Annotated in this window: 93 protein-coding genes, 14 tRNA genes, 1 pseudogene and 1 riboswitch (2 of these 109 running past the window's edge); of the genes and pseudogenes, 68 read left to right on the top strand and 40 right to left on the bottom strand. The window is 61.8% G+C overall.

All coding sequences use genetic code 11. The features are described from left to right. The 4 genes from BN1124_RS18650 to putP all read left to right on the top strand — a co-directional run. Nucleotides 1-683, top strand: partial view of an acetate kinase gene (locus BN1124_RS18650; RefSeq protein WP_042644358.1) — the 3' portion only. Its footprint begins 517 nt before the window's first position; 683 of the gene's 1200 nt are visible here — the last part of the coding sequence; the start codon falls outside the window, past its left edge; the stop codon is at nucleotides 681-683. 131 nt (nucleotides 684-814) lie between these two features. Continuing rightward, nucleotides 815-2071, top strand: a complete 1257-nt coding sequence (locus tag BN1124_RS18645; protein WP_042644357.1) for a mechanosensitive ion channel family protein — start codon at nucleotides 815-817, stop codon at nucleotides 2069-2071. 172 nt (nucleotides 2072-2243) lie between these two features. Beyond that, complete coding sequence (locus BN1124_RS18640; RefSeq protein ID WP_042644356.1) at nucleotides 2244-3167, top strand: L,D-transpeptidase family protein; 924 nt, start codon at nucleotides 2244-2246, stop codon at nucleotides 3165-3167. A gap of 274 nt (nucleotides 3168-3441) precedes the next feature. Further along, nucleotides 3442-4959, top strand: a complete 1518-nt coding sequence (gene putP, locus BN1124_RS18635; protein WP_042644355.1) for a sodium/proline symporter PutP — start codon at nucleotides 3442-3444, stop codon at nucleotides 4957-4959. A 114-nt stretch (nucleotides 4960-5073) separates the two neighbouring features. Here putP and BN1124_RS18630 read toward each other — a convergent pair whose 3' ends face one another. The 7 genes from BN1124_RS18630 to BN1124_RS18600 all read right to left on the bottom strand — a co-directional run bounded on the left by BN1124_RS18630 (nucleotide 5074) and on the right by BN1124_RS18600 (nucleotide 13376). Then, nucleotides 5074-5895: an alpha/beta fold hydrolase gene (locus tag BN1124_RS18630; RefSeq protein ID WP_042644354.1), complete on the bottom strand. Its 822-nt coding sequence runs from the start codon at nucleotides 5893-5895 to the stop codon at nucleotides 5074-5076. A gap of 178 nt (nucleotides 5896-6073) precedes the next feature. Then, a complete protein-coding gene (locus BN1124_RS18625) occupies nucleotides 6074-8332 on the bottom strand; it encodes a DUF2971 domain-containing protein (protein WP_042644352.1) in 2259 nt (752 codons plus the stop codon). A 569-nt stretch (nucleotides 8333-8901) separates the two neighbouring features. Further along, complete coding sequence (locus BN1124_RS18620; RefSeq protein WP_042644350.1) at nucleotides 8902-9498, bottom strand: MliC family protein; 597 nt, start codon at nucleotides 9496-9498, stop codon at nucleotides 8902-8904. A gap of 103 nt (nucleotides 9499-9601) precedes the next feature. After that, nucleotides 9602-9964, bottom strand: a complete 363-nt coding sequence (locus tag BN1124_RS18615; protein WP_042644348.1) for a DUF2061 domain-containing protein — start codon at nucleotides 9962-9964, stop codon at nucleotides 9602-9604. Between the two features lie 199 nt (nucleotides 9965-10163). Beyond that, nucleotides 10164-11018 (bottom strand): 23S rRNA (adenine(2030)-N(6))-methyltransferase RlmJ, encoded by an 855-nt coding sequence (locus tag BN1124_RS18610; protein WP_042644346.1) that lies wholly within the window; start codon nucleotides 11016-11018, stop codon nucleotides 10164-10166. Beyond that, nucleotides 11012-11473: a DUF2390 domain-containing protein gene (locus tag BN1124_RS18605; protein WP_042644344.1), complete on the bottom strand. Its 462-nt coding sequence runs from the start codon at nucleotides 11471-11473 to the stop codon at nucleotides 11012-11014. The genes BN1124_RS18610 and BN1124_RS18605 overlap by 7 nt, the downstream gene beginning before the upstream one ends. After that, the gene (locus tag BN1124_RS18600) at nucleotides 11466-13376 is read right to left on the bottom strand and encodes an ABC transporter ATP-binding protein (protein WP_042644342.1); all 1911 of its coding nucleotides are present in this window, start codon (nucleotides 13374-13376) and stop codon (nucleotides 11466-11468) included. The genes BN1124_RS18605 and BN1124_RS18600 overlap by 8 nt, the downstream gene beginning before the upstream one ends. Nucleotides 13377-13528: 152 nt before the next feature. Between BN1124_RS18600 and BN1124_RS18595 the strand changes: the two genes are divergently transcribed. The 3 genes from BN1124_RS18595 to BN1124_RS18585 all read left to right on the top strand — a co-directional run bounded on the left by BN1124_RS18595 (nucleotide 13529) and on the right by BN1124_RS18585 (nucleotide 16695). Further along, nucleotides 13529-13939, top strand: coding sequence for a CBS domain-containing protein (locus tag BN1124_RS18595; RefSeq protein WP_042644340.1), 411 nt, complete (start codon nucleotides 13529-13531; stop codon nucleotides 13937-13939). A 371-nt stretch (nucleotides 13940-14310) separates the two neighbouring features. Then, on the top strand, nucleotides 14311-15414 hold the full coding sequence (locus BN1124_RS18590) for a porin (RefSeq protein ID WP_042644337.1): 1104 nt from the start codon (nucleotides 14311-14313) through the stop codon (nucleotides 15412-15414). Nucleotides 15415-15750: 336 nt separating this feature from the next. After that, complete coding sequence (locus BN1124_RS18585) at nucleotides 15751-16695, top strand: chemotaxis protein CheV (protein ID WP_042644335.1); 945 nt, start codon at nucleotides 15751-15753, stop codon at nucleotides 16693-16695. A 181-nt stretch (nucleotides 16696-16876) separates the two neighbouring features. On the opposite strand, the gene BN1124_RS18580 is transcribed toward BN1124_RS18585, so the two are convergent. Then, nucleotides 16877-17485 carry an arylesterase gene (locus BN1124_RS18580; protein WP_042644332.1) on the bottom strand — a complete coding sequence of 203 codons (609 nt, stop codon included), beginning with the start codon at nucleotides 17483-17485 and terminating at the stop codon, nucleotides 16877-16879. Between the two features lie 194 nt (nucleotides 17486-17679). On the opposite strand from BN1124_RS18580, the gene BN1124_RS18575 reads away from it, so the two are divergent. Then, nucleotides 17680-18405, top strand: a complete 726-nt coding sequence (locus BN1124_RS18575) for an ABC transporter ATP-binding protein (protein ID WP_042644330.1) — start codon at nucleotides 17680-17682, stop codon at nucleotides 18403-18405. After that, complete coding sequence (locus BN1124_RS18570) at nucleotides 18402-20843, top strand: ABC transporter permease (protein ID WP_042644328.1); 2442 nt, start codon at nucleotides 18402-18404, stop codon at nucleotides 20841-20843. The genes BN1124_RS18575 and BN1124_RS18570 overlap by 4 nt, the downstream gene beginning before the upstream one ends. A 154-nt stretch (nucleotides 20844-20997) precedes the next feature. On the opposite strand, the gene BN1124_RS18565 is transcribed toward BN1124_RS18570, so the two are convergent. Continuing rightward, a complete protein-coding gene (locus BN1124_RS18565) occupies nucleotides 20998-21903 on the bottom strand; it encodes a TIGR01777 family oxidoreductase (protein ID WP_042644326.1) in 906 nt (301 codons plus the stop codon). 289 nt (nucleotides 21904-22192) lie between these two features. Here BN1124_RS18565 and BN1124_RS18560 point away from each other — a divergent pair, with 289 nt between their 5' ends. After that, nucleotides 22193-23725, top strand: a complete 1533-nt coding sequence (locus tag BN1124_RS18560; RefSeq protein ID WP_042644324.1) for an EAL domain-containing protein — start codon at nucleotides 22193-22195, stop codon at nucleotides 23723-23725. 70 nt (nucleotides 23726-23795) lie between these two features. Here BN1124_RS18560 and BN1124_RS18555 read toward each other — a convergent pair whose 3' ends face one another. Further along, nucleotides 23796-24977, bottom strand: a complete 1182-nt coding sequence (locus BN1124_RS18555; protein WP_042644322.1) for an aminotransferase-like domain-containing protein — start codon at nucleotides 24975-24977, stop codon at nucleotides 23796-23798. A 343-nt stretch (nucleotides 24978-25320) separates the two neighbouring features. Further along, nucleotides 25321-26388, bottom strand: a complete 1068-nt coding sequence (locus BN1124_RS18550; RefSeq protein ID WP_042644321.1) for a M28 family metallopeptidase — start codon at nucleotides 26386-26388, stop codon at nucleotides 25321-25323. Between the two features lie 302 nt (nucleotides 26389-26690). Here BN1124_RS18550 and trmB point away from each other — a divergent pair, with 302 nt between their 5' ends. The 5 genes from trmB (at nucleotide 26691) to BN1124_RS18525 (ending at nucleotide 30522) form a co-directional block, all read left to right on the top strand. Further along, entirely contained in the window at nucleotides 26691-27404 is a 714-nt protein-coding gene (gene trmB / locus BN1124_RS18545; protein WP_042644319.1) for a tRNA (guanosine(46)-N7)-methyltransferase TrmB, read from the top strand. A 29-nt stretch (nucleotides 27405-27433) separates the two neighbouring features. Then, nucleotides 27434-27766, top strand: coding sequence for a YggL family protein (locus BN1124_RS18540; protein WP_033129562.1), 333 nt, complete (start codon nucleotides 27434-27436; stop codon nucleotides 27764-27766). Nucleotides 27767-27865: 99 nt separating this feature from the next. Then, nucleotides 27866-28786 carry a glutaminase B gene (gene glsB / locus BN1124_RS18535; protein ID WP_042644317.1) on the top strand — a complete coding sequence of 307 codons (921 nt, stop codon included), beginning with the start codon at nucleotides 27866-27868 and terminating at the stop codon, nucleotides 28784-28786. 29 nt (nucleotides 28787-28815) lie between these two features. Further along, nucleotides 28816-30111: a sulfurtransferase gene (locus BN1124_RS18530; protein WP_042644315.1), complete on the top strand. Its 1296-nt coding sequence runs from the start codon at nucleotides 28816-28818 to the stop codon at nucleotides 30109-30111. 201 nt (nucleotides 30112-30312) lie between these two features. Then, nucleotides 30313-30522, top strand: coding sequence for a YgdI/YgdR family lipoprotein (locus BN1124_RS18525; protein WP_042644313.1), 210 nt, complete (start codon nucleotides 30313-30315; stop codon nucleotides 30520-30522). Nucleotides 30523-30594: 72 nt separating this feature from the next. Here the strand turns inward: BN1124_RS18525 and BN1124_RS18520 are convergent, their stop codons facing one another. Then, on the bottom strand, nucleotides 30595-34158 hold the full coding sequence (locus BN1124_RS18520) for an ATP-binding cassette domain-containing protein (RefSeq protein ID WP_042644311.1): 3564 nt from the start codon (nucleotides 34156-34158) through the stop codon (nucleotides 30595-30597). A 95-nt stretch (nucleotides 34159-34253) separates the two neighbouring features. Continuing rightward, nucleotides 34254-35531, bottom strand: a complete 1278-nt coding sequence (locus tag BN1124_RS18515; RefSeq protein ID WP_042644308.1) for an alpha/beta hydrolase — start codon at nucleotides 35529-35531, stop codon at nucleotides 34254-34256. 554 nt (nucleotides 35532-36085) lie between these two features. Between BN1124_RS18515 and BN1124_RS18510 the strand changes: the two genes are divergently transcribed. Beyond that, nucleotides 36086-36307, top strand: coding sequence for a hypothetical protein (locus BN1124_RS18510; RefSeq protein ID WP_042644306.1), 222 nt, complete (start codon nucleotides 36086-36088; stop codon nucleotides 36305-36307). Nucleotides 36308-36370: 63 nt separating this feature from the next. On the opposite strand, the gene BN1124_RS18505 is transcribed toward BN1124_RS18510, so the two are convergent. Next, a tRNA-Asn gene (locus tag BN1124_RS18505) sits at nucleotides 36371-36446 on the bottom strand. A gap of 5 nt (nucleotides 36447-36451) precedes the next feature. Then, nucleotides 36452-36527, bottom strand: a tRNA-Phe gene (locus tag BN1124_RS18500). 322 nt (nucleotides 36528-36849) lie between these two features. Here BN1124_RS18500 and rraB point away from each other — a divergent pair. Further along, nucleotides 36850-37185: a ribonuclease E inhibitor RraB gene (gene rraB, locus BN1124_RS18495; RefSeq protein WP_042644304.1), complete on the top strand. Its 336-nt coding sequence runs from the start codon at nucleotides 36850-36852 to the stop codon at nucleotides 37183-37185. Between the two features lie 256 nt (nucleotides 37186-37441). On the opposite strand, the gene BN1124_RS18490 is transcribed toward rraB, so the two are convergent. After that, entirely contained in the window at nucleotides 37442-39418 is a 1977-nt protein-coding gene (locus BN1124_RS18490) for a putative bifunctional diguanylate cyclase/phosphodiesterase (RefSeq protein ID WP_042644302.1), read from the bottom strand. A 169-nt stretch (nucleotides 39419-39587) separates the two neighbouring features. On the opposite strand from BN1124_RS18490, the gene BN1124_RS18485 reads away from it, so the two are divergent. Then, nucleotides 39588-40082 (top strand): hypothetical protein, encoded by a 495-nt coding sequence (locus BN1124_RS18485; protein WP_042644413.1) that lies wholly within the window; start codon nucleotides 39588-39590, stop codon nucleotides 40080-40082. A gap of 188 nt (nucleotides 40083-40270) precedes the next feature. On the opposite strand, the gene BN1124_RS18480 is transcribed toward BN1124_RS18485, so the two are convergent. The 6 genes and pseudogenes from BN1124_RS18480 to rsgA form a co-directional block, all read right to left on the bottom strand. After that, nucleotides 40271-40669, bottom strand: a complete 399-nt coding sequence (locus BN1124_RS18480; protein WP_042644300.1) for a hypothetical protein — start codon at nucleotides 40667-40669, stop codon at nucleotides 40271-40273. Between the two features lies 1 nt (nucleotide 40670). Then, nucleotides 40671-40922, bottom strand: coding sequence for a DUF2960 domain-containing protein (locus BN1124_RS18475; protein WP_033129570.1), 252 nt, complete (start codon nucleotides 40920-40922; stop codon nucleotides 40671-40673). Continuing rightward, nucleotides 40912-41043: pseudogene (locus BN1124_RS21430) on the bottom strand (VF530 family DNA-binding protein); the annotation flags it as partial. The gene BN1124_RS18475 and the pseudogene BN1124_RS21430, both read right to left, overlap by 11 nt. Continuing rightward, nucleotides 41027-41290 (bottom strand): VF530 family protein, encoded by a 264-nt coding sequence (locus BN1124_RS18470; protein ID WP_042644298.1) that lies wholly within the window; start codon nucleotides 41288-41290, stop codon nucleotides 41027-41029. The pseudogene BN1124_RS21430 and the gene BN1124_RS18470, both read right to left, overlap by 17 nt. Next, nucleotides 41287-42159: an archaetidylserine decarboxylase gene (gene asd / locus BN1124_RS18465; RefSeq protein WP_042644295.1), complete on the bottom strand. Its 873-nt coding sequence runs from the start codon at nucleotides 42157-42159 to the stop codon at nucleotides 41287-41289. The genes BN1124_RS18470 and asd overlap by 4 nt, the downstream gene beginning before the upstream one ends. A gap of 36 nt (nucleotides 42160-42195) precedes the next feature. Next, the gene (gene rsgA / locus BN1124_RS18460) at nucleotides 42196-43230 is read right to left on the bottom strand and encodes a small ribosomal subunit biogenesis GTPase RsgA (RefSeq protein WP_042644293.1); all 1035 of its coding nucleotides are present in this window, start codon (nucleotides 43228-43230) and stop codon (nucleotides 42196-42198) included. Between the two features lie 91 nt (nucleotides 43231-43321). On the opposite strand from rsgA, the gene orn reads away from it, so the two are divergent. The 8 genes from orn (at nucleotide 43322) to BN1124_RS18420 (ending at nucleotide 44754) form a co-directional block, all read left to right on the top strand. Continuing rightward, nucleotides 43322-43867, top strand: a complete 546-nt coding sequence (orn, locus tag BN1124_RS18455) for an oligoribonuclease (RefSeq protein WP_042644291.1) — start codon at nucleotides 43322-43324, stop codon at nucleotides 43865-43867. 177 nt (nucleotides 43868-44044) lie between these two features. Further along, nucleotides 44045-44120 (top strand) — tRNA-Gly (locus tag BN1124_RS18450). A gap of 25 nt (nucleotides 44121-44145) precedes the next feature. Next, nucleotides 44146-44221: transfer RNA gene (locus BN1124_RS18445), tRNA-Gly, on the top strand. A 33-nt stretch (nucleotides 44222-44254) separates the two neighbouring features. After that, nucleotides 44255-44330 (top strand) — tRNA-Gly (locus tag BN1124_RS18440). Between the two features lie 36 nt (nucleotides 44331-44366). Next, nucleotides 44367-44442, top strand: a tRNA-Gly gene (locus BN1124_RS18435). A gap of 24 nt (nucleotides 44443-44466) precedes the next feature. Further along, nucleotides 44467-44542, top strand: a tRNA-Gly gene (locus BN1124_RS18430). A gap of 36 nt (nucleotides 44543-44578) precedes the next feature. After that, nucleotides 44579-44654, top strand: a tRNA-Gly gene (locus BN1124_RS18425). Nucleotides 44655-44678: 24 nt separating this feature from the next. Next, nucleotides 44679-44754: transfer RNA gene (locus BN1124_RS18420), tRNA-Gly, on the top strand. A 272-nt stretch (nucleotides 44755-45026) separates the two neighbouring features. Here the strand turns inward: BN1124_RS18420 and BN1124_RS18415 are convergent. From BN1124_RS18415 to BN1124_RS18405, 3 genes are all read right to left on the bottom strand, one after another. Continuing rightward, nucleotides 45027-45236 carry a cold-shock protein gene (locus BN1124_RS18415; protein ID WP_005327092.1) on the bottom strand — a complete coding sequence of 70 codons (210 nt, stop codon included), beginning with the start codon at nucleotides 45234-45236 and terminating at the stop codon, nucleotides 45027-45029. Nucleotides 45237-45528: 292 nt separating this feature from the next. Beyond that, a complete protein-coding gene (locus BN1124_RS18410) occupies nucleotides 45529-46191 on the bottom strand; it encodes a LysM-like peptidoglycan-binding domain-containing protein (protein WP_042644286.1) in 663 nt (220 codons plus the stop codon). Between the two features lie 99 nt (nucleotides 46192-46290). Beyond that, nucleotides 46291-48393: a methyl-accepting chemotaxis protein gene (locus BN1124_RS18405; RefSeq protein ID WP_042644284.1), complete on the bottom strand. Its 2103-nt coding sequence runs from the start codon at nucleotides 48391-48393 to the stop codon at nucleotides 46291-46293. A gap of 251 nt (nucleotides 48394-48644) precedes the next feature. On the opposite strand from BN1124_RS18405, the gene gltX reads away from it, so the two are divergent. The 6 genes from gltX (at nucleotide 48645) to BN1124_RS18375 (ending at nucleotide 50919) form a co-directional block, all read left to right on the top strand. Continuing rightward, a complete protein-coding gene (gene gltX, locus BN1124_RS18400) occupies nucleotides 48645-50060 on the top strand; it encodes a glutamate--tRNA ligase (RefSeq protein WP_042644282.1) in 1416 nt (471 codons plus the stop codon). A gap of 273 nt (nucleotides 50061-50333) precedes the next feature. After that, nucleotides 50334-50409: transfer RNA gene (locus BN1124_RS18395), tRNA-Ala, on the top strand. 28 nt (nucleotides 50410-50437) lie between these two features. Next, nucleotides 50438-50513, top strand: a tRNA-Ala gene (locus BN1124_RS18390). A 64-nt stretch (nucleotides 50514-50577) separates the two neighbouring features. Beyond that, nucleotides 50578-50653, top strand: a tRNA-Ala gene (locus BN1124_RS18385). 58 nt (nucleotides 50654-50711) lie between these two features. Continuing rightward, a tRNA-Ala gene (locus BN1124_RS18380) sits at nucleotides 50712-50787 on the top strand. Nucleotides 50788-50843: 56 nt separating this feature from the next. Next, nucleotides 50844-50919 (top strand) — tRNA-Ala (locus BN1124_RS18375). 148 nt (nucleotides 50920-51067) lie between these two features. On the opposite strand, the gene BN1124_RS18370 is transcribed toward BN1124_RS18375, so the two are convergent. Next, a complete protein-coding gene (locus BN1124_RS18370; protein ID WP_042644280.1) occupies nucleotides 51068-53218 on the bottom strand; it encodes an ExeM/NucH family extracellular endonuclease in 2151 nt (716 codons plus the stop codon). A 294-nt stretch (nucleotides 53219-53512) separates the two neighbouring features. Further along, nucleotides 53513-53595, top strand: a riboswitch (cyclic di-GMP riboswitch). Between the two features lie 114 nt (nucleotides 53596-53709). Between BN1124_RS18370 and BN1124_RS18365 the strand changes: the two genes are divergently transcribed. The 6 genes from BN1124_RS18365 to BN1124_RS18340 all read left to right on the top strand — a co-directional run bounded on the left by BN1124_RS18365 (nucleotide 53710) and on the right by BN1124_RS18340 (nucleotide 63350). Continuing rightward, entirely contained in the window at nucleotides 53710-56745 is a 3036-nt protein-coding gene (locus BN1124_RS18365; RefSeq protein ID WP_052445591.1) for a glycosyl hydrolase family 18 protein, read from the top strand. A gap of 343 nt (nucleotides 56746-57088) precedes the next feature. Next, entirely contained in the window at nucleotides 57089-58114 is a 1026-nt protein-coding gene (locus BN1124_RS18360) for an ABC transporter permease subunit (protein WP_042644278.1), read from the top strand. Between the two features lie 100 nt (nucleotides 58115-58214). After that, nucleotides 58215-59264, top strand: a complete 1050-nt coding sequence (locus BN1124_RS18355) for an ABC transporter permease (protein ID WP_042644276.1) — start codon at nucleotides 58215-58217, stop codon at nucleotides 59262-59264. Between the two features lie 106 nt (nucleotides 59265-59370). Then, the gene (locus tag BN1124_RS18350) at nucleotides 59371-61212 is read left to right on the top strand and encodes an extracellular solute-binding protein (protein ID WP_042644275.1); all 1842 of its coding nucleotides are present in this window, start codon (nucleotides 59371-59373) and stop codon (nucleotides 61210-61212) included. Beyond that, the gene (locus tag BN1124_RS18345; protein WP_042644274.1) at nucleotides 61202-62260 is read left to right on the top strand and encodes an ABC transporter ATP-binding protein; all 1059 of its coding nucleotides are present in this window, start codon (nucleotides 61202-61204) and stop codon (nucleotides 62258-62260) included. The genes BN1124_RS18350 and BN1124_RS18345 overlap by 11 nt, the downstream gene beginning before the upstream one ends. 100 nt (nucleotides 62261-62360) lie before the next feature. Beyond that, entirely contained in the window at nucleotides 62361-63350 is a 990-nt protein-coding gene (locus BN1124_RS18340; protein ID WP_042644272.1) for an ABC transporter ATP-binding protein, read from the top strand. Between the two features lie 675 nt (nucleotides 63351-64025). Here BN1124_RS18340 and BN1124_RS18335 read toward each other — a convergent pair. Next, on the bottom strand, nucleotides 64026-65477 hold the full coding sequence (locus BN1124_RS18335) for an aminoacyl-histidine dipeptidase (RefSeq protein ID WP_042644270.1): 1452 nt from the start codon (nucleotides 65475-65477) through the stop codon (nucleotides 64026-64028). Nucleotides 65478-66399: 922 nt separating this feature from the next. On the opposite strand from BN1124_RS18335, the gene gpt reads away from it, so the two are divergent. The 6 genes from gpt to BN1124_RS18305 all read left to right on the top strand — a co-directional run bounded on the left by gpt (nucleotide 66400) and on the right by BN1124_RS18305 (nucleotide 72181). Beyond that, a complete protein-coding gene (gene gpt / locus BN1124_RS18330) occupies nucleotides 66400-66867 on the top strand; it encodes a xanthine phosphoribosyltransferase (protein ID WP_042644409.1) in 468 nt (155 codons plus the stop codon). 181 nt (nucleotides 66868-67048) lie between these two features. Further along, complete coding sequence (frsA, locus tag BN1124_RS18325) at nucleotides 67049-68317, top strand: esterase FrsA (RefSeq protein ID WP_042644268.1); 1269 nt, start codon at nucleotides 67049-67051, stop codon at nucleotides 68315-68317. Nucleotides 68318-68379: 62 nt separating this feature from the next. Further along, entirely contained in the window at nucleotides 68380-68772 is a 393-nt protein-coding gene (gene crl / locus BN1124_RS18320) for a sigma factor-binding protein Crl (RefSeq protein WP_042644266.1), read from the top strand. Between the two features lie 137 nt (nucleotides 68773-68909). Continuing rightward, nucleotides 68910-70013, top strand: a complete 1104-nt coding sequence (gene proB, locus BN1124_RS18315; protein ID WP_042644264.1) for a glutamate 5-kinase — start codon at nucleotides 68910-68912, stop codon at nucleotides 70011-70013. Between the two features lie 122 nt (nucleotides 70014-70135). Further along, entirely contained in the window at nucleotides 70136-71389 is a 1254-nt protein-coding gene (locus BN1124_RS18310; protein WP_042644262.1) for a glutamate-5-semialdehyde dehydrogenase, read from the top strand. A gap of 156 nt (nucleotides 71390-71545) precedes the next feature. Further along, nucleotides 71546-72181 (top strand): murein L,D-transpeptidase catalytic domain family protein, encoded by a 636-nt coding sequence (locus BN1124_RS18305; protein WP_042644260.1) that lies wholly within the window; start codon nucleotides 71546-71548, stop codon nucleotides 72179-72181. Between the two features lie 233 nt (nucleotides 72182-72414). Here BN1124_RS18305 and BN1124_RS18300 read toward each other — a convergent pair whose 3' ends face one another. After that, complete coding sequence (locus tag BN1124_RS18300) at nucleotides 72415-72846, bottom strand: universal stress protein (RefSeq protein WP_042644258.1); 432 nt, start codon at nucleotides 72844-72846, stop codon at nucleotides 72415-72417. A 202-nt stretch (nucleotides 72847-73048) separates the two neighbouring features. On the opposite strand from BN1124_RS18300, the gene BN1124_RS18295 reads away from it, so the two are divergent. Next, complete coding sequence (locus BN1124_RS18295; protein ID WP_042644256.1) at nucleotides 73049-73786, top strand: hypothetical protein; 738 nt, start codon at nucleotides 73049-73051, stop codon at nucleotides 73784-73786. A 33-nt stretch (nucleotides 73787-73819) separates the two neighbouring features. On the opposite strand, the gene BN1124_RS18290 is transcribed toward BN1124_RS18295, so the two are convergent. Continuing rightward, nucleotides 73820-73927 (bottom strand): hypothetical protein, encoded by a 108-nt coding sequence (locus BN1124_RS18290; protein WP_042644254.1) that lies wholly within the window; start codon nucleotides 73925-73927, stop codon nucleotides 73820-73822. 4 nt (nucleotides 73928-73931) lie between these two features. Then, nucleotides 73932-74438, bottom strand: coding sequence for an RNA methyltransferase (locus BN1124_RS18285; protein WP_042644252.1), 507 nt, complete (start codon nucleotides 74436-74438; stop codon nucleotides 73932-73934). A 320-nt stretch (nucleotides 74439-74758) separates the two neighbouring features. On the opposite strand from BN1124_RS18285, the gene BN1124_RS18280 reads away from it, so the two are divergent. The 12 genes from BN1124_RS18280 to BN1124_RS18225 all read left to right on the top strand — a co-directional run bounded on the left by BN1124_RS18280 (nucleotide 74759) and on the right by BN1124_RS18225 (nucleotide 90340). Then, nucleotides 74759-77413, top strand: a complete 2655-nt coding sequence (locus BN1124_RS18280) for a nitrate reductase (RefSeq protein ID WP_042644250.1) — start codon at nucleotides 74759-74761, stop codon at nucleotides 77411-77413. A gap of 173 nt (nucleotides 77414-77586) precedes the next feature. Continuing rightward, nucleotides 77587-78345: a uroporphyrinogen-III C-methyltransferase gene (gene cobA / locus BN1124_RS18275; protein WP_042644248.1), complete on the top strand. Its 759-nt coding sequence runs from the start codon at nucleotides 77587-77589 to the stop codon at nucleotides 78343-78345. A gap of 128 nt (nucleotides 78346-78473) precedes the next feature. Further along, complete coding sequence (locus BN1124_RS18270; RefSeq protein ID WP_042644246.1) at nucleotides 78474-79058, top strand: ANTAR domain-containing response regulator; 585 nt, start codon at nucleotides 78474-78476, stop codon at nucleotides 79056-79058. A gap of 433 nt (nucleotides 79059-79491) precedes the next feature. Further along, the gene (locus BN1124_RS18265; protein WP_042644244.1) at nucleotides 79492-80850 is read left to right on the top strand and encodes a CmpA/NrtA family ABC transporter substrate-binding protein; all 1359 of its coding nucleotides are present in this window, start codon (nucleotides 79492-79494) and stop codon (nucleotides 80848-80850) included. 14 nt (nucleotides 80851-80864) lie between these two features. Continuing rightward, nucleotides 80865-81806 carry an ABC transporter permease gene (locus BN1124_RS18260; RefSeq protein ID WP_042644407.1) on the top strand — a complete coding sequence of 314 codons (942 nt, stop codon included), beginning with the start codon at nucleotides 80865-80867 and terminating at the stop codon, nucleotides 81804-81806. 34 nt (nucleotides 81807-81840) lie between these two features. Further along, nucleotides 81841-82662, top strand: coding sequence for an ABC transporter ATP-binding protein (locus BN1124_RS18255; protein ID WP_042644242.1), 822 nt, complete (start codon nucleotides 81841-81843; stop codon nucleotides 82660-82662). A 144-nt stretch (nucleotides 82663-82806) separates the two neighbouring features. Beyond that, the gene (nirB, locus tag BN1124_RS18250; RefSeq protein ID WP_197066235.1) at nucleotides 82807-85353 is read left to right on the top strand and encodes a nitrite reductase large subunit NirB; all 2547 of its coding nucleotides are present in this window, start codon (nucleotides 82807-82809) and stop codon (nucleotides 85351-85353) included. A 47-nt stretch (nucleotides 85354-85400) separates the two neighbouring features. After that, nucleotides 85401-85811: a nitrite reductase small subunit NirD gene (gene nirD, locus BN1124_RS18245; protein ID WP_231553675.1), complete on the top strand. Its 411-nt coding sequence runs from the start codon at nucleotides 85401-85403 to the stop codon at nucleotides 85809-85811. A 144-nt stretch (nucleotides 85812-85955) separates the two neighbouring features. Next, entirely contained in the window at nucleotides 85956-87047 is a 1092-nt protein-coding gene (locus BN1124_RS18240; protein ID WP_042644240.1) for a PfkB family carbohydrate kinase, read from the top strand. Further along, nucleotides 87041-87949: a pseudouridine-5'-phosphate glycosidase gene (locus BN1124_RS18235; RefSeq protein ID WP_042644237.1), complete on the top strand. Its 909-nt coding sequence runs from the start codon at nucleotides 87041-87043 to the stop codon at nucleotides 87947-87949. Before BN1124_RS18240 ends, BN1124_RS18235 begins: the two co-directional genes overlap by 7 nt. 417 nt (nucleotides 87950-88366) lie before the next feature. Beyond that, entirely contained in the window at nucleotides 88367-89344 is a 978-nt protein-coding gene (locus BN1124_RS18230) for a cytochrome-c peroxidase (RefSeq protein WP_042644235.1), read from the top strand. Nucleotides 89345-89584: 240 nt separating this feature from the next. Further along, a complete protein-coding gene (locus tag BN1124_RS18225; protein WP_042644231.1) occupies nucleotides 89585-90340 on the top strand; it encodes a DNA/RNA non-specific endonuclease in 756 nt (251 codons plus the stop codon). 221 nt (nucleotides 90341-90561) lie between these two features. Here BN1124_RS18225 and mog read toward each other — a convergent pair whose 3' ends face one another. Next, the gene (gene mog, locus BN1124_RS18220) at nucleotides 90562-91092 is read right to left on the bottom strand and encodes a molybdopterin adenylyltransferase (RefSeq protein WP_042644229.1); all 531 of its coding nucleotides are present in this window, start codon (nucleotides 91090-91092) and stop codon (nucleotides 90562-90564) included. A gap of 402 nt (nucleotides 91093-91494) precedes the next feature. Here mog and BN1124_RS18215 point away from each other — a divergent pair, with 402 nt between their 5' ends. The 7 genes from BN1124_RS18215 to proX all read left to right on the top strand — a co-directional run bounded on the left by BN1124_RS18215 (nucleotide 91495) and on the right by proX (nucleotide 97732). Continuing rightward, nucleotides 91495-91833: a DUF3135 domain-containing protein gene (locus BN1124_RS18215; RefSeq protein WP_042644227.1), complete on the top strand. Its 339-nt coding sequence runs from the start codon at nucleotides 91495-91497 to the stop codon at nucleotides 91831-91833. Between the two features lie 219 nt (nucleotides 91834-92052). Beyond that, a complete protein-coding gene (locus BN1124_RS18210) occupies nucleotides 92053-92865 on the top strand; it encodes a threonine/serine exporter family protein (protein WP_042644225.1) in 813 nt (270 codons plus the stop codon). Nucleotides 92866-92959: 94 nt separating this feature from the next. Next, a complete protein-coding gene (locus BN1124_RS18205) occupies nucleotides 92960-93427 on the top strand; it encodes a threonine/serine exporter family protein (protein WP_042644223.1) in 468 nt (155 codons plus the stop codon). A 24-nt stretch (nucleotides 93428-93451) separates the two neighbouring features. Beyond that, nucleotides 93452-93946: a type 3 dihydrofolate reductase gene (gene folA, locus BN1124_RS18200; protein ID WP_042644222.1), complete on the top strand. Its 495-nt coding sequence runs from the start codon at nucleotides 93452-93454 to the stop codon at nucleotides 93944-93946. 464 nt (nucleotides 93947-94410) lie between these two features. Continuing rightward, the gene (proV, locus tag BN1124_RS18195; protein ID WP_042644221.1) at nucleotides 94411-95607 is read left to right on the top strand and encodes a glycine betaine/L-proline ABC transporter ATP-binding protein ProV; all 1197 of its coding nucleotides are present in this window, start codon (nucleotides 94411-94413) and stop codon (nucleotides 95605-95607) included. Continuing rightward, nucleotides 95604-96749: a glycine betaine/L-proline ABC transporter permease ProW gene (proW, locus tag BN1124_RS18190; protein ID WP_042644219.1), complete on the top strand. Its 1146-nt coding sequence runs from the start codon at nucleotides 95604-95606 to the stop codon at nucleotides 96747-96749. Before proV ends, proW begins: the two co-directional genes overlap by 4 nt. After that, nucleotides 96746-97732 carry a glycine betaine/L-proline ABC transporter substrate-binding protein ProX gene (proX, locus tag BN1124_RS18185; RefSeq protein WP_042644217.1) on the top strand — a complete coding sequence of 329 codons (987 nt, stop codon included), beginning with the start codon at nucleotides 96746-96748 and terminating at the stop codon, nucleotides 97730-97732. Before proW ends, proX begins: the two co-directional genes overlap by 4 nt. 143 nt (nucleotides 97733-97875) lie before the next feature. On the opposite strand, the gene BN1124_RS18180 is transcribed toward proX, so the two are convergent. The 3 genes from BN1124_RS18180 to BN1124_RS18170 are packed head-to-tail and all read right to left on the bottom strand — an operon-like array spanning nucleotide 97876 to nucleotide 102141. Continuing rightward, entirely contained in the window at nucleotides 97876-98631 is a 756-nt protein-coding gene (locus BN1124_RS18180; protein ID WP_042644215.1) for a phosphoadenylyl-sulfate reductase, read from the bottom strand. Then, nucleotides 98621-100333: an assimilatory sulfite reductase (NADPH) hemoprotein subunit gene (gene cysI / locus BN1124_RS18175; protein ID WP_042644213.1), complete on the bottom strand. Its 1713-nt coding sequence runs from the start codon at nucleotides 100331-100333 to the stop codon at nucleotides 98621-98623. Before cysI ends, BN1124_RS18180 begins: the two co-directional genes overlap by 11 nt. After that, nucleotides 100333-102141, bottom strand: a complete 1809-nt coding sequence (locus tag BN1124_RS18170) for an assimilatory sulfite reductase (NADPH) flavoprotein subunit (RefSeq protein ID WP_042644211.1) — start codon at nucleotides 102139-102141, stop codon at nucleotides 100333-100335. Before BN1124_RS18170 ends, cysI begins: the two co-directional genes overlap by 1 nt. A gap of 185 nt (nucleotides 102142-102326) precedes the next feature. On the opposite strand from BN1124_RS18170, the gene BN1124_RS18165 reads away from it, so the two are divergent. Next, nucleotides 102327-103133, top strand: coding sequence for a PhzF family phenazine biosynthesis protein (locus BN1124_RS18165; RefSeq protein ID WP_042644209.1), 807 nt, complete (start codon nucleotides 102327-102329; stop codon nucleotides 103131-103133). Between the two features lie 114 nt (nucleotides 103134-103247). Here the strand turns inward: BN1124_RS18165 and lysS are convergent, their stop codons facing one another. Beyond that, entirely contained in the window at nucleotides 103248-104786 is a 1539-nt protein-coding gene (gene lysS / locus BN1124_RS18160) for a lysine--tRNA ligase (RefSeq protein ID WP_042644207.1), read from the bottom strand. A gap of 20 nt (nucleotides 104787-104806) precedes the next feature. Then, nucleotides 104807-105905, bottom strand: a protein-coding gene (prfB, locus tag BN1124_RS18155; RefSeq protein ID WP_156128434.1) for a peptide chain release factor 2 whose coding sequence is annotated in 2 segments (ribosomal slippage) — nucleotides 104807-105829 and nucleotides 105831-105905 — 1098 coding nt in all. Because the reading frame shifts where the segments join, the coding sequence is not laid out codon by codon here. Nucleotides 105906-106155: 250 nt separating this feature from the next. Here prfB and BN1124_RS18150 point away from each other — a divergent pair. Next, on the top strand, nucleotides 106156-108027 hold the full coding sequence (locus BN1124_RS18150; protein ID WP_042644204.1) for a methyl-accepting chemotaxis protein: 1872 nt from the start codon (nucleotides 106156-106158) through the stop codon (nucleotides 108025-108027). A gap of 153 nt (nucleotides 108028-108180) precedes the next feature. On the opposite strand, the gene gltS is transcribed toward BN1124_RS18150, so the two are convergent. After that, nucleotides 108181-109380, bottom strand: coding sequence for a sodium/glutamate symporter (gltS, locus tag BN1124_RS18145; protein ID WP_042644202.1), 1200 nt, complete (start codon nucleotides 109378-109380; stop codon nucleotides 108181-108183). Nucleotides 109381-109953: 573 nt separating this feature from the next. Between gltS and ansA the strand changes: the two genes are divergently transcribed. Then, the gene (gene ansA / locus BN1124_RS18140) at nucleotides 109954-110961 is read left to right on the top strand and encodes an asparaginase (RefSeq protein WP_042644200.1); all 1008 of its coding nucleotides are present in this window, start codon (nucleotides 109954-109956) and stop codon (nucleotides 110959-110961) included. A gap of 257 nt (nucleotides 110962-111218) precedes the next feature. Here the strand turns inward: ansA and BN1124_RS18135 are convergent, their stop codons facing one another. Further along, on the bottom strand, nucleotides 111219-111497 hold the full coding sequence (locus BN1124_RS18135) for a YeaC family protein (protein WP_033132416.1): 279 nt from the start codon (nucleotides 111495-111497) through the stop codon (nucleotides 111219-111221). 82 nt (nucleotides 111498-111579) lie between these two features. Next, nucleotides 111580-113013, bottom strand: coding sequence for a glyceraldehyde-3-phosphate dehydrogenase (locus tag BN1124_RS18130; RefSeq protein ID WP_042644198.1), 1434 nt, complete (start codon nucleotides 113011-113013; stop codon nucleotides 111580-111582). Nucleotides 113014-113284: 271 nt separating this feature from the next. Here BN1124_RS18130 and BN1124_RS18125 point away from each other — a divergent pair, with 271 nt between their 5' ends. After that, nucleotides 113285-113839 (top strand): NUDIX domain-containing protein, encoded by a 555-nt coding sequence (locus BN1124_RS18125; RefSeq protein WP_042644196.1) that lies wholly within the window; start codon nucleotides 113285-113287, stop codon nucleotides 113837-113839. A 62-nt stretch (nucleotides 113840-113901) separates the two neighbouring features. Here BN1124_RS18125 and sppA read toward each other — a convergent pair whose 3' ends face one another. Next, on the bottom strand, nucleotides 113902-115343 hold the 3' portion of the coding sequence (gene sppA, locus BN1124_RS18120) for a signal peptide peptidase SppA (RefSeq protein WP_042644195.1). It continues 403 nt past the right edge of the window; only the last 1442 of its 1845 coding nucleotides appear in the window; its start codon lies beyond the right edge, outside the window; it ends in the stop codon at nucleotides 113902-113904.

Below are 115343 nucleotides of genomic sequence, written 5' to 3'. Positions count from 1 at the left end.
ACGGCATCCGTCGCTACGGCGCCCACGGCACCTCTCACCGTTTCATCGCCGAAGAGGCCGCCAAGGCGCTCGGCAAGCCGCTCGAAGAGCTCAACATCATCAACTGCCACCTGGGCAACGGTGCCTCCATCTGCGCCATCAAGAACGGTGAATCCGTCGATACCTCCATGGGGCTGACCCCGCTGGAAGGGCTGGCGATGGGCACCCGCAGCGGCGACATCGATCCCGCCATCGTGTTCTTCATGCACGACAACCTGGGTTACAGCGTGGATCAGATCAACCACTGCCTCACCCGTGAGTCCGGCCTGCTGGGCATGACGGAGGCGAGCAGCGACTGCCGCTATGTCACCACCAACTATGGAACCGATGCCGGTGCCAAGCGCGCGCTCGACGTCTTCACCTACCGGGTGGCCAAGTACGTCGGTGCCTATGCCGCCGCCCTGGACGGTCGTCTCGACGCTTTGGTGTTCACCGGCGGTATCGGTGAAAACGCCGCCATGGTGCGCGAGATGGTGCTGGAGCGACTGGCCCTGTTTGGCTTCAAGGTCGACAAAGAGGCGAACAACGCCGCCGTACTGGGTGGCGAAGGCCCCATCACCACGGCCGACAGTCGCCTGGCGCTGGTGATGCCGACCAACGAAGAACTGGTCATCGCCCGCGATGCCCTGAGCCTGGTGGGTTAACACTCAGAGCTCTGATACAACGCCCGGCCCTGCCGGGCGTTGTCGTTTCTGATGCAGATTGCGGGGTCTGTCATTTGACATGACGGACCAGATACGTACCCTGACGGCAGTTTCACGTAGCGGAGGTAGGGATGAAAGAGAGCTTTTTTCACTGGCTGAACGGCATGGGGGTCGAGGTCAGCAGCCTGATGGCGCTGGTGATCGCCTTGGGCTTCATCGTCCTCACCTCGCTGGTGTTGCACCTGGTGCTGCACCGGGTGCTGCTGGTGCGCCTGGTGGGCTTGCTCGGCAAGACCGAGCAGATGTGGCTGCCGCCCCAGTTGCAACAGCGGCTGTTCTACCGGCTCGCCTTCGTGCTGCAGGGGGCCGTGTTGCTCGGTCAGGCCGAACTCTGGCTGCCGCGCAAGTCCGACAGCCTGCTGTTGATAGAGATGCTGGCCCAGCTCTGGATCCTGCTGTTCCTGTTGCTCGCCCTGTTTGCCCTGCTCGACTGCCTGCTCGCCCTGAGTCGTCACACCCGCTTGTGGCGGGACATGCCCCTGCGCGGCATCTTCCAGGGGGTGAAACTGGTGGGCAGCATCCTGGTCGGCATCCTGATGATCGCTCTGCTGCTCGGCAAGTCACCGCTGTTCCTGTTCAGCGGCCTGGGGGCCATGACGGCGGTGTTGATGTTGGTGTTCAAGGATCCCATCCTCGGCCTGGTGGCGGGGATCCAGCTCTCCGCCAACCGCATGCTGAGCGTCGGTGACTGGCTGCAGATGGACAAGTACGGCGCCGACGGCGAGGTGATCGACATCGGCCTCACCACGGTCAAGGTGTCGAACTGGGACAAGACCATCACCACCATCCCCACCTATGCGCTGATCTCCGACTCCTTCAAGAACTGGCAGGGCATGACCGAATCCGGTGGCCGCCGCATCAAGCGCAGCGTCAACATCGACATGACCAGCGTGCGCTTCCTGACCGCAGACGAACAGCTGACCCTCAAGCAGGCCCAACTGCTGGCTCCCTATCTGAGCCGCAAGCAGCAGGAGCTGAGCGCCTACAACCAGCAGCTCAGCGACGCGATCAGCTGCCCCATCAACGGCCGCCACCTCACCAACCTCGGCACCCTGCGCGCCTATCTGGACGCCTACTTGCGGGCCAATCCCAGCATTCGCAAGGACATGACGCTGATGGTGCGCCAGCTGGCGCCGACCAGCGAGGGGATACCGCTGGAGATCTACTGCTTCACCGCGACCACCGCCTGGGCCGACTACGAGGGCATCCAGGCCGATATTTTCGACCATATATTTGCCATTATCGGGCAATTTCATCTGCGGTTACATCAATCTCCAACCGGTTATGACATGCGCGCCTGGCAGAGGGAGACGGTCAGCAACGGCTAGGGTCGGCGGCTATAGGTCAGGGCTTAATATCCGTGCCCCTGTCGCCCCATTTGCCAGTTGAATTTTTACCCGCAGAGGAGAAAAATGGCCGCCTTCTCTTCGCCCGGGGATGGGATCCCCGTTCCCGGTCGGGTTCAGAGCCTTGAATCACCCCATTCATCACAGGAAAGTTATGAAGCTCCTCCACAACACTGCGGCTGCACTGTGCTGCAGTCTCATCCTGGCTGCCCCTGCGTTTGCCATCGAATATGCCCTGCCTGCGGCCAACAGCCGTCTGGTGGGTGAAAACCTGGAATACGTGGTACCGGCAGAAGAAGCCGGCCAGCCGTTGGAGGCCGCCGCCGCCAAGTTCCAGCTGGGATTGACCAACATGCTGGAGGCGAACCCCAAGGCGGATCCTCTGCTGCTGCAGGCCGGCGAGAAACTCATCGTGCCGCACCAGCTGATCCTGCCGGATGCCCCGCGCGAGGGCATTGTGCTGAACGTGGCCGAGATGCGCCTCTACTACTACCCGAAAGGCAAGAAGGTGGTGGAAGTGCTGCCCATCGGCATCGGCCAGCTCGGCACCGACACCCCGGAGAACTGGGTGACCAGCGTACAGCGCAAGAAGGCGGGCCCGACCTGGACCCCGACCGCCAAGATGCACGCCGAGTATGCCGCCCGTGGCGAGACCCTGCCCGCGGTCTGGCCGGCCGGCCCGGACAACCCCATGGGGCTGTTCGCGCTCTACATCGGCAAGATGTACGCCATCCACGGCACCAATGCCCAGTTCGGCATCGGCCTGCGGGTGAGTCATGGCTGTGTGCGACTGCGTAACGACGACATCGAGTATCTGTTCAAGCAGGTGCCGGTCGGTACCCGCATCCAGTTCGTGAACCAGCCGATCAAGGCCTCGGTCGAGCCGGATGGCAACCGCTACCTGGAAGTGCACCAGCCCCTGTCCCGCAGCCAGGAGGAGTTCAACTCCAGCCTGCCGGCCCCGCTGCCCATGTCGACTGCGGTGACCCGCTTCCTGGCCCATGCAGACAGCGACTCCCAGCTGGTCAAGCAGGCGCTGGAACAACGCAGCGGCATGCCGATCGCCATCAATCGCTGATCCCGGCCTTTTCTTATGTGACAGCCCCGGCCCCAGGCCGGGGCTTTTTTATGTCATCGGACCAGAGACGGTGGGATAAGTCGTTGCTGCAATGGCATAATATCCGGCTAATTCATCCCTGAGCAGTTACTTAATTAGTTAGCAAACGGTTTCAGTGTGTTTTTTATTTGTTAAAAACAGTTGAGCTTATGGGATCTGCTGATTACTCTAGGGCGGTTTTTTAAGGATGAACCCGTCGTCAGAACGGGTACACAGTCACATAACGGAGTTTTGAATGACAGCTAGCACCCCAATGCTCATCACCTTCCTGGTGTATATCCTGGGTATGGTCCTGATCGGCTTCGTCGCCTATCGCGCCACCCGCAACTTTGACGATTACATTCTCGGCGGCCGCCGCATGGGGAGCTGGGTTACCGCCCTCTCCGCCGGCGCCTCCGACATGAGTGGCTGGCTGCTGATGGGCCTGCCGGGCGCCGTCTTCATCGGCGGTATCTCCGAGAGCTGGATCGCCATCGGCCTCACCCTGGGGGCCTACTTCAACTGGCGCTGGGTCGCCGGTCGGCTGCGGGTTCACACCGAGAAGAACCGCAACGCCCTGACCCTGCCTGACTACTTCACCTATCGCTTCGAGGACAAGAGCCGGGTGCTGCGCATCCTCTCTGCCCTGGTGATCCTGCTGTTCTTCACCATCTACTGCGCCTCCGGCGTGGTGGCCGGTGCCCGTCTGTTCGAGAGCACCTTCGGCATGGACTACAACACCGCCCTCTGGGTCGGTGCCGCCGCGACCATCAGCTACACCTTCTTCGGCGGCTTCCTCGCGGTGAGCTGGACCGATACGGTGCAGGCCACCCTGATGATCTTCGCCCTGATCCTGACCCCGGTCTTCGTCATCATCGCCGTCGGCGGTATCGACACCGCCATGGTGCAGGTGGCGGCGCAGAACGCCAGCAACCTCGACATGTTCAAGAACCTGGACTTCATCGCCATCATCTCGCTGATGGCCTGGGGCCTGGGTTACTTCGGTCAGCCCCACATCCTGGCGCGCTTCATGGCGGCGGACTCCCACCACTCCATGGCCAGCGCCCGTCGCATCAGCATGACCTGGATGGTGCTCTGCCTCGGCGGCGCCGTGGCCATCGGCTTCTTCGGCCTGGCTTACTTCAGCACCTTCACCGAACAGGCGGCCGGCGTGACCGGCAACCCGGAGCGGGTCTTCATCGAGCTGTCCAAGATCCTGTTCAACCCCTGGATCGCCGGTGTGCTGCTCTCCGCCATCCTGGCGGCGGTGATGAGTACTCTGAGCTGTCAGCTGCTGGTCTGCTCCAGCGCCATCACCGAGGATCTCTACAAGCCCTTCCTGCGCAAGAACGCCTCCCAGAAAGAGCTAGTGTGGGTCGGTCGCGCCATGGTGTTGGTCATCTCCCTGATCGCCATCGCCGTGGCGGTGAACCCGGAGAACCGGGTGCTGGGGCTGGTGAGCTACGCCTGGGCCGGCTTCGGTGCCGCCTTCGGTCCCGTGGTGCTGCTCTCCGTGCTCTGGTCGCGCATGACCCGCAACGGCGCCCTGGCGGGCATGCTGGTCGGCGCCCTGACCGTCATCGTCTGGAAGCAGTTCGGCTGGCTGGGGCTCTATGAGATCATCCCGGGCTTCCTGTTCTCCGGACTGGCGATTGTGGTGTTCAGCCTGCTGGACAAGGCCCCCTCCAAGGCCATGCTGGAGCGCTTCGACGAAGCCGAGCGCGAGTTCCAGACCCCGCCCGATGCACTGGGCGAGCCGGTTGCCGTCAACTGAGTCGGCCACTGCCGATAATAAAAAAGCCCCGCGATGCGGGGCTTTTTTATGGCGCTCAGGCAGGCATAGTCTGCGGCGCGGCTGCGTGCAGAGCAGGCCTACAAGGGTCTCTGCCTACCCTTGCGCGGCGAGCCAACGCTGCAGATGCTGCACAAACAGCGCGGGCTGCTCGATGGGGTAGAGGTGACCGACATCCGCCACCTGCAGGCGCTGGCAGGCGGGGATGGCGTTGCTAAGTGCCTCGCACACTTGCACAAACAGCGCTCTGCTCTGTGCGCCCCGCACGATGCAGACAGGCAGCCCGAGCCCGGCCAGCCGCGCCGGTGACCAATCCGGCCGCTCGCTCTGGCTCAGCTGCTTGGGTAGGCTGGCGGCCTCCGCCAGCTGCGCCTGCTGCCACTTGAGGGATTGCGCGGCAAAGTAGCCTGGGCGGCCCCCCGAGCCATCGATCAGGGTCGCCACGGCTTCTTGCAACTGCCCGGCTTCCACCTGACCAAAGACGGGGCCGAACATGGCGCCAGCATCGGCCATAAAGGCGGCGAGACCCTGTTCATCCAGCGCCCCCGGGCAGCCCGGCTCCGCCAGATAGAGGCTCTGGACTCGTTCCGGTGCCTGCAAGGCGGCCGTCAGCGCCACATCCGCCCCATAAGACCAGCCGATCAGATGGACAGGCCCGCACGCCAGCTGTGCCAGCAGCGCCAGCAGATCGCCGGCATGGGTCTCAAGACTGAAGGGCCCCTCTTTACCCGCTTCGCCAAAGTGGCGCAGGGTGGGGGCATAGACGGTGTAGTGCTTTGAGAGCTGCTCGATATGTTTGAGCCAGAGGGTATGGTTGGCCAGCGCGCCGTGGATCAGTAGCAGCGGCTCGCCGGAACCGGCCTGCAGGCAGGGCATTGGGCTGCGATTGATGATAAAAGTGTGAGTCTGTGACTGCATATCAACGCTCCTCGGCGTGTCGTAGAAGTGGGAGAATATATAGCAAGGGTCCGGCGAGCCGTAAGCCGCCAAGGGGCGGCCGATATGGGCCCCGAAAGGGGATCCTCTGATCCTTGCTTATGTGGTGATTGGGTTATACGCGATTGTCCGCATACGCTGCGTTATTCTAACCTACGGGCTATAAATCAATGTCGAAATATTCCAATTTAAATGGATTATCTTTAGATATTCTGGCCTTTCGTATTTTTATTTTTGATTCATGCTTGCCTTTTTTTTCATTAATGGCGGATATTATGCTCATGACAAGATTTATTTTTGCCTCTGGAAATTTACATCCTAAAGTAATGCTTAGGATTTCTGCATTTATTTTGCTTCTGTCTCTCTGGGGGGGGGTAAATATCTCATAGTAAAACTTGTCTTTTTTATAAGATATAAGTCTAATCTCTTTTTCATATGACCAATCTCTATTTTTAGTTAATAAGTATTGGTTAAATAAATATTCATTCTGTTCTTTGTTTCTTTTGTATTCATTTGTGTACTCAACTTTACTAACACCGACACCATCAGGTAATTCATGTCCGAATTTATATTCAACCATAATACCTTCATGATTTTGGGTGTAATGGGACCACATTAGCATAGAGTCGTTGTTATTAGTGAATGAGCATATTCTGTAATCACTATCTATTAACTGGTCTTGCCCTATTCCCTCTAGCGCTGGAAGTTCAACAGGATCATTTAGGTGCTCTTTTGACGGGAAATAAAAATATTTATTAACTAGAGCATCGATGGTGTTCATATTGAGGGGGTAGTATTTATAAATGATGCGTTCTCTACCACTTATCGACCAATTCCACTTAAATTCATTTACCAAACTAATATTTAGCTTTTCTCTTAGTGTATTATATTCTTTTTCTGGTATAGGGTGATTTATCTTGCGCACACAATTCAGATAGTTGCTAAAAACAACATAACTATATTCAGAGTATTTATCCATTAATTCCAATGCATATTTATAGTAATAATAAGCATCGAAATGTTTTTCTTGCCTTTCTAGGCAGATGCCTAGCAGATTGTAAGTAGTTATTGTTGGCGCATTTTTATCGTGGAATGCATTTATTTTTTTAAATGTGTGATCATAATTTTTATTTTGTATCTCTAAGCGAAAAATATTTATGTGATCATTTTGTGTTAGATTATTACTGTTTTCTTTTTCTAATAGTTTCTTTAACCTATCAATGTCTTGACTGGAACTCCACTCTTGTTCTAGCTTATTATATCTTTGGTATAACTCATCATATAAATAGTGAGTTGTTAACTCAGGGTCATCTAATAAGTCCTGAACGTCTTTGTATTCAGGGTTGACGTGGATAGGTGTACCTGAAAAGTGGTGATCGTTGATGTATCCTTCTAGCGTATTTAAATGCATGGCGAGTAAAAACACTTTGTATAATCCAGTGCTTTCAAAATCAACAAGGTCTGGGCGAATTTTTATCTCTTGCAATATTGTATTGTCAACATTCTCACCCAATAAAAATTTCGAGATAGCGAAGAGGGTTTTCGATTTAAGTTTATATGTGAAGGTCTTGTCATTATTTTGGTTCGCACTGTAGATTCGTATAACTTCTAAATAGAGTCTTGCTTTAAATGCTATTTCTATTAATGAGGATTTTAAGATTGATTTTTCATTTTCGTTTGACTCAAAAATGTACTCCTCATATAATTTTTCTGGTTCTTCGATTAAGAATATTGCTTTTTCATATATTGATATTTTAGATATTACAGTTTTTCTATCTATCTTGTTCGCAACATAATACTTATTGATAATGTTTAATTTTATCTTGTTTAGAGAGTTTATTATATCTACGCCATTCTCAAAATCATCTAAGTAAAAATATGCTAAGGCCAAGATTTGCTTGCCACTCTCATTTAAGGATACCCTATCATCTTGGATGATCTGAAGAAATAATGCCCAATCATCTATGTGCTGATGATCGGAAGAAATATAAGCAAGGTGTCTGTCATTCAACTTTATTGATATTGAATCAAAGTTTTTGGCTTCATAATCTAGTTTCAGTGATTTGAAAAACGCACGGCTGTCATTAGTTAAATGATATAGCTTCCACCAAGCGCTTGCATTCTTTCCATCATGTTCAACTGCTAGTTTAAAATATGATTCAGGAAAATATTCATCCCCAATGTTAGGATAAATTTCTCTAGCAATCGTCCCTAGGTACTCATATGCTTTACTTAGACTTCCATGTTTTTTCAGTATGTCATCCAGTGCTATGGATGTATCAATATATTTTGCATCGAGTAAAAAGTAACGAAAACCATAATAATCTTCATTTTGTTCTAACAGTATAGGGTCATCTAATATAGTAAGCTCTGAGAATTTTTTGTTTCTAATTGAATCAGCTATTTCTTTATTGTTCATAGTATAGTTCTTGGAGTATACGATTGGATAGTTATAAGTCAATTAAGTAACTCGGGAAAAGTATTTTAAATTTCTCTGGGTTAATTATTAGTCTGAATATGGGAAATTTGGCGGTTGCCAGTTATTTAAGGCCAGCAACGCCGTAAGGTTTGTGTTTCCATACACCATCTTTATTTGCATGTTGTTGGGGGACTTACCGGCTTGCTCCTTTGCTTGGACAAAAAAGGAATTGACATGGCTACCGCCCCTGAATGTCAGCCTCCAGTCTGCTGCTTTTTACCTGAGAGATGGTTGGCATGGCTCATGGGGTGACTCCGACGAGGCATGTGTTGCCAATCGGACATATTAGCGGCGAGCAGGCTGAGGGAAAGAGACAGATAGCCAATTCCTGAGCAAGATCAACAAATTAATCAATTAGATTGTTTGATCGCCAGTTGGCGGGATGACGCGAACCTTGAGTGGGAAGGTAAAGTGTTGGCGGGGAGTGGTTTGCTGTCGCTTACCGCTTACCGCTGGTCGCTTTCCGCTTTTTCAAAGAAGCGGAGCGGCAGTACCGCCCCGCAGAAGGGTTAGCCCTTGGTCGGAATCTCGGTGCAGGCAAGTGTTGGCTGGTCGTAACGCTCGAGGCTCGCCTCCTTGCCCTTGGTAAACAGGCTGAGATTTTGGCCCTCGTAGCGGGCGCCGCTGGCACTGGGGGCTTCATAGGCGAGCACCTGTTGCTGGCTCTCCCCTTCGCTCAGATTGATCACGGCGGCGGGCAGCTTAGCGTTGTTGTAGAAATAGGTCGAGAGGGTGACGGCCTTGCCGCATTGGTAGTCGACCGGCGTCGGCACCATCAGCTGGCCACCCTTTATCTGTAGCTCGGTGATGCGCTTCTGGTAGCTGGCGTCGATGCACTGTTGCGGATCCGTGTCTTTCCAGCATTCGTTGCGGCCCTTGATCCAGCCACGCTGCAGCGCCTTCTCCGTCTTCGCCTGTTCGGCAGAAAAGTTGGCGATAGCCTTGGGATAGAGTGCCGCGAGTTCGTTATCCAGCGCGGCCAGCCCGGCATCCTCGCAGATCAGCTGTTCGGCGGCGCCGTGGGCCTTGGTACAGTCGAAGGAAGGGGTGGCGGCACTGGCCAGCAGCGGCATCAGGGAGAGGGTGCCAAACAACAGTCTGTTCATCGGAAGGACTCCAGCAAGAGGGAACACCTGCCTACTAAAGCACAATGAAGCGGGGCCACCGAGCGCTTTTTTGCACCAGAGGGCCCCGTTGGGTGGAAGAGGTTTATGCCAGCGCCAGGCACTGACGGGCACGCCACAGTCGTTCGTGGAAGAAAAAGACGACGGTGTTGACGGCGGGTTCCAGCATGGCCATGACGCCGCCGGTGAGCAGCTCGCCGCTCAGCAGGAAGGCGACACCGAAGGCCACCGAGAAGTGCACCAGGGCGAAGCTGCTGGTCTTGGCCTGCAGGCTGTGGTTGGGCTTGAATTTGTGCCAGGCAAGGTCGTGGAAGTAGAAGGCGACCGTGTTGACGGCGGGCTCGATGAGGGCGATCAGACTGGCGGTCAGCAGTTCACCGGTCAGCAGGTAGGCCAGGGTGAAGGCAACAATAAAGTGAAGGCAGGCGAAGCTGATGGTCTTTTTCATGGTGATGACTCCCTCTGATGACGAGAAGAGTATGCCTTGGAAAAACACCAAATGAAAACAATTCTCATTTATGGTTGTAATAGGGGGAGCCTATCAGGCTTGTTCCCTGAGTGCCGGGTCGCATCGCTGTGAAGGGATGATGGCGTGGAGGTAACAAAAAAGCCCCTCGCGGGGCTTTTTGAATCGGAAGAGGGGAGGGTTACCCCTCGGCCTTGTTGAGCCACTCGACCCTGTACTGGGCGCCAGCACCCTGAGCCAGCTTGGCACACAGGGGTTTCAAGAAGGCCTCGATCTGCTCGGCCAGCATCCAGGGGGGGCTCACTATCAGCATACCCGAGCCATTCATGCCCCAATCTGCGGTCTGGCCGGCCACTTCCAGCTCGGCGACCAGCACGTCGCCGAAGTTTTCCCGCTTGATGGCCTTGAGCATGTCGCGGGACTTGTCCGCCTCCTGACCCAGAATGGGATACCAGAGCGCGTAGATGCCGGTGGCCCAGCGCTTCTGCGCCTTTTTCAGGGTATCGACCACGGCGAAGTAGTCTTCCTTGAGCTCATAGGGGGGGTCGATCAGCACCAGGCCGCGGCGCGGGGTCGGCGGCAGCAGGGCGACCAGCCCTTCGAAACCGTCGCGGTGATGGACGGCGGCGCGGGGGTCATAGCCCATGTTGGCGCGTAGGTCTTCCACCTCGTTGTTGTGCAGCTCCATCAGCGCCAGCTTGTCCTGCTCGCGCAGCAGGCGGCGCGACAGCTCGGGGGAGCCGGGATAATAGTGCAGCTCGCCGTTCTGGTTCATCTCCTCGATCACGCCAAGATAGGGTGCCATGGCGGACCACTGGGCCCGCTCATCCCACAGCCGGCCTATGCCGTCGGCATACTCCGCCTTCTTCTGGGACCAGTCACCGCGCAGGTCGTAGAGACCGCCGCCGGCATGGGTGTCCAGCACGATGAAGGGTTTCTCCTTCTTCTTGAGGGACTCGATGATCAGGGCCTGAACGGCGTGTTTGAGTACGTCGGCATGGTTGCCGGCGTGAAAGGCGTGGCGATAACTCAGCATATTAGGTCTCTGAGGGAGCCCTGAAGGGCGCCCAATAACGATAGATAGTTCAACAAGTTGTGGCTGTTGCCCCGCACCAGGCTGAGGCCGCGCAGGGTCTGCAGCAGGACGCCCTGTTGCAACCGCTCCAGCTCCAGCTCGTGGGCCAGCATGGACTGGTACTCGGCCTCATCCAGCCGTGCCTTGGCGTTCTGGCGCAAGGTGCGCCAAGGGATCAGCACGGCTTCGGTCCGTGCCAGCGCCGGTTGCAGGGCCGTGAGCTCGACCAGGATGCCATCCTGATCCAGCCGGTGCAGCAGCAGGGCCAGATTGACGTTGCCGCCGAGCGTCTGCACCTCGAGCCAGTCCTGGCTGCGCTCGGCATAGCGTTTGCTGCTCCAGTGCCAGAAGTCGACCGGGTTGGGCAGCTCATGGCTGGCCACCCGCTCGGCGGTCATCGAGAGTTCGTCACGCAAAGAAGGCCTGCTCCCGGGTTTCCAGCTCCTCGCTGAGGCTCATCCATTCGAGCTCCACCCCTTCCAGTTCTTCCTTTATAGGGCCCTGGGATTTGAGCAGTTCGGAGAGCTTGGTTTTGGCGCTCTCTTCGTAGATGGCGGGGTCGGCCAGTTGTTCTTCCACCGCGGCCAACTTGTTCTGCAGTTTTTCCATGCTGGCCTCGAGCTTCTCGAGCTTCTGGCGCAGCGGCCGAGTCGCTTGGCGGAACTCCGCCTCGCGCCGCTTCTGATCCTTGCGGGCCACCGCCGAGTTGGCGGCCACCGGGCCATCGCTTGGCTTGGCGTTCGCTTCTTTTTCCTGCTCGCCGAGCCACTTGTGGTAGTCGTCGAGATCCCCGTCGAACGGCTCGACCCGGCCACCGTGCACCAGATAGAAGTCATCTGTGGTGGTGCGCAGCAGGTGACGATCGTGGGAGACCACCACCATGGCGCCTTCGAAGCCTTGCAGCGCCATGGTCAGGGCGTGGCGCATCTCCAGGTCCAGGTGGTTGGTCGGTTCATCCAGCAGCAGCAGGTTCGGCTTTTGCCAGGTGACCAAGGCCAGCACCAGCCGCGCCTTCTCGCCACCGGAGAAGGGGGCGACCTTGTCCAGCGCCTTGTCGCCGTGGAAGCCAAAGCTGCCGAGGTAGTTACGCAGCTCCTGCTCGGTTTTGTCCGGCGCGAGGCGGGCTAGGTGGTCGAGGGGAGTGTCATCGAGGCGCAGGGTTTCGAGCTGGTGCTGGGCGAAGTAGCCGATGCTGACCCCGGCGCTCACCTCCAGCTTGCCCGACAGCGGCGGGTTGGAGCCCGACAGCATTTTGATGAAGGTGGACTTGCCGGCGCCGTTGCGCCCCAGCAGGCCGATGCGCGAACCCGGCACCAGGTTGAGTTTGATCTTCTCCAGGATCACCTTGTCGCCGTAACCGGCGCTGAGGTTTTCCATGGCGATGAGCGGGGTCGGCAGGGCCGAGGGCTCGCGGAATTCAAAGCTGAACTCGGAGTCGGCGTGGGCCGGCAGTATCTTCTCCATCCGCTCCATGGCTTTCAGACGGCTCTGGGCCTGGCGGGCCTTGGAGGCCTTGTAGCGGAAACGGTCCACATAGGCCTGCATGTGGGACATCTCCCGCTGCTGCTTCTCGTACATGGACTGCTGCTGGGCGAGCTGCTCGGCCCGCTGCAGTTCGAAGTCCGAGTAGCCACCGGTGTACTCGTTGAGCTTGCCGTTCTCGATGTGGATGATGCGGTTGATGACTGAATCGAGGAAGTCGCGGTCGTGAGAAATGAGGACGAGCGTGCCCTGGTAGCCCTTGAGCCACTTCTCCAGCCAGATGACGGCGTCCAAATCCAGGTGGTTGGTCGGTTCATCGAGCAGCAGCAGATCGGAGCGGCACAGCAGCGCCTGGGCGAGGTTCAGGCGCATGCGCCAGCCACCGGAGAAGCTGCGCACCGGCGAGCCAAGCTGATCGTCGCTAAAGCCCAGACCGTGCAGCAGCTCGGCGGCGCGGGCGCGGATGCTGTAGGCGCCTATGGTGTCGAGCTTGCCGTGCAGTTCGGCCACCAGCAGGCCATTGTCATCCTGCTCCGCCTTGGCGAGCTGGGCTTCCAGGATGCGGAACTCCTTGTCGCCGTCGATCACATAGTCGAGGGCGGAACAATCCAGCGCCGGGGTCTCCTGGGCGACGCCGGCAATTTGCCAGCCGGCGGGCAGGCTAAAGCTGCCGTTGTCGATGGCCAACTCGCCCCGCACCAGCGCAAAGAAGGTGGACTTGCCACAGCCGTTCTTGCCCACCAGACCCACCTTGTGGCCGGGATGTATGGTGCAGGAGGCGTTGTCCAGCAGCGTGCGGCCGCCGCGGATCAGTTCGATTTGACTGGCAACTATCATGGATGGATCTGCTTGGCTCAATGGAAGGAGAGAAACTGGCGCGGATCTTACGTGAAATGACGCGGATTTGCACTTGAGGCGGGGGAACATGGCTGGCTGCGGCAAGAAAAACGTGCCATAACAGAGACATCTGTCAGGGGAAGGAGGCTGCCATGCTGATTAAAGAGATCATGACGACCCGGGTTGCGACCGTTTCCATGGATGACAGGCTCAGCGTCATCAAGGAGATCTTCGAGCAGGCCCACTTTCGTCACCTGCTGGTGCTGGAGGAGGACGCCCTGGTGGGGGTCATCTCGGATCGGGATCTGCTGCGTGCCCTCAGCCCCTACCTCGGCACCGAGGCGCAGATGAACCGCGATACCGAGACCCTCAACCGGCGCGCCCACCAGATCATGAGCCGCCAGCCCGTCACCATAGCTCCGGACAGGTCGCTGCAAGAGGCGGCCAGCATCATGCTGGCGCAGCATGTCTCTTGCCTGCCGGTGCTGGAAAACGGTGCTCTGGTCGGCATCCTCAGCTGGAAGGACTTGCTGCGCGTCATGCAGGAATGGACACCGGCCTGAATACTCGCCCGGCTATCATACCGGGCCTATACCCTATCGGGGCTGGCGTCGTCCTGCGGTGCCGGGATGCTCATATTGGGGCTTTAATGATACATACATCAATATCATCATCTGCGTTTTCTATTTTGACTAGTTTATTAATCCGCAATAAATCCATTCACCTCGTGTAAACAGGCGGCAATTGTCAATATTGGCGACACTTTGTGTCGTTAGTGTCTGATTGGAACCCGCTTTTTCGAACTAATCATCAACTGCTTCAGTTCCTGTCAAGGTTCGCAGATCTACCCTAGGTCATCGGAACATAGACCCGATCATAACGACCGAGCACAGGTCTGCAGGTCTGATTAGTGTTTACACCAGAGGAAAGAACAATGAAAAAGACAGCATTGACTATGGCCATCTCCAGCCTGCTGCTGGCAGGTGCTGCCCAGGCTTCTACCGTATACAACCAAGACGGTACCAAGCTGGACATCGGTGGTCGTGTTCAAGGTATGTACTACGGTAGCGACAACGACGCCGAAAACGGTGACCAGAGCTACCTGCGTCTGCGTATCGGTGGCGAAACCCGCATCAACAACGAAACCGTTGCCAATGGCTTCGTTGAATACAACGTACCGACCAATGGCTCCGATACTGAGCTGCGTTACGCCTATGTTGGCGTCAAGAACGACCGTTTCGGCGCCTTCAGCTACGGTCGTCAGGATGGTCTGATTGCCAAGGCCGTTAACGATTACACAGACGTTCTGCCAGAGTGGGGCGGCGATGGCCTGGGCAAGGGTACCGAAGTCTTCGGTACCGGTCGTACCAACGGTCTGGCTCAGTACATCTACACCTTTGATGGTCTGGTACTGGGTGCCCAGTTCACCGGCGAAAACGAAGCTCAAAATGGTGATGATGTAAGAATCAACGGTATCGACACTGGCTATCAATCTAGCTGGATGAAGGGTTCCGCCGAAGGTTACGCCCTGTCTGCCAACTACAACTTCGACATGGGCATCAGCCTGGGTCTGGCCTATAACCAGGCTGGCAAGACTGCCGACCAGGAAGCCAACTCCGTCTTCGGTGGCAGCGACGATGCCAAGCTGACTGCCGTCGGTATCAAGTACGCAGCCAACAACCTGTACGCTGCTGCTTCCTACGCCTACGGTGAAGACCACGTCTACGTTAACAAGTCCGGCATCAACGGCTACGCCGCTGAGAGCAATGGTTACGAAGCCGTAGTTCAGTACACTTGGGGTCAATGGAAGCCGTCCCTGGCGTATAACCGCCTGGACGTGAAAGATTCCGACCACAACATTGACGACACCCTGACCGAATACGTCTCCATCGGTGCCTGGTACAACATCAACGAAAACTTCGACGTTTACGTTGATTACAAGGCCAACCTGCTGAGCGGTGGCAATAGCGACGGTTACAACGAATTCGGCCAGAACACCGACGACGTTGTTGGCGTGGCCATGCAGTACCACTTCTAAGTCATTCCCTGACTGCCTACTGTATTTTTGGACCGGCCGCATGCGGCCGGTTTTTTTATGGGCGCCGTTTAATCCTGATCATTGATAGGTGAAAACCGCTGTTCAGCATTGCGTCTCCTGGCCGATAACCTCTTGTCGGGCCGATGGCGATCGATTTTCCATATCAATGATGTGGCTGTGGGGTGAGGATCACGCCCCTTGGTCAAGATCCTATCTTTCCTCGACCCTTTTCATTATTTCTATATGGACCCCGTCGCTCCGACAGAAGAGCGCAGGGCTGACATCTTGGCGTCCCATACCGGGGCGACTGCGGGGAAACGGACGTAAGGGCGTTATATGGCGAGCATATTGGATTCGGTGGATCAACGTACCCAGCTGGTGGGGGAGAATCGTCTGGAGTTGCTGATGTTCCGTTTGGGATCCCGGCAACTGTTTGCGATCAACGTGTTCAAGGTGCGGGAGGTGGTGAAGCTGCCCCATCTCAACAAGATGCCGGGGGCTCACCATAACATCAGCGGCGTGGCGAACATTCGCGGTGTTTCCATTCCGGTGATCAACCTGCGCGGCGCCATCGGCATGAGGCCCATGCCCATCGACAGCGAATCCAACCTCATCATCACCGAATACAACCGCACCATTCAGGGCTTCCTGGTGGGTCAGGTGGCCCATATCGTCAACATGACCTGGAAGGACATACTGCCGCCACCGCGCTCGGCCGGCCGCTCCAACTACCTGACCGCCATCACCCGCATCCCCGAGGGGGGCGTCGATCAGATCGTCGAGATCATCGACGTGGAGAAGGTGCTCGCCGAGATCATCACCTATGACATCCGCATCTCGGCCGAGGTGCTGGACAAGGAGATCCTGCCCCAGATGCAGGGGCGCCGGGTGCTGATCGTCGACGATTCCAGCACGGCCCGCAATCAGGTGCGGGAGACGCTCGCCCAGCTCGGGCTCGAGGTGATCGAGTGCCAGGACGGCCTGCAGGCGCTCAAGCTGCTCAAGGGGTGGTGCGATGCAGGCAAGAAGGTGACCGACGAGATCATGCTGATGATCACCGACGCCGAGATGCCGGAGATGGATGGCTACCGGCTCACCCACGAGGTGCGCAGCGATCCGCGCATGTCCGATCTCTTCATCACCCTCAACACCTCGCTCAGCGGCAACTTCAACGAGGCCATGGTCAAGAAGGTCGGCTGCGACCGCTTCATCTCCAAGTTCCAGCCCGATCTGCTGGTAGGTGTGACCCAGGAGCGGATGCGCCAAATTCTGGAGGCCTGAGTCTGGCGCACTATGTGATGGCTAAGAGAGACGGCGCCATCGCTGCATTGCCAAGTCCCGGCCCGACCTGCTGGTTATGACTCGGGAGCTAAAACGTGAATGTTTGTGGCCTGAACCCGCTGATAATGAAACACCCGCCTCGGCGGGTGTTTTGCTTTTGCGGGCTCGGCCAGTACCGGGATCACTGGGTCAGCAGCGGCTCGATAAAGCTGGCGACCCGGTCGCGGATCTGTGGCTGGGCCGCAGCCGTCGGGTGAAGCCCATCGTTCATCATGAGTTCAGGGCGCAGCGCAATATCATCCAGAAAGAAAGGCATCAGCGGCAGTTCGTTGGCCTTGGCGAGATCCGGGAAGATCTGCTCGAACTGTTGCAGATAACGGGCCCCGTAGTTGCGGGGCAACTGGATCTGGGTCAGCACCGTCTTCGCCTTGCTGGCCTTGGTCAGTGCCACCATCTTGGCCAGATTGGCCCGGGTGATGGCGGGGGCGAAGCCACGCAGGCCATCGTTGGCCCCCAGTTCGATCAACACCCAGTCCGGTTTGTGCTCCTCGAGCAGGGTGGGCAGGCGAGCCAGCCCGCCCTGAGTCGTCTCGCCGCTGATGCTGGCGTTGATGAGCCTGTGGGTGCCCCCCTGCTGCTGCCATTTCTGATCGAGCAGGGCAGGCCAGCTCTGCTCGGCCTGCATCTGATAGCCGGCACTCAGGCTGTCTCCCAGCACCAGCAGGGTCTGGGCCTGCACGGACGACACCCAGCAACACAGGCAACTTAAGGCGAACAGAAAACGCGCCATGGATTCAACTCCCATCATTAATTGTCGGTAAAGGTCTGGGTAACCAGGAAACATTATGTATTGCCATTTAGGGCCCAGGGAAACAGGAAACGCATCATGAGTTCAACTCCCATCATTAATTGTCGGTAAAGCCCTGGGTAACCAGGAAACATTATGTATTGTCATTTAGGGCCAAGGGAAACAGGAAACGCATCATGAGTTCGACCCCCATAATCACCGTCAGAGGGCTTGGCAAAACCGTTCGCCTCGGCCAGGAAAGCCTCACCATCCTTGAAGGGATAAACCTGCAAGTCAATACCGGCGAGACGCTGGCGCTGGTCGGTGCCTCCGGCTCCGGCAAGTCGACCCTGCTCGGTCTGCTGGCCGGGCTGGACCTGCCGAGCAGTGGCGACATCGAGATCCTCGGTCAGTCCCTGACTCAACTGGACGAAGAGGGGCGGGCCAGGCTGCGGGCCGAGCAGGTGGGCTTCGTGTTCCAGTCCTTCCTGTTGCTGCCGACCCTGAGCGCCCTGGAGAACGTCATGCTGCCGGCGGAGCTGCGCGGTGAAACCGACTGTGAACCCAGGGCCCGCGAGCTGCTGGCTGAGGTGGGGCTGAGTGAGCGGTTGCACCATCTGCCGCCGCGCCTCTCCGGCGGCGAGCAGCAGCGGGTCGCCATCGCCCGGGCCTTTATGACTCGCCCCAGCCTGCTGCTGGCGGACGAGCCGACCGGCAACCTCGACAGCAAGACGGGGGAGACGGTGATCGAGCTGCTGTTCCGCTTGAACAGAGAACATAACACTACCCTGGTGGTGGTGACCCATGATCATGAACTGGCCCAGCGCTGCCAACGGCAGGTGGTGATGGCGGCGGGACGACTGGAGGCGGATGCACCGGCATCTGAAGCCACCTTGGCTCCCCGTGTCAGGGAGCTGTCATGAATCAGTGGCGACTGGGATTCAAGCTGCTGAAGCGGGAAGGTTTCAACGGCGAGCTGCGCTGGTTTGTGCTGGCGCTGGCCTTGAGCGTGGCTTGCGTGCTGAGCGTGGCGCTGGTGGCAGACCGGCTGGATGCGGGGCTCAAGGCGTCCGGCCGTGACTTTATCGGCGCCGACCGGGTACTGCGATCCGCGACCCCGGCACCGGAGGCCTGGCTCAAACAGGCGGCAGAGGCGGGTCTCGCGGTCCAGACCACGGTCAGCTTCAACAGCATGCTGTTTCACGGCGATGGGCTGCAACTGGCCTCCATCCGGGCCGTGCCGAGCGACTTCCCCTTCTACGGCAAGCTGGAGCTTAACCCCCAGCGGGCACCGGCCCCCGGCGAGATCTGGCTCTCCGATCGGGTGATGAAGCTGCTCGGCGCCAAGCTGGGAGATGAGCTGGAAGTCGGCAATACCAAGTTGACTGTGGCGGGTGAGCTGGGCCAGGAGCCGGATCAGGGCTTCAGCCCCTTCCAGATGGCGCCCCGGGCGCTGATCCACAGCGCCGATGTCGAGGCGACCGGCGCCCTGTTGCCGGGCAGCCGTCAAGAGTGGCGCTACCTGCTCAGGGGCTCCCGCGAACAGGTAGCCGAGTATGAGCGCTGGCTCAAGCCCAAGCTGAAGGCCGGGCAGAAGCTGCTCAAGCCGGACGATCAGGGCTCCCAGGTGGGCAAATCCCTGGCCAATGCCGAACGCTTCTTCCGGCTAGCGTCGCTCGCTGGCGTGTTGCTCGGAGCCCTGGCCATGGGCATAGCGGTGCGTCACTTCGCCGAGCGCCAGACCAACATGGTGGCCCTGCTCAAGACCCTGGGCGCGTCGCGTCGCACCCTCTGGCAGTTGATGGGCACGCTGCTCGCCTCCCTGACTCTGATAGGAGCCCTGATCGGACTGGTGGCGGGAAGCGCCATGCAGTGGCTGACGCTGCAACTGCTGGGGGATTTATTGCCAGCGGATCTGCCTCCCCCCTCCTGGCAGCCCTTCGCCTTGGGCTTGGCGATGGCCTTCTTCATCACCCTGTTGCTGGCCTTCGTGCCCTTCCTGCGCCTGCTCAGGGTGCCGCCGCTGCGGGTGCTGCGCCGTGAGCTGGAGGCGGGGATACCGCCCTGGTTGGCGCTGCCCGTCGGGCTGCTCGGCCTGTTTGCCCTGGTGTGGGGCTTCACCGCCGATGCTAGGCTGGCGCTCGGCCTCATCGGTGGCATGGGGCTGTTGATGGCGCTGCTGGCGCTGCTCGCCTCCGGGTTGCTGCGCCTCGGCAGTCGGCTCAAGGGCCCCCACGCCCTGCGCCTGGCCATCAGCCACCTCTCTCGCGAGCGCGGCAGCGGCCTGTTCCAGCTGGCGGGTTTCGCACTGGCGCTGATGCTGTTCGGCCTGCTGTGGGCGGCGCGGGTCGACCTGCTCGACGACTTCTCCGCCCGCTTGCCGGCGGACGCCCCCAATCGCTTCCTGGTCAATGTGACTGACGAGGAGCGGGCCGGGATCCTGGCCGATCTGCACAGCGCTGGTGCCGTCACCTCGGACTTCTACCCCATGGTGCGGGGACGCCTGACCCAGATAGCCGGTCAGGCGGTGGGTGAGGATGCGGCACGGGAGGGGGTGAACCGGGAGCTCAACTTCACCACCACGGCGGCGCTGCCCCCCGACAACAAGCTGACGTCGGGTCAATGGTTCAGCGGCAAGGGGGAGGTCTCCGTCGACGAGGTGCTGGCGGGTCAGCTGGGCATCGCCCTGGGCGACGCCCTGCGCTTCACCATAGAGGGACGCAGTTTCGAGGCCAAAGTGACCAGCCTGAGATCCATCAAGTGGGACAACATGAGGCCGAACTTCTACATGATCTTCTCCGCCGACGTGCTGGCCCCCTTCTCCCAGACCTGGCTCGGCAGCTATCGTCTGCCCGCCGAGGGGCGCAGCGCCGAAGTTGAGCTCATTCGTCGCCACCCCACGGTCAGCCTCATCGACGTGGAGGATCTGATCGCCAGGCTCACTGTGGTCTCCGATCAGGTGAGCCGGGCGCTGGGGCTGATGCTGGGGCTGGTGACGGTGGCCGCCCTGCTGGTGCTGCTGACCCAGACCCAGGCCAGCATGGCCGCCCGGCGCCGGGAGTTGCTGCTGATGCGCACCCTGGGGGCCGGCAGCAAACTGCTCGAGAAGATGCTGCGCTGGGAGCTGGTGGCGAGCGGCCTGCTGGCGGGGCTCTGCGCCGCCATGGTGGTGGAGCTCTGCTCCTTCGGCCTGCAATGGTGGTGGTTCGATGGGCAGTGGCAGTTCCACTGGGCCATCTGGGCCGGCTTGCCGCTGCTGGGGGCCCTGCTGGTGACCCTGGCAGGCCAGGGCATGCGCCGCCAGTTGCTGGCGGGCACCCTGAGCGACCGACTCAGAGGGCTGGGGCAGGGGTTGCTGTAGAGTCGATTCGCTACGCAGTGGCGTCATCGGGCTAACGGCGTTGGTGGCCGGCTAGGCGAGCGTCAGATTGCGCCTACCGGCTAATCGGACCGGTCGTTTGCCCGTCTGTGAAGATGAAAAAATCCCGGCCTTGGCCGGGATTTTTGATGGGCGCTCAGCGCTGTGCGTGCAGCAAGTTGTCGAGGGCTTGGGGCAACTCGGGATAGGTGAAGTGGAAACCCGCCTGCTGCAGACGAGCGGGCAGCACATGCTGGCCGGTGAGCAGCAGATCCGCCGACTCGCCCATCAGCAGGCGCAGCGCCCCGGCCGGTACGCAGAGCAGGTGAGGCCGGCGCAGGCTGCGGGCCAGGCTCTGGCTGAAGGTGCGGTTGTCGACCGGCTGGGGCGCCGTGCCGTTGAAGATGCCGTCGCACTCGTCGTGCTCCAGCAGGAACAAGAGGGCACGCACCAGATCCTGAATGTGGATCCAGCTCATTATCTGACGGCCTGAGCCCATGGGGCCACCGAGCCCAAATCGATAGGGGGGCAGCAGCTTGGGCAGGGCCCCGCCATCTTGGCCGAGCACCAGCCCGATGCGCAGGATGCAGACCCGGGTCTGGGGGCTCCTGGCCTGCAGCGCCAACTGCTCCCACTGTTGGCAGAGCCGGTGGGTAAATTCGTCATGGGGGTGATTGCACCGCTCGTCCAGCGGTTCATCTCCATGGCGGCCGTACCAACCGATGGCGGAGGCATTGAGCAACAGTTTCGGCGGCGTGCTGGAGAGCTTGATAAGATCGACCAGCTGCTCGGTCAGCAGCCAGCGGCTGTTGCACAGCAACTGCTTGCGGGATTCGCTCCAGCGTCCGGCTGCGATGGGCTCGCCAGCCAGGTTGATGACGATGTCCACATCGTTGAGGTCGTCCAGCCGGTCCAGGTTGTCGAGCAGCTTGATGTCGTGGCCGAGCAGATCGTAGGCACGGTTCCCCTGGCGGGTCAGTACCATCACCTCGTGCTGTACCTTGAGATGGGCCACCAGACGGCGACCGATGAATCCGGTCCCCCCCGTGATCAGTATCTTCATGCTCTGCCTCCCCGATGACGTTGACTCTACTCTAGAGGGCCGAACGCAGATGAACAAGCGGTTGTTTTTGCGAGTATTATTGTTTTGTCATTCGGACTGGTTCCAACATGGGAGCCCGATCCCGTGACGCGGATCCCCCTCGGCAGCCTGGCGATAAAGATATGCATTGGAGGCCTGTTTGAAGGGGAGCGATGAATTCCTGGCGAGCTTTTGAGTCCCTCATCACTTGCCAAGCCGGCGACAAGCTGTAAAATTGCCTGCTTTTTCACCGCTGGAGTCGTGGAGAATTATGCCGTTTCATCGTCTGAAGGCGCGCCAATACCAACGCCGCCTGGTCTTCTCCCTGCTGGCAGGCCTGTTACCCATGGTGCTTGGGATCGTGGTTACCGTCTGGCAGGCAGTGGCCGGGGTGAGGCAGGAGGCGGAGCAGCATTTGCTGCATACGAAACGCATGTTCGAGCGTACCCTGGACAATGCCTCGCTGGCCGCTTCGGCGGTGATGGGGAGCGTCGGCAAGCCCTGCCTCGAGGTGGTGCAGGGGCTGCGGGATCAGGTGGCGACGGTGCCGGATGTGCGCAGCGTCAATCTGACCGAGGGGGAAACCATCTACTGCACCTCCCTCTATGGTCCCGTCAGGGGGGAGATCGACCTCGACGACTACGTCGGGGGCAAGCTCGACCTGATGAGAGGCAACCCGGTGACACCGAACAGGCCGCTCATCGTCTATCGCCAGGAGGTGGGCAAGTACGCCGTGCTGGTGGGGGTGGATGGCTACTATCTGCTCAACATCCTGGACATGATGAGCCGCGACTCGCCGCTTGGGCTGGTGGTGGGCCCGCAGATGTTGTTGCGGGGCAGTCGACTCACGGATCGGCTGTTTGCCCCCGATACCCCTGGCTATCTGGAACAGGCGTCAGAGAAGTATCCCTTCAAGGTGGTGACCACCATCTCGAACCACGATTATGGTGCCCATCTGTGGGACTACTCCAAGGTCAGCCTCATCTTCTATCCCCTGCTGAGCCTGCTGTTCGGGGGCGGCGCCTTCTGGCTGACGGGGCGCTCCACTTCCCCGGTGCAGGAGCTGCGGCGGGCGCTGGATCATCAGGAGTTCATCCCCTATCTGCAACCCGTGGTGGCGGGGGACGACGCCCACTGGAGCGGTTGCGAGGTGCTGATGCGCTGGCAGCATCCCCGTCAGGGCATGATCTCGCCGGATCGCTTCATCCCCATGGCGGAGGACAGTGGGCTCATCGTGCCCATGACCCGTTCGCTGATGAAGCAGGTGCGCGCCCAGTTTGTTGGCCGGGTCCATGAACTGCCGGCCGGATTTCATTTCGCGTTCAACATCTGTGCCCGCCATTGCCACGACCTCAGCCTGGTGGAGGATTGCCGCGACTTCATCGAGGCGTTTGAGGCGAACCCCATCAAGCTGGTGCTTGAGCTGACCGAGCGGGAGCTGATCGTCGCGGACGAGGTGACGGATCAACTGTTTGCCGAGTTGCATGCGTTGGGGGTCTTCATCGCCATCGACGATTTCGGCACAGGTCACTCCAGTCTCGCCTACCTGCAAGCCTTCCAGGTCGATTTTCTCAAGATAGACAAGAGCTTCGTCGGCATGATCGGCTCGGATGCGCTCTCCAGCCACATCGTTGAGAACGTCATCGATCTCGCGACCCGGCTCGGTCTGCAACTGGTGGCGGAAGGGGTGGAAACTGAGGTGCAGGCCGCCTACCTGAGGGCCCGCCATGTGACCTTCCTGCAGGGCTACTTCTATGGCAGGCCGGTGTCGATGGCGGAGTTCAGCAAGCAGCTGACGGGCTGAGTGCCTTCTCCATGGCACCATAAAAAAAACCAGCGACCGAGGTCGCTGGTTTTTTTTATTCAGGGGGCACTCAGAGCATGCGGGCCAGGGCACGGCAGAGGCGCTTGATGCCCTCTTCCGTAGTGGCTTCATCTACGCAGGAGAAGCTCAGGCGCAGGGTGTTCTGTATTTCCGGGCGAACGTAGAAGGGGGCACCAGGGACGAAGGCCACCTTCTCCTTGATCGCCTCGTCGAACAGCGCCATGGCGCTGACGCTCGAAGGCAGGGTCAGCCAGAGGAACATGCCCCCTTGTGGCCGGGTGTAGCTGACACCGGGCGGGCAGTGACGGGTCAGGGCGGCCTCCATGGCGGCGCGCTGGCGGCCATAGACCTCCTTGATCTTCTCGAGGTGAGCATCCAGCGAGTTGTCGGTCAGGAAGCGGTGCAGCACCTGCTGGCTGAAGGCGTTGCTGTGCAGGTCCGTCGCCTGCTTGGCGATGGTGACCTTCTTGCGCAGCCAGTCCGGCACCAGCATCCAGCCGAGGCGGAAGGCGGGCACCACCGTCTTGGAGAAGGAACCGAGCAGTACGGTGTTGTTCGGCGCCAGCTTGGCGATGGGGGGCAGGTGTTCCCCCTCGAAGCGCAGCTCGCCATAGGGATCGTCCTCGATCATCAGCAGCTCGTTGCGCACCAGTCGCTCGGCCAGTGCCTCGCGGTTGGCGCGGCTGTAGGAGACGCCGCTCGGGTTCTGGAAGTTCGGCACCCCGTACAGCAGCTTGGCGTTCGAGCCCTGCTCCAGCAGCGCATCCAGCGCGGCCAGATCCAGCCCCTCTTCCCCGAGCGTGATGGGTCTGAAAGTTGGTTGATAGACGGAGAACGCCTGGATGGCGCCGAGATAGCCCGGCTCTTCGATGATGAGATCCTGCCCCTCATCAACCAGCACCTTGCCCAGCAGATCCAGCGCCTGCTGGGAGCCGCTGGTGATCAGGATGTTGTCCGGGTTGACCTGCATGCCGTGGCGGCTCAGGTAGCGATCGGCGATGTATTGGCGCAGCGGGGCGAAGCCCTCGGTGGTGGCGTATTGCAAGGCCGCGGCACCCTGCTCGCGCAGCACGTCCTGGCAGGCCTGGTCGATGGCCTTGACCGGGAACAGATGGGGATTGGGCAGGCCGCCGGCGAAGGAGATGATCTCCGGATTGGTGGCGACTTTCAGGATTTCACGGATAAAGGAAGGCTCGACCTTCTCGAAGCGCTGGGCAAAAAACGGCTGCATAGGGTTCTCTCTGACTAAGGTGGCGGTCGCTCCATTCAACCGCCAAGTTATCCGTTTGTATCAGATTTAAAAAATGAGGCAATGGCTGTAACAAAAATCCATAAAAAAGGGCAGGTTTGGCACCTGCCCGCATTTTATGGCTTCCCGTGGCGAAAAGGGCGTCAATCCCTCTGCAGGGCCCGCCTGCCGCCGTTATCGCCGGAGCAGAGTCCCGGCTCCTTGAGGAAGCAGATCATCAGCTCAGTACTTAGAGCCCCGGCTCTTTCAGGGAAGATGCAGATCATCAGTTCGGTACTTAGAGTCCCGGCTCTTTCAGGGAAGATGCAGATCATCAGTTCGGTACTTAGAGTCCCGGCTCTTTCAGGAAGCGGATCATCAGATCCGTGTTGGCGCCGAGTTGCTGCTGTACCCGGCCCGGGAACAGCTCGGCCATCTTGTCGAGGCGGTCGTACTGGGTGTGCCAGATCTTGCCCCACTGGGTCTCGCTGTCCCGATCGCAGGCGCTCTTGCTGGCCTCGTCGTAACAGTCCCACAGCGCCGGGTTGGTGCTCTGGGAATAGCCGTCATAACCATCCTCGCCATCGATGGTGAAGTTGGTCGCTTCCACGTAGGCGACCGGCACCCCCAGGCAGGCGAAGGGGGCGTGATCGGACCAACTGCCGGTCTCACCCTCCGGATAGCCGGGGTAGCTCGGATGGATGGCGAAGGGGGTGGCGCCCTGCTTGGAGATGGCCAGCAGACGGTCCCGCACCTTGGGATCGAAGCTGTAGCGGGCAGGCTCGGCGCAGTTGTACTCGGCCACATCCGAGTGGGCCGAGTGGACATAAACGATGTCGCCGCCGGCGATGGTGTCGTAGTTCACCATGGCCAGCAGTTGGGCGATGGCGGCGGCGTCCAGAGCGGCGGCATAGGCCTTGGAGCCGTTGAGGCCGTTCTCCTCCGCGCCGAAGAAGGCGAAGCGCACCGTGTAGGGCAGGGTTTGATCCTTGAGCGCCTCGGCGACTGCCAGGAGGGCTGCGACCCCGGCCCCGTTGTCGGTGGCCCCTTCCGATCCCTTCTTGTCGCCCGTGCTGTCGTAGTGGGCGCCGATGAGGATCACCTTGTCGCTCTTGCCCTTGAGCTCGGCGATGAGGTTCTGGGACTGCTTGCTGGCGCCGCTCCTGGTGTAGGTGAACGGCTGGTTCTGCACCTCGTAGCCCCAGCCGGTCAGGTGATCCTGGATCCAGGTGGCGGCGCGGGTCTCGGCCTCGGTGCCCGTGGGTCTGGCGCCTATGCCTTCGGCGCCGGAGCTCAGTTGCACCAGATACTCATAGGCCTGGGTGGCGGGGGCGGGCGGCTGGGAATCATTGTCCGAGGGGTTGCACCCGGCCAGCAGGGTTGCGATGGCCAGGGTCAATAGGGTTTTCTTCATACTGCAATCCTTTGTTGTGTATGGCTTTATTATTCAGAGTCAGGATGCACCTGACGCCTGGCAGATTCTGTGAAGGGGGTGGCATTTGTCAACCATGCTGGCGGAATTGGTCAGAGACGGGGATTTGTTGCGCGAAACACTTGCGCCCTGAGCCTATCTTGGGATAATTCGCTCCCCGGTTTTCACCGGTCGCTGAAATGACGCGGGATTTACCCGTCGTTTGTGGCCGGGCCGATGAGATGACGAACAATCCATTTATGTCGTCTGTGACCCAGACGGATGCAATAACGAGCAATTTGATTATGCCAGTGACCCAAGATGTATTTAACGAAGACGGCAAGTTCATGCGCAAGATCCGCAGCTTCGTCCGTCGCGAAGGCCGCCTGACCAAAGGACAGGAGAAGGCCCTGGAAGATCTCTGGCCGGTCATGGGCATCGATTTCGCACCGGCCCCGCTCGACATGGTGGCGCTGTTTGGCCGTGAGGCCCCGGTGGTGCTGGAAATCGGCTTCGGCATGGGCGCCTCCCTGGTGGAGATGGCCAAGAATGCCCCCGAGAAGAACTTCATCGGCATCGAGGTGCACTCCCCTGGCGTGGGGGCCTGCCTCGGCACCGCCCAGGAAGCCGGCGTCACCAACCTGCGGGTCATCTGCCACGACGCGGTAGAGGTGCTGGAGCACATGATCCCGGATGGTTCCCTTGCCTGCCTGCAGCTGTTCTTCCCGGACCCCTGGCACAAGAGCCGTCACCACAAGCGCCGCATAGTGCAGCCCGCCTTCGCCCAGGACATTCGCCGGAAGCTGGCCATAGGTGGCGTCTTCCACATGGCCACCGACTGGGAAAACTACGCCGAGCACATGCTGGAAGTGATGAGTGCCGCAGAAGGCTATGAGAATACCGCCGAGAGCGGCAACTGGGTGCCCCGTCCCGAGTGGCGCCCGCTGACCAAATTCGAACAACGTGGCCACCGTCTGGGGCACGGGGTTTGGGACCTGATTTTCAAACGCGTTAGCTAATAACCCGTCAACTAACCTAAGGAGCTATCATGGCCAATCGTAGTCGCCGTCTGCGTAAGAAACTGCGCGTCGACGAATTCCAGGAAATGGGATTCGACATCAGTTTCAACTTCCCGGTCGGCACCGCCGAAGAGACCATAGATGCGCTGGTCGATGCGTTGATCGATGAAGTGATCGAACCTCGCAAGCTGGCCTTCGCCGGCTCGGGTCACCTGGCCTGGGAAGGCATGATCTGCACCCAGCAGCTCGGCAAGTGTACCGAAGAAGACCGCGCCGCCATCAAATCCTGGCTGGAAGGCAAGGGGATGGAAGCCGTGGTGGTCACCGAGCTGTTCGACCTCTGGTACGGCGAACCCGCCTGATACCAAGTGCCCGCTCGGGCAGATAGAAAATCCCGCCGCCGGCGGGATTTTTGTCGGTGGGGGTGCTCCCTCACCCCGTTTCACCTCATGGAATAGCCAATGGTGTTGTCATCCGAATTACTGGCCAGCATTCTTGAGCAGGTTCGCCCGCTGCTGGGACAAGGCAAGGTGGCCGATTACATTCCCGCGCTGGCTCAGGTGCCCGCCGACCGGCTCGGCATCGCGGTCTGCACCGTGGAGGGGGAGCTGTTCACCGCCGGTGACGCCTTCGAGCCCTTCTCCATCCAGAGCATCTCCAAGGCCTTGAGCCTCAGCCTGGCGCTGACCCTCTATGGGGAGGACGAGATCTGGGCCCGAGTCGGCAAGGAGCCATCCGGTCAGCCGTTCAACTCCCTGATTCAGCTGGAGTTCGAGCAGGGGATCCCGCGCAATCCCTTCATCAACGCCGGTGCCCTGGTGGTGAGCGATCTGCTGGAGACCCGCCTCACGGCCCCGCGCCAACGCACCCTGGAGCTGGTACGCCGGCTCTCCGGCAATCCGGCCATAGTCGCGGATCAGGTGGTGGCGCGCTCCGAATATCAGCATGCGGCCCGCAACGCAGCCATCGCCTATCTGATGAAGGCTTATGGCAACTTCGAAAACGAGGTGGACAAGGTGCTGCAAAGCTACTTCAATGCCTGTGCCATCCGCATGAGCTGCGTCGATCTGGCCCGCACCTTCCTCTATCTGGCCAACCGCGGGGTGCCGCTTGGCGAGAGTGCGCCCCTGCTGCCGGCTCGCACCACCAAGCAGGTCAATGCCCTGCTGGCCACCTGTGGCCTCTACGACGAAGCCGGTGACTTTGCCTACCGGGTCGGCATGCCGGGCAAGTCCGGGGTCGGCGGCGGCATCATGGCGCTGATCCCCGGTGAATTGTGTGTCTGTGTCTGGTCGCCCGAGCTCAACAAGGCCGGCAACTCCCTGGCCGGCACGGCCGCGCTGGAGCTGCTGGCGGAGCGCCTGGGCCGCTCTATTTTTTAACCTTGTTCACTCTGAATCGAGATTGCATCATGAAACGAATAATGAGCCTGTTACGGGCAACCTTGGCAACCTTGCTGCTCTGGTGTGCCTTGCCCGCCTTTGCCGCCGAACTGCCCCCCCTGACCCTGGCCGATGCCAAGGCGAAAGAGGCGGTCATCCTGGACACTCGTCCCAGCTACTTCTACCAGGGCTGGCCCATGGCGGACGAGAAGCAGGGCGGCCACGTGATCGGCGCAGAGAGCCTCTCCGCCGAGTGGAAATACAGTGATGAAGAGTGGCCAAAGGCGCTCAAGGACAAGGGACTGAGCCCGGACAAGCCGGTGGCGCTCTATGGCGAACCGCGCGCCGTGGCCGAGGTGGCCCGCCTGCTGCGCCAGCAGGGCATCAAGCAGCTGTTTGAGCTGCAGGGCTGGAAGGATGCACCGCGCGAGTACCTGGCACGCTGGCAGCAGCTGGTCTATCCGCTCTGGCTGTCGGATCTGCAGGCCGGCAAGCCGGTCGCGGCCGCGCCCAAAGGGGACTGGAAGCTGTTTGAAGTCTCGTGGGGCGCCCCCAAGGCCTACCTGCTGAGCCACATTCCGGGGGCCGGGTACATCGACACCAACAGCCTGGAAGAGGAGCCGCTGTGGAACAAGGTGTCCGACGAGGCGCTCAAGAAGCTGCTGCTGGACAACGGCATCCGCCACGACACCACCGTCATCCTCTACGGTCGCAACACCATGGCGGCGGCCCGTGCCGCGCACCTGATGATGTACGCCGGGGTGGAAGACGTGCGGTTGCTGGACGGCGGCCTGGATGCCTGGTTCGTGCAGCACCTGCGCACCGAGACCGGCCTGGCCAATACCTTCCCGCCGGTCAAGGAGTTCGGTGTCAGCATACCGGCGCACCCCGAGTACTACACCACCCTGAGTCAGGCGAAAGAGCTACTCAAGCAGCCCGACAGCGCCCTGGTCAGCGTGCGTACCTGGGAGGAGTTCATCGGCAACACCTCCGGCTACAGCTACATCAAGCCCAAGGGCGACATCCCAGGGGCCAAGTGGGGTCGTGGCGGCGTGGATGCCAACAGCATGAGCGACTTCCATAATCCGGACGGCACCATGAAGCCGGCCCGCGAGATCCTCAGCATGTGGGACGAGTGGAACATAGAGCCGACCCAGCAGGCCGCCTTCTACTGCGGCACCGGCTGGCGCGCCTCCGAGGCCTTCTTCTACGCCTGGCTGATGGACTGGAAGCGGATCAGCGTCTACGACGGCGGCTGGTACGAGTGGAGTGCTGACCCCAAGAACCCCATCGTCACCGGTGAGCGTCAGCCCGCCAAGTCATAAAGCGGACTGCGCTAAAAAGGCCGGACCTATGTCCGGCCTTTTTCATATGGACATCTTTCATCTGTGGCATTTTGGCCACTAAGCAGCGAGTTGTATGGGTTGATCTTATTTTTATGATCCGCTTATTCGGCGGGATCTGGCTGCACTAGGCTTCAAGACACATCCTCGTCGTGGGGATGACTGAGGGAGAAGGGGCCGGCGATGAAACGACTGATGATGATCCTGGTGTGTGCCCTGGGGCTGGTGGCGTGCAGCTCCCAATACATCATGAGTACCAAGGACGGGCGCATGATTGCCACCGACAGCAAGCCCAAGCTGGATGACAGCACCGGCATGTACCGTTACTACGATGAAGAGGGGAGGGAGATGCTCATCAAGAAGGATGACGTGACCCAGATCATGGAGCGCTGAGACCGGCGGTGATGACAGAGGGCTGCCATTGGCAGCCCTCTGTCGTTGTGCCTCAGGCCCGGGGTACAGGCATCAGCCCTCGATCTCCGCCAGCTGCCGGTTGACCTGGCCGACGAACAGCTGGTGGAAGCGGGAGCCGGGGTTCGCCAGCAGGCTGACCGGTGAACCCTGCTCCACCACTGTGCCCGCCTCCATCACCACCACCTTGTCCACCGACAGCAGCGGCTCCAGGTGGTGGGCTATCACCAGATAGCTGGCCTCGGGTCGGTAGCGATAGAGCAGCTCCGCCATCTTGCGCATGCCGCCGTGATCGAGATCCGAGGTGGCCTCGTCCAGCACGATGAGGGGTCGGCGCGACAGCAGGATGCGGGCGATGACCAGCAGTTGGGTCTCGCCGGCGGAGAGCTGCAGCTTGTCGAGATCCTCGTCCAGCCGTCCGGCGCAGCGCTCGGCCAGACCGACCCGGGCCAGGGCCAGCTCCAGCGCGGCGTCATCCTGCTGGGTCAGGGGTGCCAGGTTCGCCCGAAGGGTGCCGAAGAAGGTGAGGGGGATCTGGGAGACGGTGTCATACAGGTTGCGCACCGCCTCCGGTGCCAGCGCCGACAAGGGCTGGTCGTCGTAGTAGATCTCCCCCTGGGAGCTGGGATACATGGCCTGCAGCACTCCGAGCAATGAGCTCTTGCCCGCGCCGGTGCGGCCACAGACACCGACCTTCTCGCCGGGGGCCAGCTCGAAGCTCACCCTGTGCAGCGCCCACTGGCTCGCCTCGGGGTAGCGCAGCCCCAGGTTGTCGAAGCGCACCCTGGGATGGGGGGAGGCCAGCGGATCGCCGGTCTGGCGCTCGCTCTCTATCTCGCTGTATTCCCGCACACGCTCCACCGCGTTCATCACCTGCTCCACTTCCGCGAAGGTGCGAATGAGGGAGTTGAGCATGGCCGAGGCGGTAAAGGCGTAGGTGATGGCCACGGCCCCCAGCAGCGAGCTGTTGCTGAAGGCCACCATCAGCGCCACGGCGCCCACCAGGGCGGCGGAGAGCAGGGTCTGGTACATGCCGAGCCAGCGGTTGATGGAGGTGGTGGTGTACCAGCTACGCAGGTTGTTGTCATAGTGATGCAGCACCTGATCCAGCGCGAAGCGTTCGGCCCCGGCCAGACGCAGGGCGGGGGCGCCGCGAATGGTCTCGCTGATGCTGATGTAGAGCGGCGAGCGCAGCACCGAGGACTGGCGCCTCAGCTTGAGCTGCACCGCCCGGTAGCGGCGTTGCAGCACATAGAGCGCCCAGCCCACCAGGGGGGCGATGAGCAGCAGCAGCGGCATGTTGAAGCCGATAACCACTACCTGCAGCAGCACGGAGATGAGCATGGCGAACAGCCCCATCAACATGGGCAGCAGGACCTCCTGGGCTTCCCCCAGATCCCGGTCGAAGCGGTTGAGAATGCGCCCCTGTGGCACCTTGTCGAAGAAGGCCATGGGGGCGCGACTGATGCGGCCCAGCATGCCGTCGAACAGGGTCCAGGCCAGCTTGAGGCCGAGTTTGTAGTTGATGACCCGCACCACCATGATGCAGACGAGGGAGCCGGCCCCCAGCAACACATAGATGCCGAGCAATGAGCTGACCTCGCTCACCTCGGCCTTGCCGCCGAGCCAGAGATCCGAGGCGATGCGCAGCCCCTCCTGACCTAGCGTGAGCAACAGGGCGATCAGGATGGCGCCGGGGGCGGCGAGGCGCTGCCACATGAAGCCAAACAGACCCCAGTCCACCTTGCCCTCCACCACCTTCTCCTCGCTGAACTGATCCGCCTCTTGCGGCGCCACCAGGGGGGCCGGCTGTGGGTGCTGGATGAGATCCGCAAGCTGATGGGCGTCGAGCTCGGTCAACTGACCCTGCTCGATGCGGATCACCCGATCGCAGTGGGCCAGTACGTCCGGGTCGTGGCTCACCAGCAGCCGGGTCGGACCCGGTTTGAAGGCCAGACCCTGCTCCAGCACCTGGGCCGAGACGATGGGATCCAGCGCCGACAGCGGGTTGTCCAGCAGCAGGATATCGGCCTTGGCGTAGAGGGCGCGGGCCAGGGCGACCCGCTGCTGTTGACCGCCGGAGAGGCGGGTGCCAAGCTCCCCTACCAGGGTCTGATCGCCATGGCTGAGCAGGCCGAGATCGGCGCTGAGGGCGCAGGCACCGAGTACCCAGTGGTAGCGCTCCTCATCCCAGGGCTGACCGAACAAGATGTTGTTGCGGATGCTGTCGTTCATCAGCCAGGGCTTGTGGCCGAGGTGGGCGACCCGGCCGTGGCGGCGGATGCTGCCCTCAAAGTCGTTGTCAAAGCCGGCGACCAGGTGCAGCAGGCAGCTCTTGCCCGCCCCGGTGGCGCCGGTGATCCCCACCAGTTCCCCCGGCTGGATCTGGAGGCTGATGCCTTGCAGCACCGGCTTTTGCTGATGCAGGGCGGTGACGTTTTCCATGCGTAGGGCGCCCAGCGGCAGGCTGGGATCGCTCAGATCCCGGTGCTGCTCCGGGCTGTTGAGGAATTCGCACAGCCGGTTGAAGCCGGTATTGAAGTTGATAAGCGTCCGGATGAGGTAGGGCAGCCGCATCATGGGGATCCGCAGCACCGCGAACAGGGCTATGGTGGTGAACACCTGGGGCAGGGTCAGGCTCTGACCCGAGGCGAGATAGGTGGTGAAGGTGGCGAGCGTGACCAGCAGCGGGGTGCTGATCATCAGGAAGCTGTTGATGGCATCGAGCTTGAGCACCCGCCCGAGCACGCCGAGCTCCTGCTGGCGCTTGGCATTGGCCGCCCCGGTGAAGAAGGCGCCCAGCCCGTTCTGGCGTACCAGCCGCAGCTTCTTGATGTACTCCGCCAGTATGCCGTTGCGCTCGTCCTGCTGGCGCTTGAGCTGCTGCTCCTGCTGGTTCATGCGGCGCACTACCCGGGTGGAGACCAGCAGCAGCAGGGTGAGCACGGCGAAGCCCACCAGGCCAGCGGTGCCCACCTGCCACACCAGCAGGGCTATGGTACCGATGAGTTGCAGCGCCATGGTGAGCGGCATAGCGGGGTCTGCAAGGATCCAAGTGATGTCCCACACGTCCCGGTTGATGAGGTTCTGCACCCGGCCACCGGCCCTGTCATCGAAGCTCTTGCCGCCGAGCTTCATCACCTTGGCGAGCAGGGATTCCGCCAGTAGCCGGCGAATGGGGACGTGCATCTTGAGCGCCAGCTGCAGCGAGTGCTCCGCCAGCATGCCAGCGGCCAGCACGGAAGCGAACAGGGCCAGGGCCAGCAGCAGCTTGTGGCCGGTGGCGGCGCCCGCACCGAGCTGGGTCATGCTGTGGTTGAGCAACCAGGGGCTGGCCAGGGTCGCCAGCATGCCGAGCAGTTGCAGCAGGGTGAGCAGGCCGATGCGACTGCGATAATGGCGCCAGATAAAGCCCATGATGGGCCAGGGGCGCACTGGGGGCGTGGCGGTGAGTCGCAGGAAGGCATCGGCGCGTTCGTCGCGTCTGTCTCCCGGCAACAGGGGATAGAGATCGTCGAGTGTGACCTGGGGTTCGTTCAGTCCCTTGCGCAGCAGCGGGCCCGTCCAGTGATAGAAGAGACGGCTCAGCCAGCCGGCCGAGATTTCCGGGTGATCCAATGGGTGATCCTTATTATTTTGTGCTGCTTCCAGAGGATGGGGCGGCTTGTTATCCGCCCTCTATCTTATTATCGGGTATTCGTGCCTGGCCGGGATCAGCGATCCCGGTTCAGGCGGATGAGCCGGTCCAGGATCTGCTCACCGTCGGCCCGCAGGCCGTTGTGCTCGTATTCGTTGGTGATCCAGGCGCGGCTGTTGGCCAGCCCCTTGAGGGTCTCGCGGCTGTAGTCGAACTCCACATACATGTCCTCGGCGTAGACGGCGCAGGCCACCGGCACCTTGTTGCGAGCCAGCTGCACCGGGTCGTAGAGCGGGCCCCAGTCTGCCTTGCTGGCCAGCAGGTGGGCGGCTTCCTTCAAGGGCATGAGCTCGCGGAACTGTTCGAACATCCAGGGGAAGATCATCTCGCCGGTGAAGGCGAAGTCCTTGCCCGGCGCCCAGGCCAGGGCCGGATACTCGCCCCTGACCCGCTCGGCCGCCCAGTTGCTGGCCGCCCCTTCGCAATAGATGAGCTCGTGCAAGATGGCGAACACCGGGTTGGTGTTGAACGGCTGCATGGCCTGCACCTGATAGAGGAAGGCGGGGTTGAGCCGCTCGCCGATGAAGGCGTCCTCCAGCAGGTAGTAGAGCTCCTCGAAGGCGCCGCTGGCACCCAGATCCAGCCCCTGCTGCTGCAACTGCTCCACCGTCAGGCGCTGGCCGTTCGGCAGGCGCACGTCGTGGCGGTGCAGGTGGGTCGCCAGGCGGTTGGCGATGGCCTGGGCGTGGGGGAAACGGGTGAAGAAGGCGCGGTTCTTGTCCGCCACTCGCTGGTAGGTGGCGCGATAGACCTCGTCCGCGCTGCGGCCTATGGGGGCCACCCCGCCGGTGAGGTAGACCTCGTGCAGGCTGTCCGGGAACAGGGAGAGGTAGGTCAGGCTGCAGAATCCGCCGAAGCTCTGGCCGAGCAGGCTCCAGGGGCGATCCGGGCTCAGCTGCTCGCGGATGAGCTCGGCGTCCCGCACTATGCTGTCGGCACGGAAATGGCTGAGGTAGTCCGCCTGCTGGTGCGGGTCGAGATGGGTCAGCGCCTCGGCGTGGATGGGGCTGGAGTGGCCGGTGCCGCGCTGATCGAGCAGCAGTATCCGAAACTCCTGCAGCGCCCGCTTGATCCAGCCGCTGTTGGCACTGGGGCGCGGGGCGCCAAAGCCCGGACCGCCTTGCAGATAGAGCAGCCAGGGCAGGTCGTCGTCCAACCGGTCAAGGCGACAGAGGGTGCGGCCAAACAGGGTGAGGGTCTCCTCATCGTCAGGCTGCTGGTGGTCGAGGGGCACGCTGAAGAAATGTGGCTCGCAATGGATGCCATCCAGCACGTAATGCAAGGGGCTGCTCATCTGGGGTCTCCCTGGGGTCGGAAATCGTCGGCCTCATGATAGCCCTGGCACGCAAACGGGTCACGCCGGTTTTCCAGATTGTTAACACTCTGATAGCGAAGTATCTCTTCGGAACCAGGGGCCGGGGCGCGAGGATATTTATTGTGTCGGGGTGATTGACGAGGGGTTGCGTGCGGACAAAGATGAGCGGCCTGCCGAAGAGGGCAGGGGAGCTGACTCATAACAGGACGAGGTGGGCTCGATGAAGCCTAAATGGATAAGGTTCAGGAAAAAAAGGAAGCAGACAGATCCGGAGGGCGTGTTGCAGGCGGGGTTGCTGGTATTCAGCGCCACCTGCGGGGCGACCCTGCTGCTGGCGGCCTGTAACGGCGGCTAGCAAGAGTACAGAAGGCCCGCTCATCGTAGCGGGCCTTTTGCATGGGCATTTCTCGGGGAACCGTCGCTTGGTCGGCGCAGTAGGACTAGGCTGGGGCCCTTTGCTGGCGCGGGTTTGCGGTAGTCGGACACCTGCTGCTATCGTCAATTTACGACTCGATTCAAGGAGGGAGGTGATCATGAATAGTCGTGAGAAAGTGTTGGCCCATTTGGCCACCGATCACAGGATGGCAGGGCTGACCGCCGGAGAGGCACTGGCCGGGATCAGCCACTCGATGAATGCGCTCCTGCTCCAGCAGGATCAGCATTTCTTCCGCAGCCATGCGGATGATCCCTGTCATGAGGTCGCGCGAGCCTGTCATGCGGGGCACGTCTGGCACGGTGACGAGAATCGATATTAGGGAGGAAAGCGCGAGAATGGCAGATGCAGAAAGGCCCGCTCAGATGAGCGGGCCTTTCGAATTTGGCTCCTCCTACTGGACTTGAACCAGTGACATACGGATTAACAGTCCGCCGTTCTACCGACTGAACTAAGGAGGAATTATTGGTGCCCAGAGACGGAATCGAACCGCCGACACGGGGATTTTCAATCCCCTGCTCTACCGACTGAGCTATCTGGGCAACGGCGCGCATTAAACCCTTTCTGGACTGGGGTGTCAACCATGGGGTGCACATTGTCGTATCGTTCGCTCGATATCCGAGCAATCTGGCCGCTTGTTGCCCATCTCTGCCCGCCGCCGAGGCATCGCCTCCTTGAGCGGTTGTGATGTCGCTCTTCGGGGGCGGTTATCTTGGCCCCTCGCATTGAGCCTGATGCGCTCTGCGAGTATGCTTTGCCGCAGCCATGCCCCCTGGCGGCCATCTGCGCGGATCTGCCGCAGAGCACCGTCAGCGGGGTGTCGACAACCATCCAATACCGTCTGGGGTTTATATGAGTATCAACATGCAAGAGTGGCGCGAAGAGACCACTGCCATCGTCAACGAGCTGCTGGCCGACGGCAGCAATGCGGATATGGATTACGAGATTGAGCACCACTTTGCCTGCCAGGATTTCGATCAGCTGGAGAAGGCCGCCGTCGACCTGTTCAAGGCCGGTTTCGAAGTGACCGATGCCGAGGAGATGGAGTTGGATGACGGCGCGACCATCTTCTGCTTCGACGCCACCGTCGAGCGCAAGCTGGAGATCGAGCCCATCCTCGCCGACATCGAGAAGATGCTGCCGATCCTCGAAAAATACGGCGTGGACTACGACGGTTGGGGCACCTACTTCCAGGAGTAAGCCGGTTATCCCAATCGCCTACGTCGAGAAGATGCTGACCGTTTCCCTCGAGAAATACGGCGTGGACCATGACTGTTGGGGCACCTACTTCCAGGAGTAAGCCGGTTATCCCAGTCGCCTACGTCGAGAAGATGCTGACCGTTTCCCTCGAGAAATACGGCGTGGACCATGACGGCTGGGGCACCTACTTCCAGGAATAAGCCCGGATTCAAATAGCAAAAAGGCCACATCATGTGGCCTTTTTGCTGTGCGCGCCTCAGAGGACGGCGAGCAGTTGGTAGTCGCGGGCAAACTGCTCGGGGGGCAGGGGGCGGCTGAACAGGTAGCCCTGCAGCCGATCGCATCCCGCCTGCGCCAGCCACTCCTGCTGCTCCTGGGTCTCCACCCCCTCGGCGGTGATCTTGATGCCGAGCTCGTGGCCAAGCCCGATGACGGAGCGCACTATGGCGGTGGTGGCCTGGTTGGTCGCGAGCCCCTGGGTGAAGCTCCTGTCCAGCTTGAGGGTCGCCACCTGCAACCGCGGCAGGTAGGCCAGCGAACAGTAGCCGGTACCGAAGTCATCGATGGCGAGATGGAAGCCGGCCTCTATCAGACTGGCGAGGTTGCTCTCTATCTCGTCGGCATTCTCCATCAGCACCCCCTCGGTGATCTCCAGCTCCAGCTGCCAGGGGGCGAGCCCGTGGCGCTCGATGCAGGCGAAGATCTGCTGGCAGAGCTCGGGATCGCGAAACTGCAGCGGCGACAGGTTGATGGAGAGCACCAGATCCGGCGCCGCCACTTGCCAGCGCGCCAGCTGGGCACAGCCCAGCTCCAGCATCAACTGACCGAGCTGGCCGATGAGGCCGAGCTCCTCCGCCAGGGGGATGAACTCGTCGGGGGAGATCATGCCGAAGACGGGATGGGGCCAGCGGCACAGCAGCTCGGCGCCGTGCAACTGGTTGTCGTGGGTGCAGATGATGGGCTGATAGACGGCGGTCAGCTCGGCTGCCTTGATGGCCAGCGGCAACTGGGCGGCGATGAGCTGGCGGCGCTTGAGCCTGGCATCGAGTTCGGGATCGAACAGGGTGCAGTGCTGCTGCTGGCGCTTGCCCTGTGCCAGCGCGGCTTCGGCGTGGCTCAGCAGGCGTTCGGCATCCTTGGCCTTGCCGTGGGCGATGCCGAGGAAGACCGGGATCTGGATCCTGTGCTCCTCGACCTGATAGGGGGTCATCAGCTCATGCTGCAGGTTGCGGCTCCAGTCGCTCAGGGAGAGGGGGAGCTCCGGCAGCAGCAGGGCGAAGTCATCGGCCGCGACCCGGCACAGCAGGGATTGGGGCGGTGCCAGCCGCTGCAGACGGCGGGCGACCTGGCTGAGCAGGCGATCGGCGACCCGGATGCCGAAGCGATCGTTGATCTCGCGAAAATGCTGCAGATCGACCAGCAGCAGGCTGGCCTTGCGGGCGCCGAGATGGCGGCTGGTCTGCAGGAAGTGGGAGAGCTTGAGCAGGCCGGTGAGGCTGTCGTAGTGCTGTTCCTGCTGCAACTGGGCCTGGGTGGTGCGCAGCCCGGTGATGTCGCGGCTCAGGGTGAGAATGCCGAGGGAGTTGCCCTCGTCGTCCGGCACCTCGACCCGGGTGACCTCCAAGTGGCGGCCCTGACCGTGGGCATCCATCAGGCAATACTCACCGCGTCCCAGCGCCTGCTCTATGGGCAGGCGGGGGGCGACACGATGGCCGATCGCCTCGCTCGCCGTCAGCCCCATGAAATCGAGGAAGGCCTGATTGCAGTCGATGAGCACGCCCTGGTGATCTTCCAGCCGGATGGGGTCGGGGATGGCGTCGAGCAGACGACGCTGCAGCAGCTGTTGCTGACGGAAGGTCTGTTCCAGCTCCTTGCGCTTGTCTATGGCGCTGATCATGGCGAACAGGGCGAGCGGTTCCCCTTGCTCGTCATAGAGCGGTACCTTGTGGATCTCCATCCAGCTGGTGACATCGCCACTGTGGCAGTGCAGTTGTTGGTGGAGCAGGGGCTTGCCGTCGGCCAGCAGGCGCCGATCTTCCTCCCTGAAGGCGTCGCCCCAGGGCATCTCGGCATCCAGTTTACCGATGAGTTCACGGGGGGACTGCAGGCCGGCCTCCCTTGCGAAGACCTTGTTGGCAAACAGGTACCGTCCGTTTGTATCCCGGCAGAAGATATTCATGGGTAACTGGTCGATGATCTGCTGCAGCAGCGCCAGGGAGAGCAAAGAATTCACGTGAGCACTCACGGGGGAGACTTCGAGCAAATCTATGATAACAGGCGAGTTTTGTAAAGCCTGGGTTAAGAGTCCGCCATTTATGTGGATCCCTGCTGACAGCCCGTGTCGCGGGCGCCATAATAGCCGCCGGTTGGCCTCAGGTGGCCTTATGGACGAGAGAAACAGCATGAAGAAGATAATGGGGGGCGCCCTGGCCCTGCTGATGGTAGGTTGTGCCAGTGACAACAACGGCGGCGAGCAGTATCGCTATACCCCGCCGGTTGCCAAGGCGACCAACAACACCCAGGAGATGCAGATCCCGGTCGATCTGGTGTGGGCCCGCGCCGAGAAGTGGTTTGGCGATCACGGCCTGAACATCGAGAACAGCCAGCGTGGCTCCGGTCTGATGACCGCCAACGTCGAGAACTCGGCCGATGGCCTGGAGTGGCTGGATTGCGGCACCATGGGCTCCAAGGTTGCGCTGGGCAACCCGAATCTGCAGATCAACCTGATCATCACCCAGAGCGGCAACAACAGCGTGGCCACCGTCAACGTCAAGGGCAACACCCAGCTCTACTTCGTCGAGTCCTCCGGCGAGCGTGTGCAGGCCCCTTCCATCACGCCGGTCTGCGTCTCCCGCGGCAGCCTGGAGCAGAGCCTGTTTGCCGCCCTCGGCAACTGATCCTGCCTCGCAGCCCCGCATGAAAAACCCCGTTGCTTGCAACGGGGTTTTTGTTTTTGGACTCTCCGGTGGGAAGAGGTGGCCGTTCACTTCACCACGCCACTTAAGCCGGTATGCGGGTGGTGGTGCCGCCCATAAACAAAGCCCCCGGCAGGGGCCGGGGGCTTTGTGGGAAGGCTGGCTGGCCATCAGAGCGCGCTGTCACCGTGAAACAGTGCCTGCTCGCCGGACTTGAGCACATAGCCCTTCCAGGGGAAGAGCTGATATTGGCCCCCTTGCCAGGAGTGGTTGCCTTCCTCCCCCTGACGGACGAGCCTGAGTTGCTCGCCGCTTGGCAGGGTCAGCTCGGCCTGGCTCTGATCGGCGTTGAACAGCACGAAGGCGCTGCCGGTCTCGCTGGCCTCGAGGGATTGCAGGCGGATGGCCTGCTCGAACAGGCGCACGCACTGCTCGGTCAGGACGGACCACTGGTAGCCGGCGCTGGCACGGCAACCGTGGGCATCCTGATCGTTGCCCACCAGGTGCTGCTTCGGAGTGCTGCAGGCCGCCAGCAGCAGGGAGGCGGCCATCAGGGTCAAAGTGCGCATATTACTCCTGACCATCCCGTTCGATGACGATGTTGGAGAAGCCCAGCTCCTTGAAGTAGTTCTCCCGGTAATCCTTCACGCTCTTCTTGTCGCGGCGGCAGACCTGGGCCAGCTGGGCCTCCATGGCGTGGAAGCTGGCCAGGTTGATCCCTTCGGCGGCGGCAATGGCATCGTAGATGCTGTTGAACTTGTCGTTGGCGTAGCCGATCTCTTTGGTCTTCTTGCCGTAGGTGTAGGTAATTTTAAACGCCATGGGGGTCTTCCTTCTTTTTCGCCTGCTTGCGCTGGACGTACAGGTAGAGGCTCTCGACCTTTTCCCGCGCCCAGGGGGTCTTGCGCAAGAACGTCAGGCTGGATTTAAACACTGTGGGATCCCGCCTGTTTCGCCTGCTTGCGCTGGACGTACAGATAGAGGCTCTCGACCTTTTCCCGAGCCCAGGGGGTTTTGCGCAAGAACTTCAGGCTGGACTTGATGCTGGGATCCTGGGTGAAGCAGCGGATGTCGATCTCCTTCCCGAGTTGTTCCCAGCCGTAGTGGGCCACCAGGGCGGTGACAATCGCCTCCAGGGTCAGCCCATGCAGTGGATTCTTCGGCTGCGAAGCGCTTTGTGGGTCACTCATTCTGCTGCAGCCAGCTTGGCGAAGGGTTGTCCCATGCGGGTGGTGACGCCGTTGGCCAGATGGGGCTCGAAGTCCGCCAGCATGCCGGGGCCAAACAGGCAGACGACGGTGCTGCCGAGCTTGAACAGGCCCATCTCTGCGCCTTTTTGCAGGGTGATGGCCTCATCGCCCTTATAGTCCCAGCGCACCACTTCCTTGTGTTTGGTCGGCGCTATGTTGCCGGCCCAGATGGTCTCGATGCTGGCGACTATGGTGGCACCGACCAGCACCAGTGCCATGGGGCCATGGGGGGTGCGGAAGGTGGCGACCACCCGTTCGTTGCGGGCGAACAGGTTGGGCACGTTCTCGGCGGTGAGCGGGTTGACGGAGAACAGATCCCCCGGCACGAACACCATGCTCTCCAGCACGCCGTCCAGCGGCATGTGGATGCGGTGGTAATCCTTGGGCGCCAGATAGATGGTGGCAAAGTCTCCGTCCTTGAACGGTGCCACCAGATCATCGAAGCCCCCCAGCAGCTCGCGGGCGCTGTAGTCGTGACCCTTGGCCTGGATGATGCGACCCTGATGGATGGGGCCGAGCTGGCTGACGGTGCCATCCACCGGCAGCGCCAGGGTCATGGCATCTTCCACCAGAGGGCGGATCCCCGGCTTGAGCTCGCGGGTGAAGAAGGCGTTGAAGCTCGAATAGTGGGCGGGGTCTTCGTGCAGGGCCTCGCTCATGTCGACCTGGTACTGCTTGATAAAGGCGGTGATCACCTTGGTGGTGAGGCTGCCGGCCTCGGCGGCCGCGAGCTTGCCCACCAGGCGGGAGACGGCGTGTTTGGGCAGGCAGTATTGACCGGCAATTTTCAGGTTGTCAGTGATGCTCATGATCTTCATCGACTTTATTAAAATGGGTTGATGGGGTCACAGCCGGGCTTGTTGCCGACCGTGGCGGGCTTCCTGCATGGTTTCCAGGATGCGGTGATAGTTGTGGAAGCGATCCGCGCTGATGGCGCCGCAGTCGACCGCCGCCCGCAGGGCGCAGCCGGGATCGTTCTTGTGGGTGCAGTCGCGGAACCGGCAGCCACCCAGGTAGTCACGAAACTCGACGAAGCACCAGGTGATGCGGTCGGCCTCAAGGTGCCAGAGCGCGAACTCGCGGATCCCGGGGGAGTCGATGAGATCGCCGCCGCTCGGGAAGTGATAGAGCCGCGCCGTGGTGGTGGTGTGCGTGCCGAGCCCCGAGTTTTCGGAGATCTCGCCGGTGAGCACATCCAGCCCCGGCATCAGGGCGTTGGTGAGGGACGACTTGCCCACCCCGGACTGGCCGACGAAGATGCTGATCTTGCCTTCGAACTGGGCCTTGAGCTCATCGAGCCCCTCGCCGCTCTCGCAGCTCACCAGGATCACCTGGTAGCCGAGTTTGCGGTAGGGGGCGAGCTGGCCCTCGATGCGGACGCGGGCGGCGTCATCGAGCATGTCGACCTTGTTCAGCACGATAAGCGGCTGGATCTCCACATCTTCTGCCGCGACCAGGTAGCGATCGACGATGTTGGTGGAGAACTCCGGCATCACCGCCGAGACGATGATGATCTGGTCGATGTTGGCGGCGATGGGTTTGACCCCGTCGTAGAAGTCGGGCCGGGTCAGCACCGAGTGGCGCGGATGCACCGCCTCGATGACGCCGGCGGTGGCGGCATTGAGACCGGGACGCCAGACCACCTTGTCACCGCACACCAGGCTGCTGATGCTGCTGCGGCGCAGATTGCTGCGGTGGATGGTGCCATCGACGGCTTCCACGTCCGCATGCTGACCGAAGCGGCTGATCACCACCCCCTCGATGGCCGGGCCAAACAGGGTGTCATCGACCACGGTACTGTGATCTTTTTGCAGCCGCCGTTCGCGGTTGGCCTGGACACGCCTTTGTTGACCCAGATTGAGTTTTGCTTTCTTTGCCACTCGATTCGCCAGTTTATGAACAGATCCAAAGCCAGTATGATACATGCAAATTGGCAAAATTCCGCCATTCCTCCCACTAGAGAGAGCAATCATGACAGTCAGCGAGCAGAACCTGGTATGGATCGACATGGAGATGACGGGTCTGGACCCCGAAGAGAACGTGGTACTGGAGATCGCCACCATAGTCACCGACAAGGATCTGAACGTGCTGGCACAGGGGCCCGTCATCGCCATCCACCAGAGCGATGCAGAGCTTGCCAAGATGGATGACTGGAACGTCAACACCCACACCAAGAGCGGTCTGGTGGCCAGGGTCAAGGCGAGTGAATATGACGAGGCACGCGCCGTGGCCGAGACGCTGGCGTTCATTCAAGAGTGGGTGCCGGAACGCACCAGCCCCCTGTGTGGCAACAGCATCGGCCAGGATCGCCGCTTCATGGTCAAGCACATGGCGGAGCTGGAGGCCTTCTTCCACTACCGCAACGTCGACGTCAGCACCATCAAGGAGCTGGTCCGTCGCTGGCAGCCAGAATTGCTGGATCAGTTCAAGAAGAGTGGCTCCCACCAGGCCCTTGACGACATCCGCGAATCCATCGCCGAGCTGCAGTTCTACCGCAGCCACGTCTTCAAAATCTGAGTTGCCGGCAAGGGCTTGGCATCCTCCGGTTGCTAAAATCGGCAGTTCGGACAGCTTTTGAGCGAACGGCCGCACAGTGACAAAAAAGCCCTTGCAATTGGAATGACTGCTCTTATAATTCGGCTCCCGTACAGTAGCGCAAGCAACCAAATGCTGTACGGCCGTTTTTAGGTAGTTGCGGGAATAGCTCAGTTGGTAGAGCACGACCTTGCCAAGGTCGGGGTCGCGAGTTCGAGTCTCGTTTCCCGCTCCAAAAAATTTGCCGATGATATTCCGATGCGGGAATAGCTCAGTTGGTAGAGCACGACCTTGCCAAGGTCGGGGTCGCGAGTTCGAGTCTCGTTTCCCGCTCCAATCATCAGCAAGCACCTCAAGACAATCTATGTTGCGGGAATAGCTCAGTTGGTAGAGCACGACCTTGCCAAGGTCGGGGTCGCGAGTTCGAGTCTCGTTTCCCGCTCCAATGCTTTTAGTTAGATTCTGTAGATGATATTCCGATGCGGGAATAGCTCAGTTGGTAGAGCACGACCTTGCCAAGGTCGGGGTCGCGAGTTCGAGTCTCGTTTCCCGCTCCAATCATGTGCAGAAGACATCCTGTTGCGGGAATAGCTCAGTTGGTAGAGCACGACCTTGCCAAGGTCGGGGTCGCGAGTTCGAGTCTCGTTTCCCGCTCCAATACTTTTAGTACGATTTTGCAGATGATATTCCGTTGCGGGAATAGCTCAGTTGGTAGAGCACGACCTTGCCAAGGTCGGGGTCGCGAGTTCGAGTCTCGTTTCCCGCTCCAATCATGTGCAGAAGACATCCTGTTGCGGGAATAGCTCAGTTGGTAGAGCACGACCTTGCCAAGGTCGGGGTCGCGAGTTCGAGTCTCGTTTCCCGCTCCAATCTCTCTTCGTAGTATCACCAGTCTTTTTATCCCCTTGAATTGATTCCGTATCGCGCCGCGATGCTTCGTCGTATCCGCTTGTCAGCACCTGTGCAGGTTTCCCGTTATTATTCTCGGTCCATCGGCTAGCGCGGCGCTGGAGTTGTGATCCAGCCTGGTTTCTTGGGGAAGGGGGGCGAAACGGCGAAGGCTCGCCTGATACGAGGGGGGGGGGAATGGCAGGCAAAAAATAGGAGGAGCAGTCTCCTCCTACTGGTTCACTGGCGCGGCTTAGAGCAGGGTCACGTTCTCAGCCTGAGGGCCTTTCTTGCCCTGGGTCACGGTGAACTGGACTTTTTGGCCTTCAGCCAGGGTTTTGAAACCAGTGCTCTGGATGGAGGAGAAGTGAACGAAAACGTCCGGTCCCTGGGATTGCTCGATGAAGCCAAAACCCTTGGTTTCGTTGAACCATTTTACTTGGCCGGTGCGAATGTCAGACATGTGGTAAGTCCTATCTATAACAAAATGAAACTAACGCCTTGTTGGGCAGCATTTGCCTAGAATCCAGGGGTCTACCCATGACTGACCACGTCAATTTGTCCCAGTAGCATGTAGTACAATCCCTGTCTAAAGCACAATCGATTGTACTGAAGCCCGATCCCTTGTCAATTTGGCACTTTTCATTTTTTGAGCGAGCTAAAACTATTGCGAAGTCAGCGGCTTGTTTCAGGCTGTGGCTCAAAAAAACGGGAGGCGCCAGGCCTCCCGTTTCATTGCGTCATCGCCGGCGGTTTCACTCCTTGAGCGCGAAGCCTTCACCCTGGCGATCGTAGCGATAATTCACCTGACCGAAGGAGCGGATCTCGACCCGCTGGATGCGGCGACCCGCGTCCACCAATACGAACACCGACTTGCCGGATTGCAACCGGGTCAGGGGCCTGTCCGGTCCCTCGATGGCGATCAGCCGGCTGAGCTCGGCGCCGGGCAGCTCGAACTTGCGGAAGATGGAGTAGAGGGTCTCGCCGGCCTGCACATCGTGTTGCAACCAGGTGCCGTCAACCTTCTCTTCCACCGGCTTGGCGGCGACCGGCGCACTGCCGGTGTTGCCATTGCCCACGGTCAGGGCCTGGGTCGGCACGGCCAGGGGCACGGCGAGGGAGCCGGACGGTGCGGCGGCGGGCACCGTGGGGGCGGGATCCCAGGCAAGCACCAGCAGCCAGAGCGGGATCAGGATCAGCAGCCCTATGGTGTTCTTGCGCGGCAGCGGGCTGGCCAGCTTGAAGGACGTCGTTCTGGCTTCCTTGTTGCGCAGGCCACTCATGCCTTGCCCGAGGCGCTGACGCAGGGGCAGGGTGGCGGCATTGATACGATGGAGCAGGGTTCCTTGTGATTCGTCTTGGTGACGCTGCTGGGCTCGTCTGTTATGGCCACGTGGGCGACGGTCCGGGGTGGGCACGGCATTTACCTCTCACTACATTGCCTGCCATCAGGCAAATATGCCGCCTATGGTAAACGGACTCGCCCCCGAGGGGGAGAGCCCTGATGATGAAAATTATCAGCTGAGACGAAATTGTCCGAGCAATTGCTGTAAACGCTCGGCCGCCTGGCGCAAGGCTTGGCTGGCTTTGGCCGTATTGGTCGCATCTTCGGCGATGTCGTTGGCCAGTGCGTTGGTTTTTGACAGATTGCCGGAGACGGTCTCGGAAACCGAGCTCTGCTCCTCGGCGGCGGAGGCGATCTGGTAGGTCATGTCGTTGATGGTGGCAATGGCCTGGAAGATGCTGTCCAGCGCCGCCTCCGCCAAGTCTGCCTCACCCACCGCCTGATGGGTCAGCTGCTGGCTCTGCTGGATGGCGTTGACCGCATTGGCCGAGCTGTGGCGGATCTTCTCGATCAGCTCCTGGGTATTCTGCACCGCCTGCTGGGTGTTGCCCGCCAGCTTGCGCACCTCGTCCGCCACCACGGCGAAGCCGCGGCCCTGCTCGCCGGCTCGGGCCGCCTCGATGGCGGCGTTGAGCGCCAGCAGGTTGGTCTGGTCGGCGATGCCCTGAATGACAGTCAGTATGCTGGTGATCTGCTCGCTGTCGTGGGCCAGCCCCTCGACCACCTCGGCGCCCTTGCCCGATTCGGCCGCGACCCTGTGCATGGACTGGATCACCTGCTGGAAGCGCACCTTGCCCTGATCCGCCGCCCCCTGAGCCTGCTTGGCGGAGTCGGCGGTGTTGTTGGCGTGGGTCGCCACCTCCTGGCTGACGTAGGACATCTCCTGCACCGCGGTCAGCATCTGCTCCATCTCCGCCTGGTGATGCTGCAGGTTGGTGTCGGTCTGGCCGGCGATACGGTCGGTGTCACCGGCGTGGCGATGGACCTCGCTCGCTGTCTTCTGTACATCCCCCAGCAGCACCTGCAACTTGTCGATGAAGCGGTTGATGCCGCGGGCCAGGGCCCCCAGCTCATCTTTGGACTGGGTATTGAGGCGTTTGGTGAGGTCCCCCTCCCCATCGGCGATGTCATCTACCAGGCTCACCATCTGGCGGATGGGGCCCGTGATGCTGCGGGCGATCACCAGCATGGTGGCGAGCGCCAACACCAGCACCAGCAGTGCGCCGACCAGTTGCTGGGTCATGGCGGAGCGGTTCATGTCGGCGAGCTGGGCCTCCAGTTGATCGGCACCGGCCAGCACCACCTTGTAGGGCAGGGTGACGATGATGGCCCAGTTACGGCTCATGCCCGGTACCGCGATGGGCACCGAGATGCGAAACGCATCGGTGAGCTCCTGGCGCTGCACTTCCGGCTTGAGGTATTGCTGCCAGCCATCGCCGAGCAGCTTGTCGGCGCGGCTGCCGAGCAGGCTGGCATCGCCGCTGGTGCCGGTGATGACGCCGGCGGCGCTGACGATCAGGGTCTCCCCCTTGCCGTCATAGATGTTGCTGTTGAGGGACTGGGCCTGCCGGCTGATGGAGTCCACCGCCAGATCCAGCGCGGCGACCCCCTTGAACTGGCCATCCACCAGGATGGGGGTGGTGATGGTGCTCACCAGCACCTGCTGGCCGTTGATGTCCACCTTGAAGGGGTCGATGAGGCAGGAGCGGCCTTCCCATTTCGGACAGGCGTAGTAGTCGTTGGCCGGGTTGCCGAACTCGTCCGCATCGCCCTTCTCGATGGAGAGCAGCAGGTCTGTGCCTATGCCATCCTTGTCGCGGTAGAAGTAGGGCACGAAGCGCCCCTGGCTGTCGCTGCCGAGCGCCGTCTGGCCGGCGAAGGTGGCGTCTTGGCCGTCGAAGCCATTGGGCTCGAAACCGGCGAAGGTGCCATACAGCTGGGGCTCGAGGGCTAGCTGCGCCTTGAGCAGGTCGGTGGCCTGCTGGCGATCCAGCGGCAGCTTGCCCGCTTGCTGTAGGGCGAAGACGCTGGCCATCTGCTGGGTGTAGGAGAGTCCCTTTTGCAGCAACTGGGTGATGGTGGCGGCCTCGGCACGGGCATTGGCGCTCACCTTCTGCCAGGCCTCCTGTTGCAGGGCGGCGCGACTGGAGCTGATGGTCAGCTGCTGGGTCTGTTTGCCGGAATATTGGTTCAGCAGGATCAGGATGACCAGGGCCGTGGTCATGGCGATCCCCGCCATCACCAGGATGCGATTCTGAATAGAACGAAACTGCATCTTGCGTTCCTTGTAACGTAGAAAGTTGTTTGAATTATCGGCAGGGCGGGAGATCTCTCCAGCAATCTTGTCTAGCTAAGCGGAAAAAGAGGGAAACTTTTGCGATCCCACTCAAAAATAGTGGTCTTTACCGGATCCAGGCCTATTTTAGGCTCTGCGGCGCCATGGTTTTCCCATCCGGGTTTCTCGGTGCTAAAATGCGACGGTTTTTTTAATGAATTGGCCCAAGGCCCTCTACACAAGGCTTAAAGATGAAAGTCAAAACCCGTTTTGCTCCCAGCCCGACCGGCTTCTTGCATGTCGGCGGTGCCCGTACCGCACTCTATTCCTGGTTGTTTGCGAAGAGCCAGGGCGGTGAGTTCGTGCTGCGTATCGAGGATACCGATCTGGAACGTTCCACTCAGGAGGCGATCGACGCCATCATTGAGGGCATGGAATGGCTGGAGCTGAACTGGGATGAGGGCCCCTACTACCAGACCAAGCGCTTCGATCGCTACAACGGCATCATCGACGAGATGCTGGCGGACGGCCGTGCCTACAAGTGCTTCTGCTCCAAGGAGCGCCTGGAAGCGCTGCGTGAAGGCCAGATGGCCAGCGGCGAGAAGCCGCGTTATGACGGCAAGTGCCGCGATGCGGCCCACAATCACCCGGCCGATGCGCCCCACGTCATTCGCTTCCGCAACCCGACCGAAGGCTCTGTGGTGTTCGACGACCACGTCCGTGGCCGCATCGAGTTTGCCAACACCGAGCTCGACGATCTCATCATCCGCCGCACCGACGGCGCCCCCACCTACAACTTCTGCGTGGTGGTGGACGACTGGGACATGGAGATCACCCACGTGGTGCGTGGCGAAGACCACATCAACAACACCCCGCGTCAGATCAACATCTACAAGGCTCTGAACGCACCCGTGCCGGAGTTTGCCCACGTCTCCATGATCCTGGGTGACGACGGTGCCAAGCTGTCCAAGCGCCACGGCGCCGTGTCCGTGATGCAGTACCGCGACGACGGCTACCTGCCGGAAGCGCTGCTGAACTATCTGGTGCGCCTGGGCTGGTCCCACGGCGATCAGGAGATCTTCAGCCTGGACGAGATGATCAAACTGTTCAGTCTGGATGCCATCTCCAAGTCCGCCTCCGCCTTCAACACCGACAAGCTGCTGTGGCTGAACAACCACTACATGCGCAGCCAGGATCCGGCTCATGTCGCCAAGTATCTGGAGTGGCACATGGCCGCCCAGAACATCGACACCAGCAAGGGCCCGGCCTTGTCTGACGTGGTGACCCTGCTGGCCGAGCGCTGCAACACCCTGGTGGAGGTGGCTGCCCAGAGCCGCTACCTGTTCGAGGAGTACGAGGCGCTCGACGAAGCCGCCGCCAAGAAGCACCTGCGCGGTGTGGCCGCCGAGCCCCTGACCCTGGCCAAGACCAAGCTGGCCGCCCTGGAGACCTGGACCACAGAAGCGCTGCACGAGCTGATTGAAGCCACTGCCGCCGAGCTGGGGCAGGGCATGGGCAAGGTCGGTATGCCGCTGCGCGTCGCCGTCACCGGCCTCGGTCAGTCTCCTGCCATCGACGCCGTGATGGCGCTGGTTGGCAAGGAGCGAGTGCTCGCCCGCATCGATCGCGCCCTGGCGTATATCGAAGCGCGCATGGCTGCCGAGTAATCTCGCAGCAGGTCAGTCTTCCCAGGTGGCTGAACAAGCCGCTGTGAATGACTCAAAAGGGCTCCCGAACGGGGGCCCTTCGTTTTTGAGCCTCAGTCGGATTTGTGACATAAAACAGGGAGATAGCGACGAGGTTGGTGGTAAAAACAACGAACTGCCTGAATTTTGACTAAACGCTCCGGCCGGTGGTATTTTAGGGTTGACAGCAAAGCGGGTGATGACTAATATGCGCCTCCGTTGCCAGAGATAACTTTGGTAGCGCCGAGGTGAGTTGGGGTTATAGCTCAGCTGGGAGAGCGCTTGCATGGCATGCAAGAGGTCCGCGGTTCGATCCCGCGTAGCTCCACCAAATTCTCCTCGAACAATCTGGAATCCAAGGGGTTATAGCTCAGCTGGGAGAGCGCTTGCATGGCATGCAAGAGGTCCGCGGTTCGATCCCGCGTAGCTCCACCAGGTTCCAAATTGACAATGCAGTACCCAGGGCAGTGCGGTGTGTATCACCCAGGCCGACTTTTGTGGGGTTATAGCTCAGCTGGGAGAGCGCTTGCATGGCATGCAAGAGGTCCGCGGTTCGATCCCGCGTAGCTCCACCACTATTTCGCAGTGAGGCAACCGGATACCAGAACCGATTGTCTAAAGAGTAAAGATTTCGGGGTTATAGCTCAGCTGGGAGAGCGCTTGCATGGCATGCAAGAGGTCCGCGGTTCGATCCCGCGTAGCTCCACCACTATTTAGCAATGAGGCAGCCGGCCGCCAGAACCGGTTGTTTAAAAAGAAGAATTTGGGGTTATAGCTCAGCTGGGAGAGCGCTTGCATGGCATGCAAGAGGTCCGCGGTTCGATCCCGCGTAGCTCCACCAAATACTGAAGGCCACCGTTATCGCGGTGGCCTTTTTGTTTGTTCATGCATTTGTTTTTTCATGGCTAACGCCTCTTCATTTACAAATCAAATGGCCTAAATGAAAAAGCCCGCGACTGTCGCGGGCTTTTTTCGTTATTCAGAGCGAGTTATGAGGTGTGTCGGCGACGCCAGGCCAGGGGCAGCAGGGCCAGCAGCAGGGCACCCATGGCACCGCCACCGCCGCCCTTGCTCTCTTCCTGCAACTTGAGGTCGACGATGATGGGATCGTGATCCGAGGCGCTGAACGGGTTGTCGGACTTGATCATGTCGCCGGTGAAGCCACGCCCGTACTCGAACAGGTTGCTCTCGTAGGAGTTGATGTGCCAGTCGGCGACCGCGATCACTCGCTTGGCCAGCGCCGGGTTGGCGAGGGCGTAGTCCAGGGTGCCGAGCTCGGCCTCATAGCTGTAGGAGATGGCCTTGGCCTGATTGAACTTGACGTTCAGGTCCACCAGACCATAGCTCTTACCCACTTCCTGGCCTACTTGCTCGTAAGCCTGCTCGCCGAGGAAGGTGTGGGAGGCGGAGCGGATCTTGCGATCGCTGCTGGCTGGCGCGTAGTCGGTCAGCACCCGGATCGGGTCTTCCTTGGCGTAGGAGTTGAAGTCCCCCACCAGCAGCACCTGGCCCGGCAGCTTGTTCACCGCTTCCCCCAGCACCTTGGCGGCGCTGACCCGGAACTCGGTGCACTTGCCCTGCAGATCCGCAGGCTCGGTCTTGCCATCGCCATTCTCGTAGCAGCCAGAACCCTTGGATTTCAGGTGGTTGACCACCAGGGTGAGCGGCTCGTTGCCACCCGCCACCGTGAAGCTCTGCACCAGGGAGTCACGCTGGCCGGCGGTCTTGGCGACGCCACCTGTGATGTAGCGCTGCTCGGGCAGCTGGATCACGCTGGCATCGCCGCTCGGGGTCAGCTTGGCCGGACGGTAGATCATGGCCACCATGATGGCGTCGCCACCGAAGAAGCGCTCCTGACCGAGCAGGGCCTTGGGCAGGCTGACGAAGGCATAGTGCTGGCTGACGTCTTTTTGCTGGGCGTTCAGGCTCTTGACCAAGTCACTGATGGCGGAGTGATCGTCGAAGCCGTTGTTCTCCATCTCCATCAGGCCGAGCAGATCTGCGTCCATCTCGCTGATGGCGTTGACTATCTTGGTGCGCTGCTGCTGGAAGTCGGTCAGATCCTTGGCGCCGCGGTTGCAGCCCTTGGCGCTGTCCGCATCCGCCTGATCCTTGCAGAGCACGTTGAGGGCGCCGCCCACGCTGGAGTGGCTGGTGAAGTAGTTGAGCACGTTGAAGCTGCCGATGCGCAGGTCAGTGCCGGCGGTGCGGGCTGGGGCGCTCTGGCGATCGTTGTCATCGGTGCGCAGCAGATCCCCGACCGTGATGGCCTGCTCTTTTGGCACTATCAGCCGGTATTCGTCATAGCTGTAGCCGACCAGGGCCTCCAGGTTGACCGGTGCGTCACCGACGCGCAGGTAACCTTGCTCCGGCTCCCAGGCCGGCAGCCAGGGCAGCTTGCCATCGGCCGCCTTGAAGTCGGATTCGAGGAATACCCGGTTGCCCGCATTGGCCTCTGCCAGTGCCTTGGCTTCGTCGCTGCTGGCCACATGCAGCTGGGTCGGCTTCATCAGCGGTGCCAGGTGGGAGAGCACCAGGTTGTTGCGTCTGGCGGCGTAGTCGTAGCTGAAGTTGCGGCTGATCTTCAGCTCGCTGCCGGCATCGAGCCGCACTCGCATCCCCTCGTGGCGCTCCAGCGCCCGGGCCAGGGTTTCCCCCTCCAGCACCCGCAACGGCACGGCGGCGGGGGCAGCGCCCTGTGCCAGCACCTGCAGACGCGCAGCGCTGCCGTCGAAGACGGGTTTGAGCTGGGTGTAGCCGTAATACTCCGCTACCTTGGCTTCCAGGCAGACCACGGCACCCGGCTTGATGTCCGGGTACTTGGTCGCGAAGTTCTTGTCGTTCAGGAAGACGAAGACGCCGTCCGAGGTCTGGGGATCGCCATCTCCCTGCAGGTCCTGCAGGTAGAAGCCCTTGTTCAGGCTCTCGCCGAGGGCGGAGACCACGGCCTTGACCGAGACGCTCTGGGTGCTTTCAAACAGATCGTCCGGGATGAACGGACTCTTGTCGCCATTGCCTTGAATGGCGGGGATGGGGGTGAGGGCATTGTCGGCCGGGCAACTGAAGCCGGCGGCATAGACAGACGGGGACGCAAGGGCGAGCCCCACGGCCAGTGACAGTAGGGTAGGTGTTCCTTTCATGGGTATTCCTTTTTTATTTTTGCCAGTGTTTCCATAGCCTTGGCGCCTTGACCAAGGGCGCGCATTGTCACATTTCTGGCAGTTCATACCAGTGAGCCAACGCACATTATGGGGAGACAAAAGAGGCCTATTCCATTTATTTGATCTGGCTAACAAGTTGAAATAACTGATAAATGTGTCACTTGCCGCGAGAGAGAATACTGTGATCCCGTCGGCGTTTACATATTTCTCTTCGAGAACAAAGATTGAGCATCTGCGACTTGCTTCCTATACTCGCCCTGTTCCTCACGGAACCCAGGTAAAGGGCAAACCGGCAGTGATGCTGGGACGCAAAGCCTCCGATCTGTCCATCCGGGCCAGATAGCGGGGCTTCCCCGGGTGACATGAGGGTATGTGGCCCGTCCATGGCCTGTCGTCGACCCTTTCTCGCCTGTTGCTGTTGCGCTTTGCTCGGTCTTATAAAGCCAAGACAAAACAAGGAAGATAAAACAATGCAACAGACCCTCAGGCCCAGCAGGCTCGCCATGCTGGTTGCCCTCGCGGCCATGCCCGCCTGGGCGCACGCCGCCTATCCCGCCTACCAGGCTGGCACCGCCTACAAGGCTGGCGATGTCGTCAGCAACGTCGGCAACCTCTACGAATGCAAAGAATTCCCCTACTCCGGCTGGTGCGGCGCCTCGCCCTACCACTATGCCCCCGGCGTTGGTGCTGTCTGGGCCGATGCCTGGAAACCCTTCAGCGACGGTGGCACCGCGCCGGCCCTTGGGCTCGCCATCAGCTCGCCCGTCGTTGGTAGCGCTTTCAACGAAGGCGCCCCGGTGGCCCTGGCGGTGAGCCTGAGCGGCAACAGCAGCGCCCTGGTCAAGGTCGAGTACCTGATCGACGGCGCACAAGTGGCGGTGAGCAGCGCAGCCCCCTGGTCGGCGAACTGGACCGCCAGCGGTGTCGGCACCCATCAGCTGAAATCTCGTGGGCTGGACAAGGATGGCAAGGTATTGAGCGAGGCCAGCGCCAGCTTCAATGTCAACGCCGTGGTGGCGCCAGAGGCGCCCAAGGTGAGCATCGGCAGCCCGGCCGCTGGCGCCAAGCTGACCCTGGGCCGCGCCGCCACCGTGACGGCGAATGTGACCGACGCCAACAACGACGTGGCCAGGGTAGAGCTCTTTGTGAATGGCCAGAAGGTGGGTGAAGACAGCAGCGCTCCCTGGCAACTGAGCTGGACGCCGCAGAACAAGGGCCTCACCGGTCTCAAGCTGGTGGCCACCGACAAGGCCAACCTGGTCGGTGAATCGAGCCAGGTGGATGTGCAGGTGGAAGAGGCCGCGCTGCCGCCCACCGGTGGCAACCTCTCCTGCGACGTGCGCCAGGTCTACCGCGCCGATGGCAGCGAGTGTATGGGGGATGACCATGCCCGCCGCGTCATCGGCTACTTCACCTCCTGGCGCACCGGCAAGAACGGCCTGCCCGCCTACCTGGTCAGCGACATTCCCTGGGACAAGATCACCCACATCAACTATGCGTTCGCCGGGGTGGACGAACAGAGCCACCTGATCAAGGTGGACGACGCCGCCACCAAGATGGCCTGGCAGGGCATTCCGGGCGCCGAGATGGATCCGGAGTTCGCCTATCAGGGTCACTTCAACCTGCTCTCCAAGTACAAGAAGCAGTATCCGGACGTGAAGACGCTGATCTCTGTGGGGGGCTGGGCCGATACCCGCGGCTTCTACACCGCCACCACCAAGGGTGACTGCTCGGTGAACACCGCCGGCATCAACGCCTTCGCCGACTCGGCGGTGGGCTTCATCCGCCAGTACGGCTTCGACGGGGTGGACGTGGACTATGAGTACCCCACCTCCATGAAGGACGCGGGCAACCCGAACGACTTCCCGCTCTCCAACCAGTGCCGCGCCAAGCTGTTTGCCAACTACGAGGTGCTGATGAAGACCCTGCGTACGCGGCTCGACAGCGCCGGCACCGAGGATGGCCGCAAGTACATGCTGACCATCGCCTCGCCGGCGTCGGCCTACCTGCTGCGCGGCATGGAGAACTTCCAGGTCACCCAGTACCTGGATTACGTCAACCTGATGACCTATGACTTCCACGGTGCCTGGAACAACTTCGTGGCCCACAACGCCGCGCTGTTCGACAACAAGGCGGATCCCGAGCTGGCCCAGTGGGGTGTCTACAGCCAGGCCCAATACGGCGCCATCGGCTACCTGAACTCGGCCTGGGCGGCCCACTACTTCCGTGGCGCCCTGGCGGCCGGCAAGATCAACATTGGTGTGCCTTATTACACCCGTGGCTGGCAAGGGGTGACAGGTGGTACCCATGGTCTCAACGGCAAGGCGGCCCTGCCGAGCCAGAGCAACTGCCAACCGGGCACAGGTGGCAGCACCATCCCCTGCGGTAACGGGGCGGTCGGTATCGACAACATCTGGCACGATCTGGACAAGAACGGCAACGAAGTCGGCGCCGGTGCCGTGCCCATGTGGCACGCCAAGAACCTGGAGCACTCGGCCAGCCTTGGCATCACTACCCTGCCGAGCTATGGCACCGCCTGGGGTCTGGATCCCAACAAGCCAGCTGACGTGATCCAGGGCAAGTACGTGCGTTACTACGACGACAAGGCGCAGGCGCCTTGGCTGTGGAACGAAGAGAAGAAGGTGTTCCTCTCCACCGAGGATGAAGAGTCCATGGGTCACAAGCTGGACTACATCGTCAAGCGCGGTCTGGGGGGCGTCATGTTCTGGGAGATGGCGGGGGACTATGCGTTCGATCCGGCCAAGAACGAGTATGTGATGGGCAGCACGCTCACCAGCCTGGCCTATGAGAAGTTCAGGACGGCGAGCAAGGCGAACCTGAAGCAGAACGATCTGCCGGCACCGGTGGCTCAGCTCGACATCGGCGTGAGCCTGACCGGCTTCAAGGAAGGGGATTCGAACTACCCGATCAACCCCACGCTCAAACTGACGAACAAGTCGACCCAGACCATTCCGGGCGGGACCCGCATCGAGTTTCTGGTGCCCACCTCCACCTCTGACATCATCACGGATCAGAGCGGCATGGGCCTGACCGTGGTCGAGAGCGGCGGCAACCAGAACTCCGACGGCATCGCCAACGAGAAGGACTTCCACAAGGTAGCCATGACGCTGCCGACCTGGAAGGCCTGGACACCGGGCTCCGACGTGGAAGTGGCCATGACCTACTACCTGCCGGCGGCGGGTGTGCCGAGCGGCATACGCCTCGTCAGCGGCAGCCAGACCATAGGCCTGAAGTCCGACTTCCCGGCCCTGGCCGAGGCGGTGCTGGGCAGCGGCGGCGGTGATGGCGGTACAGGTGGCACGACTTGCAGCAGCCAGAACGTCAAACCGGCCGACTACAATGCCTACCCGGCTTGGCCGCGCGGGGATCACGCCAACGGCCAGGATCGCATGACCAACAACAAGGCGGTGTGGCAGGCAAACTGGTGGACCAGCAGCGAGCCCAAGGCGGGCGACGGCAGCTGGAAGCTGGTATGTAACTACTGATATGACGAAGCGGCATCTTTCTGATGCCATCTAGAGACGACAAATCCGGAGCTCAGGCTCCGGATTTTTTATGGGCGCTCTGGCTGGTTCGGTCCCGCTTGATGGCTTGGCCTGGGCCCGGTGGTCATCAGAGCGGCATGGCGACGCTCAAGCTTTGCCGAAGGCGCTTCAAAAAAGTGTGGCTATTCAAGATGTTCGTTCTAAAGTAGCGGTAACAGGCACGGGATCGGCATGGCGACGCATTGACGCTGTGCACTGCCGATCCAAGGACCCCTGTCGGCAAGGAGAGGCCGCTGCGCGCAATGACGCGGCCAGGCAAGTGCAACAAGGACGAGGTTTCCCCATGCTGTCGTATTTTCTGCGTCGGATGCTGCTCATCATCCCGACCTTTCTCGGTATCACCCTGCTCGTCTTCAGCATCACCCGTTTCGTGCCGGGCGGCCCGGTGGAGCGCATGATGCTGCAGGCGCAGGTCTCCCAGAACGAGACCGGGCGCTCCAGTGGCAGCAAGGGGGCCCAGGCGCTCTCCGACGAGCAGATAGAGGAGCTCAAGGCCTTCTACGGTCTGGACAAGCCCATGCTGATCGCCTATTGGGAGTGGCTGCAGAAGCTGGCGGTGCTGGATTTGGGGGAGTCGACCCGCTACTACGAGCCGGTGTGGGGCCTCATCAAGGACAGGCTGCCGGTCACAGCCTTCTTCGGGCTGGCAACCTTCCTGCTGAGCTACGCCGTCTCCATTCCCCTCGGGGTGGCCAAGGCGCTCAAGCATAACAGCCGCTTCGATTCCTTAAGCTCCATGCTCATCTACATGGCCTATGCGCTGCCCGCCTACGTGGTGGGGATCTTCCTCATCACTGTGTTTGCCTTTCACCTGGAGTGGCTGCCCATGGGGGGCTTTCCGGGGGATGAGTTCGATTCGACGCAAGGGGCCTGGGAACAGATCCGGGTGTTGTTCAGCCACGCCCTGTTGCCGCTTATCGCCTATGCCATCGGCGACTTCGCCATCCTCACCATGACCATGAAGAACAGCCTGATGGAGAACCTGTCGGCAGATTACGTACGCACCGCCGTGGCCAAGGGGTTGCCGTTCCGCAAGGCGGTCACCCATCACGCCATGCGCAACAGCCTGATCCCCATCGCGAGCCATTTAGGGTCGGTGCTCACCGTCTTCTTTGGCGGGTCTTTTCTCATCGAGACCATCTTCAACATCGACGGCATAGGCCTGCTCGGCTATGAGGCCATCGTCGAGCGGGATTACCCCACGGTGATGGGGATCCTGGCCATCACCTCCATGCTGATGCTGGTGGGCAATATCGTCTCCGATATCTGCGTCGCGCTGGTCGATCCTCGCGTCAGATTTGGGGAGTAAGCATGAAGCCAATCTCGCTTGTTATGCCGGTGTCACAGGATATGGTCTCCGATATCTGCGTCGCGCTGGTCGATCCTCGCGTACGGTTTGGAGACTGAACATGACTCTTCAGCTAAATCCGGTCACCCTGAAAAAGCTCAAGCGCTTCAAGTCCATCAAACGCGGCTACTACTCCTTCATCCTGTTCTCGCTGCTGGTGATCCTCTCCCTGCTGGCGGAGCTGCTGGTCAACAGTCGGGCCCTGGCGCTGAGCTATCAGGGGGAGCTCTACTTCCCCACCTATGGCGACGTGATCCCGGGCCAGCACTTCGGGCTGGACTACGAATACGAGACCAACTATCGCCAGCTGCAAGCCAAGTTTGCCCAGGAGGGCAAGGGGGACTGGGTGCTGCTGCCCCCGGTGCCCTGGAATCCCTACGAGCAGGACTTCAAGCAGGATGCCTACCCGCCCTATGCCCCCAGCCTGGCCGATCGCCACTTCCTCGGCACCGACACCAGCGGTCGCGACGTGCTGGCGCGGCTGGTGTACGGCTTTCGCATCGCCATCGGCTTCGCCTTCATCACCTTGGTGGCGAGCTACGTCATCGGCGTCAGCCTCGGTTGCATGATGGGCTTCCTCGGCGGGCGCTTCGATCTCATCTTGCAGCGCTTTATCGAGATCTGGTCCCAGGTGCCCTTCCTCTACGTCATCATGATCCTGGTGTCCCTCACCAAGCCGAACTTCGGCCTCTTCGTCGGCATCAACGTGCTGTTCGGCTGGATGGGGATCACCTGGTACATGCGCACCCTCACCTACAAGGAGCGGGCGCGGGACTATGTGATGGCGGCGCGGGCCCAGGGGGCGAGCACCCGCCGCATCATCTTCCATCACATCTTGCCGAACACCCTGATGATGATCGTCACCCTGGCGCCCTTCGCCGTGGTGGGCAACATCTCCACCCTGACGGCGCTGGATTACCTGGGCTTCGGCCTGGCGCCGCCCACCCCTAGCTGGGGGGAACTGCTCTCCCAGGGCATCAACAACCTGGATGCCATCTGGATAGTGAGCTCGGTGGTGGTGGCGGTGAGCCTAGTGCTGATCATGGTCTCCTTCATCGGCGAGGCGATCCGCGAGGCGTTCGATCCGCGCCAGTTCACCCGTTACCAGTGACGGGAGGGCGGCCTGTGTCATGTGCTCACCGGGTGAACTTCTTCCTTATTTATGGCTGCCCTGAGTGCAGGGACGAGCACAGGAATTGATGACCAGGAGGTCAAAGATGAACAACAAGATCAAATGGATAGGGGCGGCCCTGCTGCTGGTGCAGGGGGCCATGGCCTGGGCTGTCGCTCTGCCCGCGGATCTCAAGTGGGAGACCAACGACACCGATCCCCTGTTCGCTTCACCACAGGCGATCCCCGGCGGCACCCTCAACCTCTTCATCGACAGCTTCCCGCTGACCTTTCGCACCGTGGGGCCCGATTCCAACGGCTCGTTTCGCTCCTTCATCCAGGACAATCAGCTGAGGCTCATCAGCTTTCATCCCAACACCGGCAACCCCATACCGTCGCTGGCGACCCACTGGGCCATAGCCCCGGACAGCCAGACCGTCTACTTCAAGCTGGACCCTCGCGCCAAGTGGTCGGACGGCAAGCCGGTCACCGCCGATGACTACACCTTCGGCTACGAGATGATGCGCTCAAAGGAGATCCGGGCCCCTTGGTACAACAACTACTACAGCACCGAGATAGTGGCGGTGGAGAAGATTGATGCGCACACCCTGCTGGTCAAGTCGGGCCATCGCAAGGCCAGGCTGGATCTGCTCAACACCACCGAGCTGTGGCCCCAGCCCAGGCACTACTACAAGCTGACCCCGGACTGGGTGAAGCAGTACAACTGGGCCCTGGTGCCCACCACGGGCCCTTATGTGATGACGGAGGTGAAGAAGGGCAAGTCCATCACCTTCAGCAAGCAGCCGGCCTGGTGGGCCCAAAACGATCGCTACAACCAGCACAGGTTCAACGTCGATACCATCAGGGTGCAGGTCATCCGGGATCACAACATCGCCTTTCGTCACTTCCTGAAGGGAGAGCTGGACGCCTTCGAGATGCTGCTGCCGAACTGGTGGCATGAAAAAGCCGTGACGGAGGAATACAAGAAGGGCTATGTGCAGAAGGTGATGGCCATGACCGACACCAAGCAGGGAGGGCAGGGGCTGCACCTCAATATCGCGAGTCCCAGGCTGGCGGATCTCAACCTGCGGCTCGGCATCCAGCACGCCATGAACCTCGACAAGATGATCGCCACCGTGCTGCGCGGAGACTATGACAGGGCCACCACCTTCGGCTCGGGCTATGGCGATTTTACCGACATGGCGCTTCCCGAGCGGGCCTATGACGTGGCCAAGGCGCGGGAATACTTTGCCAAGGGGGGTTACGGCAAGCCGGGGCCGGACGGCATCTTGCAAAACGACAAGGGGGAGCGGCTCACCCTGGCCGTCACCTACACCACCCAGGAGCATTCCAAGCGGCTGACGCTGCTCAAAGAGGAGGCCAAGAAGGCAGGCCTGGATCTGGAGCTCAACCTGGTGGACGGTGCCACCGGCTTCAAGGTGATGCTGGAGAAGAAACACGAGGCAGCCTGGCTCGGCTGGGGCGGTGGTGGCCTCTATCCGCAGTACTGGGAGTCGTTCCACTCGGAGAATGCCAACAAGCCGCAGACCAACAACCTGTTCAACGTGGCCGACCAGCAGCTAGACGCCCTGATCGACGCCTACGACGTCGAGTTCGATACCGCCAAGCGGGCCGCGCTCTCCCGCCAGATCCAGCAGCGCATCTACGATCTCGCCATCTTCGTGCCCGGCGTGCAGCTCAACTATGTGCGGGCCAGCAGCTGGCGCTACGTGAGGCTGCCCGAGGTGCCCGCTACTCGCAATACCCCGGATCTGCTCTACTGGCCCATGGATGGTTACCCCCACAGCAGCGGCGGCCTGCTCTGGATCGATCCCAAGGTGAAGGAAGAGACCCAGAAAGCCAAGGAAGCGGGCGAGGCGTTGGCCCCCATCAACCTGCTCGACAAGACCTATGCACGGCACCGAGGGGGCGAAGATAATGACCAATAGCGGGGTCCCCATCCAGGGTGGTCGGGAGAATGGGGTGGTGTTGACCGTCGAGGGTGGCCAGAACAAGGCCCCCATCCTCGAGGTGCGGGATCTCGAGGTGGAGTTCGCCGCCGATGACGGCAAGATCCGGGTGCTGGACGGGGTCAGCTTCGCCGTGGCGCCGGGGCAGACCCTCGGCCTGGTCGGCGAGTCTGGCTGTGGCAAGAGCGTCACCGCGCTCGCTATCATGGGGCTGCTGCCTAGGCCCCACGGCCAGGTGGTGGCGGGCTCCATCCGTTTTCAGGGGGAGGAGTTGCTGTCGTTGACGGCGGATCAGATGTACAGGGTGCGTGGCAACCGCATCTCCATGATCTTCCAGGAGCCGATGACGGCCCTGAATCCGGTGCAGACGGTGGGGGCCCAGCTGATGGAGGTGTTCAGCCTGCACAGACCCGACTATGGCAAGCGCGAGCGCAAGGCCGCCGCCATCGCCATGTTGCAGCGGGTGGGGATCCCGGAGCCGGTACGGCGCTTCGATGCCTATCCCCACAACCTCTCTGGCGGCATGCGCCAGCGGGTGATGATCGCCATGGCGCTCGCCTGTGAGCCGGACCTGCTGATCTGCGACGAGCCGACCACGGCGCTGGATGTGACCATTCAGGCCCAGATCCTGGCGCTGATGAAGGCGTTGCAGGCCCAGACCGGCATGGCCATCATCTTCATCACCCACGATCTCGGGGTGGTGGCGGAGCTGTGCGACGAGGTGGTGGTGATGTATGCGGGCCGGGCGGTGGAGCGGGCCGACATCTTCGAGCTGTTCGATCACCCGCGCCATCCCTATACCCAGGGCCTGATGAGCTCGATCCCGCGCCTCGACGACCTGCCCAAGAGTCCGCTCAAGACCATCAGGGGTCAGGTGCCCGCCTTCGGCGATATGCCGGCGGGTTGCCGCTTCGCGAACCGCTGCCCCCACGCCACCGAGCTCTGCGTGGGGACTGTGCCCATGAGTGAACAGCTGACCGAACGCCATCAGGTGGCCTGTCATCACTGGAAGGAGCTGAGCCTATGACCACTCTGTTGTCTGTGTGGGGTTTGAAGCCACACTTCGGGATGATTGAGGGGGCTGGTTTTATGTCGCTCTCTTTCCTCGACGGTAAGAGGATCGATCGATGAGCACTCTGCTGTCTGTGCAGGATCTCAAGCAGCATTTTCGGATGGGCGGTGGCTTCCTGCGCAAGCGCTACACCGTCTATGCGGTGGACGGCATCAGCTTCGAGCTGAAGCAAGGGGAGACGCTGGGGCTGGTGGGGGAGTCCGGTTGTGGCAAGTCCACCCTGGGGCGATCCCTGCTCAAGCTGTTCGAGCCGACGGCGGGGCAAATCAGCTTCGAGGGGCGGGACATTACTCATCTCTCCCCCCGCGAGATGCGCTCTCTGCGCCAGGAGATGCAAATCGTGTTTCAGGATCCTGCGGAATCCCTCAACGGTCGCCACACGGTCGGCCAGATCCTGGAGGAGCCCTTCATCATCCACGGCAAGGGCAGCCCTTCGCAGCGGCGGCAGTGGGTGGGCGAGCTGCTGGACAAGGTGGGTCTGCCGCGCACGGCGCTGGATCGATATCCCCATGAGTTTTCCGGCGGCCAGCGTCAGCGCATCGGCATCGCCCGTGCCATTGCGCTCAAGCCCAAGCTGCTGGTGTGCGACGAGGCCGTCTCGGCGCTGGACGTGTCGGTGCAGTCCCAGATCCTCAACCTGCTGCTTAGCCTGCAGCGGGAGATGAATCTCGCCATCCTCTTCATCGCCCACGATCTGTCGGTGGTGAAGCACATCTCGGACAGGATAGCTGTGATGTATTTAGGCAGGATCGTCGAGCTGGCGGAGGCCCAGCAGCTCTACCACAATCCGCGCCATCCCTATACCCAGGCACTGATCTCGGCCATCCCGGTGCCGGATCCGCGCAGGCGTCGCCAGCGCATCCCGCTCGGCGGGGACGTGCCGTCTCCCATTACGCCTCCCAGCGGCTGCCACTTTCACCAGCGCTGCCCCTATGCCACCGACCTGTGTCATAGCCGATCGCCTTTGCTGGAGAGTTGCGGGCCGGCCCATCAGGTGGCCTGCCACTTCCCCTTGCCGGTGGATGCCAAAGGCGAAGCGAGATAAGGCGGGTGCAGTCAGGCTAGTTGCTACCTGTCATGCCTGGGGCATCGGGGCTGCGTCATGGAAAAACGAGCAATAAAAAATGGGGCCTGTGGGCCCCATCTTCATGGTTGGAGTTCAGGTTCGGCCGTGGAACATCTGGCCTGGGCAGGACAGCACCCCTCTGAGGGGATGGCTGCTGTGTGGATCGTTATTTGTGTAATTTTACTACGTTTCACTTTCAGCCAAAAAAGTTCAGGCACCATAGCGGAAGTAGTAGTTACGGGTTGCAGGCGCATAAGTGTCTTTCTCTACCACGCCTTTCTTGCTGGTTGCACCCTTAAGGTGGAACAGTACTGCCAGGTTCTCAAACATAGTCTCACCTCATCGCTCTGTTACTGATTGTTATCTGTGACCTGGGTCACGGTTTTATCCTATGGGCTTTTGTGAGCTGGATCAACTTTTTGTGTTGTAAATTTACATAAATCATGGAAAGGGTTTTCAAATAAAGAGTTTCTTATGGATACGTTTTCAGAAAAAGCAATGCCAGGTGCCAGCGCATGGCCGTCCGGCTGATGGCGGAATGCATCGCGCTGGAAGGGGATAAAGGGAGCAGGGCCAGGGGGCAGGTTCGAGGGGAGGGCGCAATAAAATGCCCCGCACTTTGGCGGGGCATCCGTGTTGGCGAGGAGACTCGGCTTATTTGGCCGGGATCTGTTCCAGCACGTGAACCAGCAGCTGCCAGAAGCGCTCGACCGCCGGGATGTGCACCTTCTCGCCCGGCGCGTGGGCGCCGCGGATGGTCGGGCCGAAGGAGACCATGTCCCAATCCGGGTAAGCGTTCTTGAACAGACCGCACTCCAGACCGGCGTGGATCACCATGACGTTCGGCATCTCGCCGAACAGGGTCTGGTAGCTGTTGCGTACCAGCGCCATCACCGGTGAGTCGACGTTCGGTGCCCAGCCCGGGTAGGCGCCGGTGAATTCGCAGCTGGCGCCGGCCAGGTTGAACAGGGAGCGAGTCATCTGCTCGACGCTCTCGCGACCGGAGTCGATCAGGGAGCGGATCAGGCACTGCACATAGACTTCGCCATCCAGCGTCTTGATGACACCCAGGTTGGTGGAGGTCTCGGTCACGCCGGGGATGGCGTCGCTCATGCGGATGACGCCGTTCGGGCAGGCCATCAGGGAGTCAAGCAGGCGCGCCTGCAGGGCTTCGCTCATCAGCTTGGCCGGTTTGTCCTGGGCATTGAGCAGCACGGTCAGGTTTGCTTCGGTGGCCGCCAGCTCGCTCTGGTAGATGCCGGCATAGCGGTCGACCAGGGCCTTGAATTCGTTGACGCCGGCAGCGGGCACCAGCAGCTTGGCGCGCGCCTCGCGGGGAATGGCGTTGCGCAGGGTGCCGCCATGGATCTCGGCCAGGCGCACGCCGAGCGGCTCGGCGGCCTTGAGCAGGCGCACCAGCAGCTTGTTGGCGTTGCCACGACCGCGGTGGATGTCGACCCCGGAGTGACCGCCACGCAGCCCCTTCACCTGCAGCTCGAAGCCTTCACCCTCGGTGGCGGCAACCAGCTCCAGCGGGAAGCGAATATTGGCATCCACCCCGCCGGCGCAGCCCATGTAGACCTCGCCATCTTCTTCGGAGTCGGTGTTGAGCAGGATCTCGCCTTCCAGCCAGCCCGCTTCCAGGCCGAAGGCGCCGGTCATGCCGGTCTCTTCGTCCGTGGTCAGCAGCACTTCCAGCGGACCGTGCTTGATGTTCTTGTCCGCCAGCACGGCCAGACAGCCGGCCATGCCCATGCCATTGTCGGCGCCCAGGGTGGTGCCACGGGCGGTGACCCAGTCGCCGTCGATGTAGGCATCGATGGGATCCTTGGTGAAGTCATGCTGGGTATCGGCATTGGCCTGGGGCACCATGTCGATGTGAGCCTGCAGCACCACGGCCTTGCGATTTTCCATCCCCGGCGTGGCCGGCTTCTTGATGATGATGTTGCCCACGGCGTCCTGCTTGACCGCCAGACCTTCCCCCTGGGCCCACTGCACTATCCAGGCACTCAGCTGGGCTTCGTGCTTGGAAGGGTGGGGAATGGAGCAGATCTGTTCGAAGAATTGCCAAATCAGTTGGGGGGAGAGAGAGCTAAGCTGTGCCACGTTGGGACTCCTTACCAGCACGGGAATGGACCGGGCCCAGGGGGCCGAGGAAGAGGCTAACGATAATACAGCCAAAAACACAAAAATGTGAGCGAGCAGTGCAAATTGCGGTCTGCTTATGCTGATAAAGAGAGCAAAAACGGTACAGATATCTACCGCATAGACCCGGGCCAGCACAAAGATAATGTGTGATGTGCATCACAAAAATATTGTTTTTTCGGGACCGGATGGTAAATTAGCCGCCGTGGGTCACACCACTTGTCAGGATGACAATGAATGCCTCCAGGGAACCGAAGCAAAGCAAGTGCGCCTCCACGGAACCGAGTGTTTGTTCAAGGATCTGAGCCCGCATAAAGGTACGTAACTTGTTAAGCAATCAGGAGTTTTATTATGTCAGGCAGCAATTCAACCTATTGGTTTGCCCAGTCTCTCTATACCCAGGGCTTCAGCTACCCGAACCCCTACGCCAGCCGTCGCTAAGACGGTCGGTCAGCCCGGCTGACAGGCAACATAAATAAGCAGGTGTGCGAGGTATTCATCCTCCCCCTGCTATTTTTTTATCCGGTGGCATCCGTCGCCCGGGTGGGAAAATAAGGTGTGCCAGATGGCTCGGCCGCTGTGGATGAAACCGATTTTTCCTGCTTTCGCATACGTTTGTCAGGCATTTTCTGTACAAACGATGCTATTATGCCGCCCCAACAGCCGGTCTGCGATCTTGCTTCCGATCGACATGACCGCCGGCGATGCCCATCCTGCTTCATCATTGCACCAGCGTTTGCTGCCGAGGGTTTCCTCCCGAGGCGGCCGAAGTGCAAGCCAAATTCGGCGTGCAGGGGGCCAGAATTGATAGCTGCTGATGCGTTATATGCTCGGCATTTGTTTTTAAGTGATTGTTTTGTACAACCTTTTCGAGATCGATATTATGCCAAAAAAATTCTACGTGTCGTGGGACAACCTGCAACGTGAAGCGCGCCGCCTAGCCCGTCGCCAGCTGCCGGTCAGCCAGTGGAAAGGGATCATCGCGGTCAGCCGTGGCGGTCTGGTACCTGCCGCGCTGATGGCCCGTGAACTTGGCATTCGCAATGTCGAAACCCTCTGCATCTCCAGCTATGACCACAACAGCCAGCGCGAGCTGGTGGTCGTCAAAGCCGCCACCACCGCCGGCGACGGCGAAGGCTGGCTGGTCGTGGAAGATCTGGTGGATACCGGTACTACCGCCAAGGCGATCCGCGAGCTCTACCCCAAGGCCAAGTTCATCGCCATCTTCGCCAAGCCCATGGGCCAGGAGCTGCTGGATGACTTCGAAGTGGCCATTCCGCAGGACACCTGGATCGAGCAGCCCTGGGACATGGCGCTGGAGTTTACCACCCCGATCTGCGACGAAGAGTAATAGCGCTGCAGGGGCCTGGCGCCGGCATCCCGAGCCGGGCATGGGCCATATCCTGCTGCCCTGATGATGAAAATGTTTTCAAGGGGCCCCTGTTTTGGGGCCCTTTCTTTTTTCTCATGTGGCTGCACGGCGTGAAAAATGGTTAAGATGGACCATCGCTTGAGACAGAAGAGCCACCATTTTGGACCCAAACAACGATACCAACCTGACGGAAAAGCTGTTTACCCGGATCAAAAAGGTATTGGAGACCTCCGAGATATCCAACTCCAGTCCGGTGGATGAGCATGACAGCAGCCTGACCGAGAGCTTCATCGACGGCGCCCTGTCCCCCCACTGGTACCGCTTGCTGCGCAGGCCGGCCTGGGCCTGGCAAGGAGCCGATCCGGTCGAGGTGGAGCAGATCCTGGCCCGCATCGCCATGGGGCAGGGGGAGCGCACCCACGAGCGTTATCTGGATACCATCAAGGGCTATGTGCCCGGCAACTGGGTCTATGAATGGAGCCAGCTGGGCGGCCGCTATTTCAATCAGGGCCGCGAGCAGGCCGCACAAGGCGACTCGGCCGGCGCGCTGAAAAACCTGCTCAAGTCGGTGCGTTATTACTCCATCGCGAGCTACCCCCACCTCAAGCACGACGAGCTGGCGGATCAGGCGCAATTGCTCGGCAACATGGCGTACCGCGAGGCGGGACGACTGTTCAAGGTGCCGCTCAAGGAGCTGCAGGTGCCGTTTAGGGGCAAGACCATCCAGGGTTATCTGCACCTGCCCACCACCGACAAGCCGGTGCCCCTGGTCATCGTCAGCGGCGGCATCGATTCGCTGCAGGTCGATTTTCTCAACTTCTATTTCAAGTGCCTGGAACCCCACGGCATCGGCATGCTGTCCCTGGACATGCCGGGCATCGGCTACGCCGAGCACTGGCCGCTGGTGCAGGACACCAGCCGGCTGCATCAGGCAGTCCTGCACTATCTCTCCGAGGTGGCCTGGGTCGATCATCAGCGCATCGCCATGGTGGGCTTCCGCCTGGCCGGCAACGTGGCGGCGCGGCTCGCCTTCATCGAGCCGTTCAAGTTGCGGACCGTGGTCTGCATCGGCGCCGGCGTCAATCAGGTGTTCACCAATCAGGAGATGTTTGCCCGTTGCCCGCGTATGATGCGCGATGGCCTGGCGAACCGGCTGGGAGCCGATGCGGCCCAGTGGGATCTGATGCGTGCCAAGTGCCAGGTCTTCTCCCTCAAGACCCAAGGCTTGCTGGGAAGCCGCACCTCCGTGCCGATATTGAGCATCGGGCACAAGCGAGATTTTATTTGCCCCGAGCAGGATGTCCGGGCATTGGCCTCCGCCAGCCGCAATGGCAAGGCGGTGGTGTTTGACAAACAGCCTCTGCTGGAGGTGTACGACGAGGCGCTGAAAGAGACGGTAGATTGGCTCAAGAAGCATTTATGCACTTGATATAACACTAAAAATGTAACATCACCTTGTGATGCTATGGCTTGTTCAACAGGGAGGTTAGCATGTCAGAGAGAGTGACCTACAAGCGACTGCTGCGGCAATTCGCTGCGATCGGCCCCTATTTGCGCGAAGATCTGTGCGAGGAGGGGCGCTACCGTTTCGACTGCCTTTCCGTGTGCATCAGCGCCAAACCGGCGCCGGACAAACGGGAGTTCTGGGGCTGGTGGCTGGTGCTGGAGCAGGACGATCACCACTTCAGTTACCACTATCAGACGGGCTTCTACAACGCCGAGGGGGAGTGGATCAACAAGCCGCTGCCCAAGAAGCACCAGGTCGAAGTCGAGCGTACCCTGAACCACTTCTACAAACTCATCAGCGACAAACTCACCGCGCTGGAGTGCAAGCTCTCCCCCGCCGAGCAGGTGACCGCCGAGCTGAGCGTGACAGCCGCTTAACCCGTACCGGTCCTGCGTGTCATGGACGCGCAGGACCGCCTTCCTTGCGAGCAACAGCTGCGAGGCTTAATTGCCTTGCAGGGCAAGAAGGCCGTGGGTATAAAGGGATTCCTTACTTTTTTAACCTCGTTGTTCCCATGGAAAACAGAACCATAGTCGTCAAACTGGGCACCAGCGTGCTCACCGGGGGCTCTGCCCGGCTCAACCGTGCCCACATGGTGGAGCTGGTCAGGCAGTGCGCCGCCTTGCACCGTCTCGGCCATCGTGTCGTGCTGGTGACCTCGGGGGCCATCGCCGCCGGGCGTGAACATCTGGGCCATCCCCCGCTGGCGCCGACCCTGCCGAACAAGCAGATGCTGGCAGCGGTCGGCCAGACCCAGCTCATCCGGGTGTGGCAGGATTTGTTCAACCTCTACGGGCTGCACATCGGTCAGATGTTGCTGACCCGCGCCGATCTGGAAGATCGCGAGCGTTACCTCAATGCCCGCGACACCCTGCGTACCCTGCTCGATCATCGCATCATCCCCGTCATCAACGAGAACGATGCGGTGGCCACCGCCGAGATCAAGGTGGGTGACAACGACAACCTCTCCGCCCGCGCCGCCATCCTGGCCGATGCCGACTTGCTGATCCTGCTCACCGATCAGAAGGGGCTCTTTACCGCCGATCCCCGCAGCAATCCGGATGCCCAGCTGATCGAAGAGGTGCAGACCATAGACGACAGCCTGCGCTCCCTGGCCGGTGACAGTGTCAGCGGGCTTGGCACCGGCGGTATGGCGACCAAGCTGCAAGCGGCCGACGTGGCGCGCCGGGCCGGGGTCAACGTGGTGATCGCCACCGGCCAGATCCCCGAAGTGATCGGCCGCCTCGCCGCGGGAGAGCGGGTCGGGACCCTGTTCCCGGCGCTGGCCTCTCCGCTGGAAGGGCGCAAGAGCTGGATCCTGGCAGGCCCGCCCCCTCATGGCGAGGTCCAGGTGGATCAGGGCGCCGTCGCCGCCATGCAGGATAAAGGGTCCAGCCTGTTGCCCAAGGGCATAGTCGCGGTCAAGGGTGATTTCGTGCGCGGCGACGTGGTGCGCATCCTGGATCCCAAGGGCAGCGAGTTGGCACGGGGCATCTGCCGCTACGATCACAACGAGCTGGATCGCCTGCGCGGCGTGCATTCGGATCAGATAGAACAGGTATTGGGCTACGGCTATGGGGCCGTCGCTATCCACAGAGATGACATGGTGCTGCTATAAAGCAGCCGGCTTCATTATGGACCCCATGACCACGGCTACGGGATCATGGGCCATCCACAGAGATGATAGGGTGCTGCTGCCATCCGGCGGCACCGTCAGTCGACAGATCAAGGGATCAAGCTATGAGTCTGGAGAAAATGGGGCAGGCGGCCCGAGAAGCCGCCTACCAGCTGGCCACCGTCAGCACGGCGCAAAAGAACCGGGCGCTGGCCGCCATCGCCGATGAGCTGGAGGCGCGCAGCGGGCAGATCCTGGCCGCCAACGAGAAAGACATAGCCGCGGGCCGTGAGGCGGGGCTCTCCGAGGCCATGCTGGACCGATTGCTGCTCAACCCGGCGCGCCTGGCCGGCATAGTGGCGGACGTGCGCAAGGTGATAGTGCTCGACGATCCCGTCGGTGCCGAGATCGACAGCCGGGTGCTGGAGAACGGCCTGCGTCTGTCCCGCCGCCGGGTGCCCATCGGCGTCATCGGCGTCATCTACGAGGCGCGTCCCAACGTCACCATCGACATCGCCAGCCTCTGCCTCAAGACCGGCAACGCCAGCATATTGCGCGGCGGGCGCGAGACCTTCCACTCCAACCTGGAGCTGGTGCGGGTGATCCAGGCCGCCCTGGCCGCCTCCGGCCTGCCGGCCGAGGCCGTGCAGTACATCGACAACCCGGACCGGGCCCTGGTGGGTGAACTGCTGCGCCTCGATCGCTATGTGGACATGATCATTCCCCGCGGCGGTGCCGGGCTGCACAAGATGTGCAAGGAGAACAGCTCCATCCCCGTCATCATCGGGGGTTTTGGCATCAGCCACGTCTTCGTGGACGAGAGCGCCGATCTGGCGCGATCGCTTTCGATCATCGACAACGCCAAGGTGCAGCGCCCCTCCGCCTGCAACGCCCTCGACACCCTGCTGGTGCACGAGAAGGTGGCCGCTCGCCTGCTGCCGCAACTGGTCAGCCTGATGAACGAGCGCAAGGTGACCCTGGTCGCCAGCCCTGATGCCATGCCGCTGCTGGCGGGGGCCGATCAGCTGCGTGCCGCCGGGCCGGAAGATTTCGACACCGAATGGCTGGGGCTGACCCTGGGGGTCCGGCTGGTGGCCGACGTGAACGAGGCGCTGGCCCACATGCGCGAACACAACGCCGGTCACTCGGACGCCATCCTGACCAACGACCTTGCCAATGCCGAGCGTTTCGTCAACGGTGCCGGCTCGGCGGCCGTCTATGTCAACGCCTCCACCCGCTTCACCGACGGCGGCCAGTTTGGTCTGGGTGCCGAGGTGGCGGTATCGACCCAGATGCTGCATGCCCGCGGCCCCATGGGGCTGACCGAGCTCACCAGCTACAAATGGGTAGGCGTGGCGGACTATCTCAGCCGTGCTTGAGCCAGGCTGTTTGGCTTGCATTGAAAATGCCGACTCGCGTCGGCATTTTTATGGTTTTTTATTGCGGCCTATCAGGGGCTTGCATATAACTATCCAGCAAGCAGTGGCGATATTTCGGACACTCGGCTACCAGCCAGAACGGGAGCGACTTCAAGGATGAAGCACACAGACTGGATTGCCCGACTGGGTTGGCTCTGGTTGAGCCTGCCTTTGCTGCTGGGGGCGCTCTGTTTCAGCGGCGCCAGCCACGCCAGCTGGGATCAGGATCTCTACCGCCAGCTCGGTCTGGCGGGCAAGCTCGACAAACAGGTATTTCGCAAGGCTCTGCAGGGTTATCAGCGGGTGCAACACAAGCGAAAACCCATTCTGACTATCATCGACTACAGCAAACCCTCTACCCAGCGCCGGTTGTTCGTCATCGACGTCAAGCGCCACAAGCTGCTCTACCACACCTGGGTCAGTCACGGCCGCAATTCGGGGGAGCTGGCCGCCCGCCAGTTCTCCAATCAACTCAACTCCAGACAGAGCTCCCTCGGGGTCTATCGCACCGCCGAAACCTATCAGGGCAAGCACGGCTACTCGCTGCGCCTCGATGGCCTGAGCCCGGGCCAGAACAGCAATGCCCGCAAGCGCGCCATCGTCGTGCACGGAGCGGACTATGCCAGCCCAAGGCACCTGCAGAAATATGACAAGCTGGGCCGCAGCTGGGGATGTCCCGCGCTGCCGAGGGAGCAGTCGAGGGCCATCATCGACCTTATCAAGGGGGGCAGCGTCATCTACGCCCACGGCTGAGAACCTGTCCACGATCTTACTGCAAGGCCGTGATCAAGGCTCATGTGCTGCTCGCTTATGTGAAACCAAGGGCTCATTTATGTCTATAAACTCCGGTTCCTGCGCTGCTCTTTACCTTGCTGACGACCTCTCGTCACAGCTCGTGAACAGATTCTGAGGCGAGCGCCCCGTGGCAATCAATAACAAGAAGGCCAGCAAACGCTGGCCTTCTTGTTTCGGTCGGGGGTTAGCTGTTATTTGCGCACCACCAGCACCGGGCAGGGGGCGTGGCGCACCACGGATTCCGCGACGCTGCCCACCAGCAGGTGGCTGATGCCGGAGCGGCCATGGCTGCCCATGACCACCAGATCCACCTTGTCCTCCTTCGCCTGCACGACGATCTCGTCGGCGGCGCGACCGAAGCGTACCTCGAAGGTGGCGGGGATGGGCAACATGGCGACCAGCTCCTTGAGCTGGGTCTTGGCCTGACGCTCCATCTCGTGGGTGATCTCGATGGCGGTCATGTGGAGGATCTTGTAGCTGTCGAAACCGTGCAGTTGATCCACCACGTGGACCAGCTTGAGCTCGGCCTGATGACTCTTGGCCATGAAGACGGCATAGTCGAGTACGGCCCTGGACATCTCGGAGAAATCGACGGGGCAGAGTAGTGACTTGATGGTTGGCATGATGAGACTCCTCGCTGATTGGGTCACTAATGAATCTTACTGTCCATAGTACCGATCGAGGCGGCAAATACCCTCGACCCGCTCGCAAAACGGGGAAAAGATAGGAGCCGGTGCGAGAACTTCCTATGATGTGTTAAGGCTTTAACGTGCCGGCCTCCTGTGATCCCTCGCAGAGGACGCCGCCACCGAGGAATACTGGTACATGGTTCGACCGCTTCTCCTGCTGTGCTGTCTGCTGCTCGCCGGGCCCATCCGGGCCAACCTGATACATGTCTATTGCGATGACTGGCCCGGCTTCTGCCAGGCCGATGGTCATGGCGTCTATCTGGACATAGTGCGCGCCATCTATGAGCCGCAGGGTTATGGCATCCATCCCCATATAGTGCCCTACAAGCGGGCGCTGGCGGTGGTGGCGCAGAAAGGCGGCGACATGGCGATGGGGGTCTATCAGGGGGAAGTGCCGGGAGTACACCAGCCGGATTATCCGGCCTCGGCCGATGATGTGACCGTGCTGATGCTGCAGAAATGGCGGTCAGAGTGGCAGGGAGAAGAGAGCCTGCGGGATCGGGATGTGCTCTGGCTGCGGGGCTGGGCCTTCGACAAGTTCATCCCGGTGCCGATGCGCTGGTATGAGATAGACAGCCACGACATGGCGCTGCAACTGCTGGCGAAGGAGCGCTATCGCTACTACCTGACCGCCGGAGTGCTCTATCCGAAGGGGGAGATCCCCTCCGACATGACCAGGGTCTTCCTGCGCTGGGTGTCGACCTATCCCATCTTCGCCGATACGCAGCAGGGTCGGCATCTGCGCCAGCTATGGGATCCCGGCATGATCAAGTTGCTGCGACGCGGCACCCTGGCCGAGATATACAGGCGCAACGCGCTCTACGACTACTATCGTGACTTCGTCAAAGAGCAGGAGAAGCGCGCGGGGAAATAACCCCGTTGCCGGGCTAGCTCCCTTATCTGCTCTTTACTCGTGTTCCTTATCTCTCAGGCGCTTGGCCAGCCGATCGCAGAGGATCACATTGACCGAGGCGGCCAGATTCATGCAGCCCTTGGGTATGGCCACGTAGATCACCTCCCTACTTGCTCCTCAGCTGTTTGGATAGCCGATCGTAGAGGATCACGTTGACCGAGGCGGCCAGATTCATGCAGCCGCGGGTCGGCACGTAGATCACCTCCTTCACCGCCGCGAAGCGGGCGGGATCCAGGGTGCCATCCTCGGGGCCGAAGATGTAGAAGGCGCGTTCCGGGTGTACATAGTCCGGCAGCGAGGTGGCGCCCTCGATGAGATCCACCAGCACAGGGGTGCAACCCGGGGGCACGAACGCCAACAGATCGTCCACCCCGAGCAGGGGGATCTTCTCCACCATCTGTTTGGTATCGGTGGCGAAGCGGCGCGCCAGTTCGAAGCGGCTGCCGGTGTAGTAGACCTCGTCTGCCCCGTAGCAGCCGGCGGCCCGCATCACGGCCCCCACGTTCTCCGGGGACTTGGGATTGACCAGCCCGATACCGCAATAGCCGGCGTCATCGCGCCGTTCCGGCCCCTCTTCGTGTTGCAGCAGGCATTCCTGGTCTGACTCTTTCATCTCGCTCTCCTCTGTGGCGGCCGCATTATACCCCCGCCGCGCCGTTTGCCCATGACTGCCCTTGCTCATGAGCCCGCCGCGCCTGGGGCGGGCCCAACAAGGGGGCACCTGCACCGTCCCGGCGCACTCCCTCGGCCCTGGCCGCCGTCCCGACGTGCTTTGCATCTTGGCGCAGGCTTTGCAGTCACCCTTGGACAAAGTGAACATGGCTTATCTGGACAAAGGCGTCCGTCCCCCTGGGGGGCTGACGCTTTTTTTTATGGGCCATGACAATGGGCTGCCCGCGATGAACGGGCGGCCGGGCGATAAGGAGCGAGGGAATGAAGACCACCTGTGCCTATTGTGGAGTGGGGTGCGGCATCCGGCTGACGCGGGAGGGGGATGGCTGGCAACTGCAGGGGGACGAGGAGCATCCGGCCAATGGCGGCGCCCTGTGCGTCAAGGGGGCCAGCCTGCTGGAGAGTCTGGACTTTCCCGATCGCCTGCTCTATCCGCGCTGGCTGGGGCAGCGCATCGGCTGGGAAGAGGCCCTGGATACCCTGGCCAGCCGCTTTGCCGCCATCCTGGCCGAATCCGGGCCCGAAGCCATCGGCATCTATCTGTCTGGCCAGCTCACCACCGAGGATTACTACGTCGCCAACAAGCTGATGAAGGGCTATCTCGGCAGCGCCAACGTGGATACCAACTCCCGGCTCTGCATGTCATCGGCGGTGGCGGCCCACCAGCGCGCCTTCGGCGAGGATCTGGTGCCCGTCTGCTACGAGGATCTGGAGCTCGCGGATCTGGTGGTGCTCACCGGCGCCAACACCGCCTGGACCCACCCCGTGTTGTTTCGTCGCCTGCAACAGGCGCGGGCGCGGCGCCCCGAGCTCAAGCTGGTGGTGCTGGATCCGCGCCGCACCATGACGGCGGAGCAGGGGGACCTGCACCTGGCGCTCAAGCCCGGCAGCGACGTGGCGCTGTGGAACGGGCTCTGCCGTTACCTGCTCGATAGCGACGGCTGGGACAAGGATTACGTGGCGCGCCATGTGAGCGGCTTCGAGGCGCTCGCGGCGGCGCTGGACGATCCCGCCTGGCAGCTGGAGGCGGTGGCGCAGAGCTGCGGCCTGGCTCGCGGCGATCTGCTCGGCTTCTACCAGCTGTTTGCCCGCACCCCCAAGACGGTCAGCCTGTTCTGCCAGGGGATCAACCAGTCCAACCAGGGGGTGGACAAGGCCAACGCCATCATCAACGCCCATTTGCTGTGCGGGCGCATCGGCAAGCCGGGGGCGGCCCCCTTCTCCATGACGGGGCAGCCCAACGCCATGGGCGGGCGCGAGGTGGGTGGGCTGGCGACCCAGCTGGCGGCCCACATGGGCTTTGGCGAGGCCGAGTGCGATCGGGTGCAGCGCTTCTGGCAGAGCCCGACCATAGTGCGCGGCCCCGGCCACAAGGCGGTCGAGTTGTTCGAGGCGGTGCATCGGGGGGAGATCCGCGCGCTCTGGGTGCTCGGCACCAACCCGGCGGTCTCCCTGCCCGATGGCAACCGGGTGCGCGAGGCGCTGGGCCGCTGTGAGCTGCTGGTGGTCTCCGAGGTGACCGCCAACACCGACACGGCGCGCCTCGCCCACCTGCTGCTGCCCGCCGCCGCCTGGGGGGAGAAGAGCGGCACCGTCACCAACTCGGAGCGCACCATCAGCCGCCAGCGCGCCTTCCTGCCCCTGCCGGGGGAGGCCAGACCCGACTGGTGGGCGCTGACCCAGCTCGCCCGTCGGCTCGGCTTCGGCGAGGGCTTTGCCTATGAGCACGAGCACGAGATCTTCTGCGAGCACGCCGCCCTGTCGGGCTTCGAGAACGAAGGGCAGCGCCAGTTCGACATCTCCGGGCTGGCCAGCCTCAGCCGGGACGAGTTCGAGGCGCTGACGCCCCTGAGCTGGCCGGTCAACGCCCGCTGGCCCCGGGGCCGTGCCCGCCTGTTCGAGGATGGCGTCTTCCCTACCCCGGATGGCCGGGCCCGCCTGTTGCCCCTGGCCCAGCTCTTCCCACCCGAGCCAAAGACTGTGCCGCAGCCGGAGGGAGCCTCTCCACGGATCAACTCCTTGTCATACGGCACTTTGCTGCTCAATACCGGCCGGCTGCGGGATCAGTGGCACACCATGACCCGCACCGGCCACGTGCCGCGGCTGCAGGAGGCCGAGCCCTGGCCCAGGGTGCGGCTCGGTGCCGCCAGCCTGCTGGCGCTGGGGCTCAAGGAGGGGGATCTGGTGCGCCTCTACAACGAACTGGGGGAGGCGCGGCTGCTGGTCGGGCTGGACGAGGGGCTGCGGGAGGGGGAAGCCTTCCTGCCCATGCACTGGACCGACAGCCAGTGCAGCCAAGGGGCGGTCAATCGGCTCATCGCGGCCACGGTGGATCCCCTCTCGGGTCAGCCCATGTTCAAGCAGGGGCGGGTGCGGGCCGAGGCGCAGCCGACCCGCTGGCAGGGGCTCTGGCTCGGTCGACAAGACTGGGACGAGCCGGTGGACTGGTGGGCCAGGCGCCCCCTGCCCGAGGGCAACTGCACCCTGCTGGCCTCCTGGTCCGACACGCCGGAAGCCCGGTGGCAGCGGCTGGCCACCCAGGGGCGCTGGCTGCGGCTGCCGCTGGCGTCGGGCTGGCTCGCCGTGGCGTTGGCCGGGGATCGCATCGACGGCCTGCTGCTGGTGGGGGAACGGCGCCCGAGTCTCAAGATAGAGCTGTTGGCGAGCCTGCTCGGCACCCCGCTGCAGGCGGGGGGCCTGAGCCAGACCCTGAGTGCGGCACTGCAGGGAGAGAGCCGGCTGATCTGCTCCTGCCTGCGGGTGTCCGAGCGTCAGATAGTCGACGCCATAGTACGGCAGGGGGTGAGTGAACTGGCGGGGCTGCAGGCCCTGCTCGGCTGTGGCAGCAACTGCGGCACCTGTCTGCCAGAGATCGACAAACTGTTGATACAACATGTTTTTATCGCCTCCGCTTAAGAACCTGTACAGGATCTTACTGCGAGGCCGTGATCAAGGCTCATGTGCTGCTCGGAATCCTCACGTATGTCTATACGCTCCGGTTCCTGCGCTGCGCTTCACCTTGCTGACAGCCTCTCGTTACAGGTCGTGAACAGGCTCTAAGGACGGGGCAGAAACACAAGGAGTGTGAGATGAGCCATATCAGTCTGGTAGGGGCCGGTCCCGGCCCGCTCGAGTTGTTGACCCTGCGTGCCCTGCAGCGACTGGAGGCTGCGGAGGTGGTGGTCTATGACCGCCTGGTGGGCGCCGAGATCCTGGCCCGCATTCCTCAGGGGGCGGCCCGCTTCGACGTGGGCAAGCGCTGCGGCGAGCCGAGCCCGAGCCAGGAGCAGATCAACGCCCTGCTGTTGGCGCTGGCCCGCACCGGCAAGCGGGTGGTGCGGCTCAAGGGGGGGGATCCCCTGGTGTTTGGCCGCGGTGGCGAGGAGGCACTGCACCTGGCCCGTCACGGCATCGAGGCCGAGCTGGTGCCCGGCATCACGGCGGCCCTGGGCTGCGCCGCCAGCAGCCTGATCCCTCTGACCCACAGGGGGCTGGCCCGCTCCCTGACCCTGGTCACCGGCCACCTGATGGACGAGCGCGACTATCAGGGTTGGCAGGGGCTGACCCGGGCCGGCCACACCCTGGTGTTCTACATGGGGCTGGAGCGGGCGGCCCGGATCCGGCAGGGGCTGCTGGCGGCGGGGGCCTCGGGAGCGCTGCCGGTGGCGCTGGTGGTGGCCGGTTGCAGCCCCCGACAGCAGGTCCATGAGACCAGCCTGGACGGGTTGGAGCAGGCTGCCAGGGCCCTGCTCGGCCAGAGCCCTGTGCTGATGATCATGGGGGAGGTGGTGCGCCTGCGCGCCGAGCTGCAGGGCCTGCTGACCCAGGGGCTGGATCGGGTGGCCTGAGCCGCTCTACCCCCACTACCTCCAGAGGAATAAAAAGGAGGTAGATTCAAATAGTTGGCGCTCATGTTGCGTGATTGGCGATAGACAATGCCGGCAGACAAGCCGGCTCGCCGTTGGCAAGGAGCGCCATGACCATTCTCACCCCAGGGAGCCACTGTGGCCCCGTTTCTCGCCTGCTGATCCACGCCGACGATCCGGGCCAGGCCAACCGTCTGGCCCTGCTGGTCAGCCAGTACGGACATCAACCCAGGATCCTCGATGCCCGCCAGCTGTTGACCCCGGACGGGCAGGGGGATGCCCTGCTCATCAGCTGTCGCCGGTTCGACGCCGAGCTGCGGCTCGGCCTCTCCCTCTGGCCCGACTTGCCGCGCCTGCTGTTCTGCGAGCGGCTCGGGGGCGAGGCGCAGCAGGCCTTGCTGCAGCAGGGGGTGCTGCTGGTGCCCCACCCCTGCGGGGAGAAGGAGCCGGTGGAGCAGTGGTTGCGACTGGCCCGCAGCCAGCTGGCCATGGTGCAGGCGCTGGCCCAAACCGAGAGCGAGCTGCGGCAGAAGCTGCTGGAGCGGCGGCTGATCGAGCAGGCCAAGGGGCGCTTGATGCGCCACCAGGGGCTGGACGAGGAACAGGCCTACCGGCTGATGCGCAGCACCGCCATGAGCCGCCACCTGAGTCTGGGGGAGCTGGCACGGCAACTGCTGCTGGCCCTGCCCGCCTGAGAAGCTGTTCACAATCTTACTGCGAGGCCGTGATCAAGGCTCATGTGCTGCTCGGAATCCTCATTTATGTCTATAAACTCCGGTTCCTACGCTGCTCTTCACCTTGCTGACAACCTCTCGTGACAGATCGTGAACAGGTTCTGAGGGAGCAGGCAAACCGTTTTGGTGCAACGGCGCCTCATTGAGGCGCAGAAACGGGCAGGGGAGGCGCCGCTCGGCCGCTCGGGGCGCGCCATCAGCGGCTCGGCCAGGTTGGCACGGAAAGTGAATTACTCAGAAGACAACGCGCAGTGATGAGGCCAGCAGGCCTCTCACCCGCAACAGGGCAAAGAAGCCTCACCGATCCCGGATCGGTGGGGCTTTTTTTTGGTCGCGACGCTGCAACGAGGCAGGGGCGCGATCGCCCGGACAGGGAACCGAGCGAGGGAATGCAATGAACAGACGACAAGGATGTACTGGGTTGCTGCTGGGGATGTTGTCACTGCCGGCGCTGGCCGCGGTGGGGGCGCCCGAGCAGGAGGAGATCAGGCTCGGCTTCATCAAGTTGACCGACATGGCGCCGCTGGCGGTGGCCTATGAGCGCGGCTACTTCGAGGACGAGGGGCTCTACGTCACCCTGGAGGCTCAGGCGAACTGGAAGATCCTGCTGGATCGGGTGATTGACGGCGAGCTGGACGGTGCCCAGATGCTGGCCGGCCAGCCCCTGGCCGCCCACATCGGAATCGGCACCCGGGCCGAGCTGGTGACTGCCTTTGCCATGGATCTCAACGGTAACGCCATCACGGTCGCCAACCCGGTGTGGGCCGCCATGCAGCCGCAGTTGCCCAAGCCGGTGCCGGGCCAGGTGCCAGCCCCGGTGAGCGCCGCCGCCCTCAAGCCCGTGGTGGAGCAATACCGGCAGGCGGGCAAGCCGTTCAACATGGGGATGGTGTTCCCCGTTTCCCCTCACAACTACGAGCTCAGGTACTGGCTGGCGGCCGGTGGCCTCAACCCCGGCTTCTATGCCCCCGGGCTTGGCGACAACTCGGGCCAGCGCCAGGCGGACGTGCTGCTGTCGGTCACGCCGCCGCCGCAGATGCCCGCCACCCTGGAGGCGGGCACCATCGCCGGCTACAGCGTGGGGGAGCCCTGGAACCAGCAGGCGGTCGCGAAGGGGATCGGAGTGCCCGTCATCACCGATCAGGAGATCTGGCGCAACAACCCGGAGAAGGTATTCGGCGTCACCCGTGAGTGGGCACAGCGCCACCCCAATAGCCACATCCGGCTGGTGAAGGCGTTGCTGCGGGCGGCCTGGTGGCTGGATGCGGAGCAGAACGGCAACCGGCGTGAGGCGGCCAAAATGCTGGCGAAGCCGGAATACGTGGGGGCGGACGAGGGGGTGATCGCGAACTCCATGACAGGCACCTTCGAATACGGCAAGGGGGACGTGCGCCAGCTGCCGGACTTCAACGTCTTCTTCCGCCACCACGCCACCTATCCCTACTACTCGGACGCCATCTGGTATCTGACCCAGATGCGGCGCTGGGGCCAGATCCCGCAAGCCCAGCCGGATGCCTGGTTCGAGCAGGTCGCCAAGGCCGTCTACCAGCCCGAGATTTACCGCCAGGCGGCCGAGGCGCTGATCGCCGAGGGCAAGTTCAAGGCGGGGGATTTCCCCGACTTTGCCAGCGAACAGGGCTATCGCGGTCCCCAGGATGGCTTCATCGACGGCCTCATCTACGACGGCCGCCACCCCAACGCCTATCTGCAGCAGTTCGCCATCGGCCTCAAGGGCGATGAGCGGGTGCAATGAGCAAGGAGCGCATGATGCAAAGACACAAGTGGCAACGGATATTGACCCCCTTGGTGCAGCCCCTGCTGGGCGTGCTGCTGTTCCTCGGCCTCTGGCAGTGGGGGGCGAGCCAGGTGCAGACCAGCCTGGGTGCCTTGCCGGGGCCGCTGGCGACCGCCAGCCAGTTCTGGTCCCTTGGCCAGGATCACCTGGCAGAGCGGGAGAAGGCGGCGGCCTTCCTCGAGCGCCAGCAACTGCGCAACGCCGAGCGGCTGGCCGAGGATCCGGCGGCCGAGGTGAAGCTGCGCCCCTATACCGGGCGACCCACCTTCTTCGATCAGATCGCCACCAGCCTGCTGACCGTGCTGTGCGGCTTTGGCCTCGCGACCCTGATCGCCATCCCGTGCGGGGTGCTGCTCGGCATGAATCAGGGGCTCTATCGCGCCGCCAACCCGGTGATCCAGCTGCTCAAGCCGGTGTCGCCCCTGGCCTGGCTGCCCCTCATCACCCTGGTGGTGAGTGCGCTCTACGCCAGCCCCACCCCCTGGCTCGCCAAGTCCTTCCTCACCTCGGCGCTGACGGTGACCCTCTGCTCCCTCTGGCCGACCCTGATCAACACCGCGGTCGGGGTGGCGGGGCTGGACGGCGATTTGCACAACGTCAGCCGGGTACTACGGCTGTCGTTTGTGACCCACGTGCGCCGCATCGTGCTGCCCGGCGCCCTGCCCATGATCTTCACCGGGCTGCGGCTGTCGCTGGGGGTGGCCTGGATGGTGCTGATCGCGGCCGAGATGCTGGCCCAGAACCCGGGGCTCGGCAAGTTCGTGTGGGACGAGTTCCAGAGCGGCGGCGCCTCGTCTCTGGCCCGCATCATGGTGGCGGTGATCACCATAGGCCTCATCGGCTGCGCCCTGGACAGGGGCATGCTGGCCCTGCAGCAGTGGTTGTCCTGGGACAAGCGCCAGGTGCTGCGTTAACAACCGAATCCCTATTCAGGCAGGAGAAGAGCCAATGAAGAGTTATCTGGAGGTAAGCGATGTCGGCATCGCGTTCGAGACGGAGCAGGGGCGCTTCGAGGCTCTCAGCCGGGTCAACCTGCGCATCGCGCGGGGGGAGTTCGTCTCCCTCATAGGCCACTCCGGCTGCGGCAAGAGCACTGTGCTCAACCTGGTGGCCGGACTGCTGGAGCCCACCACGGGCGGCATCATCCTGGACGGGCGCGAAGTGGCGGGGCCCGGCCCCGAGCGGGCCATGGTGTTCCAGAACCACGCGCTGCTGCCCTGGCTCAGCGTCTATCAGAACGTGGCGCTGGCGGTGGGGCAGGTGGAGCCGGATCGGCGGGCGGTGGTGGAGCGGGTCAACTACTACCTCTCCCTGGTGCAGATGGATCACGCCAGCCAGAAGATGCCCCACGAGCTGTCGGGGGGGATGAAACAGCGGGTCGGCATCGCCCGCGCCCTGTCGCTCTCCCCCAAGGTGCTGCTGATGGACGAGCCGTTCGGTGCCCTCGATGCCCTGACCCGGGCCCACCTGCAGGACGCGCTGATGGCCATCCAGGCCGAGCTCGGCAACACCGTCATCATGATCACCCACGACGTGGACGAGGCGGTGCTGCTGTCGGATCGCATCGTCATGATGACCAATGGCCCCGCCGCCACCGTCGGGGAGATCCTGACCGTGGACTTGCCGAGGCCCAGAGACAGGGTCGCCCTGGCGGATGATGTCCACTACCACAGACTGCGCCAGCAGGTGCTGCGCTTTCTCTACGAGAAACAGCGCAAGGTGACCCCCCTCAAGGTGGCTGAGCAGGTGCGCAGCCAGCGCCGGGCCTGATCCCCATCGGATACAAGGAAGAGAGACATGGACAACAAACAGAGACAGCTGGCGGCGGGTAATGGCATGGATGAGCAAGACCATCACGTCAGGTCGTCCTCCGGTGGAGAAGAGAAACAGCAACTGCTGGTGGTGGGCAACGGCATGGATGATGAGATGGACCACCACTTCGTCGAATCGCCCGAGAGGGTTGAGAAACAGCAACTGCTGGTGATCGGCAACGGCATGGTCGGCCACCACTTTATCGAGCAGCTGGTGGCGGCCGGTGGCCTGAGCCAGTTCGAGGTGACGGTATTCGGCGCCGAGCCGGATCCCGCCTATGACAGGGTGCACCTGTCCGAGGTATTCGGCGGCAAGGCGCCGGAGGCGTTGCGGATGGCGGATCCCGCCTGGTATGAGGCGCAGGGCATCGGGTTGCGGCTGGGGGCCGAGGTGGAGGTGCTGGACAGGGCGACCCGCACCCTGACCCTCGCCTGTGGCGAGCGCTTCGGCTACGACCGGCTGGTGCTGGCGACCGGCTCTGTGCCCTTCGTGCCGCCCATTCCCGGCTATCAGCGGGAAGGCTGCTTCGTCTACCGCACCCTGGGGGATCTCGCCGCCATCCGCGATGCCTGCGCCGGGGCGCGCAGCGGCGTGGTGATCGGCGGCGGCCTGCTCGGGCTGGAGGCGGCCAATGCGCTGCGGCTGCTCGGGCTCAAGACCCAGGTGGTGGAGTTCGCCCCGCGACTGATGCCGGTACAGCTCGACGAGAGCGGTGGCGCCGTGCTGCGGGACAAGATCCGGGGGCTCGGGGTCGAGGTGCTGGTGGAGAAGGCCACCGAGTGCATCGAGGACGGGGAGCAGGCCCGCCATCGGTTGCGCTTCAAGGACGGTTCTCACCTTGAGACAGACGTGCTGCTGTTCTCGGCCGGCATCCGACCCGCCGATGGCCTGGCCCGCCAGGCCGGGCTGAGTGTCGGTGAGCGCGGCGGCATCTGCATCGACGACGGCTGCCACAGCTCGGATCCAGCCATCTTCGCCATCGGTGAGTGCGCGCTCTGGCAGGGCCGCATCTTCGGGCTGGTGGCCCCCGGCTATCAGATGGCCCGTGCCGCCGTGGCCAGCCTGTGCGGCGGCGAGACACATTTCACCGGGGCGGACATGTCCACCAAGCTCAAGCTGATGGGGGTGGACGTGGGCTCCATCGGCGATGCCCATGCCAGCACCGCCGGCGCCCAGGAGCTGTTGCTGCTGGACAGGGTCAACGGCATCTACAAGAAGCTGGTGACCGACGGCGAGGGCAGTCGCCTGCTCGGCGCCATCTTGGTGGGGGATGGCGCGGACTATGAGCGGCTGTTGCAGTACTACCAGAACGGGGTGGCGCTGCCACAGCCGCCGCTCTCCCTGCTGGTGGGAGAGGCGGGCGGCGTGGCGGCGCCCCTGGTGCTGCCGGACAGCGCCATCCTCTGCTCCTGTCACAACGTCAGCAAGGGGGCCGTGGTGGCCGCGGTCAAGGCGGGCAATCACGAGCTTTCGGCGGTGAAGAGCTGCACCAGGGCGGGCACCGGCTGTGGTGGCTGTAGCAACCTGCTCAAACAGGTGGTGGAGCAGACCCTGAGCGAAATCGGGGTCGAGGCGGACAAGGGGCTGTGCGAGCACTTCGCCCACAGCCGCCAGGAGCTCTATCACCTGGCCAGGGTCGGCGAGCTGAAGAGCTTCGAGGCGCTGCGGGACAAACACGGCAAGGGGCTGGGCTGCGATGTCTGTCGGCCGACGGCCGCCTCCATACTGGCGTCGCTCTGGAACGAGCACGTGCTGGAGAAGCCGCATCGCGCCTTGCAAGACAGCAACGACGCCTTCCTCGCGAACCTGCAAAAAGACGGCACCTATTCGGTGGTGCCGCGCATCCCCGGCGGGGAGATCACCCCGGAGGGGCTCATCACCATAGGGGAAGTGGCGCGCAAGTACGGCCTCTACACCAAGATCACCGGCGGCCAGCGCATCGACCTGTTCGGTGCCCGGGTCGATCAGCTGCCCGCCATCTGGGGCGAGCTGGTGGCGGCGGGGTTCGAAACCGGTCAGGCCTACGGCAAGTCGGTGCGTACTGTGAAGTCCTGTGTGGGCTCGACCTGGTGCCGCTACGGGGTGCAGGACTCCATGACCCTGACCCAGACCCTGGAGAACCGCTACAAGGGGCTGCGGGCCCCCCACAAGCTGAAGTTCGCGGTCTCCGGCTGCACCCGGGAGTGCGCCGAGGCCCAGAGCAAGGACATAGGCGTCATCGCCACCGAGCGCGGCTGGAACCTCTATGTGTGCGGCAACGGCGGCATGCGGCCGCGCCACGCCGACCTGTTTGCCACCGATCTCGACGAGCCGACCCTGATCCGCTACATCGACCGGCTGCTGATGTTCTACGTGCGCACCGGTGATCGGCTGCAGCGCACCTCGGTCTGGATGGAGGGCATGGAGGGCGGCCTCGACTACCTCAAGTCGGTGATCATCGAGGACAGGCTCGGCCTTGGCACCGAGCTGGAGGCCATGATGAACGACATCGTCGGCACCTGGCAGTGCGAGTGGAAGAGCACCCTGGCGGATCCGGACAAGCTGAAGCTGTTCGAGGCCTTCGTCAATCGGCCCGAAGACGAGACGCCGCCCCGGCGAGAGGAGCGGGGCCAGTGGGTGCCGGAGATCAGCATCAAGGAGGTGATATGAGCGGGGCCAGCCGGTTGCACATCAGCCATCAGCATCAAGGAGGTGATATGAACGGCATCTGTGAGTTGGAAGGCAGCCATCGAGAGCAGGAGGTTGAGATGAAGGCGCTCAAGGAAGACATGTTGCCGTCGGAGCACGGGGAGTGGCTGCGGGTGTGCCCACTCTCGGCCCTGCCGGAGCAGGCGGGTCGCAGCGCCTGGCTGGGGGGGCGGGCGCTGGCACTGTTCCGGCTCGGGGAGCGGGTCTATGCGCTGGATGCGGTGGATCCCCTGGCCGGAGTGGCAGTGTTGGGGCGGGGGCTGGTGGGGGATTGCGGCGGCGAGCCGGTGGTCGCCTCGCCGCTCTACAAGCAGCGCTATGCCCTGGCCGATGGCCGCTGCCTGGACGATCCGGCCCTGCGCGTGGCCTGCTGGCCGGTGATGCTGAGCGACGACGAGGTCTGGGTGCTGCTGGGCTGAATGGCATCATCTGAAAACCCTTTTTTATCACCGGGCCATGCCCGGTGATTTTTTGTGCGTGACCCGACATTTTTTGTATGCGGCGATGGCGGGAAAACGTTTTTGGATAATAATAGACAAACGTTTACAACTGGATGTTTGTCTATGACGGAGCGTGAACAAGAGATCCTCGCCCTGCTGCGCCAGGATCCCATGATTGCCCAGCAGGATCTGGCGGACAGGATCGGCATCAGCCGCTCGGCGCTGGCGAGCCATATCTCCAGCCTGATGCGCCAGGGTTATGTGCAGGGACGGGGTTATGTGCTGCGGGAAGGGCCTTACGCCGTGGTGATCGGCGGTGCCAACATGGATATCTGCGGCGCCAGCCACGACAACCTGCGCATCGGTGACTCCAACCCGGGCCAGGTGCGGACCTCCGCCGGCGGGGTGGGGCGCAACATCGCCGAGAACCTGGCACGGCTTGGCACAGATACCCGGCTGCTGAGCGCGGTGGGCAACGATCAATACGGTCATCACCTGCTGGACGTGACCCAGCGCGCCGGCGTCGACGTGCGCCAGGTACTGATGCTGGATGGCAAGGCGACCTCCTGTTACCTCAGCCTGCACGATGGCAGTGGCGAAATGAGCTGCGCCGTCAACGACATGGGGATCATCGACGAACTCACCCCGGCCCGGCTCACCCCGCTCACCGGTTTTCTCGGGGCGGCCAGCCTCTGGGTGCTCGACACCAACCTCGCGACTCACACCCTGGACTGGCTGTTCGAGCGCCAGGGGGAGCACATCATCTTCGTCGACACCGTCTCGGTGGCCAAGGTGGAGAAGATCCGCCCCTGGTTGCACCGGATCCACACCCTCAAACCCAATCGCAGCGAGGCCGAGCAGCTGTGCGGCTTCACCATCGCCGGTCCCGACACCTGGACCATGGCGGCGGCCTGGTTCCATCGCGCCGGGGTGCAGCGGCTGTTCCTGAGCCTCGGTGAGCAGGGGATCTTCTATAGCGACGGGGAGCGCCAGGGCCATCTGCCCGTGCTCGGCAGCCCCGTCATCAATGTGACCGGCGGTGGCGATGCCTTCATGGCAGGGCTGGCCCACGCCTGGTTGCAGGAGCAGGACGTGGCCGAGACGACCCGTTTCGCCCTCGGCTGCGCCGCCCTCACCGTCAATTGTTCCGATACCGTTTTTTCCGGCCTGTCCAAGGCCACCGTTGAACGCATGCTGGAGGAGTACCCATGTTGAACGCTTATCTCGATATCCAACCTGAAGTCGCCGCGGCCCTGGCCGCCGGCAAGCCGGTCGTGGCCCTGGAGTCCACCATCATCTCCCACGGCATGCCCTATCCGCAGAACGTGGAGACGGCGCGCCAGGTAGAGCAAGTGGTGCGCGACAACGGTGCCGTGCCGGCCACCATCGCCTTGTTGGATGGTCGCCTCAAGGTGGGTCTGGATGCGGGGGCACTGGAGGCGCTGGGCAAGGCCGGTCATGCCGCCACCAAGTGCAGCCGTCGCGACATTCCCTTCGTGCTGGCGAACAAGGGGTTGGGGGCGACCACGGTCGCATCCACCATGATCGTCGCCGCCATGGCCGGGATCCGGGTGTTTGCCACCGGCGGCATTGGCGGTGTGCACCGCGGTGCCCAGGAGACCTTCGACATCTCCGCTGACTTGCAGGAATTTGCCCATACCCCGGTGGCCGTGGTCTGCGCCGGTGCCAAGTCGATCCTCGATATCGGCCTGACCCTGGAGTACCTGGAGACTCAGGGTGTGCCGGTCATCGGCTACCAGACCGAGGAGCTGCCCGCCTTCTACACCCGTGAGAGTGGCTTCAAGGTGGATTACCGCCTCGATACCCCGGCGGCGATCGCCGAGGCCCTGCGCCTCAAGTGGGAGCTGGGGCTGGCCGGTGGCGCCGTGGTGACCAACCCGATCCCGACCGAGTTTGCCATGCCCAAGGCCGACATCGACGCCGCCATCCAACAGGCGCTGCAGGAAGCCGAAGAGCAGGGCGTCAAGGGCAAGGAGTCTACGCCTTTCCTGCTGGCGCGGGTGTGCGAGCTGACCGGTGGCAACTCCCTGGCGGCCAACATTCAGCTGGTGCTGAACAACGCCGCCCTGGGGGCAAAGATTGCCGCCAGCCTGTGAGAGAATGCTGAGCGATAACAGAGGGCCACTTGGCCCTCTTTTTTTATTGATAATGCCTGCGCCTCTTTACGTTATTTGCAGCGATATTCGGCGGATCCATCGCGCATTATCGAATGATATATTTGATATGCATGCTAATAATGAGGAACGGGCATTGAATATTTAATAATCGCTTTATTCAATGGCCCCAATCTAATTAATTGGCTGTTGTTTCGGCATCACTTGTTCATAATTCACGCATCCAGATTCGGCTGTTTTATCCCCGCAAGGCCCCGCCCTTATTCCGTCCATAAAAATTAAAGTCATTGTTTTTATTGTTGTTTTAGCGTTTTCATCTTGATCTTGAACAAATAATACCCGGTATTTCTCCGTCAGGCTGGGACTGCGATCATTCGCAGACTCAAGGGAGAGAGAATAATGAATAAATATTATCTGCTGCTGGCGTTATCCTTGCCCGGACTGGGGTGGGCAAGCGAGCCGGTGCAACCGGTGGAAGCCGTCAAGGTGGGAGATCCGGCGAAAGTCGAGCTGGGCAAGATGCTGTTCTTCGAGCCGAGGCTGTCCAAGTCCAATGCCATTTCGTGCAACTCCTGCCACAACCTGGCGACCGGTGGAGTGGACAATCAAGTCAGCTCCCTCGGCCATAAATGGAAGGAGGGGCCGATCAACTCGCCGACCGTGCTCAATTCCAGCCTCAACTTCGTGCAGTTCTGGGATGGTCGCGCCAAGGATCTGAAAGAGCAGGCGGGCGGCCCCATCGCCAACCCGCTGGAGATGGCCTTCACCCACAAGCTGGCGGTAGAGACCCTGCACACGCTGCCCGAGTACCGCGCCCGCTTCGACGCCGTCTACGGCAAGGCGGACTTCGGCATCGACGAGGTGACCGACGCCATCGCCGCCTTCGAGGAGACTCTGGTCACCCCCAATGCTCCCTTCGATCGCTGGCTGAAGGGAGATGCCAAGGCGCTGACGGCGCAGCAGTTGACCGGTTATCAGCTGTTCAAGGACAAGGGTTGCACCGCCTGCCACAACGGGGTCGCCATCGGCGGCAACTCCTACCAGAAGATGGGGCTGGTCAAGCATTACGAGACCAGCAACCCGGCCCAGGGGCGGGGCGGTGTGACCGGCGAGAAGCAGTTCATCGGCTGGTTCAAGGTTCCCACCTTGCGCAACATAGAGCTGACTCCCCCCTACTTCCACGACGGGGCCGTCTGGGATCTGAAGGAGGCGGTGCAGATCATGGCGGACATTCAACTGGGTCAGCGCCTGAGCGAGCAGGAGGCACAGGACATGACCGCCTTCCTCAAGAGCCTGACCGGCGAGCAGCCGCAGATAGTGCTGCCCATACTGCCACCGTCCCAGGCCGATACCCCGAGACCCCAGGTCAAGAGCTGATCGGCGGGTCGCAGAGCGGGGCAGTCGCCCCGCTTTTTAGACCCACATCTATTTGATTACATGGAAAAAACACCATGTTCAGCACAATGACGTCGCGATGACAATCCCCCAGCTGGCCGCAGGATTTTGGCCAGATTGTCGCCTCCTTCACGTTTCCAAAAAGCTCCTTGTTCGCGCAATTGCCTAACTCATCAGACCTGGTGTCAAATCACTCCGCCTAACACAAGGAGTGGCATAATAATGAATAATATTAATAAGTTAATACTGGCTATCGGATTTACTCTCAGCGCTTTCCCGACCTTGGCGGCGGGTTTCCAATGCAAGGATCATGTGACCCTGGGGGTGCCCAGCCAATCCAGCCAGTTGCTGTGCCGGGAAGGCTACGCCGCCGGCTACAACTACGACACCAAGGTGTCTGACTGGGTCTCTTATCGGATGACTGCGGCCAGCGCCCAGGGCCAGGTGCCGCGCAAGGATGCCTTCGCCGAGGACAAGGAGGTGCCGGTGCAGTTCCGCGCCACCCTGGCGGATTACAAGGGCTCCGGCTATGACCGCGGTCACCAGGCACCGGCGGCGGACATGCGCTCCACCGCCACCACCATGAAGCAGAGCTTTCTGCTGACCAACATGACGCCACAACTGCCGGCGCTCAATCAGGGCGCCTGGCGCATCCTGGAGGAGAAGACCCGCCAGTGGGCCGTCGCCTATCAGGATGTCTATGTGATCACCGGCCCCATCTTCACCAACTCGGATGCCTCCATCGGTAACGGTGTGACAGTGCCCCACGCCTACTACCGAGTGGTGATGGACGTGGCGAACCAGGAGGCCATCGCCTTCATACTGCCACAGCAGAATATTCCGGCCAGCAAGCTGGCGGATTACATAGTGACTGTGGATGCGGTGGAGGAGCAGACCGGGCTCGACTTCTTCGCCAGCCTGCCGGATGAGCAGGAGGAAGCCATGGAATCCCAATTGATGGCGATGTGGAGTAATTAAGGGCGGCGTGCCCGGCCCTGACGACGTCGCGCCTGCACCATAAAAGCATCTGGCAAGAGGAGTTATTTCAGTCGGGAGCTAAAAGAAGATATGGCAACCGACCGGCAAGGTTCCGGCATGCGGGTCGCCATAATCGGAGCTGTATGGGGGTAATTAACGGGTCATGAGGCCGGGTGAACTGCCATCAATAAAAATGGACGGGATTCCTCCCGTCCATTTTCTTATTTCTTGGGACGAAATGGCTTGATGACGCTCTCGTCGCACTCGAGGTAGGGGCCCTCCATCAGATCGATGCAGTACGGAATGGCGGGGAAGACCGCATCCAGGCATTCGCGGATCGACTTGGGCTTGCCCGGCAGGTTGACGATGAGGCTGCTGCCCCGCAGGCCAGCGGTCTGGCGGGAGAGGATGGCGGTGGGCACGAACTTGAGGGATTCTGCCCGCATCAACTCGCCGAAGCCCGGCATCATGCGATCGCAGACCGCCTCGGTGGCCTCCGGCGTCAGGTCCCGCTTGGCGGGGCCCGTGCCGCCCGTGGTGACGATGAGGCTGCACTGTTCCTCATCCGCCAGCTGGATCAGGGTGGCTTCGATCTGCGCCTGCTCGTCCGGGATGAGCCGGTAGACGGGCTCCCACTCGGAGGTCAGGTAGGTGTTCAGGGTGTCGATGATGGCCTTGCCGGACAGATCTTCATAGATGCCTGCACTGGCGCGATCGCTGACGGTGACGATGCCGATTCTTGCCTTGCTCATGCTGTGCTCTTTGTCGCTCGGAAAAGTGGCAAATAAAATAACATAATCAGTGAGATATGTTAAAGCATGGCGAGCTTTGCCACCATGAGCAGGAGAATCTGATTCGAACGAAAACAATTCTGTGTTTATCGATGGTTTGGGAATAAAGCCCACGACATGAGCCGATAAAATTTATAAAAAAAGTGGCACTGGCATCATGTTGATAATCATATGATTCATAAAGAATAAATCTTTAACTCCCCCATAATCTCTCACCATTGCCTTAAAACAGGACTCCTGTGACGCGGTAGGGGCTGAACCAGATCCACCGCGATCTTATATAACCTTCCTTACGGACGGTGAAATTATGTGCTGAACGTAGTCATGAAGTGTCACACATGAGGCCTCTGGCCAGGAGGGCATATGGAGCTGCCTGATTTCGATACTCTGAAACACTGGGCCCTCGACGAGCCGGAGCGGCTCGATGAGCTGTTGCACCAGCAAATAGATGCCCTGATCGCGCAGGTGGGGCCGGATCGGCAACGGCGGCTGCGGGGCCTGCAATTTCGCATCGATTGCCAGCGGCGTCTGGCCCGGAATAATCTGGATAGCTGCATCCGGATCGCCAACATGATGCACGACTCTTTCTATGCCATGCGCCGTCATATGAGCCAGCTGCAGGAGGAGTCATCGGCACGGGAGGAGGCGCGGCCGCCGCTGAATAATGTGATTCAACTGTCGGATCATAGGCGCAATAAATAAGGTATTAGCCCCCCGCTCTCTTTATTCCCCCGCATATTCTTGCAGGCAAACCACCCGATGTTAATTAGTTGGGTGGTTTGTTTGTTATTTGCTGCCAAGCGGCGCTGGGCGCCGGATAAATAACATCTGGGCTGGCTAAATCATCAGATATGGGTGAAGGACTATACCGTTTGGGGTAGTATCTCGGCACATTTCATCTTGCTACGACTCTAAGGGATTATGAGAAGTATCACGCCAAGAAGGGTGCTGTCACCGGAACAACAGACAGAGATCACCCGGATCATCGTCAAGGTGGGCCAGCTGCTGGCTCAACATGGGGCCGAGGGGCGCATCATAGAGCAGACCACGGTCCGGCTCGGGTTGGCTCTCGGGCTGGAGAGCGTCGAGATGGCCATCTCCGCCAGCGCCATAGTGCTGACCAGCCTCTATCAGGGCAACTGCGTCACCACCACCCGCCGGGTGCGGGATCAGGGCATCAACATGCAGGTGGTGTGCGAGGTTCAGCGCCTCTGCATCCTGGCGGAGAAGGAGCTTGTCGGGGTGCGGGAGGTACGCCAGCGGCTCGATGGCATAGTGCCATTCCACTATCACCCCTGGCTGGTGGTGCCCATGGTGGGGCTCTCCTGTGGCGCCTTCAGCCTGCTGTTCGGCGGCGACTGGCCCATCTTCCTGGTGACCTTCGTCGCCTCTGCGGTGGCGATGCGGGTGCGCCAGCTGATGGCCCGCCATCACCACAGCCCGCTCATCAACTTCGCCGTGACCGGGTTTGTCGCCACCCTGATCGCCTCCAGCGCCACCTACTTCCAGTGGGGAGACCAACCCTATCTCACCATGGCGGCCAGCGTGCTGTTGCTGGTGCCGGGCTTCCCGCTCATCAACGCCGTGTCCGACATGGTGAAGGGCTACTTCAATCTGGGGCTGGCCCGCTGGGGCACGGCGACCCTGCTCACCGTCAGCGCCGTCATCGGCATAGTGCTGGCCATGTCGGTCACCGGGATCTGGGGCTGGAAGCTGTGGTGGGACTCGATATGAGGCGAAATGAAAGGGCCTGCGGGCCAGGGCCATCCCCCCTAGGTGCAGCGCTTATCCGCCGCCAGCAGTTGCCGGTTCGGCTGGGGGAAACACTATGATGGATCTGCTCCTGCTGCTGGCCAGGGATGCGTTCTGGTCGGCCATCCCGGCGGTGGGCTTCGCCATGCTGTTCAACGTGCCGCCGCGCATGCTGAAGTATTGCGCCATGGGCGGTGCCCTGGCCCACAGCCTGCGTACCCTGCTGATCCATTACGGCATGCCCATCGAGTGGGCCACCCTGGCGGCGTCCACCACGGTCGGCTTTGTCTGCGTCTACTGGTCGCAGCGTCTGCTGGCCCCCCGGCCGGTGTTCAGCGTCGCCTCCATCATCCCCATGATCCCCGGCAGCTATGCGTTCAAGACCATGATCGCCGTGGTGGAGCTCAACATCTCGGGGGTGACCACCGAGCTCATCCATCATGCGGTGACCAATGGCCTCAAGGTGTTGTTTATCGTGGGGGCGCTCAGTTTCGGTTTGGCGATCCCCTCCCTGGTCGTGTACCGTAACCGGCCCATTGTCTGAGACAGGCTGCAAGAGGCTGAACCCATGCAAATTTCCATGATTGCCGCCATGGCGCAGGATCGCGTTATCGGGCTGGACAACCAGATGCCCTGGCATCTGCCCGCCGATCTGGCCCACTTCAAGCGGGTCACGCTGGGCAAGCCGGTGTTGATGGGGCGCAAGACCTTCGAGTCCATCGGTCGGCCGCTGCCCGGGCGCCGCAACCTGGTGATCAGCCGCAACCCCGATTACCGGGTCGATGGGGTGGAGGTGGTCGATTCGGTCGAGGCCGCGCTGGCGCTGCTGGCGAGCGGCGAGGCGGTGGATGAGCTGATGGTGATCGGCGGTGGCCATCTCTATGGCCAACTGTTGCCGAGGGCGGATCGTCTCTACCTGACCCGGATCGAGCTGGCGGTCCCGGGGGACACCCGTTTCCCCACCTTCGACGAGGGGGAGTGGCAGTGCCTCGAGCGTGAGGCGCACCCGGCGGACGAGAAGAACCCGCACCCCTACAGCTTTGAGACCTGGCAGCGACGCTAGTCCACTCGCACCAAGCAGGCCCCTCCCGTTGCGAGGGGCTTTTTTTGCGGCTTGGCCGTCGCACCCGGCATCTATTCTCGCTCTGCCCAACCCCCTCCGAGTGTTCCCCTCATAGCGATTAAATATAGTTAGTATTGTAATTATTTAAGGGCCCTTCATGGGCGGCAGCCATCCACCCGGGAGTGGCCCTCCGCCATGACCCTCATTCGCTTGATTTTGCTCATTAAATGGAATGGTTATGGATTTTTATTGCAAGAATCTCATGTTTTTTCGGCGTTATTCGGTCATCTGTTGAATTTTTGTTGCTGTAAATAAGTTATAAAAATCAGTTATTTATGACTGAAGTAATTTGTTTGGACTCTTATGGTTCTTTTGTTATTCATGTAAATTGTTTAGTGTAGAAAGTAATTGGTTCGCGTTCGGCAGGCTAATCACCCAGATGTCGACCATGAAAAAAGGACAGTATGACAGTCAAACTCGAAGTCAAATCACTCTATAAAATCTTCGGAGAACAGCCGGAAAAGGCCTTCAAATTGCTGGCAAAAGGCCACGACCGTGCCAGCATCCTGCACAAGACAGGACAGACGCTAGGGGTGCAGGGGGTCGATCTGGCCATCCACGAGGGGGAGATCTTCGTGGTGATGGGCCTCTCCGGCTCGGGCAAATCCACCCTGGTGCGCCTCTTCAACCGCCTCATCGAGCCGACCCGTGGTCAGGTGCTGATCGACGGCGAGGACATAGCCGCCATCTCGGACAGCGAGCTGCGCCAGGTGCGGCGCAAGAAGATCAGCATGGTGTTTCAATCCTTCGCCCTGATGCCCCACCTGAGCGTGCTGGAAAATACCGCCTTCGGCCTGGAGCTGGCCGGGGTGCCGCTGGCGGAGCGCCAGCAGAGTGCCCGTCAGGCACTGCACCAGGTGGGCCTGGGGCAGTGGATTGACGCCTACCCCGATGCCCTCTCCGGCGGCATGAAGCAGCGGGTCGGCCTGGCCAGGGCGCTGGCCAATGACCCCGACATCCTGCTGATGGACGAGGCCTTCTCCGCGCTGGATCCCCTGATCCGCACCGAGATGCAGGACGAGCTGCTCAAGCTGCAGGCCAGCCAGCAGCGCACCATCGTCTTCATCTCCCACGATCTGGACGAGGCGATGCGCATCGGCGATCGCATCGCCATCATGCAGGATGGCCAGGTGGTGCAGGTCGGCACCCCGGACGAGATCCTGAACCAGCCCGCCAACGACTATGTGCGCGCCTTCTTTCGCGGGGTGGATCTCGCCAACGTGTTCAGCGCCCGGGATGTGGCCAGTCGCAAGCAGACGCCGCTCATCAAGAAACACACCACGGATGGGCCGGGCAACGCCCTGCGCCAGCTCAAGGAGCTGGAGCGGGAGTACGGCTACGTGGTGGATCGCAGCCGCCACTTCATCGGGGTCGTCTCGGTCGAGTCGCTGAGTCAGGCGGTGCGTGACAGGGGGAGCCTGGAGCAGGCGCTGCTGGCGGATATCCAGCCCATCCTGGCCGACACCTCCCTCAACGAACTCATCAGCCAGGTGGCCGCCGCACCCTGTCAGGTGCCCGTGGTCGAGCAGGATGGTACCTACCTTGGGCTCATCTCCAAGGCCAACCTGCTGAACACCCTGGACAGGAGTACCCCGCTATGAATTTGATCCCTCACCGTCTGCTGGCCGGCTTGCTGGCGCTGTTGTTATTGGCGAGCGGCCCTGCCTGGGCCGACGAGGCGCAGGCCGATCCCTGGGCCGCTACGGCCACCACCGCTACCAGCGATCCCTGGGGCAGCACCGAAACCCAGGCCGCCGACTGGCAGAACCAGATCGCCACGGCGGATACCGGGGCCTCCATCGACTGGCTGGATCCCTTCCAGCAGGCGCTGGTGCCGCTGGACCGCTGGGTCGAGAGCGGCATCGGCTGGCTGGTGGAGAACCTGCGGCCTGTGTTCCAGCTGGTGCGGGCGCCGGTGGAGCTGACCCTCAACGCCATGACTCACCTGCTGCAGACGGTGCCCTCCGCCCTGATGATAGGCCTGCTGACCCTGATCGCCTGGCAGCTGGTCAACGGCCGCATGGCGCTCGGCACCCTGGTCTCCCTCATCGGGATAGGCCTCATCGGTGCCTGGTCCGATGCCATGGTGACCCTGTCGCTGGTGCTGACCTCGCTGTTCTTCTGCGTGCTGATCGGGCTGCCGGTCGGCATACTGCTGGCCCGCAGCGAGCGGCTCTCCACCTGGACCCGGCCGCTGCTGGATGCCATGCAGACCACCCCGGCCTTCGTCTACCTCATCCCCATCGTCATGCTGTTTGGCATCGGCAACGTGCCCGGGGTGGTAGTGACCGTCATCTTCGCCCTGCCGCCCATGATCCGGTTGACCATGCTGGGGATCCGGCAGGTGCCCGCCGATCTGGTGGAGGCGGCCCACTCGTTCGGTGCCAGCCCCTCCCAGCTGCTGTTCAAGGTGCAACTGCCGCTCGCCATGCCAACCATCATGGCCGGGGTCAACCAGACCCTGATGCTGGCGCTCTCCATGGTGGTGATCGCCTCCATGATCGCGGTCGGCGGCCTGGGCCAGATGGTGCTGCGCGGCATAGGCCGCCTCGACATGGGGCTCGCCTCCATCGGCGGCCTCGGCATAGTGCTGCTGGCCATCGTCCTCGACCGCCTGACCCAGGCGATGGGGCAGCCGGATCGCAGCCGGGTCGGCCGCTGGTATCAGCGTGGCCCCATGGCGCTGCTGCTGCGCCTGTGCGGTCGCAGCAAATCCATTCATTGCAAAGGAGTAACCTCATGAGACGCATCACCAAGAGCCTGACCCTGGGCACCCTGTTGCTGAGCACGGTCGCCATGGCCAGCACCGAGCTGCCGGGGGAGGGCGTCAAGGTGCAGCCCCTGCAGAGCTCCTTGCCGGAAGAGTCTTTCCAGAGCCTGCTGGTCAGCAAGCTGATGACGCGGCTGGGCTATGAGGTACAACCGGCGCAGGAGGTGGATTACAACGTGGCCTATGCCTCGGTGGCGCAAGGGGACGGCACCTTCTTGGCCTTTAACTGGATCCCGCTGCAGGACGACAAGTACGAACAGGCGGGGGGCGACAAGGTGTTCTTCCGCCAGGGAACCTATGTGGCGGGCGCCGCCCAGGGCTATCTCATCGACAAGAAGACGGCCACTCAATACGGCATCACCAACCTTGGTCAGCTGAAAGATCCCAAACTGGCGGCCCTGTTTGACGGCGACGGTGACGGCAAGGCCGATCTGGTGGGGTGCAACCCGGGCTGGGGCTGCGAGGGGGCGATCAACCGCCATCTCGACGAGTTTGGCCTGACCCCGACCGTCACCCACAAGCAGGGCAACTACGCGGCCCTGATCGCCGACACCCTGGCCCGCTACCAGAGCGGCAAACCGGTGCTCTATTACACCTGGACGCCCTATTGGCTGAGCAGCGAGCTGGTGCCGGGGCGGGACGTGGTCTGGCTGGAGGTGCCGGCCGATGGCAAGGAGGCGGCCAAGACCCGGCTGCCGAACGGCAAGAACTACGGCTTCACCGTCAACACCATGCACATAGTCGCCAACAAGGCCTTCACCGATGCCAATCCGGCGGCGGCCAAACTGTTCAGCATCGTCAAGCTGCCCCTCAACGACATCAACATCCAGAACGGCCTGATGAACAAGGGACAGAACAAGCCGGCGGACGTGGAGCGCCATGCCGATGCCTGGCTCAAGGGGCATGAGGCCCTGGTCGAGGGCTGGCTGGCGGAGGCTCGCGCCGCCGCGCACTGAGCCCGCTTCGCGGCACGATGAGGGAATGTACAGGCGGCAGCGCCATCCCTGCGCATCGTCAGCCTGTTGAACCTCTGGCATAAAAACGCCCGGCAGTTGCCGGGCGTTTTCTTATTCTCGGATCCGCGTGATGACGGGAAGGATCAGCGGTCGGAGCCTTGCTCGCCGCTCTCCTCGTGCAGGCCACACTCGCGCTTGAGGCCGAAGAAGCGGGTCTGCTCCTCGCTCATGCCCGGCTCCCACTTGGCGGTGGTGTGCACGTCGCCGACCGACAGATAGCCCTGCTCCCACAGGGGGTGGTAGGGCAGGTCGAACTCCTTGAAGTAGTAGAAGACGTCCTTGTTGCTCCAGTCGATGACCGGCAGGAATTTGAAGCAGCCGCGTGCTATGGCCAGCACCGGCAACTGACCCCGGCTGCCGGACTGCTCCCGGCGCAGGCCCGAGAACCAGGTCTGGGCACCGAGCTCCCGCAGCGCCCTGTCCATGGGCTCCACCTTGTTGAGCTGGTTGTAGCGGGTGATCCCCTCCACCCCTTGCTCCCACAGCTTGCCGAAGCGCGCCTCCTGCCAGGCGGGGGAGTGGTCGGCCCGGTAGACCCGCAAGTTCAGCGCGAGGCGCTCGGTCAGCTCGTCGATGAAGTGATAGGTCTCGGGGAACAGATAACCGGTATCGGTCAGCACCACGGGCACATCGCCGCGCTCCCGGCTCACCAGGTGCAGCATCAGCGCCGCCTGGATGCCGAAGCTGGACGACAGCACGTGTTCTCCCGGCAGCTTGGCCAGCGCCCAGCGCACTCGCTCGGGGGCGCTCATGGCATCCAGCTCCCGGTTGAGGGGAGCCAGCGCCTCGGTTTGCTCCTCCCGGCTCAGGCCGAGGAGGGATTGCAGATCAAGCGGCATAGAAGTCTCTCGCTGAATCGATGACGGGGGCCACCACCTTGGTGCGGATCACGAAGTCGCCGAAGCACTCGGCGCCCTGGCGCTCCTTGGCCCAGCGGCCGATGAGGGCGTCCAGCTCGGCCAGGATCTGCGGCTCTGTGATGTTCTCCTGATAGAGGCGCGGGATGCGGGTTCCCTCCAGGTTGCCGCCCAGGTGCAGGTTGTAGCGACCGGGGGCCTTGCCCACCAGCCCCACCTCCGCCAGCATGGCGCGGCCGCAGCCGTTGGGGCAGCCGGTGACCCGGAAGATGATGGCGTCATCCGCCAGCCCGTGCTTGGTCAGCAGGCCTTCAATGTCGCTGACGAAGGCCGGCAGCATGCGCTCGGCTTCCGCCATCGCCAGCGGGCAGGTGGGCAGGGCCACGCAGGCCATGGACTGCTTGCGCTGCTCGCTCACGCCATCGTCCAGCAGGCCGTATTGACGGGCCAGCTGCTCGATGCGTGCCTTCTCCTTGGCGGGTACGCCGGCGATGATGAGGTTCTGGTTGGCGGTCAGGCGGAAGTCCCCCTGATGCACCTTGGCGATTTCCAGCATGCCGGTCTTGAGGGGTTTGTCCGGGAAGTCCAGCAGGCGACCGTTCTCGATGAACAGGGTCAGGTGGTGCTTGCCATCGATCCCCTCGACCCAACCGAAGCGATCCCCACGGCTGGTGAACTCATAGGGGCGAACCGGCCCGAACGGGATGCCGGCGCGGCTCTCCACCTCGGCCTTGAACGCCTCGACGCCGACTCGTTCCAGCGTGTACTTGGTCTTGGCGTTCTTGCGGCTGACCCGGTTGCCCCAGTCGCGCTGGGTGCTGACCACGGCGGCCGCCACCTCCAGCACGTGGGAGAGCGGGATGAAACCGAAGTCGCTCGCCTTGCGCGGGTAGGTGCTGGTGTCACCGTGAGTCATGGCGAGCCCGCCGCCCACCAGCACATTGAAGCCCACCAGCTTGCCGCCATCGGCGATGGCCACGAAGTTCAGATCGTTGGCGTGGATGTCCACGTCGTTGTGGGGAGGGATCACGACAGTCGTCTTGAACTTGCGCGGCAGGTAGTTGGAGCCGAGGATGGGCTCCTCATCCCCCCCGAGCTTCTCGCCGTCCAGCCAGATCTCCACGTAGGCGCGGGTCTTGGGCAGCAGGTGCTCGGAGATCTTCTTGGCCCATTCGTAGGCCTCTTGGTGCAGCTCGGATTCCACCGGGTTGCTGGTGCAGAGCACGTTGCGGTTCACGTCGCCGGCGGTGGCGATGGAGTCGATGCCGGTGCTGTTCAGGGTCTGGTGCATCAGCTTGATGTCGCGCTTCAAGACACCGTGGAACTGGAAGGTCTGGCGGGTGGTGAGGCGGATGCTGCCGTACAGGCTGTGCTCCTCGGCAAACTTGTCGATCACCTGCCACTGGGCCGGGCTGATGATGCCGCCGGGCAGGCGGGCACGCAGCATGACGTTGTGCAGCGGTTCCAGCTTCTGGGCGGCGCGCTCGGCGCGGATATCGCGGTCATCCTGCTGATACATGCCGTGGAAGCGGATCAGCTGGAAGTTGTCACCGTTGAAGCCGCCGGTGAGAGGATCCTGCAGATCCTGGGCTATGGTGCCGCGCAGGAAGTTGCTCTCGCGCTTGAGGCGCTCGTTGTCGGCCAACGGTCCTTCAACCGGTCCCGGAATAGTTTGCTTGCTCATCAATAGACATCCCTTTGATAACGTTTGGCACGACGCAATTCGCTCAAATACTCTTCTGCTTCTTCACGGCTCTTGTGGCCATGTTCGGCAATCACATCCAGCAGCGCTTGCTGCACATCTTTGGCCATGTGGTTGGCGTCGCCGCACACATAGAAGTGGGCGCCGGCCTCCAGCCACTGGTAAAGCTCGAGGCCCGCCTCGCGCAGTCTGTCCTGCACGTAGATCTTGTGGCCCTGATCCCGGCTAAATGCCAGCGAGATTTTGCTGAGCAGGCCGGATTTAACCTGGCGCTGCCACTCCACCTGATAGAGGAAGTCTTGGGTAGAGTGAGGGTTGCCGAAGAACAGCCAGTTCTTGCCCGAGGCACCCAGAGTCTCACGCTCCTGCATAAAGGCGCGGAACGGGGCTATGCCGGTGCCGGGGCCCACCATGATGACAGGGGTATCCGGGTTCGCCGGCAGGCGGAAGTTGTCGTTGTGCTCCACGAACACCCGCACCTCGGCCTCTTCGGGCAAGCGATCCGCCAGATAGGAGGAGGCGCCGCCCGAGCGCACCGTGCCGTCGGTCTGGGGATAACGCACCACCCCGACCGTGAGGTGAACTTCTTCCTCCACCTCGCTCTGGGCGGAGGCGATGGAGTAGAGGCGCGGGGTCAGCGGACGCAGCAGGCTGACCAGCTGGTCGGCGCCGAGCTTGGCCGGGAAGCGTTTCAACACATCCACCACCTGGGCGGACGCGACCAGGGCGTTGACCTGGGCCTTGTCGCCGGCCAGATCCTTCAGGGCGGCGTTGCCCGAGATTTCGGCGAGGCCGGTAATAAAGCCGCCGTGCAGCCGGGTCAGCTCGAAGTGACGGCTCAGGGCGTCGCGCAGGGGGCCCTTGGTGGTGGCTTCATCGCCGCGCAGCTCGGTCAGGGCCAGCACTTCCCCCACCAGGCTGGCATCGTTGTCGAACCAGATGCCGAGGGCGTCGCCGGGTTGATAAGTGATGCCCGAATCTTCCAGGCTGATCTCGATGTGGCGGATGTCCTTGGTGGAGTCGCGGCCGGTGATCTTCTGGTTGACTGACAAGCGGGCCGGGAAGGGATTCTCCTTGTGATACTGGCTGTGGCCGACTGCCGCCTGTACAGCACCAGTCACGCTGGCCGTCGCCGCACCGGCTGAGGCGCCAGCAGACAGCGTGGTGGCGATGGCCTTGACCGCCTGCTCGCCCCAGGCCTTGGCAGCCTCCTGATAATCCACGTCCAGGCTGGCGAGCTCATAAATACGCTCGGCCCCTGCTTTGGCGAGGAAGCCGTCGAAGTCCTTGCCGGTCTGGCAGAAGAACTCATAGGAGCTGTCGCCCAGACCCAGTACCGCGAACTTGAGGCCCTCGAGTTTGCCTATCTTGCCCTTCTTGAGTTGCTCGAACAGATCGACCGCGCTCTCCGGCGGCTCGCCCTCCCCGTAAGTGCTCACTACCACCAGCAGGTGGCTCTCTTTCTTGAGCTGCTTGGGTTTGTAATCGGCCATGGAGACCAGAGTCACCGGCAGGCCTTGAGCCTCGGCCTGTTTCTGGATGGCGGCGGCCGCGCCCTTGGCGTTGCCGGTCTGGGAGCCGTAGATGATGGTCAGGCTGCCGGCGGGTGCCGCGCCTGCGGTAGCTACCGGCTGGCCGGCAACCTGGCCAGTGGACTGGGAGAGGCCGTAGAGATAACCGCTCACCCAGGCCAGTTGCTGGGTGTTGAGGGTCGAGAGGACCTGGTTCAGTTGGCGCTGCTGCTCATCGGAGAGCGGGCTCAGGTTGGGTAAAGGGGCTGTCAATTGCATCACACAGGTCTTCCATGGTCTGATTTTTAGTCAGGGTAAGGGGCCTGATGAATGACAACAAAGAATATAAACTTATTCTTTATGCTATTTATGAATTTAGAAAGTCATCAGACTGCCCGGTGCCGGGGCTCGGTGGTATAAAAGAGCTGTAATGAATCCCTTTATGCCGCCTCACAGGACACCCCATGTCGACGACCAAACTGTTTCATGTCAATGCCTTCAGTCAGCGCCCCTTTGGTGGCAACCCGGCCGTGGTGGTGCTGGGGCCGGAGCGAAGCGATGCCGAGCTGCAGGCCATGGCGGCCGAGTTCAACCTGTCGGAGACCGCTTTCCTCACGCCGATAGGGAAAGCGCACTATGGGCTGCGCTGGTTCACCCCGGCGCTGGAGGTGGATCTCTGTGGCCACGGCACCCTGGCGGCGGCCCACGCCCTCTGGGAGGCCGGGCTGGCGGCAGTTGACGAGATGCTGCGCTTCGAGACCCGCAGCGGCGTCTTGACCGCGGCGCGGGAGGGCGACTGGATTTGGCTCGACTTCCCCCGTCTCTCGCTTGCACCCCTGACCCTGGATCCGGCCTACGCCGCCGCGCTGGGCTGCCAGCCGCTGCAAACCCTGGCCGTTGGCGCCAAGTTCTTGCTGGAGTTGGCAAGCGAGGAGGAGGTGAGGGCACTCAAACCGGACTTCCACGCGCTACGGGCCCTGCCCGGTCGCGGCCTGATGGTGACGGCGCCGTCCAGCCGCGGGGATGATGATTTCGTCTCCCGCTACTTCGCCCCCTGGGTCGGGGTGGACGAGGATCCGGTCACCGGCTCCAATCACAGCGCCCTGGTGCCGTTCTGGGCCGAACGGCTCGGCAAGAGCCAACTGAAGGCTCGCCAGATCTCGGCACGGGGCGGAGAGCTGCAACTGCGGCTGGAGGGGGACAGGGTGTTGATGGCGGGTCGGGCGCTGACCCTGTGGCAGGGGGAGTGGCTGCTGGCGCCCGGCGCATAAGCCGCGACCCGCTCCCGGCCGCTCGCCGCAGGTTTGTGTTCACCATAAAAAACGCCCCGCAGATGCGGGGCGTTTTGTTGCGCTCAAATAGCAGGCCAGGCCTGCGCCTCGGGCTTATTTCTGTTGCGGACGCAGGGCCGGGAACAGGATGACGTCGCGGATGGTGTGGCTGTTGGTGAACAGCATCACCAGACGGTCGATACCAATGCCCTGACCGGCAGTGGGCGGCAGGCCGTGCTCCAGCGCGGTCACGAAGTCCGCGTCGTAGAACATGGCTTCGTCGTCACCGGCTTCTTTCTGGTTCACCTGATCCTGGAAGCGCTTGGCCTGATCTTCCGCATCGTTCAGCTCGGAGAAGCCGTTGGCCAGCTCGCGGCCACCGATGAAGAATTCGAAGCGGTCGGTCACGTCCGGGTTCTGGTCGTTGCGACGAGCCAGTGGGGAAACGGCAGCCGGATATTCTGTGATGAATGTCGGTTGCAGCAGCATGTGCTCAACGGTCTCTTCGAAGATCGCGGTGATCACGTGGCCCAGTTCCCAGCCCTTCATCAGATCGATGTGCAGACGCTTGGCGACAGCCTTGGCGCTCTCCAGGGTGGCCAGATCGTCCAGGGTCACATCCGCGTTGAACTTGAGGATGGACTCGACCATGGTGAGGCGCTGGAACGGCTGACCGAAATCGATGGTCAGGCCCTCTTCGCCCTCTTTGGCGTAACGGATCTTGGTGTCACCCAGGATGTCCTGGGCCAGGGTGCGCAGCAGCTCCTCGGTCAGGTCCATCAGATCGATGTAGTCGGCATACGCCATGTAGAACTCGATCATGGTGAACTCGGGGTTGTGACGCACCGAGATGCCTTCGTTACGGAAGTTGCGGTTGATCTCGTACACACGCTCGAAACCACCGACCACCAGACGCTTCAGATAGAGCTCCGGGGCGATACGCAGGTACATGTCGATGTCCAGCGCATTGTGGTGAGTGACGAACGGACGTGCGGAGGCACCACCCGGGATGACCTGCATCATGGGGGTTTCCACTTCCATGAAGCGCTTCTCGTTGAAGAACTTGCGGATGCCGGCGACCACCTGGGTGCGGATCATGAAGGTCTTGCGGGACTCTTCGTTGGCGATCAAATCCAGGTAGCGCTGGCGGCAGCGAGCTTCCTGATCGGTCAGGCCCTTGTGCTTCTCGGGCAGCGGACGCAGCGCCTTGGTCAGCAGACGGATGGTGGAGACGTGAACGGAGAGCTCACCGGTGTTGGTGCGGAACAGAGTCCCTTCCACGCCGACGATGTCCCCCAGATCCCACTTCTTGAACTGTTCGTTGTAGAAGCCTTCCGGCAGATCGTCACGGGTCACGTAGACCTGGATCTTGCCAGCCATGTCCTGCAGGGTCGCGAAGGAAGCCTTACCCATGATCCGGCGGGTCATGATGCGACCGGCAATCTTCACCCGTTTACCCAAGGCCGCCAGCTCATCGGCGCTCTTGTCGCCGAACTCGGCGTGCAGATCGCCGGACAGGCTGTCACGACGAAAATCGTTGGGGAAGGGGTTGCCCTGGGCGCGCAGGGCGGCCAGCTTGGAGCGACGCTCCTGCATCTCGTTGTTCAGTTCGAGCTGGTTCTCGACTGCCGGAGTGGTGGTTTGTTCAGACATGGTGATTCCTGCTGCTCTGTTTACAGGCCTGATTTCAGGCTGGCTTCGATAAACTTGTCCAAGTCGCCATCGAGTACCGATTGGGTATTACGGGTCTCGATGCCGGTGCGCAAATCCTTGATACGGGAGTCATCCAGTACGTAGGAGCGGATCTGACTGCCCCAGCCGATGTCGGACTTGGTCTCTTCGAGGGCTTGCTTCTCAGCGTTCTGCTTCTGAATTTCCAGCTCATAGAGCTTGGCCTTCAGCTGCTTCATACACTGATCTTTGTTCTTGTGCTGGGAACGGTCGTTCTGGCACTGCACCACGACGCCGGTCGGGACGTGGGTGATCCGCACCGCAGACTCGGTCCGGTTGACGTGCTGACCACCGGCGCCGGAGGCACGGTAGACGTCGATCCGCAGGTCGGCCGGGTTGATGTCGATCTCGATGTCATCGTCGATCTCGGGGTAGACGAACACCGAGCAGAACGAGGTGTGGCGGCGGCCACCGGAATCGAACGGCGATTTACGGACCAGGCGGTGGACGCCGGTCTCGGTGCGCAACCAGCCGAACGCATACTCGCCGGTGAACTTGACGGTGGCAGACTTGATGCCGGCTACGTCGCCGTCGGACAGTTCGATCAGCTCCGGCTTGTAGCCGTGGGCATCGCCCCAGCGCAGGTACATGCGCAGCACCATGTTGGCCCAGTCCTGGGCCTCGGTGCCACCGGAACCGGACTGGATGTCGATGTAGCAGTCGGAACCGTCGTGCTGGCCGGAGAACATGCGGCGGAATTCGAGATCCACCAGCTTGGCTTCGAGACCGTCGGCCTCGACCACGGCTTCGTTGAAGGTCTCTTCGTCTTCCCCTTCGACGGCCAGGCTCACCAGCATCTCCACGTCATCGACACCCTGAGTCAGGGTATCTATGGTGCTGACCACGTTTTCGAGCGACACGCGCTCCTTGCCCAGCGCCTGTGCGCGCTCGGGTTCGTTCCATACGTCCGGCTGTTCCAGCTCGGCATTGACCTCTTCTAGACGCTCTTTCTTGGCGTCATAGTCAAAGGTACCCCCTAAGCAGCTCGGTCCTCTCAGACAGCTCCTTAAGCTTGTTTAATACAGGATTGACTTCAAACATCGTGAAAACTCTCGGGGTCGATGTGATTTAAAAACGGGATATTCTAGCCAATTGCGGAAGGAATAAACAGGGTTGGCTGGCTCGGGTCGCCTACTGTGATCAATTTCTGCCGTCATTTTCCCCTTTACGAGGAAAATATCGTCGATTACCTCAGTCCCCACTTCAGTTTGGCACCGCCCGGCCGTTAACAACGCACAGTGCCACGCACTTTCCGAGCAATCCTGTTCCTGACTCACAAGAAGAACATACGATGAAGAACCTATCACTCAAGCAGAAGATACTGTTGTCTGTGGTGATCGCCCTCTCCCTGGTGATCCTGTTGCTCTCCTGGCAGAGCTATACCAGTCAGAAGTCCCTGCTGCTGCAAGGCAGTCAGGAGCAGGTGCAACGCCTCGGTAGCCAGCAGGCCGAACGGATCAGCGACTGGCTCTCCGCCCGTCGTGACGTGATCCAGGCCCTCGGCAGCAAGGCCAGCCCCGAGCCCCTCAACGCCCTGCAACAGGCCCAGGTGTCCGGTCGCTTCCAGCTCACCTATTTCGGTGAGGGCAGCGGCAAGATGAACGACTCCGATCCCTCCATCAACCGCGATGGCTATGATCCCCGCTCCCGTGGCTGGTATCAGGAAGCCATGGGCAAGGGCGGTCTGATCGTGACCAAACCCTACCTGGACGTGGCCTACAACATCATGGTGGTGACCCTGGCCCAGCCCGCGCAGGGTGGGGTAGTCGGCGGCGATCTCTCCATCGCCTCCCTGGTGGAAGATGTCACCCGGATGAAGCTGCCCGCCGACGGCATGGCCATCATGATGCACAAGGATGGCACCGTCATCGCGTACAAGGACGCGGCCAAGGCGATGAAGCCGGCCACCGAGATCGACAACGATCTGACCAACGGCCTGATCGAGCAGAGCAAGGCGAGCCAGAGCCTGGTGCCGGCCTACTTCGACAACGAAGGCCGTGACAAGCTGCTGTGGGCGGTGGACATCCCGGACACCGACTGGGAGCTGGTGCTGGTGCTGGACAAGGCCACCCTGGAGGCGCCGCTCTCCTCCCTGCTGCTGACCCAGCTCGGCCTGGCCCTGCTGGTGCTGGTGGGCAGCATCCTCGCCATCTCCTGGCTGGTGAGCCTGCTGCTCGGCCCGCTCGGCAAGGTCTCCCAGGCTCTGGCCCGCATCGCCGACGGTAACGGCGATCTGACCCAGCGCATCAAGATCGACGCGAACGACGAAGTGGGCCAGCTGGCCAACAGCTTCAACCGCTTCGTCGGCAGTCAGCATCAGCTGATCGGCAACATCCGCCAGCTGGCGAACGAGCTGAACGCCGATGCGGAGCGCAGCTTGGTGACCAACCAGGCCGCGGTGGAAGAGCTGCAGCGTCAACAGCAGGAGGTGACCATGGTCGCCACCGCGGTCACCGAGATGGCGAGTGCCACCATGGAGATCGCCGGCAACGCCGAGAACACCGCCGCCGCCGCCCAGCAATCTGCCCAGAGCAGCGAGCAGGGCAAGATGCTGGTGAACCAGACCCGGGCCTCCATCAACAACCTGGCGGAGGAAGTGGGTCAGGCCACCGGCGTCATCGGCGAGCTGAGCCGCCATGCCCAGGCCATCTCCGGCATCCTCTCCACCATTCAGGGCATCGCCGAGCAGACCAACCTGCTGGCGCTGAACGCGGCCATCGAAGCGGCGCGCGCCGGTGAGCAGGGCCGTGGCTTCGCCGTGGTGGCGGACGAGGTGCGGGTGCTGTCCCGCCGTACTCAGGACTCCACCCAGGAGATCCAGGCGACCATAGAGACGCTGCAGCAGACCACGGCCCGTGCGGTGAGCCTGATGCAGACCAGCCAGGGGCTGGCGGACAACAGCGTGAAAGACGCCGATGCCGCCGCCGCCGCGCTCGAAGAGATCACCCAGGCGGTGTCACTGATTTCCGACATGGCTGGCCAGATCGCCACCGCCGCCGAGGAACAGACCCAGGTGACCGGCGAGATCACCCAGAACACCACCGCCATCAAGGACGTGAGCGACGAGATCACCGCCGCCGCCATGCGCGACCTGGATCAGGCGCAGGGCCTCAAGGGCCGTGCCACCAACCTGAACCAGCAGGTGTCGACCTTTATCTTGTAAGGGATAAGTTCACGCCAGCATGCAAAAGCCCCGCACCAGAGTGCGGGGCTTTTTCTTGGCCTTGTTTCTTGTTGACGTGGCTCGGTGGCGAGCCTCAATAAAAGAGCCCACCGGGAGGTGGGCTCTTTTGCATGTTCAATGCGGCGCCGTGCCTTACAGGAAGGGCATCGCCAGGAACAGCTTGATCACCATGGCGTTGATGATGTCGATGAAGAAGGCGCCGACCATGGGCACCACCAGGAACGCCATGTGGGACGGACCGAAGCGCTGGGTGATGGCCTGCATGTTGGCAATGGCGGTCGGGGTGGCCCCGAGACCGAAGCCGCAGTGGCCCGCCGCCAGCACGGCCGCGTCGTAGTTGCTGCCCATGACCTTGAAGGTGACGAAGCTGGCGTAGAGCGCCATCGCTATGGTCTGCACGGCCAGCAGGATGAAGATGGGTAGGGCCAGGCTCGCCAGATCCCACAGCTTCAGGCTCATCAGTGCCATGGCGAGGAACAGGGACAGGCTGACGTTGCCGAGCAGGGAGACTTCCCTATCGCTCACCTCGTGCCACTTGAGCAGGGCCAGCATGTTGCGCAGCAAGACGCCGGTGAACAGCACGCAGACGAAGACCGGCAGCTCGAGGGCGCTGCCCTTGAGGTAAAGGGAGAGCAGTTCGCCCCCCTTCAGGCAGATGGCGAGCAGTGCCACCGTCTCGATCAGGCTGTAGGTGGTGATGGGGCGTTCCATCTCCGGCATCTCGAAGCCCTGGGGGGCTTCGTCACTGTTGTGCTCGGCGCCGGGCACCTGCACCTTCTTCACCAGATGGCGGGCGACCGGGCCGCCGATCAGGCCACCCAGCACCAGGCCGAAGGTGGCACAGGCCATGGCCAGCTCGGTGGCGGATTGCAGGCCGTACTTCTCGCTGAAGATGGCACCCCAGGCAGCGCCTGTGCCGTGGCCGCCGGACAGGGTAATGGAGCCGGCCAGCAGTCCCATCAGCGGATCCAGGCCGAGCAGGGTGGCGAGGCCCACCCCCAGCACGTTCTGCATCAGCAGCAGGCCGGTCACCACCAGCAGGAAGGTGAACACCGCCTTGCCGCCCCGCTTGAGGCTGCCCAGATCGGCGGAGAGGCCGATGGAGGCGAAGAAGGCCAGCATCAGTGGCGTCTGGAATGCGGTATCGAAGCGCAGCTCCACGTCCATGCTGGCACGCAGCAGCACCAGCACCAGGGCGACCAGCAGGCCCCCTGCAACGGGTTTGGGGATACTGAAGGTGCGCAGCACGTTGATCCGGTTGACCAGCGAACGACCGAGCAGCAGCACCAGGGTGGCGGCGACCAGAGTGGCATAAGAATCAAGTTGTATCATTCGGTACTCCCATGTTGATTGGCTGTGTCTTCAGGGGTGAAGACGCACAGATTCAGCCGGGATGGAAAATAGTGTGGCTCAGTTGCCAATTCAGAAGGGGCGAGATGCCCGATCCCACGTAAAAATGGGAACTATGCGTGCCTGATATCTGCAGGCATCGAGATGGGATTTATGCAAAATCCGGCGGAGGATAGCAAAAACCACCATTAATATCCATTTTCATCGTATTAACGGTCATTCTTGTACTTTATATTAACATTTAATGCTACTGGGGGGAGGGGGCCCGCGATCCGGATTTGTGATCCAGCTGCTGTCATTCGGGGTGTCAGTCTTTATAATTCGCCGGGCTTTCAGCCCGGGTTAAGGTTCGGATGGCTTACTGTGGCGTCGAGTGACTGTCATCGGATGATGTGCCGGATCCCGGCCATGATTGAACGATGGGAGGCCATGGGGTTGCGACCCATGAAGGATGTCCGCGTTGTTGTTCGGCAGTGAGAAAGGGATGGGCCACAATGTTGTCGGTTCACCACATAGTTAGATGATTTGCCGGTTTGGCTCACGAGAGGAGAGGGTGTGAAGAAGTCGATCTACATCGCCTACACAGGCGGTACCATAGGGATGCAGCGTTCCGATCACGGCTATGTGCCGATGGCGGGCTTCATGGAAGATTGTCTGGCGCGGATGCCCGAGTTTCATCGGCCCGAGATGCCGTCCTACCATATTCACGAATATGCCCCCCTCATCGACTCCTCCGACATGACCCCGGCAGACTGGCAGCGCATCGCCGAGGACATTCGGGACAACTACGACCAGTACGATGGCTTCGTGATCCTGCACGGCACCGACACCATGTCGTTCACCGCCTCGGCGCTCTCCTTCATGCTGGAAGACTTGCACAAGCCGGTGATCATCACCGGCTCCCAGATCCCGCTGGCCGAGCTGCGCTCCGATGGCCAGCAGAACCTGCTCAACGCGCTCTACATCGCGGCCAACTACCCGATCCACGAGGTGACGCTGTTCTTCAACAACCAGCTCTATCGCGGCAATCGCAGCAAGAAGGTGCACGCGGACGGCTTCCACGCCTTCGATTCGCCGAACTACCCGCCGCTGCTCAATGCCGGCATCGCCATCTCCCTGGAGGCGGGGGAGCTGGGATTGCCCTCCGAGCGGCCGCTGGTGCTGCACGACATCACCCCCCAGCCCATCGGCGTGGTGACCCTCTATCCCGGCATCTCGGCGGAAGTGATCGCCAATATACTGCAACAGCCGGTGCGGGCGCTGATCCTGCTCTCCTTCGGGGTGGGCAATGCGCCGCAGAACCCGGCCATGCTGGCGCTGCTGTCCGAGGCCTCGGCCCGGGGCGTCATCATTGTCAACCTGAGCCAGTGCCTGCACGGCAAGGTCAACATGGGGGGCTATGCCACCGGCAACGCCCTGTCCCGCGCCGGGGTCATCTCGGGCTTCGACATGACAGCCGAGGCGGCGCTGACCAAGCTGCACTTCCTGCTGAGCCAGGATCTGCCGGCCCCACGCATTCGCGAGCTGATGCAGCAGTCCCTGCGCGGCGAGCTGACGCCCTGAGGAGCGCCCTCACCCTAGCCCTCTCCCAGGGGGAGAGGGGACCGAGTTAGGGCCACAATGAACATTGGCTAGGGATGCTTTGGCAACGGATTGGCTGCGATGCATTCGCAGGTAACCGACCTGCTCCCTTCTCCCCTGGCGGGAGAAGGGTTGGGGATGAGGGGGAAATATCCCCTGCAGAGGGAAGAGAAATAAAGAGGGGAGCCATATTGGCTCCCCTCTTTGCTATGGCGTGCGAGCTGGGCTCGCAGCAAGGCTCAGTGACTGATCTCGATTCGGACTATCTCTTCCTCGTCGCGATACTGACGCTTGAGTTCGCTCTTGCTCTTCATCACTATCTCGCCGTCGCGGCCTATGTTCATGTGCTCGGGATCCTCAAGGTGCATCGCCTGCCAGGCCATCACGGCCTGCAGCGAGGTGGCCTTCTGCTCCTCGGTGAGGGGTTGGCCATCGGGCCACTTGCCGAGTTCGACCGCGGTCTTGAGCCGCTCGTACACTTCCCTGGGCATCTGCCCTATGACTTGCTGAAATGACATCCGGCCTCTCCTTGAAAACGTTGAGCCATGAGGGGATTAGGCGGGCAGATCCTGGCGGACTATGCCGGTAGATCCTGGCGGACTACGCCGGTAGATCCTGACGGACTACGCCGGCCATCTGCTCCATCACCCGCACTACCTGACAACTGTACCCGAATTCGTTGTCATACCACACGTACAGCACGCAGTGATCCCCCTCGGCGATGGTGGCCTGGGAGTCCACTATGCCCGCGAAGCGGGAGCCCACCATGTCGGAGGAGACCAGCTCGGTGCTGGCGCTGAAATCGATCTGGCGATGCAGGGCCGAGCTCAGCGACATCTGTTGCAGATAGGCGTTGAGGCTCTCTCTGTCGGTGGCCTGCTCCAGGGACAGATTGATGATGGCCAAGGACACATTGGGGGTCGGTACCCGGATGGCGTTGCCGGTCAGCTTGCCCTTGAGCTCGGGCAGCGCCTTGGCCACCGCCTTGGCGGCCCCCGTGCTGGTCATCACCATGTTGAGGGCGGCGCTGCGACCGCGGCGCTCACCCTTGTGATAGTTGTCGATCAGGTTCTGATCGTTGGTGTAGGAGTGCACCGTCTCCACGTGGCCGTGGCGGATGCCGTATTTGTCCTGCATCACCTTGAGCACGGGGGTGATGGCGTTGGTGGTGCAGGAGGCGGCGGAGATGATCTTGTCATCCGGACCTATCACCTCGTGGTTGACCCCGAACACCACGTTCTTCATCTCCCCCTTGCCGGGGGCGGTCAGCAGCACCCGGGCGGCGCCACGGGCCTTGAGGTGCTCGGACAGGCCGGCCTCATCGCGCCAGACCCCGGTGTTGTCGACGATCAGCGCGTTCTGAATGCCATGGGCCGTGTAGTCGATGTCCGCCGGGCTGTTGGCGTAGATCACCTGAATGAAGGTGCCGTTGGCGATGATGGCGCTGCGCTCGCTGTCCACCTCGATGGAGCCGTTGAAGGGGCCGTGTACCGAGTCGCGGCGCAGCAGGCTGGCACGCTTCTCCAGATCCCCCTCGCGGCCGCCGCGCACTACTATGGCGCGCAGACGCAACGAGTTGGCGGCACCGGTGCGCTCGATCAGCAACCGCGCCAGCAGGCGGCCGATGCGGCCAAAGCCGTACAGCACCACGTCGGTGGGCGCTGGCACGGCACCCTGGTTCAGGGCCGGCGCCAGCTTGGCGCTCAGGTAGTCTTCGATGCCCGCCTCATCCTCATGATCCTGCCAGTAACCGACGGTCAGCTTGCCGAGATCCACTTCGGCGGCGGTCGGGTTCAGCGCGACTATGGCGCACAGCAGGGGGAAGCTTTGCTGGATGGGGAGCGGGGCGCCCTGGTGGCGGCGAACGACCCTGTGGGCCTTGAGGATGTCGATGGTGGAGGCGTTTTGCAGGGGGCGTCCGAAGACGGTGATCTCTATCCCTTGCTGGCGGTAGAGGCGGCCTATCAAGGGTTGCATGGCTTCGGCGAGCGCCTGGCTCTCCTGCCACGCCTGCAAGTAGTGCTCGTGGGTCATTAACCAGATCCTTTATTTCACGTTGTTGGGCAAATTGCTGGAAAAATAGAAATTCGTCGAAAGCAGATCAGTGTAGGGCTGTGTATTTCGTTATATTATTCTGCGATCGCGGCCTTATATGGCGCGCGCATTGTAATGGATATGTAGCCGATTTGCTAGTTGATGGTGGCCGTGGCGGGCGAGGCTTGTTACCAGGCCGACGGGCACCATGACCAGTTTCCAGGGCGGCCATCCTCATCATTCAACTCACGCGCGGGGCATACCGATCCTGATGATCCCTGTTCAGCCAGATGCCCAGTGGGCCCACCCCTTCGATATCCGTCTCGTCCATGGCCAGGTCATGTGCGACGGGCGAGTGCTCGAGCGCACCACCGTCAGGGCCGTGGTGCTGCGTGGTGACGAGCTGCTGATGGTGCATTCCCGCGTCAACGGGGATCTCATGTTCCCGGGCGGTGGCATAGAGGCGGGGGAGTGTCACGGCAAGGCGCTGGCCCGGGAGCTGCGGGAGGAGTGCGGCGCCGAGCTGCTGGCTGTGGGGGCCCTGCTCGGCGAGACGCGGGAGTTTCGTGCCGCCAGGGAGGCGGCCTACGACGCCTACTGCATTCACTCCTTCTACTATCTCTGCCAGCTGGGCGAGGCCTGGAGCGAGCCGCGTCCCCAGCCCTACGAGATACGGCTCGGCTTCACCCCAGGCTGGTTCCCGCTGGACGAAGCCCTGCAGACCAACAAGACCCAGCTGGCCGGTCCCTGCCCCCAATGGACGGTGCGCGAGACCCGGGTGCTGGCGGAGCTGCAACACTGGTTCGACGCCGGGCTGCTGGGCTGAGCCTGACGCCGCCCCAATAAAAAAACCGCCGGATGGCGGTTTTTTTATTCTTCAGTTTCCCGTCAAGGGAGGCAGACCGGGCAGAAGGCATAGGTGCCTTGGGGGTCGTTGAAGCGGATCAGCGGATCCAGCCCCTTGTTCACCTCGACCAGCGCCTTGCCAATGCCCGCGGGCAGCAAGCTCTGCACATGGGGAGCCAGGGCGCGGGCGCTGCTGTCGAACAGCTCGCGCAGGAACTTGTCCCGTGCCGACTCTTCCTGCTCTATGGGGGTGACCTGCCAGCTTTTGAGGTTGGCGAGATCGGCGGCCGCCTGCAGGGCGTCGTCCAGATTGCCGAATTCGTCAACCAGCCCCAGTTCCTTGGCGTCCTGACCTGTCCAGACCCGGCCTTCGGCGGCTTTCTCCGCCTCTTCCGGGCTCAGGCCACGGCCCTTGCCCACCAGACCGACGAAGCGCTGGTAGGTGTCTTCTACGCTGAGCTGAATAGCCTGACCGACGTGTTCGGGCAGGGCCCGGGTCAGGCCGACACCGACGAAGTCCGTGGTGCCGACCCCATCGGTATGCACCCCGTACTGGGACAGCGCCTTGTCGATGGTGGCGAACATGCCGAACACCCCGATGGAGCCGGTGAGGGTGGTGGGGGAGGCGAAGATCTTGTCCGCATCGGCGGAGATCCAGTAGCCACCGGAGGCGGCGTAGCTGCCCATGGAGATGACCACCGGCTTGCCGGCCTGTTTCAGGGCCAGCAACTCGGCACGGATCTGCTCGGCGGCGAAGGCGCTGCCGCCCGGGCTGTCGACCCGCAGCACCAGTGCCTTGACCTGATCGTCACGACGGGCATCGGCCAGCAGATCGGCGAGGCTGTCACCGCCTATGGTGCCGGCAGGCTGGACGCCGTCCATGATGGCACCGCTGGCGACGATGAGGCCCACCTCATCCTTGCCATTCTGGGGATACTGCTCGGGAATGGCGGCCAGATATTCCTTCAGGCCCACCCCTTTCCAGCCGTTATCCTTGTCTTCCCCGACCTCCTTGATGACCGCCTGGGTCATCTCCTCACGGGTGGCCAACTCGTCCACCAGGCCGTTGTCGAGGGCGTAGCTGGCGGCATTGCCACCGGCCTTGCGCAGCAGTTCGAGGAAGCGATCCTTGGTCGGCGCAACGGCATCGGGTTCGATTTCCCGCTCTTCGGCCACGTCGTTCACATAGGATTGCCACAGCTGATCCAGCCAGCGCTGGTTCGCCTCCTTGCTCTCCGGCGACATCTCGTCCCGGGTATAGGGCTCCACGAAGGACTTGTAGGTGCCGACCTTGAACACGTGGGGGGTGACGTTGAGTTTCTCCAGCGCCGACTTGAAGTAGGTCTGGTAGACACCGAGCCCCTCGATCAGCACGGCACCGCTCTGGTTGAGGAGCACGTGATCGGCGTGGGCGGCGAGCAGATAAGGGCCTTGCGCGTAGTAGTCGGCCATGGCGATGACTGGCTTGCCGCTCTCCTTGAACT

Source organism: Aeromonas eucrenophila (genome assembly GCF_000819865.1).
GTDB lineage: Bacteria > Pseudomonadota > Gammaproteobacteria > Enterobacterales > Aeromonadaceae > Aeromonas > Aeromonas eucrenophila.
The sequence above is the reverse complement of the archived record's forward strand: the minus strand, read 5'-3'. Positions and strand labels throughout refer to the sequence as shown.

Bases quoted from the DNA above. Each gene is read 5' to 3' on its own strand.
- BN1124_RS18645 (WP_042644357.1), top strand. From the start codon at position 815: ATGAAAGAGAGCTTTTTTCACTGGCTGAACGGCATGGGGGTCGAGGTC.
- BN1124_RS18640 (WP_042644356.1), top strand. From the start codon at position 2,244: ATGAAGCTCCTCCACAACACTGCGGCTGCACTGTGCTGCAGTCTCATC.
- putP (WP_042644355.1), top strand. From the start codon at position 3,442: ATGACAGCTAGCACCCCAATGCTCATCACCTTCCTGGTGTATATCCTG.
- BN1124_RS18630 (WP_042644354.1), bottom strand. From the start codon at position 5,895: ATGCAGTCACAGACTCACACTTTTATCATCAATCGCAGCCCAATGCCC.
- BN1124_RS18625 (WP_042644352.1), bottom strand. From the start codon at position 8,332: ATGAACAATAAAGAAATAGCTGATTCAATTAGAAACAAAAAATTCTCA.
- BN1124_RS18620 (WP_042644350.1), bottom strand. From the start codon at position 9,498: ATGAACAGACTGTTGTTTGGCACCCTCTCCCTGATGCCGCTGCTGGCC.
- BN1124_RS18615 (WP_042644348.1), bottom strand. From the start codon at position 9,964: ATGAAAAAGACCATCAGCTTCGCCTGCCTTCACTTTATTGTTGCCTTC.
- BN1124_RS18610 (WP_042644346.1), bottom strand. From the start codon at position 11,018: ATGCTGAGTTATCGCCACGCCTTTCACGCCGGCAACCATGCCGACGTA.
- BN1124_RS18600 (WP_042644342.1), bottom strand. From the start codon at position 13,376: ATGATAGTTGCCAGTCAAATCGAACTGATCCGCGGCGGCCGCACGCTG.
- BN1124_RS18595 (WP_042644340.1), top strand. From the start codon at position 13,529: ATGCTGATTAAAGAGATCATGACGACCCGGGTTGCGACCGTTTCCATG.
- BN1124_RS18590 (WP_042644337.1), top strand. From the start codon at position 14,311: ATGAAAAAGACAGCATTGACTATGGCCATCTCCAGCCTGCTGCTGGCA.
- BN1124_RS18585 (WP_042644335.1), top strand. From the start codon at position 15,751: ATGGCGAGCATATTGGATTCGGTGGATCAACGTACCCAGCTGGTGGGG.
- BN1124_RS18580 (WP_042644332.1), bottom strand. From the start codon at position 17,485: ATGGCGCGTTTTCTGTTCGCCTTAAGTTGCCTGTGTTGCTGGGTGTCG.
- BN1124_RS18575 (WP_042644330.1), top strand. From the start codon at position 17,680: ATGAGTTCGACCCCCATAATCACCGTCAGAGGGCTTGGCAAAACCGTT.
- BN1124_RS18570 (WP_042644328.1), top strand. From the start codon at position 18,402: ATGAATCAGTGGCGACTGGGATTCAAGCTGCTGAAGCGGGAAGGTTTC.
- BN1124_RS18565 (WP_042644326.1), bottom strand. From the start codon at position 21,903: ATGAAGATACTGATCACGGGGGGGACCGGATTCATCGGTCGCCGTCTG.
- BN1124_RS18560 (WP_042644324.1), top strand. From the start codon at position 22,193: ATGCCGTTTCATCGTCTGAAGGCGCGCCAATACCAACGCCGCCTGGTC.
- BN1124_RS18555 (WP_042644322.1), bottom strand. From the start codon at position 24,977: ATGCAGCCGTTTTTTGCCCAGCGCTTCGAGAAGGTCGAGCCTTCCTTT.
- BN1124_RS18550 (WP_042644321.1), bottom strand. From the start codon at position 26,388: ATGAAGAAAACCCTATTGACCCTGGCCATCGCAACCCTGCTGGCCGGG.
- trmB (WP_042644319.1), top strand. From the start codon at position 26,691: ATGCCAGTGACCCAAGATGTATTTAACGAAGACGGCAAGTTCATGCGC.
- BN1124_RS18540 (WP_033129562.1), top strand. From the start codon at position 27,434: ATGGCCAATCGTAGTCGCCGTCTGCGTAAGAAACTGCGCGTCGACGAA.
- glsB (WP_042644317.1), top strand. From the start codon at position 27,866: ATGGTGTTGTCATCCGAATTACTGGCCAGCATTCTTGAGCAGGTTCGC.
- BN1124_RS18530 (WP_042644315.1), top strand. From the start codon at position 28,816: ATGAAACGAATAATGAGCCTGTTACGGGCAACCTTGGCAACCTTGCTG.
- BN1124_RS18525 (WP_042644313.1), top strand. From the start codon at position 30,313: ATGAAACGACTGATGATGATCCTGGTGTGTGCCCTGGGGCTGGTGGCG.
- BN1124_RS18515 (WP_042644308.1), bottom strand. From the start codon at position 35,531: ATGAGCAGCCCCTTGCATTACGTGCTGGATGGCATCCATTGCGAGCCA.
- BN1124_RS18510 (WP_042644306.1), top strand. From the start codon at position 36,086: ATGAATAGTCGTGAGAAAGTGTTGGCCCATTTGGCCACCGATCACAGG.
- rraB (WP_042644304.1), top strand. From the start codon at position 36,850: ATGCAAGAGTGGCGCGAAGAGACCACTGCCATCGTCAACGAGCTGCTG.
- BN1124_RS18485 (WP_042644413.1), top strand. From the start codon at position 39,588: ATGAAGAAGATAATGGGGGGCGCCCTGGCCCTGCTGATGGTAGGTTGT.
- BN1124_RS18480 (WP_042644300.1), bottom strand. From the start codon at position 40,669: ATGCGCACTTTGACCCTGATGGCCGCCTCCCTGCTGCTGGCGGCCTGC.
- BN1124_RS18475 (WP_033129570.1), bottom strand. From the start codon at position 40,922: ATGGCGTTTAAAATTACCTACACCTACGGCAAGAAGACCAAAGAGATC.
- BN1124_RS18470 (WP_042644298.1), bottom strand. From the start codon at position 41,290: ATGAGTGACCCACAAAGCGCTTCGCAGCCGAAGAATCCACTGCATGGG.
- asd (WP_042644295.1), bottom strand. From the start codon at position 42,159: ATGAGCATCACTGACAACCTGAAAATTGCCGGTCAATACTGCCTGCCC.
- orn (WP_042644291.1), top strand. From the start codon at position 43,322: ATGACAGTCAGCGAGCAGAACCTGGTATGGATCGACATGGAGATGACG.
- BN1124_RS18415 (WP_005327092.1), bottom strand. From the start codon at position 45,236: ATGTCTGACATTCGCACCGGCCAAGTAAAATGGTTCAACGAAACCAAG.
- BN1124_RS18405 (WP_042644284.1), bottom strand. From the start codon at position 48,393: ATGCAGTTTCGTTCTATTCAGAATCGCATCCTGGTGATGGCGGGGATC.
- gltX (WP_042644282.1), top strand. From the start codon at position 48,645: ATGAAAGTCAAAACCCGTTTTGCTCCCAGCCCGACCGGCTTCTTGCAT.
- BN1124_RS18370 (WP_042644280.1), bottom strand. From the start codon at position 53,218: ATGAAAGGAACACCTACCCTACTGTCACTGGCCGTGGGGCTCGCCCTT.
- BN1124_RS18365 (WP_052445591.1), top strand. From the start codon at position 53,710: ATGCAACAGACCCTCAGGCCCAGCAGGCTCGCCATGCTGGTTGCCCTC.
- BN1124_RS18360 (WP_042644278.1), top strand. From the start codon at position 57,089: ATGCTGTCGTATTTTCTGCGTCGGATGCTGCTCATCATCCCGACCTTT.
- BN1124_RS18355 (WP_042644276.1), top strand. From the start codon at position 58,215: ATGACTCTTCAGCTAAATCCGGTCACCCTGAAAAAGCTCAAGCGCTTC.
- BN1124_RS18350 (WP_042644275.1), top strand. From the start codon at position 59,371: ATGAACAACAAGATCAAATGGATAGGGGCGGCCCTGCTGCTGGTGCAG.
- BN1124_RS18345 (WP_042644274.1), top strand. From the start codon at position 61,202: ATGACCAATAGCGGGGTCCCCATCCAGGGTGGTCGGGAGAATGGGGTG.
- BN1124_RS18340 (WP_042644272.1), top strand. From the start codon at position 62,361: ATGAGCACTCTGCTGTCTGTGCAGGATCTCAAGCAGCATTTTCGGATG.
- gpt (WP_042644409.1), top strand. From the start codon at position 66,400: ATGCCAAAAAAATTCTACGTGTCGTGGGACAACCTGCAACGTGAAGCG.
- crl (WP_042644266.1), top strand. From the start codon at position 68,380: ATGTCAGAGAGAGTGACCTACAAGCGACTGCTGCGGCAATTCGCTGCG.
- proB (WP_042644264.1), top strand. From the start codon at position 68,910: ATGGAAAACAGAACCATAGTCGTCAAACTGGGCACCAGCGTGCTCACC.
- BN1124_RS18310 (WP_042644262.1), top strand. From the start codon at position 70,136: ATGAGTCTGGAGAAAATGGGGCAGGCGGCCCGAGAAGCCGCCTACCAG.
- BN1124_RS18305 (WP_042644260.1), top strand. From the start codon at position 71,546: ATGAAGCACACAGACTGGATTGCCCGACTGGGTTGGCTCTGGTTGAGC.
- BN1124_RS18300 (WP_042644258.1), bottom strand. From the start codon at position 72,846: ATGCCAACCATCAAGTCACTACTCTGCCCCGTCGATTTCTCCGAGATG.
- BN1124_RS18295 (WP_042644256.1), top strand. From the start codon at position 73,049: ATGGTTCGACCGCTTCTCCTGCTGTGCTGTCTGCTGCTCGCCGGGCCC.
- BN1124_RS18285 (WP_042644252.1), bottom strand. From the start codon at position 74,438: ATGAAAGAGTCAGACCAGGAATGCCTGCTGCAACACGAAGAGGGGCCG.
- BN1124_RS18280 (WP_042644250.1), top strand. From the start codon at position 74,759: ATGAAGACCACCTGTGCCTATTGTGGAGTGGGGTGCGGCATCCGGCTG.
- cobA (WP_042644248.1), top strand. From the start codon at position 77,587: ATGAGCCATATCAGTCTGGTAGGGGCCGGTCCCGGCCCGCTCGAGTTG.
- BN1124_RS18270 (WP_042644246.1), top strand. From the start codon at position 78,474: ATGACCATTCTCACCCCAGGGAGCCACTGTGGCCCCGTTTCTCGCCTG.
- BN1124_RS18265 (WP_042644244.1), top strand. From the start codon at position 79,492: ATGAACAGACGACAAGGATGTACTGGGTTGCTGCTGGGGATGTTGTCA.
- BN1124_RS18260 (WP_042644407.1), top strand. From the start codon at position 80,865: ATGCAAAGACACAAGTGGCAACGGATATTGACCCCCTTGGTGCAGCCC.
- BN1124_RS18255 (WP_042644242.1), top strand. From the start codon at position 81,841: ATGAAGAGTTATCTGGAGGTAAGCGATGTCGGCATCGCGTTCGAGACG.
- nirB (WP_197066235.1), top strand. From the start codon at position 82,807: ATGGATGATGAGATGGACCACCACTTCGTCGAATCGCCCGAGAGGGTT.
- nirD (WP_231553675.1), top strand. From the start codon at position 85,401: ATGAACGGCATCTGTGAGTTGGAAGGCAGCCATCGAGAGCAGGAGGTT.
- BN1124_RS18240 (WP_042644240.1), top strand. From the start codon at position 85,956: ATGACGGAGCGTGAACAAGAGATCCTCGCCCTGCTGCGCCAGGATCCC.
- BN1124_RS18235 (WP_042644237.1), top strand. From the start codon at position 87,041: ATGTTGAACGCTTATCTCGATATCCAACCTGAAGTCGCCGCGGCCCTG.
- BN1124_RS18230 (WP_042644235.1), top strand. From the start codon at position 88,367: ATGAATAAATATTATCTGCTGCTGGCGTTATCCTTGCCCGGACTGGGG.
- BN1124_RS18225 (WP_042644231.1), top strand. From the start codon at position 89,585: ATGAATAATATTAATAAGTTAATACTGGCTATCGGATTTACTCTCAGC.
- mog (WP_042644229.1), bottom strand. From the start codon at position 91,092: ATGAGCAAGGCAAGAATCGGCATCGTCACCGTCAGCGATCGCGCCAGT.
- BN1124_RS18215 (WP_042644227.1), top strand. From the start codon at position 91,495: ATGGAGCTGCCTGATTTCGATACTCTGAAACACTGGGCCCTCGACGAG.
- BN1124_RS18210 (WP_042644225.1), top strand. From the start codon at position 92,053: ATGAGAAGTATCACGCCAAGAAGGGTGCTGTCACCGGAACAACAGACA.
- BN1124_RS18205 (WP_042644223.1), top strand. From the start codon at position 92,960: ATGATGGATCTGCTCCTGCTGCTGGCCAGGGATGCGTTCTGGTCGGCC.
- folA (WP_042644222.1), top strand. From the start codon at position 93,452: ATGCAAATTTCCATGATTGCCGCCATGGCGCAGGATCGCGTTATCGGG.
- proV (WP_042644221.1), top strand. From the start codon at position 94,411: ATGACAGTCAAACTCGAAGTCAAATCACTCTATAAAATCTTCGGAGAA.
- proW (WP_042644219.1), top strand. From the start codon at position 95,604: ATGAATTTGATCCCTCACCGTCTGCTGGCCGGCTTGCTGGCGCTGTTG.
- proX (WP_042644217.1), top strand. From the start codon at position 96,746: ATGAGACGCATCACCAAGAGCCTGACCCTGGGCACCCTGTTGCTGAGC.
- BN1124_RS18180 (WP_042644215.1), bottom strand. From the start codon at position 98,631: ATGCCGCTTGATCTGCAATCCCTCCTCGGCCTGAGCCGGGAGGAGCAA.
- cysI (WP_042644213.1), bottom strand. From the start codon at position 100,333: ATGAGCAAGCAAACTATTCCGGGACCGGTTGAAGGACCGTTGGCCGAC.
- BN1124_RS18170 (WP_042644211.1), bottom strand. From the start codon at position 102,141: ATGCAATTGACAGCCCCTTTACCCAACCTGAGCCCGCTCTCCGATGAG.
- BN1124_RS18165 (WP_042644209.1), top strand. From the start codon at position 102,327: ATGTCGACGACCAAACTGTTTCATGTCAATGCCTTCAGTCAGCGCCCC.
- lysS (WP_042644207.1), bottom strand. From the start codon at position 104,786: ATGTCTGAACAAACCACCACTCCGGCAGTCGAGAACCAGCTCGAACTG.
- BN1124_RS18150 (WP_042644204.1), top strand. From the start codon at position 106,156: ATGAAGAACCTATCACTCAAGCAGAAGATACTGTTGTCTGTGGTGATC.
- gltS (WP_042644202.1), bottom strand. From the start codon at position 109,380: ATGATACAACTTGATTCTTATGCCACTCTGGTCGCCGCCACCCTGGTG.
- BN1124_RS18135 (WP_033132416.1), bottom strand. From the start codon at position 111,497: ATGTCATTTCAGCAAGTCATAGGGCAGATGCCCAGGGAAGTGTACGAG.
- BN1124_RS18130 (WP_042644198.1), bottom strand. From the start codon at position 113,013: ATGACCCACGAGCACTACTTGCAGGCGTGGCAGGAGAGCCAGGCGCTC.
- BN1124_RS18125 (WP_042644196.1), top strand. From the start codon at position 113,285: ATGATCCCTGTTCAGCCAGATGCCCAGTGGGCCCACCCCTTCGATATC.